The sequence below is a fragment of the Clostridium algidicarnis genome, from assembly GCF_000703125.1.
GTDB classification, from domain to species: domain Bacteria; phylum Bacillota; class Clostridia; order Clostridiales; family Clostridiaceae; genus Clostridium_L; species Clostridium_L algidicarnis.
This window is the reverse complement of sequence record NZ_JNLN01000001.1, coordinates 743229-858571: the sequence shown is the minus strand read 5'-3', so window position 1 is coordinate 858571 and position 115343 is coordinate 743229. Positions and strand designations below refer to the sequence as shown.

Here is a 115343-nt window from a genome sequence, read left to right as displayed (position 1 = left end):
TTTATAAAAGAGGAGGAAAAGATATGGCATCTTCAATTAAGGATGTAGCTCGAGAAGCGGGAGTATCAATTGCTACCGTTTCAAGAGTTTTAAACGATGTAGACGTAGTAAACGAGGACACAAAAAAGAAAGTGGTAGAGGCTATAAAAAAATTAGCATATAGACCCAATATAGTAGCTAGGAGCTTGAAAACACAAAAAACAAAAACTATAGGGATATTAGTACCAGACATATCTAATCAGTTTTATCCAGAGATAGTAAGAGGTACAGAGGATGTTGCTAACATATATGATTATAACGTAATGCTCTGTAATTCAGATTCAGATTTAGAAAAGGAAAAGGAATACTTAAGAGTTCTAAAGGAAAAAATGATAGATGGAGTATTGTATATGAGTACTTCTCTTGAACCAGAGATTTTAGATCTTATAAAAGAATTAGAACTTTCTACAGTGCTTGTAGAAAGTAAGGATGAGGAAGGGAATCTTCCTAGTGTCACCATAGACAATAAACAGGCTGCTTATGATGCTACAAAGTATCTTATAGACAAAGGAAATAAGAACATAGCTTACATAGGTACACCTAAAAATGTTAAAAACGCTTGGAGTTTAAGGTACTTTGGCTATAAAGAGGCTATAGATGAAAGTGAATTAAGCTTTAGTGAGGACTTGGCGTATTTTGGGGACTTAAAAGCTCAAACAGGGTATGAGGGAGTCGAAAGGCTCATAGAAAGGGAAAATATAGACGCTATATTTTGTGCATCAGATGAGATAGCTATGGGTGCTATAAATGCACTAAGATCAAAAGGAATATTAGTTCCAGAAGATATTGATGTAGTAGGTTTTAATGACTTATATTTAGCATCTATATTTTATCCAAAGCTTACAACTATATCTCAACCAATGTATGATATGGGGTCTGTAGCGATGAGAATGCTTATAAAACTTGTCAATAATAAAGAAAAAGAACTAGACCAAAAGCATTTTGAGCTTCCATATATATTAGTAGAAAGAGATTCTTGTAAAAAGTAATTAAAAGGTTAGTAAAAATGGATTAATGCATTTTTACTAACCTTTTTAATATAATAAAATAAAAAGACCTTCTAATGTAAAGACACAATCATATTTTTAAAATAATTGACATAGTAATTACTTTACTTTAATATATACCATATGAGGGTATATGAAAGGAAGTGTTAATTTGAAAAGATGGATAAAACTTTTAATAGTAATTGTAATTGCTTTAGCCCTGTTTGGTGTATATTATGCTAAGGGATCTAAGAAAAATGATATTAAAAACCAGGGTGAAGAAAAAGGTATAGCTTTTGAAAGATATAACCCAGATGATGATAAAGATAGTGATATACCAGTTCTTTTAGAGCTAGGGTCACCTACATGTCCTGCATGTAGGCGTATGGAACCAATTTTAGAAGAATTTAATAATAAATATGGAGATAAGGTTAAAGTTAAAAAGGTAAATATTGAATCACCAGAAAATAATGATTTAGCACAAAGATATAAAGTAAGACTTATGCCTACATTTATTTTTCTTGATAAAGATAAAAAGATAAAGGGTAGATACGAAGGCATGCTTACACTAGAAGACATAGAGAAGGTATTTAACTCCATGGGGGTAGTTGTGGATGAATAGTTTTCTTTCGAATTTTAACAATATAATTAGTAATAGTGTTTGGATTGCACTTGTTATATCTTTTGTTGCAGGAATTGTATCTTCATTTAGTCCTTGTGTATTGTCTTCAGTACCTTTAATTGTTGGGTATATGGAAGGTAATAAAGTAAAAGATAAAAAGGTTGCATTTAAATATTCACTAGTATTTAGTTTGGGTATTATATTTACATTCACTTTAACAGGAATTTTATCAGCAGTACTTGGAAGATTCTTTTCTGGAGCCGGAAGGCTTTGGTATATAGTATTGGCTGCTATAATGATATTAAGTGGATTACAACTTTTAGGAGTTATAAATTTAGGAAGGTCTCAAAATAGTTGCAAAGTACCAAGCACTAGAAAAGGCTTTTTTGGAGCTTTTGTATTAGGAATTTTAGGTGGGGCTATGTCTTCACCTTGCGCTACACCAGTATTGGCAGCTATACTAACCTTTGTTGCAGGTAAGGCTAATATAACTTTAGGTATAGGAATGCTTTTATTGTATTCACTTGGACATTGTGCCCTAATAATATTAGCAGGTACTTCAGTTGGATTTGTAGAACATTTGAGTAGTTCAGCAAAAACAGTTAAGGTTGGAAATGCATTGAGATTGTTTCTTGGAGTACTTATAATTTTGCTTGGAATATATTTATTTTCATTAGGAATATAAAAAGTTTTAAATTATAGTTGCATCAACAACTGTTTTGTATTAAGATAATAGTTGCTGATGCAACTATTATTTTTTTTAGGAGGGATTATGGGGAAAGATAATAAAGTTTATTATGGCAAGACTATAGGACATTATATATCAATATTATATAGATTAGGTGGAATGCATTACTCAAAAGAGTTTGCTAAATTTAATATAGGCAGTGGACAATTTGGATTTTTATCTTATGTTTTTGAACATAATGGGGTTAGCCAAGAATGTATAAGTAATAATCTTTTAATGGATAAAGGAACTACAGCAAGAGCCTTAAAAAAGTTAGAAGAAGAAGGATATATAAAAAGAGAGGTAGATTTAAAGGATAAAAGAATTCGAAGGGTTTTTGTAACAGAAAAAGCTTTAGGGATTGAAGACGAATTTTTTGTTATACTAAAAAGCTGGAGTAAGATTATTTCCTCGGATTTTACTGAAGATGAAAAGAATACTCTTTTAAATTTATTCAAAAGAATGGTAGATAATCAAAAAGAGGTTTTAATAAAGGAGAGATAATATGGAATTTGACAGACAAAAGAGGCTTGGTATAGAGCCAATAGGGGAACTACTTGCTAAATTTTCTATTCCAGCTATTGTTGGAATGTTAGTGAATGCTTTTTATAATATAGTAGATAGACTTTACATAGGACATATAAAAGATGTAGGGCATATTGCTATAACAGGAGTTGGATTAACATTACCTATAACCACAATAATAATGGCTTTCGGAATGCTAGTTGGTATAGGTTCAGGGGCAGCTATGTCCATAAAGCTTGGTAAAAAGAAATTCAAGGAAGCTGAAAAGATTGTAGGTAACGCATTTGTTTTAAATGTAATAATAAGTATAGCAATTACGATTTTAGGTCTTATATTTGTTGGACCATTACTTAAGATTTTAGGATCTAGTAGTGAAACCTTTGGATATGCAAAAGAGTATATAGATGTAATTCTTATGGGAACTATATTCAACTCAATGGCATTTTCTATGAATAGTCTTATAAGAGCAGAAGGAAATCCTAAAATGGCTATGATAACTATGTTAATAGGAGCTTTGCTTAATACAATATTAGATCCTATATTTATATTTACATTTGATATGGGAATTAAGGGAGCTGCAATTGCAACGGTTATATCTCAAGTAGTCTCCGCTACATGGGTATTGAGTTACTTTTTCGGAAATAAAAGTACTATAAAAATAAAAAAAGAAAACATGAAATTAGATAAAAAGGTTGTAAAAAATATATTTTCTATAGGTATAGCACCTTTTTCTATGCAAATTGCAGCTAGTTTAGTTGCAATAACAGCAAACAAGGCTCTAAAGGCTAACGGTGGTGATTTAGCTATAGGTGCTATGGCTGTTATAAATAGTGTGTCACTTATATTTTTAATGCCTATGTTTGGATTAAACCAAGGAGCTCAGCCTATAATCGGGTTTAATTATGGAGCAGGAAACTATAAGAGAGTAAAAGATACTTTAAAGACAGCGGTTACGGTGGCCACGATAATTGCTATTATAGGATTCATATTAATTCAAGCATTTCCAGATAAGATAATTGGATTGTTTAATAAAGATCCTGAACTTTTAAGAATAGGTACTCAGGGTATAAGAATATACTTATTTATGCTGCCAGTAATAGGATTTCAAATAGTTAGTTCAAATTATTTTCAAGCCGTAGGTAAGGCAAGACTTGCAATGTTTTTAGGTATGCTAAGACAAGTAATCTTATTAATTCCCTTATTAGTTATACTTCCAAACATAAAAGGGCTAGGTCTTGTAGGAGTGTGGCTTGCTGGACCTATATCAGACGCATTAGCTTCAATTATAACAGGAATATTAATAGTAAAAGAGATGAAAGGTTTAAATGTCGCACATAATGCGTCTATAGTACAAAATTCTAAGCTAGCTTAGTTATTATAAATATTTAAATTTAATTAAGTGCTTTTCTATAGCGTAAAGTATTTAAACAAGCAATTAATAATTTTATAAATATTGGTAATTAAAAAAGATGATTTCTAATTAATGTAGAAATCATCTTTTTTTAATTTGTTAATTGTATTTCAAAATCTAGATTTAAATACAATTAAGTTATTATAGTTGTGATATTTTTAATTCATTCTTTTTATTATTTCTAGACCGTTATCTTCCTCTACAAATGGTGCAGTAAACATGAAGGACTTTATATACCCGCAACTGGCACATACACAATCACAAACATCAAATGGAACACCGTCCACTAAAGTTATGTCTAAATCTTCAGTTAAATATTCCCCACCACAAACCTCGCAAGGTGTCTGGTTTATAACTTTGTATTCACTTTCAATATATTTCATAATATCTCTTATAGTCATCATAATTATCTAAACAAACCTTTCATATATAATCAAATCATATTGATATTTTAATATTTATACAGCTTTTATGGTAGCACTATTATATTTTAAATGCAACTACTGTATTTAAATCTTAACAGTCTTAATAATTTAAAGTAATCATATATATTAATCATGTATTATAAAACATGTGACTTAAATTATATAAGTTAGGATTAGGATGGGAGGAAAATATGATTAATTACATTTGGTTTTTTATGATAGTTGTAAGTATAATTTGGGGGCTCTTCTTTGGGAAGGCTGAAATAATATCTAAAGCAATTATAGATTCTTCTAGCTCTACTGTAAATCTTACAATAGGACTTTTAGGTATTATTAGCCTTTGGTCTGGAATAATGAAAATAGCAGAAAAAAGTGGTCTTACAGAAAAGATATCAAGGATGCTTTTACCTATATTAAAAGTTTTGTTTAAAGATGCTGCAAAAGATGAGAAAGCTTTAGGTGCAATTGTTATGAATTTAAGTGCCAATATTATGGGATTGTCAAATGCAGCTACTCCCTTTGGAATTAAGGCAATGGAAAGACTCCAAGAATTAAATAACCATGGTGATACAGCAAGTAATGATATGGCATTATTTCTAGTGCTTAACGCTGCTTGTATTCAATTAATTCCAACTACAATAATATCGTTAAGGGCAGTTGAAGGATCAAACAATGCTGCAATTATAATAGTACCTGTAATTATAACTACATCAATAGCTGCTATGGTAGGTATAGTTTGTTGTAAGGTATTAGAAAGATTTTTTTAAGGTGGGGTGAATAATTATGGTTTCATATATGCTTAAAGGAATTATACCTATAATTATACTAGCCATAGTAGGTTACGGAGGGATAAAAGGCGTAAAAATATACGAATGTTTTGTTGAGGGGGCAAAGGAGGGGGTAAGTGTTTGCTTTAGAATCTTTCCATATCTTTTAGCTATGCTTTTAGCAGTCACCATATTTAGGCAGTCAGGAGCTTTAGACCTTTTGGTAAGAGTATTTAAACCTATAATGAGTGTAATAGGTGTTCCCGCAGAATTGGTACCATTAATTTTTATAAAGCCACTTTCAGGCAGTGGAGCTTTAGGAGTATTTACGGAAACTATTAGGCAGTATGGAGCAGATAGTAAAATAGGACTTATAGCATCAATACTTATGGGCTCAACAGAAACCATATTTTATACTGTAACTGTATACTTTGGAGCGGTTGGAGTAAAAAAGATAAGACATACTCTATGGGCAGCTATTATGGCAGATATAACGGCTATAATAATATCGGTGACTTTAGTTAATTTATATTTTAATTAATTTATATTAGATTGATATGAAAATCGAAGATAGAGTTTAGTAACATGCATTAAGAGGCATATTATACGACTTAATGCGTGTTTTAAAAGTTGATAATAGATAATATTTAATATAAAATTATATTTAATACATAATATGGGGGGGATTAAATATGATAGAACTTAACAATGTAAGTAAAAGTTATAATGGAACAATCAAAGCTGCAGATAATATAAACATAACTATAAAAGATGGAGAAATATTTGGATTTTTGGGACCAAATGGTGCTGGGAAAACTACTGCAATAAAGATGATGACAGGTATTATAAGTCAAGATTCAGGAGAAATAAAGCTAAATGGTATAAATATAAAAGAAGATTCAATAGAGGCTAAAAAACAATTTGGATTTGTACCTGACAATCCAGATATGTTTTTAAGATTAAAAGGTATAGAGTATCTTAATTTTATGGCTGATTTATATGAAGTGCCAAAAGCTTTAAGGAAAGAGCGAATTGAAAATTTATCTCGTAGGTTTGAGATGAGTAATGCTCTAGGGGATAAAATACAAAGTTACTCACATGGTATGAGGCAAAAGATAGTTATAATGGCAGTGCTTATACATGATCCATCTATATGGATATTAGATGAGCCACTTACAGGACTTGATCCAAAGTCTTCATATATGTTAAAAGAGATGATGAAAGAACATGCAGCTTCTGGTAATACAGTATTTTTTTCTACACATGTACTTGAGGTTGCAGAAAAGGTATGTGATAGAGTAGCTATAATAAATAAAGGTAAGATATTATTTTGTGGAACACTTCAAGAGATAAAAGAACATATGAAAGAAAATTCTTCATTAGAAAATATATTCTTGGAGATGACTGAAAATGAGTAAGATATTTATATTGATTAAGGTATTGTTTAAAAATGGAAGTGGAAGTGAAGGGAAGCGAAAAAGTAAATTTCCATCAATGATTTTAAATATATTTTTAGGATTAATACTTGTAATGTCCATAGGTGTACCTATAGGTACTTTTACAGCATCTATATATAAAGATTTCGCTGTAATGGGACAAGAAGGTATAATTTTGAGCCTAGCATTTTCCATGGTTAGCTTTATTATTTTTATATTTGGGATTATATATGTGCTTACTACATTTTACTTTTCTAAAGATATTGAGGCTCTTTTACCATTACCTTTAAAAGCAGATGAAATACTTTCAGCTAAGTTCATAACAGTTTTAATATATGAATATTTAACTGAGCTTATCGTGCTTTTACCTGTAATCATTGGGTATGGTGTTAAGGCTAATACGGGAATAAGCTATTGGATGATTTCTATAATTATATTTTTACTTCTACCCGTTATGCCATTAGTGTTAGCTTCAATACTAAATATGGTTATAATGAGATTTACCAATTTAGGAAAACATAAAGATGCTTTTAGGGTTGTAGGGGGTATACTTGCTATATTTTCAGGACTTGGAGTAAACCTTTTAGTTCAAAAAGCTAGTTCATCTAATATGGGAGAGCAAAACCTACTTGAAGTTTTCGCTAAAGGTAATAATTCAATGATGAATTTACTTGGAGGGATGTTTCCTACATCTAAATTAGCAGCATTAGCCTTAGTTTCAACTTCAGTAAATAAGGGCATTATGAACTTATTATTATTCATACTCATAACCGTAATATCTTTTGGAGTATTTATGATATTAGCAAGAATACTTTATTTTAAAGGAGTTATGGGATCATCTGAATCTTTCTCTAAAAGGAAGGAGTTGAAATCTAAAGAATTTGATAAAATAACTTCTGAAAATTCAAAAATAAAATCATATGTAATAAAAGAATTAAGGGTTGTATTTAGAACACCGGCATTCTTATTAAATTGTGTAGTTGGTACCATTGTATTTCCTATATTCATGATAATATATGGATTTATGGATCCTAATAATATACAAATGTTAACGAAGATCACAGGTGAGGTAAAAGATCCTAAGTTGATAGGTATTATTTTTGGAGTAGCATTTAGCGTAATTTTATTTATAAGTGGGTCTAATGCTATGGCGTCTACGTCTATATCAAGAGAAGGCGAGCTTATGTTTATAAATAAATATATACCAATTACTTATAGAGAACAGATTTTTTCTAAAATAATATCTTCTGTTATTGTAAATATGATAAGCATTATATTAATTACTGTAATGATAATTATTTTAAGGCTGCCTCTTAGTCTCATTATATCTATATTCATAATATCTATTTTAGGAAGTGTTTTCACATCTACTTTAGGTGTTGTTATAGACATAAATAGACCAAAACTTAACTGGGATAATGAACAAAAGGCAGTTAAACAAAATATCAATTCATTTATAAGCTTTGTAATATCAATTTTAATTGGAGGACTAAACATATACTTATTCTTTAAATTAAAGCCAACATTATTAATAGGATTTATATCTTTGGTTGTGGTAGTAGTATTAATAATTGCTTTGCTTATTTATTATATAAATGGTAAAGGGCAAGAAGTATATGGAAGAATAGAATAATTTATGTTGAAAATTAACCATACTTAAATAATATGTAGGGAGTTATACACAGTTTATTAGAATAGGAATAAATAGCAAAATACAAAGCGATATAAATAAAACAGCTGTATTTAACATAAATTTGTTAAAACAGCTGTTTTATATTTATAAGTATATAAGTTTGTTTAGATAACTTTATTTTGTTTAACTAAGTTTTTATTTAGATTCTTTTTGTAAAAGTAATATATTATGCTACCATCAAATATCCACTGTACAGAAGTTACAACCCATACCCAAGTTACATTTAGATGTAGTTTATATATAACAATATACATAAGTGGAAGTCTTATTATCCAGCTAGATATTATAGAAACCTTAAAAGGTGTCTTTGTATTTCCAAGCCCTTTGAAAGCTCCTCCGACTATCATGGATATAGCCATAAAAGGCTGTTCTATAGCTGCTATCATAAGGCAAAGTGTACCAAGGTTTATAACATCTACCTCATTAGGGCTTATAAATAATTTAATTAGTCCATTTGGTACTATTAAAAATAGTAAAGAAGACATAATCATAAAAGAGGTTCCTAAAATCATAGATAACTTCGCATATTTTTCTGCTTTTTCTAGATTACCCTCCCCAACCTTATGACCAACTAAGGTGGTTGCAGCAACAGCAAATCCCCAACCTGGCATAAAAGATATGGATTCTATGGTAGTTGTTATTTGGTTAGCTGCAAAGGCTACTGTTCCCATACTAATTACCATGAGATTGCTTATTATTCTACTTGTAGTAAAGGCAGCTTCTTGCATAGAAGAAGGAATAGATAATCGAAGTAAGTCTCTAAAGTTATAAAGTTTTATTTTCTTTACATATTTAATCCTAGGCTTTATAGGAGATTTATGTATAACATAACTTAATATGAACAAAAATCCTAGAAATTGAGCTATAGTGGTAGCTATAGCAGCTCCACGGACGCCAAGCTCTGGGAGCCCCAAATTACCAAATATAAGGGCATAATCTAAAGTTATATTTACTATGTTTATAAGTATTGATGCTACTAGGGGGGTCTTAGTATTTCCGTAACCTCTTAATGAAGAATTTAATAAGATCATTAACATATTAAAAAATATTCCTATAGAAGCTATTCTCATATAAGGTGTACCCATAGCTATTACATTGTCATCCGCGCCAGTAATAGAAAGTAATTTAGAACTTCCAAGAAAGAATATTAAAAACCCTATAAAAGATAGAATACCTCCAATAATAAAACCTACAGTTAAATATTCCTCAGCGGCGGATTTTAAATTTGCTCCAACTCTTCTAGCAACCAGTGAGGTTATGCCTACACCAATACCTACAGCTATGAAGATATTAGAAAAGCCGTACATTAATTCAGAGCCAAGGCCCACACTACTTACAGCAACATTCCCGCCATAACGGCCTACCATCATTGTATCAAATACCCATACCATCATATATAATATGTTTTCACCCACAGCAGGTAGCGCTAATTCAAGAACATCTTTTAGGTCAGATCTTTGATATTTAAACAATAAAAAACCTCCTTAACTCTAATACTGTAACCATTATATTATATAAGTATCTTTAAAAATAGAGAGTTACTAAAAATATTAAAGTTATTCAAATAAAATAGCAATAAGAGAAAGTATATTTACTTTTACTTATTGCTATTTAGATTTAAGGCATGCATCTATATTTAATTATAATGCTTTAGTATTAATCTACATTTATACTTAAAACTAAGAGATAGCTACCTTTTTCTTTTTATTATATATGCTATCTACTATTACAGCAATTGCGTTATCACCAGAAATGTTACAAGCTGTACCAAAGCTATCTTGAGTTATATAAAGGGCTATCATTAACGCAAGTTGTGCTTCAGTAAAGTGAAGGTTAGTTTGTAACACACCAAGTGCAGCCATTACAGCACCACCTGGAACACCAGGAGCTGCAACCATTGTTACACCTAACATTGCTATAAAACCTAACATTTGAGGCAATGTAAAGCTTATATTATTTAACATCATAACAGCTATAGCACAAGAGGTAAGAGTTATCGTACTTCCTGATAAATGTATGGTTGCACATAAAGGAACTACAAACTCTCTAATTTCTTTAGATACATCATTACTTTCAGCGCATTTTAAATTTACGGGTATAGTAGCGGCTGAAGATTGTGTCCCTATTGCGGTTAAGTAACCTGGAACTTGATTCTTTATCATGCTGAATACGTTTTTCTTAGATATAGCTCCAGCTATAGTAAATTGAAGTAGTATTATTAATAAATGCATAGCAATAACTATTAAGAATACCTTCCAGAATACAGATATAATTCGTCCAACCTCACCAGCATAAGTCATATTTGCAAATATACTAAGGATGTAGATTGGAAGTAAAGGTATAATAACATTGGAAATTGTTTTATCAACTATTTGTTGAAATTCAAAAGCAATTTTCTTAAGACCTTCACCTTTTACTGCAGATATTCCAAGACCTAATAAGAATGCGAATACTAATGCACTCATAACGGTCATTATTGGATCCATTTCAATGGTAAAGAAAGGTTTCAAAAGATGTTCTTCTGGATTTACAGCATCATTTATCATGTTGGTTGCTTTAATGAAACTAGGGAAGATATTTAAACCAACTATGTAAGCAAAGAATCCAGAAATTAATGTAGATAAGTATGCAATACCAGCAGTAATTCCAAGAAGTTTACCTGCATTACCTCCAAGATCTGCTATACCAGATACTATGAAACCAAGAATTATTAAAGGTATAAGGAATCCTAAAAAGTTACCAAAGATAGAACTAAAGGTAACGAATACCTTTACAACAACTTCAGGCATAAACTTTCCAATAAGTATACCGAGTATAATAGCAGCAATAAGTTTTGGTATAAGTCCAATTTTTTTTGCCTTGTCCAATTAAATCACTCCTTTAAATTATTAATATTATAGTTTATGTGAACTTTTATAAAATAGGTTTTAAAAATTAAATGTAGAAAAGAAACTAGTAAACAAGCATTTATTAAAATATTCTGAATATGACTTTAACCCTAATATATAGCATACACCCTATAAAGTCAAATGAAAAGATAAAAAATTTAGTATTAAAAATAGAAGAAAATACAACAACATGAAAACGTTTTTAAATGGCAGCAAAGACGAGTAAGTAGCAGTAAACAGTAGGATAAAAGAATAGATTTAAGTATTCTTTGAAAATTAGAGTATGGATATGTGATAATAAGTTTGATATAATAAATATATACATAAAATTAATATTGTATCTCACAGGGAAACAATATTGCTGAATGGAACTAAATATAAGGAGGTAATGATATGGGAAGCAAAGCTTTACAAAAGTTTTTAAATGAGAATCTTAACGATTTAAAAAGCAAAGGTCTATATAATGAAATTAATGTTTTGGAGAGTGCTAATGGGCCAATAATAAAAGTGAATGGCAAAGAGCTTATAAATTTATCATCAAACAACTATTTAGGGTTAGCTAATAATGCTAAGATGATAGAGGCATCTATTAAAGCTACTAATGAATATGGTGTAGGTGCAGGAGCGGTTAGAACTATAAACGGAACATTAAAAATACATGAAGAACTTGAAAAGAAATTAGCTGAATTTAAGCATACAGAAGCTGCTATAGCATTTCAATCAGGATTTAATTGTAATGCAGGTGCTATACAGGCAGTTATGAATAAAAAGGATGCTATATTATCTGATGAATTAAATCATGCATCTATAATAGATGGATGTAAATTATCAGGAGCTAAGATTATAAGATATAAGCATAATGACATGCAAGATTTAAAAGTAAAAGCAAAAGAAGCAAGAGAAAGTGGATTATATGAAAAGTTAATGGTTATTAGTGATGGAGTTTTCTCTATGGACGGAGATGTTGTTAATCTACCAGGACTTGTAGAGGCTGCAGAAGAGTTTGATTTAATAAGTTATATAGATGATGCTCATGGCTCAGGAGTTATGGGAAAAGGTGTTGGAACAGTAAAACATTTTGGACTATCTGATAAAGTAGATTTCCAAATGGGTACTTTATCAAAAGCTATGGGTGTAGTTGGTGGATACGTAGCTGGTACTCAAGACCTAATAGATTGGTTAAAAGTTAGAGCAAGACCGTTCTTATTTTCAACATCATTAACACCAGCTTCTTGTGGAGCTATAATTGAAGCTTTAAATATAATGACAAAAAGCACAGATCTTGTGGATAAGGTCTGGGAAAATGGAAATTATTTAAAGAAGGGTTTAAAGGAATTAGGATTTAATATAGGTCATAGTGAGACACCTATAACTCCATGTATAATAGGAGAAGAAAAATTAGCACAACAATTTAGTAAAAGGTTAATGGAAGAAGGCGTTTATGCTAAGTCTATAGTATTCCCAACAGTACCAATGGGAACTGGAAGAGTTAGAAATATGCCTACAGCAGCTCATACAAAGGAAATGTTAGATAAGGCATTGGCTATATATGAAAAGGTTGGTAAGGAATTAGCCGTAATTAAATAGACTATAATTAAATAATTTTAACTAAATTTTAGGAGGATTATTATGAAGAAGATATTAGTTACAGGAGCCCTTGGACAAATTGGTTCTGAATTAGTAATGCATATGAGAAGTATATACGGTAATAATAATGTAATTGCAACAGATATAAGAAGAATAGATGGGAATCCAGCAGTGGAATCTGGTCCATTTGAAGTACTAGATGTTTTAGATGCTAAAAAGATGGCAGAAGTTGCGAAAAAACATGAAGTAGATACAATAATACATCTTGCAGCTTTATTATCAGCAGTAGCAGAAGCTAAGCCTGTTCTTGCTTGGGAAATAAACATGGGAGGATTATTTAATGCTTTAGAAGTTGCTAGAGAGTTAAAATGTTCCTTTTTCACACCAAGTTCTATAGGTGCATTTGGACCTAATACACCAAAAGATAATACTCCACAAGATACTATCCAAAGGCCAGAAACTATGTACGGGGTAACCAAGGTTTCAGGAGAAGTATTATGTGATTATTATTTCAAAAGATTTGGAGTAGATACCAGAGGAGTAAGATTCCCAGGATTAATATCCTATACAACAGCTCCAGGTGGCGGAACTACTGATTATGCAGTAGATATATATTACAAAGCACTTCAAGAAGGTAAATATACATCTTATATCGCAGAAAACACATATATGGATATGATGTATATGCCAGATGCATTAAATGCTATAGTGACACTATTAGAAGCAGATTCATCAAAGCTTATCCACAGAAATGCATTTAATATAACAGCTATGAGCTTTGAACCTACAATGTTGGCAAATGAAATAAAGAAACATATACCAAACTTTACTATGAATTACGATGTAGACCCTGTAAGACAAGCGATTGCAGATTCATGGCCAAATTCTATAGATTGTTCAGCAGCTAAAGCTGAGTGGGGATTTAAGGCAAAGTATGATTTAGAAAATATGACACAAGATATGCTTCAAAAACTAGCTAAAAAATTGAATATAAGATAAATATAATTTATATCAATCTTATTTAGAGGAATACTATGAGTGAAAAGTTTTTTATCGTTAACAGCAAAGTATTACCAGATGTTTTTCAAAAGGTAATTCAAGTGAAAGAACTCATATACACAGAAGAAGTTAAGGATATATCAGAAGGTGTAAAAGAAGTTGGTATAAGTAGAAGCGCATATTACAAGTATAAAGACAATGTATTTTCAATGTCAGAGAATATGAAGGGCCAAAAAGCTACTATTGCTCTTCTTATAGCTCATGAATCTGGGATGTTATCTAAAATACTAGATAAGATAGCAGAAAATAAAGGAAACATTATGACTATAAACCAGGATATACCTATAAATAATGCAGCTAATGTAACAATTACTTTTGATATATCAAAGATGGAAGTGGATATGAAAAATATCTTAGAAGAGATAAGAACAATAGATAACGTAATAAAGGTAAAACTTATTGCATTAGAATAATAAAATAGTCTTAATATAATAAAGTTAACCTTTGTAAATATCATAAATAAAAGAGTGCTTAATAACCTTTTAGATTGTTAAGTACTCTTTTATTATGCTTTATTTTTTTGATACAGTCTCTTCATTTATGGCATATATGTGCTTAAGTAAGCTTTTGATATCTTCTCTAAGCTCGATAGATTTCTCTTTATCTAGATTTGTACTACATAATATTGATTTTGGAATTTCTAGTGCCTTTTGTCTTAAATCTACACCTGCTTTTGTTAAGGTTATTAATACTTTTCTTTCATCATCTTTTTGACGTTCTCTTAATAATAGACCGTTTTCTTCCATCTTTTTAAGAAGTGGGGTGAGAGTACCGGAATCTAGGTATAACCTATTACCTAATTCTTTAACTGTAACCTTGTCCTTTTCCCACAAAGCTAATAAAGCGATATACTGAGTATAGGTAAGCCCCAACTTTTCTAAGAAAGGTCTATATAAACGTATGATTTCTTTAGAACAAGCATATATAGAAAAGCAAAGCTGATTATCTAAGTTTAATATGTCTTCATTCATAGTTGCACCTCTTTTTTTATAATGGATATAATTATAAAATTATATCGAATACAATTAATTATATTATAAGTGTTATAGATATTTTTTGTCAAGTAAAAAGTTAAATTAGATAATATAGAAATTTGTGGATGAACCGTTTATAAGGTATAGAATAGTAAGAATATAAGATATATAATGTTTATACAGTATGAAATAAAGAAGGGATGTTGTTTTATGAACAAAGAAGTATTTAACAAGAATAGAGAAAGGCTAAGCAAAGAATTAGAAAATAACTCTATTTTGGTAATGTTTTCAGGAGTTGCTCCAAAAAAATCTGCTGATGAAGAATATCCATTTACTCCAAATAGAAATTTTTATTATCTAACTGGAATTAATGAGGAGCATGTCATTTTGTTAATGGTGAAACAAAGTAATATTGTAGAAGAATTTTTATTTATAAGAAGGCCTAACCCTGTTATGGAGAAATGGGTAGGAAAAACAATAAGTGATGAAAAGGCTAAAGGGTGTTCAGGAGTTAATAATATAAAATACACTGATGAGTTTGAAAGTTTAATTCATGAATTTATATCTATAAAGAATCTTTGTACAGTGTATATGGATCTTGAAAAGGATGCCTTCAATTCCATGCCAAATAATGTACAAAGCTTTGCTTATAAAATGAAAGAAAACTATGTTCAAGTAAACATTAAAAATATATATAATGCTATAGAGAAGTTAAGGGCTATAAAATCTAAAGAAGAGGTAATGCAATTAAGAAATGCTATAGACATAACTAAAGATGGAATTAAATCTTTGATGAGAAATTGCAAACCGGGAATGAAAGAATATGAGATTGAAGCTTACTTTGATTTTGTGTTAAAAACTAATGGAATTAAAGATTATTCATTTAAAACTATTGCAGCTACAGGTGAAAATGCTACAGTACTACATTATGTAGCAAATGATGGTGAACTTAAAGATGAAGATCTAATATTATTTGATTTAGGAGCTCAGTTAAATTATTATAATGCGGATATAAGTAGGACATTCCCTGTAAGTGGAAAGTTTACAGAAAGACAAAAACAAATATATAACATAGTATTAAAGGCAGAGCTTGAAGTTATAAAGATTATAAAACCAGGGGTTCCATTTCAAGAATTAAACAAGCTTGCTAAACGTATACTTGCTGATGGATTAAAAGAAATAAATATTATAGATAAGGATGAAGACTTATCAAAATACTATTTTCATGGAGTGAGTCATCATTTAGGACTAGATACTCATGACGTAGGATCAAGGGAAGGCCTTTTAGAACCTGGCATGGTAATTACCGTAGAACCAGGATTGTATATAGAAGAAGAGAAGATAGGCATTAGAATAGAAGATGATATCTTAGTTACAGAAAATGGAGCTGAAGTTTTATCAAAGGATATAATTAAAACTGTAGAAGAAATAGAAAAGTTTATGGCAATATAAACTTACATTTGAAAATTAATATTCTTTATAATTTGAATAAAAAACATATGTAATGATAACACTAAAATAATGGCTATTGACATTAAAACCTTAATTCATTATTATGTATGTAGAATATATAATAATTATTGCTATGAAAAGATGAGTAGTAAGGTAACTGCCTAAAAGAGATCTGGGGTAGCTGAAAACCAGAGGTGAGGATCTTTATGAATATGGTCTTGGAGCATATTTTCTAAGCTTTCAGTTAAGAAGATACGGTATCCTCCGTTAAAGGGAAAAGTGATGGTCACTATAAGTGATATCACTTATAGAGTTGCTTTTGGTGACAACAGCATAAACTAGAGTGGGAATCGCGTTAATATTACGCCTCTATGTGTAGGTACACATAGAGGCTTTTTGTTACAAATAATTTTATCAATACTTTTATAAGATTAAGACTATGTTAAAATTAAACATGGAAATTAAAGGAGGAAACAAACTAATGTGTGAAGAGAAAAAAACTTTTTATATTACAACACCTATATATTACCCTTCAACTAATCTGCATATAGGGAATGCATATACCACAGTCGCAGCAGATGCTATTGCTAGATTTAAAAGGTTGAGTGGATATGATGTTATGTTTTTAACAGGAACCGATGAACACGGTCAAAAGATTCAAAGAATAGCTGAAGAAAATGGGGTAAAACCTAAGGAATATGTGGATAAAGTAGTAGATGGAATTAAGGAATTATGGAAGTTATTGAACATAAGTTATGATAAATTTATAAGAACTACAGATGATGGTCATATTAAAGCAGTTCAAGATATATTTGTAAAGCTTTATGAGAATGGTGATATATATAAAGGTTCTTATGAAGGGTCCTATTGTACTCCATGTGAATCATTTTGGACAGATACACAACTATTAGATGGTAAGTGTCCAGATTGCGGAAGAAGCGTGGAAAAGGCAAAAGAAGAGGCTTATTTCTTTAAAATGAGTAAATATGCAGAAAGACTTTTGCAATATATAGAAGCTAACCCAAACTTCATACAACCAGAATCTAGAAAAAATGAAATGATAAATAATTTTTTGAAACCAGGGTTACAAGATTTATGTGTATCAAGAACTTCATTTGATTGGGGAATACCAGTAAAGTTTGATAAAAGTCATGTAGTATATGTATGGATAGATGCATTATCTAATTATATAACAGCATTGGGATATGGAAGTGAAGACACTAAACTTTATGAAAAGTATTGGCCAGCGGATGTTCATTTAATTGGTAAAGATATTTTAAGATTTCATACGATTTATTGGCCAATTATGCTTATGGCATTAGATTTACCTCTTCCAAAACAAATATTTGGTCATGGATGGCTTTTGGTTGATGGTGGTAAGATGTCAAAATCTAAAGGTAACGTAGTTGATCCTGTAATACTTTCAGAGCATTTTGGTGTAGATGCTATAAGATATTATCTTTTAAGGGAAATACCTTTTGGCTCAGATGGTACCTTCACAAATGAAATGTTTATAAAAAAGATAAATTCAGATTTAGCTAATGATCTAGGAAACCTAGTATCAAGAACAGTTACCATGATAGAAAAGTATTTTGATGGAGTAATACCAGCACCAATAGCTACAGAAGCTATAGATAATGAACTTATAAGGCTTGCACTAGATACTCCAGAACTTGTGGAAAAGTCCTTAGATGATTTAAAACTATCTGAAGCCTTATCTCATATATGGACTTTAATAGGAAGGTGTAATAAGTATATAGATGAAACAACACCGTGGATTTTGGCAAAGGAAGAAGATCAAAAAGAGAGATTAGGAACAGTTCTTTATAACCTTGCTGAAGCACTTAGAATAATATCAGTACTTATATCACCTTTTTTACCAGATACTTCAGATAAGATAAGAGAACAGTTAGGTGTTGAAATATGTACTTGGGATAGCGTTGCTTCTTTTGATGGCATAAGTGCAGGTACTAAGGTTAAAAAGGGTAACATAATATTTCCAAGAATAGATCTAGAAGAAAAGATTAAAGAATTAGAAGCCTTAAAAGTAGATAATAATATAGAAAAAGAAAAAGAATCTTTAAAGCCTATTAAGCCAGAAATAACTATAGAAGATTTTGAAAAAATAGACCTAAGAGTGGCTAAAGTATTAGAATGTGAAGCTATTAAAGGTGCAAAAAAGCTATTGAAACTTAAAGTTGATTTAGGTGGAGAAACAAGACAGGTTATATCAGGAATAGCAAAGCATTATAAACCTGAGGAGTTAGTGGGTAAAAATGTGGTTTTAGTAGCTAATTTAAAACCTGCAAAACTAAGAGGCGAATTATCAGAGGGAATGATACTTGCAGCATCCAACGAAGATGATAGTATACTCTATGTTATAGATTCTCCAAGTGAATTAAAGTTAGGAAGTGAAATAAGATAAATAAAGCGGGATCTTACATTTTTTGTAAGGTCCCACATCTTACAATTAGTAGATTTTATTTTTATATGTTTTCTTTTAATGCTTGTACATTTAGAATTAATACATAATCTTTTTCGTAGTCTATTATTCCATCTTCTTTTAATTTTATAAGTTCTCTTGATAGAGAAGGCCTTTGGACACCTAAATTATAAGCCCATTCTTGTTTAGACATTTTAAGTGAAATTTTATTATTGGAATGAGAGTACTCACTATATAAAAATTCACAAATTTTTTGCCTTATAGTTTTTAAAGTAACTTGTTTAATTTTTGAGCTTAAGGCTATAGCTTTGTTTGATAAAAGGTTCAAAAATGAATATAAAAATTCTAAATTTTGTTGACAAAGAACTGCGACCACATCTTTTGAAATGTGAAGTACTAAGCTTTCACTTTTAGTAGCTACAGTCATAGGATATATATTTCTATCTCCAAAAAGTAAGTTTTCACCAAAGATATCACCAGCTTTTAAACTAGCTACAGATAAAAGTTTTCCGCTTGGATCTACCTTTTGTATTTCAACATTACCTTTTAAGATTATACTTAAGTTTAAGCATATGTCATCTTCCATAAATATTATCTCATCTTTAGAATAGGATGCAATTTTAACATCCTCAGAATTTAGCAAAAGGTCTAAGTCATTTTGGTTAAAGTTCTCAAAAAGGGGTAGATTCACAAGAAGACATTTATAATCTGATTTAATCATAACTGGATTTTCACTCCTTTTAATTTAGCATAAAGTTTTTATTATAACATTTTTAATTAAAAAATGATTCAAATAAGTATTGGCTTATTAATAAAGTATATTATAATTATACATTATAATATACTTTATTAATGTAATTTAAATCACACTATGGTTTACTTAATAAAATATAAAGGATATCTCTATTAGTTGTAAATATGTAAGAGTTATGCTATCAATATAATATCAAGTGATTCTTAGACTCGGGTGGAGTTTGCTTATAAGGAATACATATCTCCATCTGAGTCTTAGAAGAACTTATCCAGGGACGTAGCAGCCGTCATCCCCCACCTTGAAGAGGACAGGGGAGTTACGGATGGTAGCCATCGGATAAAACATTCGAAGAAAGGAAGTATAATATGAAAAACTTTATTCCATGTATAGTAGGTGCTGTAATAGGATATATAACAAACTGGCTTGCAATTAAAATGCTGTTTAGACCTTATGAAGAGAAAAGAATATTTGGTATTAAGGTGCCGTTTACTCCAGGACTTATACCAAAAGAAAAACAAAGAATTGCCAAAAGTGTAAGTGAGGCTATAGCGAATCACTTGTTATCTAAGGATACCATAGTAAAAGCATTATGTAGCCCTAATATATATAGTCATATTTACAATATGGTGGAAACTAAAATAAAAGAGATATATTCATCTACTAAAAATTTAAAGGCCTTAATGGAAGAAAACTTAGGTTTTAATCAAAGAAATCTTGACAATATAAATGAATATATATATGTAGGAGTTTTAAATAACTTAAATGATAATGTTAAAGATAAGATAGTAAAAGAAATATATAATCTGCTCCAAAAAGAATTAAAAAAGGAACCATTAATATTAGAACGCATTTTAAAAGAAGAAAGTATGGGTAAAATATCAGAGATTGTATATAATTATGCATCATCTAAGGATTTTCATCAAAATATAAAAGAAAAGATAAATAGAAAGCTAGGAGAACTAATTTATACTGAAAAAAGCCTTAAAGAAGTCATCCCTAAAAATATGGTAGATATAGTAGATGACTTTATATATGAGAATAGGGATAAGATAACAAGCGATATCTTATATTTACTAGAGGAACCTGATACAAAAGTCAAGATAAAAGTAGCTATTTCTGAAGGCATAGGAACTAATGTAAATCCTTTGGTAGCAATGTTTTTAAATCCTGAAACTTTATATAATAAATTCCTAGATTTTTCTAAAGAATATTTAAAAGAAGATGAAAATAAAAAACAAATATGCGTAGTAATAAAAAATTATATAGATAAGCTAATGGATGGAAGTGTAAGCGAAATTATAAAGGCGGTAGAGTATTCTAAAATAGAAATTATCATTGATAATTTAGTAAATGATCTGCAAAGCAATGTATTTTCAATAGAAGTAATAAAAGAAGGAATATATGGAATAAAAACTAAATTATTAGGCCATAATTCTATAGATGAAATATTATTAAATTTTAATCCGAGCTATAAAGAAAGCTTATATGGCGTTTTAAAGAGATTTGTATATGAGATAGTAGATACAGAGAGTACTAAGACTATAATTAAAGACAGTATAACTAAGATTATAAGTGTAACAATAGATAGACCTATTAATAGCTTAATTAAAGTTGAGGAAGATATATTAATAAAATCATCTAACATTTACATAAAAAGTGTTTATGATAGATTTATACAAAAGCAAGCTTCTGACGTAATTGAGATATTGAATATTGAAAAAATTGTAGAAGATAATATTAACTCTTTTGAAGTAGATTTTGCAGAAGAAGTGATTGTCGGTATTGCATATGAAGAGCTTAAAGCAATAACTTGGCTTGGTGCGTTATTAGGAGGACTTATAGGTCTTGTTACACCTTTTTTATATCTTTAAGAGTATAGATATAATTAATGTGTGATAATAGGTTTATTAACTTGTAATATATTATTTTATAATTAAAAGATTAATATTGGAGATATAAAGCAATGTATAACTTAGACAAGGGGGATATTCGTATGTGTAATGATGTTAAAATTAATATTTTTGATTCCCATGCTCATTATGATGATGAAGCTTTTAACGAAGATGGGGAAGGAGTAATAAAAGATATTAAAGATAAAGGTGTAATAGGTGTTATAAATTGTGGGTCTTCCTTAAAAGCTTGTGAAAGCACATTAGAATTATCCAAAAGACATGAAATTTTCTATGCTGCATTAGGTATACACCCTGAAAATGCAAATGAGTGGAATGAAGATGTATATAAGTGGATAAAGTCTAATAAGGATAACCCAAAATTAAAAGCTATAGGTGAAATTGGTCTTGATTATTACTGGGAAGGGAATCCACACAAGGATATACAAAAGAAAGTATTTAGAGAGCAGATGCAACTTGCAAATGAAATGAATCTTCCTGTAATTATACATGATAGGGATGCACATAAAGACACATTAGATATAATAAAAGAATTTCCAGAAGTAAAGGGGGTTCTCCACTGCTTTTCTGGTAGTGTAGAATTTGCTAGGGAGTGTTTAAAAGAAGGGTATTATTTAGGATTCACAGGTGTTGTAACATTTAAAAATGCAAGAAAGGTCATAGATGTAGTAAAAGATGTACCTTTAGACAAAATGTTAGTAGAAACGGATGCTCCTTATATGGCACCAGTACCTTATAGAGGAAAGAGGAACCAATCCGATTATATAGAGCATATAATAAAAAGAATATCAGAAATAAAAGATTTATCAATGGAGGAAATTAGTCATATAACTATAAGAAACACTAAGGCTTTATTTGATATAAAATAAAGCCTTAACTGGTACAATATAGATAAGTTTTAATTTGTAATACTGCATTAAATTTAAAAAGTAAACATATAATTATATCAAATAAACAAACTCTAAAATCATTTGAATTGCCAAAATCTAGAAAAACAAATATGTAAAACTCCCATGAAAAGGGCTAAATTTGTGTAAAAAGCTATCATTATTTATTTTTTAAATTTAGCTAAAGCCAGTCTATTCAAGGCCTAGAGCATAAAGTTTGACAACAATATTCATTATGGTTATAATGTAAAAGTGCTCTTGCCAGAGGGAGGTAGTTCATTATGTTTGACAAGTTCAAAAGTAAAATTAAAAATTATTTTTCGAACGGTCCAAAGGCAGCATTTGTTATGTCCCTAATTGTAATGGGATTGCTAGTCACAATTTTTAACATGAAAAAAGAGATAACATTGGTAATAGACGGAAAGGAATCTAAAATAGCAACATATAAAGGGACCGTACAGGGGGCTTTACACGATAATAAAATAGTGTTAGGTCCTAAAGATAAGGTAGATCTTGGAGTAAATGAAAAAATCAAAAAAGGAGATCAAATCCACATAAAAAGAGCAGTGGATGTAAATGTAGAAGTAGATGGAGAAGTTTTAAGCATCCTTACTTCTGAAGATAATATTGAATCTATGTTAAACTCAGAAGGAATTTCTCTAGAAGAAGAGGATAGAGTATCACCTTCTTTAGAGTCCCCTATAGAAGAGGGGTTGAACGTTGATATTACAAGGGTAAAAACTGAGATATTAGCAGAAAATCTACCTTTAGATTTTAATACTACAATAAAAAAGGATGAAAAGTTAGCTAATACAGTAAACAAAATAGTTCAAGAAGGTGCACAGGGAGAGAAAATAGTCTCTACTAAAATAATCTATGAAAATGGCAAGGAAATAGATAGAAAAGTGATAAGTGAAATTGTAGTAAAAGAACCTGTAGATAAAGTAGTACTCCAAGGATCCTTAGGAGTTTTGACTGCATCAAGAGGTAGTGGCGAAGATGTATTATATAAAAAGACTATAAAGGTTAGAGCAACAGCTTATTATAATAGTGGAAATAATGGAAATCACATTACGGCTACTGGAACTAGTACTAAGAGAAATCCAAGTGGGTATAGTAGCATAGCTGTGGATCCAAGGGTAATTCCCCTAGGTACTAAGATGTATATAGAAGGTTATGGCTATGCCATTGCTGAAGATACAGGTGGTGCTATAAAGGGTAACACAATAGATGTGTTTTTTAACTCAGCTAGTGAAAGCTATAACTGGGGAGTAAAATATGTAAATGTATATATTCTGAATTGATAAGGGGCTTAGTAAGCCCTCTTTTTGATGTGAGGGGGGAATGGTTTTGATAAAAGAGGTTATAGTGGTAGAAGGAAGAGATGATATAACTGCAGTTAAAAGAGCCGTGGATGCGGAAGTTTTAGCGGTAGGCGGCTTTGGTATTAATAGGTCAGTTATAGATAAGATAAAAGAAGCTCAAAAAAGGCAAGGGGTAATAATTTTAACAGATCCAGATTTTGCAGGAGAAAAAATAAGAAGTATAATAGCTAAAAGGGTATTAGGAGTAAAACATGCATATATATCGCAAGCAGAAGGAACTAAAGATGGAGATATAGGAGTAGAGAATGCTTCACCTGAAACAATAATAAGAGCTATTAAAAAAGCTAAGTGTGAGATTAAAGATAAGGTTACTACATTTACCATAGCAGATATGATGAATTATGGATTAGTAGGAGATAAGAAGTCTAGTTTAAAAAGAGATAAGCTTGGAAAAGAGTTGGGAATAGGATATGGAAATTCAGCAAGATTTATTTCAAGATTAAATAGTTTTGGAATAGAAAAAAGTGAGTTTTTAGAAGCTTTGGAAAGAATAGAACTTAATAATATATAATACTAACTATACATAATTAAATAAAAAAGAGGTTAATAACATATGGGAGATTATAGAACAAAGGAAATAGTTGATAGATATAAATTTAAGTTTACTAAAACATTAGGCCAAAACTTTCTAGTTGATGATAAGGTTATTGAAGATCTAGTAAATGGAGCAGAAATAACATCACAGGATTTTGTCATAGAAATAGGGCCAGGTGTTGGTACGGTTACACGAGAGATACTGAAAAAGGCTAAAAGAGTTACAGCTATAGAAATAGACAGAGATCTTATACCCATTTTAGTAGAAGAATTAAGGGAGTTTGATAACTTTCAATTAGTGCATAAAGATGCTTTAAAGATTGATTATAATGAAATCATTGGAGAAGAGACTAAGGTAAAACTGGTTGCCAACCTACCTTATTATCTTACAACACCAATAATAGCAAGATTACTAAATGGTAAATACGACTTTCAGAGTTTAACCGTAATGATTCAAAAAGAAGTAGCTGACAGAATTCATGCAAAGCCAAGTACTAAAGAATATGGGTCATTATCTTTATTAGTACAATATTACTGTGATACTAGTGTTATAAGGACCGTATCTCCAACTTGTTTTTTGCCTAGGCCTAAAGTAGACTCTATAATTATCAGGTTAGATAGACTTTCAAAACCAAGAGTTGAAGTAACCAATGAAGAATTATTCTTTAAAATTATAAGAAGCTCTTTCAATATGAGAAGGAAAACTTTGCCAAATGGTTTAAAAGTATTGGGTTTTTCTAAAGAACTTATAGAACAAGCCTTTAAGTCAAGCAATATTGATGTCATGAGAAGAGGTGAAACTTTATCTATAGAAGAATTTGCTATGCTTGCAAACAATATAGATGAACTTTCAAATAATTAAAAGTTATATAATAATATCATCGAAAAAGCTAAGATAAAACTCTTAGCTTTTTTTAATTTGTTTTTTGAGTTCACTTTTAAAAAAACTACTCATATACTATATTGAAGAAATATAGTATGGAGGGAATTAAATTGGCTCACAAGAAGTCTTATAGTAGATATTTCGTTATATTGCAAGAAGATGAAAAGGGATGTGCCTTAGCAAGTGATAAACAGCCTTCGGGGTATAGCAAGATAGAATTAAAAAATGAAAAATTAAGAATGTCCTACTATGTTCAAAACTTAAAAAGAGAAGATAATCCTTATTATATGCTAATAGTATGTAATAAAAGAGATGTTAATAAAATTATAAATATAGGGGTTTTGAACATAGACGATAATGGAAGAGCAGATGTATCCTATGAATTCGATGCAGATAATATAGGGGGAACAGGGATAGCGTTAGAGGATATTGGTGGCACAGCTATATTAAAAAGGTCTAACAGTAAGAGAACTATACCTATGAGTGGATTTTTAAGTAGTGATAAACCTAAGAACTGGAAGGAATATGATATTTTAGAAATTAAATTAAATAGAGATGTAACTGAAAATAAGATGAATAAAGATAATCAATCTATAATTATTAAAAAGGATGTAGAAATATCTAAGGACTCTGTAAAAGAAGACAATAAAAAGAAGGATAAAACAATAAACTTTGAAGAAAGAAAGATTGAAAATAAACCAGAAATAGAAGTAAATATACTAAATAAAAAGGCAAAAGAGAAAAGTTCTATAAGAGATACAAAAAAGAATATAGAAGAAAATATAGAGACCTTTAAAGATGAGGTAAAGGAAATAAAAGAAGATATAAATAATAAAGAGGGTCATGAACATAGATTAAATTTACAAGAGAACTTTAATGAGTATGAAGATAATATAGAAAGGATTAAACAAAAGAAGCTTGAAGTGGCAGATGGTGAAGAAGATGTAAATTTAAATTATGAGTCAGAATTAATAGAGGAAATAGATAATGAAGATATTCTTCATAAAAAAGAAGAAGACATTTTTTATGAAAGAGAAGATGATGGAATAACTGATAACAGAGAAGATGAAGAGCTTTTAGAAGATAGGTATAATAAAAAACATTGCGGATTAGAAAAAGATAAGTGTGCACCAGCTGATACTGAAGACTTTTTCGAAGGAATTGTAAAAGGCTTTGAAAGTGTCAATGGATTTGAAAATCAAATTAAATATTGCACATGGTATAAGGTCCCTACAAAAAATATTGAAAGCTTATTAAATAATTCTAACTACACAAGATATACTGTTATATATTATCCTATGATAAATTATTATCCATATATCAAAAAGTATGAACACTATATGGTGGGATATAAGTATAATAAAGATAACAGATTAAGATATATAGTATATGCAGTTCCAGGAACTAAAGATAGAAGAGAACAACCATATGGTGGGAAGACAGGATTTATCACTTGGATGCCTTCAAAAACTGATGAAAACTTTGGATATTGGCTTATGTTTTATGACTTTAGGAATAGCATAACTGTAGTACCTATGAAGTAATAAGGTATTAAGTTTTTTTAAAATGTTAAACTTGTATGGTATTCAAGTAAATATCTATGAAGTAATAATATATATAAATTAAATACATTAAAGTTAAAGAGTAAAAAAGTTAAAGAGTAAATTTGAAAGATTGATTTAATAAAAGACTTTCAAATTTGCTTTTTTTATTTAATGATAAAAAATTATGATATAAAGTATATTATTATTTATTGTAGGTTTAAGTCATAACTGAAAGATATAACTAATATAATTTTATAAGAGTATAAATCTTTTGGATAGGAGTGATAACGTGAAAGTAATCGTACTAAATAGGAAAAGATTAAAAATAACAACAGTTATAATTTTACTTATGGTAGTATTATTTAGTGCTGAAAAGATGTTTGATAATAATTTAAAGCTGGCGGCTTTAGTTAATAGTAATTTAGATGTTTTAAAGGAATATAAGGCATTAGAAAATAAATTTACATATAAACTTCCTGAAGACTGGGAAACTAAAGAAATAGATTTTGAAAGTAAGGAGGTTGTATATCATAATGCTTTTAATTCTAAGGATCAGAAAATTTATGGATTCGTTCAAGTGTGGAATTATAAAGAAGATTTAAAGAGTTTTTTAGATAAAAGCAAAGAGGTATCACTTAAAGAAAATACGGTAAAAGATTATAGTATACAAGAAATTAATATTAATGAAAATAAGGCCTATGCTATATGTTATACTATGAAAAATGCTAAAGGATCAGTATATACAGCTAACGAGTTTTTCATAGATAATAAGGATAGTTATGTAAGGTTTTCTTTCTTTACTTTACAGAAAAACTATAAAGAAAATATGTTGTCTATATTTAAAGGTCTGGCGTCTAGTTTTAAATATGAAAAATGATTTGCTTTAATTAAGTTAAAGTATTATAATTTTAATAAAAAGAATAGAGAAGCTATATAGCTTCTCTTGTTTTTTATGGAGGTAAATATGAAACCAATTCTATTCACTATATTTGGAATAAATATATATGGATATGGACTAATGATAGCCCTTGGAATATTGTTTGGATTTTTACTTTTAGATAAAAGGGCCAAAGATAAAGGCTATGATAGTGATACAATATTTGATGTTACTATATTTGCTATAATAGCAGGCGTTATAGGGGGAAAACTCTTATACATTATAACTGATATAAATGCAATAATTAATAATCCATCTATGCTCAAAGATGTAGGAAGTGGATTTGTCGTATATGGATCTATTATAGGAGGAGCTTTGGCGGTATATTTTTACTCAAAAAAGAATAAGTGGAATGTTTTAAAGATATTTGACTTAATGATACCCAGCGTTTCTTTAGCACAAGCCTTTGGAAGAATAGGGTGCCTTCTTGCAGGATGTTGTTATGGTGCACCAACAAATTCTCCCTTAAGTATAACTTTTACAAATACTTTACTTGCACCACTTGGAATTCCACTTCATCCAACACAGATATATTCTTCTATTCTTGATCTATTATTAACTTTATTATTATTATGGTATGATAAAAAAGAGCCAAAACAAGGCCGTGTATTTTCTATGTATATGATTTTATATAGTGTTGGAAGAATTTTAATAGAGTTTATAAGAGATGACCCAAGAGGAAATGTAGGTATATTTTCAACATCTCAATTTATAGGCATTATAACTATTGTATTAGGTATACTACTATTTAATGTAGATAAAATTAAAGGGAGATTGGTAAAGAGTGATAAAAAATAAAAAAGGGATAGTACTACTTTTTATGTTATCTTTAATTTGTCTATTTACTGGATGTACGAAAACAGAAAGTATTAAGGTGAAACTTGGATATAAAAATCAAGATTTTGATTTCATAAAGCAAAATGATGTACCAAAGATAACAATTCAAAGTAATAGGGATAATGGGTTTAAATTTATAGTAACAGATAAAAGAACTGTAAATGACATTTATAATATATTATCTAGCGGGAAAGCTGTTGAAGGAAAGACTAATTTAGATGCAGATTATACATTTGAAATTTATGAAAATGAAGATAAAATACATAAGTTTAGTTATGTTGCTGGGATTCAAGAAAAAGGTATGGGTAATTTTTATGATGAAAGTAAGAATTATGTGGTTTCAAAAAGAATAGATAATGATATAATTAAAAATATGGCTACACTTAGAAAACCAAGAAATTTTGAAACATTATACTATGACTCAATACTTGCGTTTATAGATCAAAATATTAAAAATACAATGAAAGATGAAAAGAAGATAGGTGTTAACATCTCAAATGATGTGGAAGTAGCTAAATATATGCTTTCTATTGATATAGAAGATTTTAAGATAAATCTAAAAAACAAAATGAGTAATTTGAGTTTGGTAGAAGATAACAAGGAAGATTTCGATATATTGATTAATGTAAAAACTTATGGATATAAGACAACAGTTTATAAAAGTGTAATTACACTATATAATAAAACAGATAATAGTGAAACTGATTATTATGTATGGTGTAAGTATGAAGATAAAGATTGGAAAATAAATATAACTGAAAAGAAGCCGCTAGACTTCTAATTTTATTGAAGGGGGATATTTTATGAGTAGTTGTTCAAGTTGTCCTAGTAAAGATAAATGTAGTGTTAAAAAAGAAGGAAAAGAAAGTTCGTGTTCAAAGCTTTTACCAAAGCATGGTAACATAAAAAATATAATAGGAGTAATCAGTGGTAAGGGTGGGGTTGGAAAGTCTACAGTAACTGGTATCTTGGCTGTGGCATTAAGAAACCAAGGATATAGTGTTGGAGTGCTAGATGCAGATATAACAGGTCCTTCAATGCCTAGATTTTTTGGAATAAATGAAAGAAGAGCATCTATGATTCCATCGGGAGAAAAAGATGAGGTGAAATTTATTCCAATTGAAACCAAACTTGGAATTAAGGTTATATCAATAAATTTGCTTACAGAAGAAGAAGAACAACCTGTTATTTGGAGAGGCCCAATTATAACAGGGGTTTTAAATCAGATGTATTCCGATACTGAGTGGGGGGAATTAGATTATCTATTAATAGATATGCCACCAGGTACTGGAGACATAGCACTTACTGTAATGCAAAGCTTCCCTATATCTAATATGGTAGTTGTTTCAACACCTCAAGATATGGTTTCTATGATTGTTAAAAAGGTAGTAATAATGACAGAAAAACTTGGGGTAAATGTTAAAGGCGTAGTACAAAATATGGCTTATATAGAATGTGATAGTTGTGGAGAAAGAATGAGAGTATTTAGCAAAAAGTCTGCAGAGGAACAAGCTGAATATTTAGGATTACCACTTTTAGCAGAATTACCTATAAATTTAGATTTAGTAGAAAATTTAGAAGCAGGAACAGCAGAAGAATATGTAAAGGGACATAAAGAGTATAACGAAATAATAAATAAAATAATATAATATATCTTTTAATAACTAAAAGCGTGCATAAACACTAGATATAATGCTCATAATAACTTTAAATAATTTAATATTAGTGGAGGTTTTTTTATGAAAGCTAATGTAGATAAAGATGTTTGTATAGGATGCGGATTATGTCCTTCTATATGCATAGAAGTATTTGAAATGGATGATGATGGCAAAGCAAAGGTAATAGTAGATGAAGTACCAAAAGACCACATTGACGATGCTAAAGAAGCTGCTATAAGCTGCCCTGTAAATGCTATTTCAGTAGAATAAAAAAGACGGATTGTTTAGACAATCCGTCTTTTTTGTTAATATGTTAATGATTTATTGTTTTTGTTAGTAGAAGTCTAGAAGTCTTTGCTTTGATATAGATGAACAATTAGAAGAATATACATTTATATTATCTCCAGATTTTTTAAAACTAGAGGCTTTGTTTAAAGGCAATAAACAAAGAGTACAATCTTCAAATATAATTAAGGCTTCTGATGATGAGTTTTCAATTATTTTACCTTTCATATATAAATCACCTCTTAATATATAGTATTACGAATAAGGTTAACTATATACTTATAAATAAAGATCTTTATATATTAATTTAAATACTTCAAGAGCCTCTTCGATTTTATTTTGTAAAAGAAACTTTTTGCTTTCTAACTCAACAGCCCCCTCTGTAGTTAATGTATATATTTTCTGAAACTTTTTTTCTGGATTATCCCACTCACCTTTAACAAAGCCTTCCTTTTCATTCTTTTTAAGTATTGGATATATACCGCCAGTACTTGGTACCCATAGCCCATTAGTTTTTTCGCCTATCTTATGTGATATATCATTTCCATTAGTAGGACCTAAACTTAAGATGTAAAGTACATATACAGGAAGAAGGCCTTTTGTAAAAACTTGGCCTACGGCTTCCTTTTCTTTTTGTACTTTTTTAAGTTCTGATAGTTTTCGTTTATATTCTTCATATAAGCGTTTTTCTTCAGATTTTATTTCCTCATCACTAAAATCATTATTGTGCATATAATAAAACTACTCTTCTTTAAATATAGATATAGCTATGAAACCAGGGCCAGTATGAACACCTACTACAGGACCTACTTCGCCAAAACCTACAGTAGTAACATTATTATAATCCTTTAACATATCACGTATCTTTATACATTCTTCTAGGGCATCACCATGAGCTACCCAAAGGCTAGCTTTATGTTTGTCTATCTCATTTTTTATTATAGTTAAAAATTTTGATAGAGCTTGTTTTTTTCCTCTTATTTTATCATAGGTATAATAAACACCATCTTCATTTATGGAGATTATAGGTTTTATATTAAGTAATTCTCCGATGGTTCCAGAGACTCTACCTATTCTGCCACCTTTTTTTAAATATTCTAGGGTATCAACCATAAAGAAAACAGATACTTTATCCTTTATCTTTGGCAGACTAGATACTATTGATTCATAACTTTCACCTTTATCTATTAACTTACCGCATTCTACTATTAGGGGAACTGTACCAAAAGATATTAATTTAGAATCAAAAATTGTAGATACTATTTCAGGATGATTTTCACTAATAAGCTTAAGGCTATTTGAGGTTCCAGATAAGCCACTAGATATACAAATTGCTATTGCATGAGTATACCCTTCTATTTTCAATTTCTCAAAAAGATTATTCATATCATTCATTGATGGTAATGAGGTTTTAGGTATTTCAACTTTTAAATTATCATATACATATTGAGGTGTTATATCCACTCTATCAGTATATTCCTTATCACGATAAATTACCTTAAGGGGTAGTATATGAACATTATATTTATTTATAAATTCTTCTGGTAAATCAGAAGTGCTATCTGCAATTAATGCTATTTTCTGTAGGTTTTCCAAATTTAACGCCTCCAAAACTTTATTTATTTATTCTATTATATCAACATTTAATAACTATATCAATAGTGATATATATCAATAGTGATATAGTTATTAAATTTATATAAAAAAGATGTATATAAGTGGTACGTCTTTTTAAAATATTATATTTATATAATAAAGTCTTAAAGATATTAATAGTTAGCGACTTTTTTAATGAAGAGATATTTCATTGGATTTATCTACTATGTTCCACCAAGTTTTACCCTCACTTAATGAGACTATATTACCGTTCTCATCTTTTAACTCGGTGACACTATTTGAGTCTTTTTTACTCCAAAGTATTGGGATTACCTTACCTTGGCTTAATACATACCCATTACCTTCACCAACTAAAGGTATTTCCACGTGAATTTTGTCTTTGCTTAAAGTTATAGTAGTTTGTTGAATAACTATGTTACTTAATTTTATTTCAGAGTTATTTGATTTGTCTATAAATATATCTTCACCAATAAACTTTTTATATATACCTTCTTCATACTTATAAGATGTATCATAATATCTATTCATATTTATTTTTATATCACTGCAATTTTTAAAATCTTTATTATTCCAATAAGAAGAATCAAATTTTAAATTCGAAGTTGGGATTTTGTTAAATTGTTTTTCGGTTAATAGTGATGTTATCTTTTCGCTTGATGTATAAAGGTTATGGGGAGGCTTTTTAGAATTATCTCTCCAATATGCATCACCAAATTTCATTTCATTTAGACTCATAAGATTATTTAAATTAATTGATTTTAAAGCATCTTCACTTCCTCCGCAATGTGCAAAGGGAAGATCTAGGCTTTGAGATATTTCTATGAAATAAGGTCGTACACTTCGAATTGGGCCTATTTCTTTAGCTATTTCCATGTGAAATAGGGCTATGAACCTAGATATACCACCTTCGGCCATGGTTTCAAAAACAATGTCTGCATTAGATAATCCTGACTGAGGTCTGGCATCTTTTGAATTTTCTATTATAGCCATAAAAGGTAGTGAGGTATTATTTGAAGTCATAGGTTTACCTGTAAAAGGGAAGGTCTTTTCTTCTATAGAATCAGAAACATCAATAGGTAAAGGTTCAGGATTGTCAGGCGTGATAGCTTCGTGAGATGAGCACCCGTATAAGATTGTAGAGATTATTAGTATAGATAAAATCTTTTTATGCATCTTTTCCTCCTAAGGTTAAAATTTATCCGATGGCTACCATCCGTAACACACCTATCCTCTTCAAGGTGGGGGATGACGGCTACTACGCCCCTGGATAAGTTCTTCTAAGACCCAGATGGAGAGATGTATTCCTTATAAGCAAACTCCACCTGTGTCTAAGAATCACTTGATCATAGGGTATTAATTAAAAAAATATAGATATTTAATTATATGCCTAAAATAAATAATTAATTCCAATAAAATAAATAATAATGATTTTCTTTATTGGAATTGAATCTAAATTGAATTATACTGTATATAAAGAATGGATTGGAGGGTGATTACAATGGATTTTTTTATTAAAGATTTGAATTCTGTTGATTATGAGGGATTAATTTATCCACTTTTTTATGGGGATAATGGAGAAGATATTTGTGATTGTGTAAAATCTAAGGTTCAGAAGTTAAAGGGCTCAGACAAGTTTAAAGGTGAATGTGGAGAAATATTTTGTATAGTAGAAGAGACTGAAGATAAACTTCAATATACTTTATTATTAGGACTTGGGAAAAAAGAAGAACTAACTTCAGAAGGAATAAGGATAGCCTATTCTAAGGCTTTAAAAAAGGCAAAAGAACTTAAACTTAGCATGATAGCTGTGAAAATGTTCAATTCAGAAAAGATATGTATAAAAAGAAGAATAAAGGCTATGTATGAAGGAATGGTTCTTGGGGATTATAAGTTTGATAAGTATATAAGTGATAAAAAAGAATCTTCAGTAAAAAGCATATTTATAAAAGCTATTAACGATGAAGATATAAACAAGGCACAAGAAGCATTACATGAAATCAAGATTTTAACATCATCAGTTATTGAGGCAAGAAACTTAGTAAATGAACCAGCTAACATACTTTATCCTAAAGAATTAGCTAAAAGAGCTGAAAAGATTGGAGAAGAGTATGGATTTGAAGTAGATGTTTATGGTAAAGATAAGATAGAAGAATTAGGAATGCATTCATTTCTCGAGGTAGCTAAAGGTTCATCAAGATCTCCAAAGCTCATAGTTATGAGATACATGGGTGATGAAGAAAACAAAGAAGATATCCTAGGGCTTGTAGGTAAAGGGCTTACTTATGATTCAGGTGGATATTCAATAAAGCCAACAGATGGAATGGTTATAATGAAAAGCGATATGGGTGGTGCGGCAGCTGTTATAGGAGCTATGGCATCTATATCTAAGATCAAATTAAAGACTAATGTTGTTGCAGTTATTGCTTCTTGCGAAAATATGATTTCTGGAAAGGCTTACAAGCCAGGAGATATAATATCTTCTATGGCAGGTAAAACTATAGAAGTATTAAATACAGATGCAGAAGGACGTTTAACATTAATAGACGCAGTTCATTATATAATAGAAAAAGAAAATGTAAGTAAGGTTATAGATTTGGCTACACTTACTGGAGCTGTATTAGTTGCTTTAGGTGATACTACAACAGGAGTGGTTACAAATAATAAAGACTTTTACAAAGAGCTTGAAAGAGCTTCAGAGCTCTCGGGAGAAAAGGTTTGGGAACTTCCATCTTTTGATGAATATAAAAAGCTTATTAAATCAGATATAGCAGATTATAAAAATATTGGTGGAAGAAATGCCGGTACAATAACAGCAGGATTATTTATAGGTGAATTTGTACAAAATAAACCATGGTTACATTTAGATATAGCTGGAACAGCATGGAGTGAAAAAGATAATGGATACTTATCTAAAGGCGGAACAGGGGCAGGAGTTAGAACTTTATATTATTTAGCAAAAGAAAAGTGTAAATAATATGAAGTAAAAGGAAGGGGAAACTTTATATGAATTACAAAGATAGATATGACAGTTGGATTGGAGATCAGTACATTGATGAGGATACAAAAAAAGAGCTTAGAGACTTAAAGGGCAATGAAGTTGAAATAGAGGATAGATTTTACAAAGATCTAGAGTTTGGAACAGCTGGATTAAGAGGTAAGCTTGGCGCTGGTACTAACAGGATGAATGTTTATAATATATCTAAGGTTACCCAAGGTCTTGCTGATTATATTAAATCAAGAGGGCAAGATTATGTTAAAAGAGGAGTTGCTATAGCTTATGATTGTAGACACTTTTCTTCAGAATTTGCAAAGACAGCATCCTTAGTATTAGCTGCAAATGGAATAAAAGCCTTTTTATTTGAGAGCTTAAGACCTACACCAGAGCTTTCATTTGCAGTTAGAACCTTAGGTACAGCAGCAGGGATTGTGGTGACTGCTAGTCATAATCCTAGAGAATATAATGGATATAAGGTCTATTTTGAAGATGGAGCACAAATTTTAAGTGAAATGGCTGATTCCATAGTTGAAAACATTGAACAAATTAAGAGTTTTAATATGGTAAAGACTATAACAGAAGATGAGGCTTTAAATAAAGGATTACTTAATTACTTAGGAAAAGAAATGGATGATATGTATATATCTATGGTTAAAAGCTTAAGTATAAGAGATGATGTAGATAAGTCTATAAAGATAGTATATACACCATTAAATGGAACAGGAAATATACCAGTTAGAAGAGTTCTTAATGAAAGAGGATTTACTAATATAATTGTGGTACCTGAGCAAGAATGTCCTGATCCAGACTTTACTACAGTAGGATATCCTAACCCTGAAGATACAAAGGCGTTTAAATATGCAGAAGCATTAGGGAAAAAAGAAGGTGCAGAGCTTTTAATTGCTACAGATCCTGATTGTGATAGACTTGCTATAGAAGTTAGGGATAATAATGGAGAGTATGTACCATTTACAGGTAATCAAACTGGAGCAATATTAATAAAGTATATACTTGAAGGCCTTAAAGCTAAAAATAAGTTACCTAAAAATGGTGCTATAGTTAAGTCTATAGTAACTGGGGATTTAGGTAAAAGAATAGCAATGGATTATGGAGTTAAAACTTATGAAGCATTAACAGGGTTCAAAAATATATGTGGAAAGATTCCTGAATTTGAAAAGACAGGGGAAGCTGAATTTATATTTGGATACGAAGAGAGCATAGGTTATGTAACTGGTACAAAGGTTAGAGATAAAGATGGAGTAAGTGCTTCTATGTTATTATGTGAGGCGGCAGCCTACTATAAATCTCAAGGTAAAACGTTGATACAGGTACTTAACGAAGTTTATAGTGAATATGGATATTATAGAGAAAAGCAGATATCATTAGTTCTTGAAGGTGTTGAAGGAAAAGCTAGAATTGAAAGAATGATGGTTCAGTACAGAGATAACTTCATAAAAGAATTTAATGGTGCAAAACTTGAAAAGTATACAGATTTTAATGAAGGAACTACACTTAATATAGCCACAGGAGAAAAAGAAAGTGCCGGAATACCAAAGTCAGATGTACTTAAGTTTATTTTTGATGATAAGAGTTGGTATGCGGTAAGACCATCTGGAACAGAGCCTAAAATAAAGCTTTATATTTATACTATAGATGAAAATTTAGAAAAAGCAGATAAGAAGATAAAGGATATTGAAACTTTAGTTTTAGAAAAGCTAGATAAAGTTAAATAATAAAATAAAAAGAAGTTTATAAGATAATTTTCTTATAAACTTCTTTTTTAACCACTAATAGACTTTAAAAATCAGCATTATTTGGTGTTCTTGGGAAAGGTATTACGTCTCTAATATTAGATATTCCTGTGATGTACATTATAAGTCTTTCAAACCCTAACCCAAACCCAGCATGCTTAGTAGTTCCAAACTTTCTAAGTTCTAGGTACCACCAGTAGTCTTCTTTATTTAGTCCAAGTTCTTCAATCCTTCTTTCAAGGGTATCAATTCGTTCTTCTCTTTGGCTTCCACCAATTATTTCACCTACCCCAGGGACTAAGCAGTCCATAGCGGCTACGGTTTTTTCATCATCGCTAAGTCTCATATAAAAAGCTTTTATTTCTTTTGGATAATCTGTTACAAAAACAGGCTTTTTAAATATTTCTTCAGTTATATATCTTTCATGTTCTGTTTGAAGGTCTATTCCCCATTTAACAGGGTAGTCAAACTTTTTGTTTGATTTTTCTAAAAGCTCAATAGCTTCAGTGTAGGTTACTCGCCCAAAGTCTGAGTTTACTATATTAGTTAATCTTTCTATAAGACCTTTATCTATAAAGCTATTAAAAAACTCCATTTCTTCTGGAGCGTTCTTTAATATATAGTTTATAACGTACTTTAACATATCTTCTGCAAGCTGCATATCATCATTAAGATCAGCAAAGGCTATTTCAGGCTCTATCATCCAAAATTCAGAAGCATGTCTAGCTGTATTTGAATTTTCCGCCCTAAAAGTTGGACCAAAAGTATAGATCTTTTGAAAAGCTAAAGCATAGGCTTCACCTTCAAGTTGACCACTTACAGTAAGGTTTGTTTCCTTTCCGAAAAAGTCTTCTTTAAAATCTATTTTACCATCCTCAGTTCTTGGAGGATTTGACATGTCTAGTGTAGATAATCTAAACATTTCACCAGCGCCTTCAGCATCACTACCTGTTATGATTGGCGTATGAGTATACACAAAGCCTTTTTCTTGAAAGAATGTATGGATAGCAAATGCAGCCATAGAACGAACTCTAAACACTGCGGAGAATGTGTTGCTTCTTGGTCTTAAGTGAGCGATAGTTCGTAGGTATTCAAGACTATGTCTTTTCTTTTGTAGCGGATATTCTGAAGATGACACACCCTCTACAACTACCTTTTGTGCCTTAAGTTCAAAGGGTTGCTTTGAGTCAGGAGTAGGCACAAGAACTCCTTCTACATAAACAGAAGAACTTATAGGAAGTTTAGTTATTTCTTTAAAGTTATCTAAGCTATCTCCTTCTAGAACTACTTGAATATTTTTAAAGAATGTTCCATCGTTAAGTTCCATGAATCCAAAAGCATTAGAAGATCTAGATGTTCTGATCCAACCATTTACTTTAATATTTTGATTATAATATTTTTCGCCATTCCTATATAGTTCTTTGATTTCTAAAGTTTTCATTTTACAATCCTACCTTTCTAATTATTAAAATTAAATATAAAAAAAACCTCTCATCCGATAAAGGGACGAAAGGCTATATTTCGTGGTGCCACCCAAGTTTGTCAACATATATATGAATATGTTGATCTCTTTAACAGCACAATAAATGCTGCTCAATTATAACGGATTGATTCCGTCTAAGCCTACTTTCACATTAAATGATTTTGGTTAGAAACTCAAAGATGTTCTTCAATATAGGGCTTGCATCGACCTTTCACTCTTGCCGACTCGCTAAGGCAACCTTCCTAAATTTACTCTTCTTATCATAGTTGATTTAAATTTTTTTATCAATAATCCAATTTTACACTAAAATCATAATTAATGCAAATATCTAAAACACATAAATAAGGATATTTATGCAAAGTTTAAAATGCTTAATAATGAGTTATGCCTGTTTTTTATCACCTGCTCCTCTTGTTGGTACTGTGGAAGCTACGAATCCGATTATAGGTGAAACTAGTGCAGGAGCTACTACGTTTATATATGCAATATATCTAGTCTTATATAAAACTAGAGCAGTTAGTGAGGTTATAACAGTAGATGCTAAAAAGATATATATTATAAATTTTGCAAAGGAAGACATAAATTTTTCATATATTCTATGCCTCGTAGGACCACTTATGATAACTTTAAATATAAAAAAGCTTATTAATATAATTATCAAATTTGCAACTGAAGATACTAAAAAGTTCATCATATAAAACATCTCCTTTTTTAATTTAAAATAGTACATTATACCTACTAAAATAGGATTAAGATTTCATAAAAAAGTAATATAAAAATTAATCCTTAAATCTAGTATTATCTATAATAATATTTTTAAACCAGGAAACATATTATAAAGTAAAATTATTTTTTTGTTTTTGAAAGATCTAATTATAATAGCTATAAATTAAGCTAAACAACATCTAAAAACATTTCTCCAACTTTAACTACATCTCCAGCACCTACAGTTAATATGAGATCTCCTTTTTTTACTTTAGAATTTAGATACTCTAAAGTATCCTCAAAGTTATGGAAATTTAGGCACTTTAAACCATTATCTCTTATTTTATCACCTAACATATTTGAATTCACAGTTCCATCATCTATTTCTCTAGCGGCATAAATATCAAGTAAAAGTATTTCGTCAGCGTCATTAAAGCAAAGAGAAAATTCTTTTAACAAAGATAAAGTTCTGCTATAGGTATGAGGCTGAAAGACACAATATATCTTATTATGTTTAAAGTTTTTGGCAGCTGACAGTGCAGCTTTTATTTCTGTAGGGTGATGGGCATAATCATCTATAACAGTTATTTCATTCTTTATACCTTTTATCTCAAATCTTTTATGAGCACCTTTAAAGCCTTCTAATCCAGATATTATATACTCATTATCAATATCTAAGGCAATAGCAGTAGCTACAGCAGCTAAAGCATTTAAAATATTATGATTCCCAGGAACGTTTAAGCTTAAGGAAAATAAATTTTTGCCTTTATAGTATAGGTCAAGTTTACTCTTACCTTGATCATCGAATCTTATATTCCGACCTTGTACATCTCCACAATCAATCCCAAAGGTTAATATATTGCAGTTAACCTTGCTCATTATATTAAGAACCCTTTGATCCTCAGCATTACATATTAGGTAACCATTCTTTGGTATTAGCATTCCAAATTCTGTAAAGGCAGATTCGATATCATCAATGTCCTTGTAATAATCTAGGTGGTCTGCGTCTATATTTAATATTAATCCTATATAAGGAAAGAACTTAAGAAAGGATCTTTTATATTCGCAAGATTCTGTAATAAAATATTCACTATTTCCGGTTCTAAAGTTACCATCTATTATATCTAAATTTGCTCCCACTAATATTGTAGGATCTAGATTAGCAGAAAGAACTATATGAGATAACATTGATGTACAAGTAGTTTTACCATGAGTACCTGCAACTGCTACATTATACATATGACCTTTCATGATTTTGCCCAAGAACTCGGCCCTATCCATTAAATTAATATGATTTTTTATAGCATATTTTAATTCTGGATTATTACTCGGTACAGCTGCAGTATAAACTACTAAGTCTACATCTTTAATGTTTTTATCGTTATGACCTATGTAAATCGTTGCACCTTGTTTTCTTAGTTTATCTAAAACATCTGAATCTTTCATATCTGATCCGGAAACACTAAAGCCATTTTTAAGCATTATCGCAGCAAGGCCACTCATACTTATACCACCAATACCTATAAAGTGGATTTTTTTATTTTTATCATTTAGAAAATCAAAAGACAATATATTTCACTCCTTTTAGTATAAATAAATTTAACTAATTATATATCAAAGCTATAATAAATCTGTAATAAAAACATTATTTTGCTTACTTAGATCTAAAAAACTTTCATCAAAGTAAACAATGGGTTTTGAAATATAGTTATTATTAATTTTTAATATTTTGGCTATTTTACCCGTGTTTAATTTTATGAGTTCTCCTTCGTAATAATGTATCATATTTTCTACAAAAGTTGTAGAAAACTCAGGATCTAATTTCCCAAAGGAATCTTCTTTTATTATTTCTAAAGCTTTCAAAGGGTTTTGTTTCTGTTTATAAGGTCTATTTGACGTTATAGCATCAAATATATCGCTAATTGAAGTTATTTTAGCATATATATTTACTTTGTCGCCAGTTAAACCTAGAGGATAGCCGCTACCGTCTATCCTTTCATGATGCATAAGTACTCCGATTTCAATACCTGGGTCTATATAAGGAATGGATTTTACTATATCATATCCTTTTATAGGATGAGTTTTCATTATATTAAATTCTTTAGTGGTAAGTGGGCCAGCTTTATTAATTATATTTGAAGGCATTTTTGACTTACCTATATCATGTAATATTCCGGTATAAGTTAAGAGCATTATTTCTCTTGAAGAAAAATTCAGCCATTTTCCAAGCATTCCATTTAAGGTAGCCACATTTACTGAATGACGAAAAAGATAACCATCAGTAGTTCTTTCGCTAATTATATTTTTTATTATTATACCTGTATTTTTCATTTGACAATGAATATCTTCAGAAAGATTTCTTATAGAGTCAACTTGTATTTTAGAATTAGACATAACCTGATTAAATATAACCTCTGCGCTATCAGAGAATCTTGAAAAGTCACTTTCTACTTCTAAATATTCTTTAGAACCTTTTGAGTTTATTATTTCTAACTCATAATTGTCTATATTTTTATATATATTTATGGGGTTAGTAGGAAAAAGATATTTAATCTTATCTATAGTATTTTCAGTAAGCTTTGTGCCTTCTGACAATAGCTTAAGATTTTTTATATATAAGCTTTTTGCAATTATCATTCCAGGTTCAAGGTTAATTGGAAGAATAGATATTATTTTGTGAGCGTTCATTATCTTCTTTCCCTTCTGTATAAATATTTATTCAGCAATATATCTAAGTATATATAATCTTATTTTACCATAGATGGATATTTATATTAGCAAATATTACTTAATTTATAAAACAGTATAGGTTATGCAAAATATAGAACGGAATTTATTTAATATATCTACATTATACGATTAATTCAATTATTAGTTCAATAATAATTGAAATTAAACTTGTAATAGAATAGAATATGAATAATAAGATATTTTTTTAAAATATAGTTCGTAATATGTGAAATGATAGGTGATATAATGGATCGATTTAATAGAAATAATAGAATAGTTGCTATAACACAAATACTTTTAAACAATCCAAGTAGGGTGATAAGCCTTAATAATTTTTTAGAACCTTTAAATGCAGCTAAATCTTCTATAAGTGAAGATATAGTTATAATAAGGGAAACCATTGAAAGACTTGACCTAGGTAGAGTAGAAAGCATATCTGGGGCATCAGGAGGTATAAAGTATATACCTAAGATATCTAAAGAAGACACTAATAAATTTGTTCAAGATTTATGTAAAAACCTTAATTCAAAGGAGAGAATAGTGCCAGGAAACTTTATATATATCAATGATATAATGTTTAATCCTAAAATAGTATCTAAGGCCGCTACTATATTGTCTTCACTTTTTGAAGGACAGCAAATAGATCATGTGGTTACAGTGGAGACCAAGGGAATACCTTTAGCCTACGAGGTTTCAAAGAACCTTGGAGTAGAGCTTATAATTGTTAGACGAGATACAAAGGTTACAGAGGGTCCCACAGTTAGTATTAATTATGTGTCAGGATCTAGTGGAAGGATACAAAACATGTCGCTTTCTAAAAAGTCTTTAAAAAAAGGGAGTAAGTGTATTTTTATAGATGATTTTATGAAGGGTGGGGGAACTGCAAAGGGAATAATGGATCTTTTAAAAGAATTTGAAAGTGAACTTCTTGGAATAGGGGTTTTAATTGACAACATACAATCAGACAAGAAAGTAATAAAAGAGTACTTCTCTATTATAGAGTTTTTAGGTATAGATGAGGATGAAAGTGTATTATTAAAGCCCTCTAATTTTATTAAATAGCAAATTTTCAAAAGATTTATAAAACTTTCTCGTAAAAAAGAAGGAAAAAGAAAATATATATAGAAATATATAGATTATAAAGCATCTTTGGAGGTGGGGTTTAATGGAAATTACAGACGTTAGGATTAGAAAAATCGCAGCAGAGGGCAAAATGAAAGCAATTGTTTCTATAACTTTTGACAATGAATTTGTAGTTCATGATATAAAAGTGATAGAAGGACAAAATGGACTTTTCATAGCAATGCCAAGTAGGAAGACTCCTGATGGAGAGTTTAAGGACATAGCTCATCCAATAAATACACAAACTAGAGAAAAGATACAACAATCAATCTTAAGTGAATATGAAAAGGTAAAAAGTGAAGAGCCAAGAGAGCCTAAACATGAGGTTAAAGAATCGGAAGTTGATACTGAAGTTGAATAAAAAGTAAAAAGGAGATTTCTCCTTTTTATTTTTTTGAATTTTCTTATAAATACAATAAATCATTTCGGTGTTGAAAATAATGTTTTTATAAAATATAATGAAAAGGATGAACTTTTTATTAAGATGCTTTTTTTTTATAATAGAATACTCTAAATTGCTCTTATATAACATAAAGAGGTGATAAAATGTATAAATGTGCTATAATATTAGCGGCTGGTAAAGGGAAAAGGATGAAATCTGACTTACCTAAGGTTTTACATAAAGTATGTGGTAAAGAGATGGTAAATCATGTAATTGATACTATGAGAGCATCTGATTTAAACGATATAAATATTGTTGTAGGAAATGGATCAGATGAGGTAAAAGAAAGTACAAAATTTATAGATGTTACTTATTCTTTTCAAAATGAGCAATTAGGAACAGGTCATGCAATAATGTGTGCTAAAGAATTCTTAAAACATAAAAAAGGAATAGTTGCTATATTTAATGGTGATGTTCCACTTATGAGAGAAGATACAGTTAGAAGGCTTATAGATACACATGAACATAATGGGTATCAGTGCACTGTAGCAACCTCAATTTTAGAAGAACCAACCGGTTACGGAAGGATAATTAGAAAAGACGGGCTTGTGGACAAAATCGTAGAACATAAAGATTGTAATAAAGAACAGCTTAATACTAAAGAAATAAATGCAGGAATTTATTGTTTCGATATAGAAAGCCTTGTAAAAAGCTTAGATAAACTTACAAATAATAACGCTCAGGGAGAATACTATCTGACAGACATTATAGAAATTCTTAAAGATGATGGTAAAACAGTAGGTGCTATGGTTGTGGACTATGAAGAAACTATGGGAGTTAACTCAAGGGTTGATCTTGCTGAAGTTGAAAAGATATTAAGAAATAGGATAAATAAAAAGCATTTAGAAAATGGAGTTACATTTATAAATCCAGAAAACACCTATATAGGTTCGGATGTACAAATAGGAAGGGATACTATAATCTATCCAAATAATACAATAGAAGGTAAAACCGTTATAAAAGAAAACTGTATAATTCATTCAAATTGTAGAATTAAAGATAGCACTATAGAAAGTGGAGTGTCTGTAGACAATTCAGTAATACTAGAAAGCATTGTTGGCGAAAATACTACAGTAGGACCCTTTGCATATATAAGACCTGAAACTACAATAGGAAGACATGCAAGGATTGGAGATTTTGTTGAGATTAAAAAATCTACCATAGGCGACAACACTAAAGTGTCACATTTAACTTATATAGGTGATGCAGAAGTTGGCGAAAGTTGTAATTTTGGCTGCGGAACAGTAGTTGTAAATTATGATGGAAAAGGAAAGTACAAGACTAAAATAGGCAATAATGCTTTTATTGGATGCAATAGTAATCTAGTATCCCCAGTAGAGGTAGATGACAATACATATATAGCAGCAGGATCAACTATAACAGATCATGTTACAGAAGGAAGCCTTGCTATAGCGAGAGCTAGACAAAAAAACATTGAGGGCTGGGTAGATAAAAAAGGTATGAAAAAATAAAGAAAACCTAAGGAGGATTCAAAATGATAACCCACGGAAAAACGATTAAGATATTTAGTGGAAATGCAAATCCAAAACTTGCAAAAGATATTTCAGATATATTAGGAATACCATTAGGAGATGCAAAAGTAGGTACATTTAGTGATGGAGAAATATCTGTAGATATTAATGAAACTGTAAGAGGTGTAGATGTCTTTGTAGTTCAATCTACAAATTCACCCGTAAATAACAATTTAATGGAACTTCTAATAATGGTAGATGCATTTAAAAGAGCATCGGCAGGAAGAATAACTGCTGTTATTCCTTATTATGGGTATGCAAGGCAAGATAGAAAAGCAAAGTCTAGAGATCCAATAACAGCAAAATTAGTAGCTGATTTAATAACAGCGGCTGGTGCAGATAGAGTACTTACTATGGACTTACATGCTTCACAAATACAAGGGTATTTCGATATTCCACTTGATCATCTTTTAGGAGTACCTATACTTTCAAAGTATTTTGAAGATAAAGGATTTAGGGAAGATGAGGATGTAGTATTAGTGTCTCCAGACTTAGGTAGCGTTACAAGAACTAGAAAGTTTGCAGATAGGCTACAAGCACCTATGGCTATAATTGATAAGAGAAGACCTAAGGCAAATGTGTCTGAAATTATGAATATAATAGGTGATGTTAGAGGAAAAACTGCTATTTTAGTAGATGATATGATAGATACTGCAGGTACCATTGTAAATGCAGCAAATGCATTAAAAGATTTAGGTGCAAAAGAAGTATATGCTTGCTGTACTCATGGAGTTCTTTCAGGACCAGCATTTGAGCGAATAAATAATTCAGCAATAAAAGAGCTAGTTATTCTTAATACTATTCATGTTCCAGTGGGTGAAAACTCTGAAAAAATTACATCTCTTTCTGTAGCACCAATTTTTGCAGAAGCTATAAGAAGAATTTATGATGATGTTCCTCTTAGTATATTATTTGAGGAAGATTAATAACATATAAAATAGAGCATAATAACCTTTTTAAAAAGGTTATTATGCTCTATTTTTATTTACTAGTAAATTATTTGTAACTTTTTTGTGTAAAGTAGTATTTAAATAGTATTTTGTGATAGATTAATATATAGTTATAATTATGCTAAATTATATTGAGGGGGTTTGAAATATGGAAGGAACTATAGGAAAGGTCCTTATAGTAGATGATGATGAGAATATATGTGAAGTTATAAAGATGTATCTACAAAACTCAGGATATGATACAAGGTTGTCTCATGATGGGAAAAGTGCACAGGAGGCATTTTTAAATTATAAGCCTGATATTGTACTTTTAGATATAATGATTCCACATATGGATGGAATAGACGTTTTAAAGTGGATAAGAAAAGAAAATGAAACCCCTGTAATAATGCTTACAGCTAAGGGGGATACCTTCGATAAGGTATTAGGGCTTGAACTAGGAGCAGATGATTATATTGTAAAACCATTTGAACCTAAAGAACTTATAGCAAGGGTTAAAGCAGTAATGAGGAGATATAATTCAGATAATGGAAGTAGAGAGACATTAACATTTCCTGAATTAGTAATAGATATTAATTCTTATACTGTAGTATATAAAGATGAAGATATAAAAATGCCACCTAAAGAATTTGAATTGTTACATTATCTTGCAAATAATAAGAACAGGGTATTTACAAGGGAGCAGCTCCTTTGCGAGGTTTGGGGATATGATTATCCTGGAGATTCAAGAACCGTTGATGTTCATATAAAAAGATTAAGAGAAAAGCTTCATGGCGGGCCTAATTGGCAACTAGAAACTGTTTGGGGTGTTGGATATAAATTTGAGGTGAAATAAATGATTAAAAATAGCCTTGTGTCCAAAATGATAGCAGCATTTACCTTTATTGTAGCAATTATGTTTATCCTAGTTGCTACAATCCTTTCATTTTGGTTTGAAAACTATTATTTTGAGCAAAGAAAAAATCAATTAGATATGCAAGGAGACAGAATTGCAACATCTGCAGTAAATAGTTTAGGAGATAAAAGTACTCTATCAGTAACTAAACTAGAAAACGAGATGAGCTTTATAGGGGACTTACTAAACTCAGATATATTGATAGCCGATAGTTTGGGTTATGTTTACGCGGTTTCTAATGTTAAATATAAAGATATAGTAGCAAATAGTTTAGATTTAAAGGAAATGGATGAATTAAGATTTGGGAAAACTATAGAAAAAAAAGGTACCTATGAAAATATAGTAGATAAACCCTCTTATATTTATATGAAACCTATATTTTCTGGAGATAGTTTTAGAGGCGTAATATTAATGTATACCCCAATAGAACAAATAAAGGCTCCTATAAAAAAGGTTTATTCAATAATATGGTTAGGTGCTATATTTTCTGTGATTACAACTAGTATAATAATATATTATTTTTCTCAAAAGATAATAATAAAACCTTTATCTAAAATAAATTCTGTAGCGAGAAAGATTTCTAAAGGCGAGGTAGAAAAGCGCGTTATTATAGATTCTAATGATGAAATTGGAGAGCTTGCAGAATCCTTTAATACTATGGCAGATTCGCTAGAAAAGGTAGAGAAAAATAGGAGGGACTTTATGTCCAACGTTTCACATGAACTTAGATCCCCAATAACATCTATAAAGGGGTTTATTGGAGGAATACTAGATGGTGTGATACCTAAAGACAAAGAAAATCATTATCTTCAAATAGCATATGATGAGGTTCAAAGACTAACGAGACTTGTAAATGACCTTTTAGATTTAGCAGCTATGGAATCAGGAAAGTTTTCTTTACGAGTAACAGAAATTGATATAAATGAAATTATAAAATTATGCATTATAAAATTTGAACCTAAAATCAATGATAAGAAATTAAAAGTTGATGTGTTATTGCAGGATGAACATTTGTATGTTGAAGGAGATAGAGATAGACTTATTCAAGTTTTAACTAATCTTATAGATAATTCTATAAAATATGTACCTGATGGCGGTAACATAAAATTATCGACTAAGATAAAAGGAGATAAGCTTCTTGTATCTGTATTTAATGATGGACCTAATATTGAGGAAAATGAGTTAAGAAGGATATGGGATAGATTTTATAAATCTGACAAGGCAAGGACATCTAAAATCAGTACAGGATTAGGCTTGCCCATAGCTAGAAATATATTATCACAACTAGGAGAAGACATATGGGTAGAAAATAAAGCAAAGGATCAAGGAGTAACATTTATTTTCACACTAACTAGGGTATAGTAAAATTAAAGTAAACATAAAAATATAATTGAAACATAATATTTTGTTCATACTTAATTTAAAAGATTTAAGTATAATTACTTAAGGGTATAGGAGGTGCTTTATGGACAAGAAAAAAAAGCTGAATAAAGGCGCAATTTTAAATCGCGATTTAAAGCTAAAAAATGAACACCTATTAGAGGAAAGCTGCAATCAACATGGCGAGATAAATATAAGACAAAACAAAAGAAGAAAAAGGTTAGAAAGTCTTTGTAAAGGTGTTTTAGTGGTATCTGTTGCGGCTATTTCTGGAGCTATAACTGCCTCCTATATAATTGAAAAGAAATATAATAACATGGTTGATAATAGGAATAATAGTTCAGTTATTTATTCTAATAAGCAACAGATACCAAAGGATGATAAAATAAAAGAGTTGGTACCTAAAAATGATATAAATAAGGTTGTAGAAGGTTTAAGTGGTATTATAGTAGGGGTTAGTAGTAATCCTGAAAGTTTTCTTCAAAATGATATAACCTCAAATATGGGGTCAGGCATAATAATCGATAAGGATGGATATATTGTTACTAATTCTTTTTTATTAGAGGACACAGAAATTGTATATGTTAAGCTATCAAGCTATGGATCGAAACCAATTGAAGCTAAGATAATAGGTAAAGATAAGGCTTCAGATTTGGCTGTGATAAAAGTAGATTTAGAGAATCTTCCTTATGCTCGATTTGGTGATTCTGAAAAGGTGAGAGTAGGAGATTTAGCTATTGCTGTAGGCAATCCTTTAGGTGAAGATATGGCAGACACTGTAACTATGGGTATTGTAAGTGTGATTAATAAAAAGATTGATTTTTTAGATCCTAATACCGGGGAAAAAAGACTTTATAAAATAGTAAAAACAGATGCCAGTATAAATAGCTATAATACTGGAGGAGCATTATGTAATTCCATAGGTGAAATTGTAGGAATAAATAGCTTGAAACTTACCGCTAAATACGCTTCAGAGGGTATAGGGATTTCAATACCTTCAAATGAGGTTAAAAATATAGTAGAGTCTTTGACTAATTATGGCAGAGTTAAAAAACCACATTTAGGTTTTATAGGTCAAACTATAGTTAGAAATAATTCATCCAATACTCAAGGTATAGAGGGAGTTTATGTAAGAGAAGTTACACAAGGAGAAACTCTTTTTAATGCAGGTGTTGGGCCTACAGATATAATTGTAGGATTAGATAATAAAGAAATTAAAAGGATGGAAGATATACAAATCATAGTAGATGAACATAAAATAGGGGATACTATAAACTGTAAGATTTGGAGAGAAGGAAGTGTGTTAGAACTTAGCATAATACTTACAGAAAAACAATAGATGGTTTTATAACCTTTTCAAATAATAAAGGGACTTTAAAGTCTCTTTATTATTTCTGTTTTAATATATTATATAATAACTTTTGTTGTATAATATATTAAAGCAGAATTAAAATCTGAAAATATATATGTAATCATATAAAGACAAATGGAGGAAATATTAATGCATTTGATAGTAGGACTAGGCAATCCAGGTAAGGAATACGAAGATACAAGACACAATGTTGGTTTTAACTTTATAGATAATTTATCTGTAAAGTATAATATTTCATTAAACAGGATAAAATTTAAAGGAGTATACGGAGAAGGTTTTATACAAGGTGAAAAATGCATATTGTTAAAACCTAGCACATATATGAATCTTAGTGGAGAGAGTGTTAGAGAAATAGTGAACTTTTATAAGATTGATAGTAATGATATTATAATTGTATATGATGATATAAGTATAGAAATAGGAAGAATGAGAATAAGAACCAAAGGTAGCGCAGGAGGTCACAATGGGATAAAGAGCATTATATCTAACTTAGGTACAGATGAATTCCCTAGAATAAAGATTGGTGTTGGGTGTCCTAAAGGAGACCTTATTTCTCATGTATTAGGTAAATTTTCTAAAGAAGATAAAATATTAATAGATAATACAATAAAAGCTTCAACAGAAGCTATAGAATTAATAGTAAAAGAAAACTTATATGAATCTATGAATAAATTCAATGGGTTTATTGCAGATAAATAAAGGGTTTATGTTTTAAGGGGTGTTATTAAGTATGAGATTTAATGGTTTATTAGAGCCTTTAAGGCAAAGCAAAGAATTTTTAAATATAAAGAAAAGTATGGAGGAAAAAAGATATCCTATATCTTTATATGGAATATCTGAGTCATCAAAGGCTTATATAATCGATGCTATATATGAAGAGGAAAAGAAAAAGAACTTTTTTATAATAAGTCATAGCGATTTAGAGGCTAAAAATATGTATGAAGATTTATCTTTGTATATTCCAGAAATATATTACTTTCCTACAAAGGAGGTTGTTTTCTACAATATAGATGCAGTATCAGGAGACCTTAGATGGGAAAGGTTAAAGGTTATAAAAGAGATGATAAGTGACAATAAGAAGGTAATTGTTACCTCTGTAGAAGCTTTATCATCAAAGTACACTCCTGTAGAATTATATAAAAAATACAATTTAAAATACAAAGTGGGAGATGTATTAAATACAAAACAATTAACAGAGAAGCTAATTCAATCAGGATATGAAAGAATGCAACTTATAGATGGAAAAGGACAATTTTCTGTAAGAGGAGGGATATTAGATATTTATCCACCCATAAGCTCTACTCCTTTTAGGATAGAGCTTTTCGGAGATGAAATTGATTCAATAAGAAGCTTTAATGTAGAATCACAAAGAAGTATAGAAAAGGTTGATGAAATAGAGATATTTCCAGCCAAAGAAATGATATTAAATAGTGATGAAATCCAAAAAGGATATAATTTAATAAAAGAAGACCTTGAAAATTTTATAAGTAACCATAAAGGAAAAGAGCATAAGGAAATGGTTAATAAGTTAAAAGGTATGGTTAATTCTAATTTAGAATCTTTAAAGGAAAGTTGGAACTTTGAAACCATTGATAGTTACTTGCCATATTTTTTTAATAAGCCATCTAGTTTTTTTGATTTTATGGAGGATGGAATAATTATAATAGATGATATTCAAAGATCTATTGGAAAATTAGAAAGTATATACTATGAGTTTGAAGAAAATTATAAATCCTTCTTAGAAAGAGGAGATATACTTCCAAGACAAGGAAGCCTTTTGATATCTAAAGAAAATATAATTGATCAGTTAGGGTCAAAAGAAACATTAACATTAAATTCTATTGTAAAATCTAACAATTATCTAAAACCAAGAACAGTAGAAAGTTTTTCAGAGATAACTTTAACAAGTTATGGTGGTAAATTAGACTTATTGATTGGAGATATAAAAGATAAAAAGAGTAAGGGATATAAGATTGTAATACTCTCAGGAACAAGGCCTAGGGGAGAAAGATTAGTAGAGGCTTTGAGAGATAAGGGTATTGAAAGTTCATATAAAGATATAGTGTCAAAGATTGAATATGGTGAAGTTGTTGTTACCTTTGGTAATCAAATTAAAGGATTTGAGTATCCGGAGCTTAAGGTATGTTTAATTTCGGATAGAGAAGTTTTTGGTGAAGCTAAGCGAAAAACAAAGAAAAAAGCCCCTAATAAAAAGGGAGTAGGAAAACTAAAAAGCTTTTCCGAATTAAATTTAGGCGATTATGTTGTTCATGTAAATCATGGAATAGGTGTATATAAAGGAATAAAACAAATAGAAGTTCAAGGGCATATAAAGGATTATTTAGATATAAGTTATGATAAAGAAGATAAGTTATATGTTCCCGTAGAACAACTAGATATGGTTCAAAAATATATAGGCAGCGAGGGAAAGGCTCCAAGAGTAAGCAAGCTTGGAGGAACTGAATGGACTAAGGCTAAGAATAAGGTAAGAACCTCCATAAATGAAATAGCACAAGATTTGGTTAAGTTATATGCCGAAAGATCTAAATTAAAAGGATATAAATATTCAAAAGATACAGTTTGGCAAAAGCAATTTGAAGAAGAATTTGAATATGAAGAAACCCCGGATCAACTTACTTCTTTGCAAGAAATAAAACGGGATATGGAATCTGGAAAGCCAATGGATAGACTTTTGTGCGGAGATGTAGGTTATGGAAAGACAGAAGTTGCTATGAGAGCGGCATTTAAAGCAATCATGGATGGAAAGCAAGTAGCCTTTTTAGTTCCAACTACCATTCTTGCAGATCAACATTTTAAAAATATGGTAAAGAGATTTTCCGATTTCCCAATCAATATTGATATGGTAAGTAGATTTAGATCCTCAGCTGAGCAGAAGGCTACATTAGCAGCATTGAAACAAGGTAATGTAGATTTATTAATAGGAACTCATAGGTTAATATCAAAAGATGTTGAATTTAAAGACCTAGGCCTTCTTGTAGTTGATGAAGAACAAAGATTTGGAGTAACTCACAAGGAAAAGATGAAAAAGATGAAAAAAAATATAGATGTACTAACATTAAGTGCTACACCTATACCTAGAACACTTCATATGTCGCTTACAGGGGTAAGAGACATAAGCGTCATAGAAACACCTCCACAAGAGCGCTACCCTATTCAAACTTACGTAGTAGAGTATAATGAACAGCTTATAAGAGATGCTGTATTACGTGAAGTAAATAGAAAGGGCCAAGTTTATTTTGTTTACAACAGGGTAGAGGACATTAAAAATATGGCTGGGTACCTACAAAAACTGCTTCCTGAAGTTAAAATGGCAGTAGCTCATGGACAAATGACCGAAAGAGAGTTAGAAAAGGTAATGATAGGCTTTATGAGTGGTGAAATAGATATGATTATATGTACCACTATAATAGAAACAGGCATGGATATTCAAAATGTAAACACAATGATTGTTTATGATTCAGATAAAATGGGTCTTTCCCAGCTCTATCAATTAAGAGGTCGGGTAGGAAGAAGTAATAGGATAGCATATTCTTACTTTACTTATAAAAAAGATAAAATATTAACAGAAGTCGCAGAAAAAAGATTGAAAGCTTTAAAGGAGTTTACAGCTCTTGGATCAGGATTTAAAATTGCAATGAGAGATTTAGAGATAAGAGGAGCTGGGAACATGATGGGATCTTCTCAACATGGACATATGGCAGCTATAGGGTATGATCTTTACTGTAGAATGTTAGAGGAAACAATAAGTTTTATTAAAGATGAAATAGATAAAGAGCCTGTAGAGACAACCATAGATTTAAAAGTAGATGCATATATACCTAATAATTATATAGAAAATGAGATGCAAAAAATAGGAATATATAAAAAAATAGCTTCTATTGATAATAAAGATGATGTTTATGACATAATGGAAGAATTAGAAGATAGATTTTCAGATATAGTACAGCCAGTAAATAACCTTATAAACATTTCATATATAAGAAGTCTTGGAAAGATTTTAAAGATAGAAGATATAAAAGAAAAGGATGAAGAGGTTATATATCAGTTTGATAAAAAAGAAAATTTAAATGAAGAGTTAATAAAAGGTTTAATGAGTAAGTATAACAAAAAAATTATATTTAAATTTGGAGAAAAACCAGCATTTTCATATAAACTTTCAATGGTTAAACGTGAAGATATGCTAGAAGAATTTAAAAGTCTTTTAGAATACATGGTAAGCATAAAGAAAGATATATCTCAAAAGGCAGAAATTACAGACAAGAAATAGAAAAATGGAACATTATTTATTTTTAAAACATATCTAAATATTAATTGAATTTACATTGAATTACTGATAGAATCAGAAATATGCACAAGATTAAAAAGAGAGCGGAGGAATAATAGTGAAGAATATAAAGAAGATGATAACTATGGCTATTATAACTGTAGTTACATTAACAGCAGCGGGATGTAATATGATAGAAAAGACACCGGAAGCTATGGCTAAAAGCCCAGTAGCAAAGGTAGGAAACAAAAAGATTACTAAAGGTGATTTAGATAAGAAAATGCTTCCTTATGATCAAATGATAATTCAACAATTTGGAGAGGATTATAAAAGTAATCCAGAGGCTGTGGAAGGAGTAAATAATCTTAGAGCTCAAATGGTAGATCAATTAGTTGCTCTTGAAGTATTTACAAAAAAAGGCGATGAACTTAAGATTTTACCAACAACAGAAGAAATGGATGCGGAAGTTGAAAAAAGATTAGTTGATATGAAAACTATGTTTGGAAATGATGATGCAAAGTTCGAAGAGGCTATGAAAGCTCAAGGTCTTACTTTAGAAGAGCTGAAAGAATTTATAAAGGAAGACACCACAATGACTAAAATGCATGAATATATAGTAAAAGATGTTGTAGTAAGTGAAGAAGATTCAAAAGCATATTATGAAGAAAATAAAGAAAAGTTATACACACAAAAGCCAGGAGCTAATGCATCTCATATATTAGTAAAAGATGAGGAAACTGCAAAACTAATAAAATCGAAAATAGATGCAGGCGAAGACTTTGCTGCACTTGCTAAAGAATATGGAACTGATGGAACCAAAGATTCTGGTGGACAACTACCTTTTATAGAATATGATACTGAAGGGTATGACCCAGACTTTGTAAAAGGATTTAAAGATCTTAAAGAAGGAGAAGTATCAGATCCTGTACAATCTCAATTTGGATATCATATAATTAAGGTTTCAGGAGTTAAGGATACGCCTGAGGTGGTAGGGTTTGAGGTAGTTAAACAACAAATTACTGAAGAAGTATTAAAGACAAAACAAAAAGAAACCTTTGACAATACATTGAAGGATTGGGAAAAGGAACTTAAAGTTAAAAGATATGAAGAGAATATAAATATATAAATAAGATAAAGATAAAAGCTATAAGAAGGTTATGACACCTTTTTATAGCTTTTACTTTTTTGCCGATGAAGTTAGATTTGGCCATTACTTTTGTTAAATTAGCCATATCGAAATAAAAATCTACAATAGTGTATAAAATTACATATGTTGATAGATAATAATAATGCAATAAATTAATAGTAATAAACAAGTGAGGAGGAAAATAAATGAAAGCTACTGGAATAGTTAGACGTATAGATGATCTTGGAAGAGTGGTTATACCTAAAGAGATAAGAAGGACATTAAGGATTAGAGAAGGTGATCCTTTAGAGATATTTACGGACAGAGAAGGTGGAGTTATATTAAAAAAATATTCTCCTATAGGAGAACTAGGTGACTTTTCTAAAGAATATGCAGATTCTTTGCAACAATCAATAGGTAATATAATATTGATATGTGATAGAGATGAGTTTATATCAGTTAGTGGAACCCCTAAAAAAGATTATATGGAAAAGAAAATTAGCGGAGAGTTAGAGAAGGTTATGGAAGAAAGAAGAACTATATTATTGTCAAAAGAAAAAGATGATTTGATTGCGGTTTATAATGAAGAGGAGCCTTCAGAAAAGTATTATGCACAGGTTATATCTCCAGTATTAGCAGAAGGAGATGCAATAGGAGCAGTTATTATTCTTTCCAAAGAGGAACAACAAAAATTGGGTGAATTAGAAATTAAAATCGCTGAAACTGCATCTTCCTTCTTGGGTAAACAAATGGAGCAGTAATTAAATTTAATATAACTCCTATAATTATTTACCACAGCATTAAAATTATTGACATAAAAACAATAACATATTCAACATATTATTGTTTTTAATAAGAGTGAAATTAATAAATAAGTTTTAGTAATAATACTTCAAATCTTAAAATAGAGATAATTAGTAAACTATTTCTAAGATTTGGAGGTATCACATGAAAAAACACTCACTTATTAAGGGTACTATAATACTTGGACTTGCAGGAATTGTATCTAAGTTTTTAGGATTATTTTTTAGATGGCCTCTTATAATGTTAATAGGGGATGAAGGAATAGGATATTATCAAATGTCCTATCCTCTTTATACCTTTTTTATAGCCTTAGCCTCGGGAGTGCCAATAGCTATATCTAAATTAGTTTCTGAAAAAAATGCTTTAGGTGACAAAGAAGGCATAATGAAGGTTCTTAAAGAATCTTTCATATTGATGATTTTTATGGGATTTGGTAGCACTGCTTTGCTTCTTATATTTTCTAAACATATAATAAGTTATTTACAGTGGAGCGAAAAGTCATATTATTCCCTTATTGCAATATCTATAGCACCTTCATTTATAGCTATAATGAGTGTACTTAGAGGTTTTTTCCAAGGACTACAAAATATGAAACCAACAGCTGTATCGCAAATTATTGAGCAGCTAGGTAGAGTGATAGTAGGAGTTGGACTTGCTGTTTTGTTATTACCTTATGGAGTAGAATATGCGGCGGGAGGAGCTGCTATTGGGGCATCGGCAGGAGGGCTTTTTGGAGGCATTTATTTAACAATAAAGTATATAAGAATAAAAATGCCAATAAGGCTATTTAAATTAAAAAAGGATGAAAAGGTTCTAGAAAGCTTACTTAGAATTTCAATCCCGCTATCACTTGGTGCTACAGTTGCAACTATAATGGGACTTATAGATTCTATTTTAGTGCCTAAAAAGTTGCTAGAAGCTGGACTCACATCTAAAGAGGCCACAATACTTTATGGTCAGTTAACAGGGAAAGCTAATGTGTTAGTAAATGTTCCTTTAACACTTTGTGTTGCGTTGTGTTCTGCAATAATTCCAATTATTGCAGAGGCGTATATATTAAGAAGAAAAAATGACATTATAAATAAGGTGGAGGTTGCAATTAAGATATCATCTGTAATTGCAATTCCATCTATGTTAGGACTCATGTTTTTAGCAAAGCCTATAATGACACTTATATTTCCGAATTACGGGGAAGGATATAATATACTAAAGTACTTAGCCTTATCCATACCAGCTACAGCATTAGCTCAAATAAGTACCGCCATCCTACAGGGGACAGGACATTATTTCAAACCTATCATAAACCTTTTCGTAGGGTGCGTGTTCAAGGTAATAATAACTTTATTTATGGTTCCTTTGCCACTTTTCAATATTTATGGTGCTGTTATAGGAACCATAGTTGCATATACACTAGCAGCCTATCTCAATATGAAGGATGTAAGAAAAAAGCTAAATATAAGCATAGATTATTATAATACGACTATAAAACCATCTTATGCATCTGTTATAATGATAATAGCGGTGATTATAAGTTATAATAAAGCTATTATTTATACTGGTAGCAATGGTATAGCTTGCATTGTATCCATACTTCTAGGTATTATTATATATATAATTTTAGTGATTGCTTTTGGAGTATTTAAATATAACTATATAAAAGATAGATTTTTAAGGAGATAGGGGAGAAACAAATGATTAAAATATTAGGTCTAGGACCTGGCTCACCTGAAGCACTAACATTAGGCACTTTAAATGAGCTTAAGTCAGGAAAAGATATATATCTAAGAACAGAAAAACATCCCACAGTAGACTATATTAAAAGTATGGATATAAAAGTTCATACCTATGATTTTGCTTATGATAAGTTTGATAGTTTTGACAAAGTATATCAGTTTATAGCTGAGGATTTAATAAAAAGACATAATATAGTGGATGAGGTTATATATGCAGTACCAGGGCATCCTTTAGTAGCAGAGCGGACTGTAAATATTTTAATAGATTTATGCGAAAACCAAGGGATAGCTGTAGAAATTGTCCCAGCAGTAAGTTTTATTGATGTTATTATAGAAAGACTAAAGATAGATCCTATAAATGGACTTAAAATAATAGATGCTTTTGATGTTGGAAATCAAAATTTAGATAATAATGCAGGATTAATAATAACCCAGGTATATGATCAGTTAATATCATCAGAGGTGAAAATTACATTGCTAGATTACTACCATTATGATAAAGAAATATACTTTGTTCGGGCAGCTGGTGTTAAGGGAGAGGAAAGCATAAGGAAAATACCTTTATATACATTAGACAGGCAAGCGGATATAGATTATCTCACATCGTTATACATACCTAAAGGAGGTAAAGAAAATAAAGGGTTAAGCGAACTATTAGATATAATGGAGAAATTACGGTCAGAAGAAGGTTGCCCTTGGGATAGAGAGCAAACACATGAAAGTCTAAAAAGATATCTAGTAGAAGAGAGCTATGAGGTTATAGAGGCTATAGAGGAAAAAGATGATGAAAAAATAATAGAAGAATTAGGTGATGTACTACTACAGGTAGTGTTTCACGCTGTTATAGGGAAAGAAGAAGGTTATTTTAACATTAATGACATCATAAATTCTATAAGCAAGAAGATGATAGATAGACATCCTCATGTGTTTGGAGATACAAAAGTTGATAATTCAATAGAGGTTATGGTAAAATGGGAAGAAATAAAAAGCATAGAAAAGGGATATAGCACTGTGGTAGATGCTATGGAACATATAGCAAAATCTTTACCTTCTTTAATAAGAGCAGAAAAAGTACAATCTAAGGCTAAAAAGGTAGGATTTGACTTTGATGTTGTAGACGGGGCTATGGATAAGATAATAGAAGAACTTTATGAGTTAAAAGAAGTATATAAAGGCTCAAATGAGGCAATAATAGAAGAAGAAATGGGAGATTTAATATTTTCTTGCGTTAATGTAGCTAGGATGCTAGGCATAGATTCAGAACTTGCCCTTAATAAAACTATAAATAAATTCATAAAAAGATTTAAATTTATGGAAGACACAGCTAAAAGTAAAGAGATAAAATTAGAACAGATGTCACTGGAAGAAATGGATCAATTATGGAATTTATCTAAAAGCATATAACAAAAAAGAGCAGTTTAGAAGGAATATTCATATAAATGTAGAATAATAAGATTTATAAAAGCAATTTTGCGTTATTAAATAGCACGTTATAAATAAAAAAATAAAATACTTGTAATGTAGATGTAGACTTGTATTGCAATTAATTATATAATATGATAATGTATAATAAATTTATAAAACTTATACATACAAACTTATTCAATATATTGTCTAGGTTTAAACTAACTCTAATTTAAAGGAGGAAACAAAAGTGAATAAATCAGAATTAATCTCAAGCATGGCTGAAAAAAGTAAATTAACTAAAAAAGATGCAGAAGTAGCATTAAAAGCTTTTATAGAAAGCGTAGAAGAGTCTTTAGAAAAAGGTGAAAAGGTTCAATTAGTTGGCTTTGGAACTTTCGAAACAAGACAAAGAGCTGAAAGAGAAGGAAGAAACCCAAGAACTAAAGAAACTATAAAGATTCCTGCAACAACTGCTCCAGTATTTAAAGCTGGTAAGGAGTTCAAGGAAAGAGTTAATAAATAACTTTAAAACTATTTAACCCGGGTTTATCTCGGGTTATTTTTGTAGGAGGAATTAAAATGAGATTAGACAAATATTTAAAAGTATCTAGAATAATAAAAAGAAGAACAGTCGCAAAAGAAATTTGTGAAAGTGGTAGAGTTACCATTAATTCAAAAGTAGCTAAAGCAAGTACAGACATAAAAGAGGGAGATATAATAGAAATTAAATTTGCAAACAACTCCTTAAAGGCAGAAGTACTAAAACTTTCAGAACATGTTAAAAAAGAAGATGCTAGACTTATGTATGAAATAATAGAGGGTGAAGAGGATGTAGAGGATTAGAAAACTTTTATAATCGGATTAGAGAAACATTCATAGTTGTATTATATAATTATTGATGCAGGAGTTTTAGCCTCTTAAAGGATGATTAGTTTATAAATCGGTATATCCTAAAAGAGGTGGCAAAAATGAATAGCATATATATACAACCTTTCACATATATTGTAGAGAAATATAGTAGGAGGTTGTTTTCTTATGGAAAATAAAAAAGACACCAAAGGTGAAGATAAAAAAAGTAATTTAACTTTAGATAATAGGAAAAGATTATTCCTTACAGGAGTTATAGAAGTATTTAATTTTAATGAAGAAACTATTTCATTGAACACATCTATAGGAGTATTAAACATAAGAGGTAAGAATTTAAAAATGAACAAGTTGGATGTTCAAAATGGAGAGGTAATAGTCGGTGGAACTATAGATTCATTTGTATATAGCACTCTAGAAGCAAAAAGAGTTAATACAGATGGCATAATAAAAAGATTATTTAAATAGGTGGAGAGAAACATGATAATACCTTTATTATTTCAACTTAAAACTATACTATTTAGCATATTATCAGGTATTATAACAGGTATTTTATTTGACTTTTATAGAATTATAAGAGGACACAATAAAAATAAAGTATTAGCAGTTTTCCAAGATCTTTTATTTTGGATTTTAGCATCAATTATTGTATTTGTTTTTTTGCTTTATACCAATTATGCTCTTATTGTACCCTATGTTTACCTATACATAGCTCTAGGGATATATATATACCTTAAACTTTTAAGTGAATATATTTTAAAATTACAATATGCTATATATAGATTTATAGCAAAAGTGTTTAGAGTAGGCTTTAATCACGTATTTTACCCACTAAAATTAATATTTTATAACAAAAGTAAAAAATAACTATGAAAACACTTGAATAAAATAGGTTTTATATTTAAAATAGAGATATAGATAAACCATACTATTATCTTAAAGGGGAAAAGAACTATGAAAAGCAAGAAAATTACCCTTAAAAGCGTAATAATAATTTTATTATTGATTTTTAGCTTATATACAGTAATAACCCAACAACTAACTATGGGTAAAATTAAAAGAGATATATATAAGCAAGAAAAGGAGCTAGAATTAGTAAAAGAAAAAAATCAAAAGTTAAAAGATGAATTTGAGTTATCAAACACTGGACTTTACAAGGAAAAACAAGTAAGAGAAAGATTGGGATATGTAAAGGACGGAGAGACTCCTGTAATAGACAGTAAGTCAGAGTAACTCACTTGAGTTTAGGTTTATTATTTTATATAATATAATATATTAATTATTTTTAAGGAGGAGTCTTTTTAATATGACCTTAATGGCAGGAAACATTTTAGAAGGTACAGTGGTTAACATTACTAATTTTGGGGCTTTTGTTGAAGTTGAAGGAAAAACAGGTTTAGTTCATATTTCTGAAGTAGCAGATAATTTTGTTAAGGATATAAGAGAATATCTTAAAGAACAAGATAAAGTAAAAGTAAAAGTTATTTCTATAGATGATAATGGCAAAATTAGTCTTTCCATCAAACAAGCTATTGTAAAGCAAAGATCTAATAAACCAGTTGAAATTGATTGGGAATCAGAAAAAGGTAAGGCAGCTTCAGGTAACTTTGAAGATATAATGACAAGATTTTTAAAGGATAGTGAAGAAAGATTACAAGATGTTAAAAAACATCAAGATAATAGATCAAGAGGATATAATAAGAAAATGTAACTTAATATGATAAGTAGTAACCTCCTAGATTTTTAATATAGGGGGTTATTTTTATTTTAAAAGGCTATTTGATTTTATTAAAAATTAAAAATTAGAAAGATTATTAATAAAACTGATAGCTTTGAAAGGCTTACGTTGTAACATGTTAATGGACTTTTAATATACAAAAATAATATATAAAAGGCATATAGAAAAAAGTTGTTGACAATAGATATAACATCATATATAATAATGTATGTCGCCAAGAAAAAACATAAAACGCTGGAGTGGCGGAACTGGCAGACGCACAGGACTTAAAATCCTGCGGTGGTTAAACACCGTACCGGTTCGATTCCGGTCTTCAGCACCAATGTACTTATATATTTGATTAAATAATAATATCGCGGAGTGGAGCAGTTGGCAGCTCGTCGGGCTCATAACCCGAAGGTCGTGGGTTCAAGTCCTACCTCCGCAACCAAAAAAGTAAATATGGCGGAATAGCTCAGCTGGCTAGAGCATTCGGTTCATACCCGAAGGGTCGTAGGTTCAAGTCCTATTTCCGCTACCAAAAGTGCTGGAGTGGCGGAACTGGCAGACGCACAGGACTTAAAATCCTGCGGTGGTTAAACACCGTACCGGTTCGATTCCGGTCTTCAGCACCAATTTACTTACATATTTAATTAAATAATAATATCGCGGAGTGGAGCAGTTGGCAGCTCGTCGGGCTCATAACCCGAAGGTCGTGGGTTCAAGTCCTACCTCCGCAACCAAAAAAGTAAATATGGCGGAATAGCTCAGCTGGCTAGAGCATTCGGTTCATACCCGAAGGGTCGTAGGTTCAAGTCCTATTTCCGCTACCAAAAGTGCTGGAGTGGCGGAACTGGCAGACGCACAGGACTTAAAATCCTGCGGTGGTTAAACACCGTACCGGTTCGATTCCGGTCTTCAGCACCAATTTACTTATATATTTAATTAAATAATAATATCGCGGAGTGGAGCAGCTGGCAGCTCGTCGGGCTCATAACCCGAAGGTCGTGGGTTCAAATCCTACCTCCGCAACCAAAATTAAATATAGATAAAAGTTTATCTAGTATTAAAAAGTATTCGTTAAGATTAATCTTAGCGAATACTTTTTATTTGGGTCTAAAAATAAATTAAATAGATATTTAAACTTTAATGTTATAATTCTTACTTGAAGTAAATAATTTGTTAATGTAAGAGAAATAATATGTGGATATCTTTTTATAACCAAAAGTTATCCACATATTAATAGGATTTTTTTTAATACATGACAAATAAAATATAATTTTAATAGGATACCATATTAAATAATGTGTATTTTTTGAATTTAAGAAAAGATGAGAGCATTTTATGTCCTAATAATAAAAAAGTTTCATACAGCTTATGACATTTATTTCCTCCAGCTCTTGTTATAATCTAATTAAGATAAAGGTTACTTACATTAGATTAAGAAGAAAAGAACTCAAAGAATTAAAGGGGGAAATATACTATGCAATATGGTGCGGAGGTTGTAACTTATAAAAGACTAAAAGAAAGTGCTAAAGAAGAAAAAAGAGAAGAATATGTATCAGTGATTAAAATAATTCTATATTTTTTGGCGGCTATATCTATAAGTAGGGTAATGCTAATTAATAGTACAGCTCCTTTTGGGATAGCTTTTATAATGGCGGTTGTTAATGAAAAGAAGGATAAACTCGATATTGCAGTTGGCACAGGAGCTCTCATAGGATATGTTACCCTATATAATAAAATTGAAGATATAGCTCTTTATATAATAATTATAGGTAGCTCTATACTTTTTGCACATTTAACAACAAAAATAAACAGAAGAAAAAGAATAACATATTTAACTGTAATCATGCTATTAGAATCTATATTTTTTAGAATGATAATAAGTGGATATACACTTGGTATAAATATACTCACTTCGATCTTTCAGATAGGATGTATAATTCCTATTTATATAATTATAGATTACGCATTAACCTGTTCAAAGGATTTTAAAAGTAAGCATCTTTTTACAAATGAAGAAATAATAAGTATGGCTATATTGCTATCCTTAACAATTTCAGGTACATGGGGGATTAAGATTTTTAACATAGATATTAGAAATATTATAGGTCTCGTATTTGTATGTATAATGGCTTATGTAAATGGAAGCTCTACTGGTGCAGCCACAGGTGTATCTATAGGAATAATTATGGGAATAACGTCGGATAACATGGTTAATTACGTTGTAGTATATTCAATATGTGGGTTTATCATGGGAATATTTAAAGAAACAGGAAAGTGGTTCACCGCATTGTCGTATATAACAGTATTTACACTGCTTAAAGTATATTTAGGGTTAAGTACAGATTTTAAACTTATAGAAGGAGTTTTAAGTGTTTTGATTTTTATGTCAATTCCAAATAAAGTTTACGATAAGATATCTGTAGAACTTGGATGGGAAAAGAAGCAAGACATTATCAATGAAAGCTATATGTATAAATTAAAGGAAGTATTTACGGAGAAACTTGATAGCTTTTCTGATGTATTATTAAATATGTCAAGTACTCTGAATAATTTAGTAGATAATGATAAATTGCAGATGAAAACCAAGAGTAGTGCCCTTGTAGAGAATTTAGCAGATAGGGTCTGTAGTAATTGTGATATGAAATCTATATGCTGGAAAAGAGAGATGCATTGTACCTATATAGCTTTTAGTGAGCTTATACAAAATTATCAGGAGGGTATTCCGAGAATACCGGAAGAGATAGATAGAAAATGTGTCAAAAGAACTTCACTTATAAAAAATTCTGAAGAATTATTAAATTCATACGTCATAAATGAAATGTGGAAAAGTAGATTAGGAGAGGGAAGAATATTATTAGCTTCTCAAATTCATAATATGGCCAAATCCATAGGAGAAATAGTTAAAGATTTTAGTTCGGAAGTTTGCATTAATAATGAGATTGAAAGACATATAAGAAGATATCTTAATAAATTTAATATAAAGATAAATGATATATTATGTTATGATGATAGAAATGCCAGGTTAAAGGTTAAAATTACTCTAGCCTCTTGTGGTGGAGGTCAAAAATGTGTTAAGGAGATATTGCCTGTTATAAACGAAGCGGTGGGAAGACCTATGTGTATTTTTGATGAGGGTTGTGTTATAAATCCAGAAAGTAATAATTGCACTGTCACTTTTGAAGAAACACCTAAATATCATGTTGCTACAGCTATTTCTAGAAGATGTAAAGATGGTGAAGTATTAAATGGTGATAGTTATAGTTTTGGAAAGATTAAAGATGGCACATACATGACTATAATAAGTGATGGAATGGGTTCTGGGCCCCAAGCTAGTGAAGAAAGTAGAGCGGCAATAGAGCTTATAGAAAAGTTTACAAATGCTGGATTTGACAAAATTACGGCTATTAACACGGTGAATTCTATAATGGGATTTAAATTTTCTGAGGACGAAAAGTTTTCTACATTAGATTTAAATTCTATAGACTTATATAGCGGCAAGATAACCTTTATGAAAGTAGGCGCAGTAGCTAGCTTTATTAAAAGGGCGGAAAAAATAGATATTATAAAATCTAAAACCCTACCTATTGGAGTGTTAGATAAGGTGGATATTGATATAATAGACAAAAAGGTGAAAAATGGAGATATAGTTGTTACTGTAAGTGATGGTGTTTTAGACTGTTGTGAGGGTGGAAGTATTGAATGGTTAGCAGAATATCTTGTTAAAAGCAATAAAAATACCCCAAAGGAATTGGCAGAAGATATAATAGAAAAGGTGAAAGAATTATCTGGAGGTAAGATTAAAGATGATATGACTGCTATAGTATCTAAGGTCTATAACTTATATTAATAAAAATGTAGTATAGGGACTCTAAATTTTAAGAGGTTATAATTCTGTATTTAAATTATACATGCAATATGATATTGTAGTAATATATATAGGATTAGCCTCTTTAATTAAAGTATTGAGTTCTATTTTTATTGTAATAAACTATTTATATAAGTATGATATAATATGTTATTATAGGAATTAGGAAGTGGATTAATGAAAAAAAGGATTTTAGAATACATAGAAAAGTATTCAATGATACAAAAAGACGATAAAGTTTTAGTGGCTCTATCTGGAGGACCAGACTCTATAACCTTATTACATATACTTTATAGTTTGAAAGATGATCTAGGAATAACCCTCTATGCAGCACATATAAATCATAAACTAAGGGGGGAGGCGTCTGATAAAGATGAGAGATATGTAAAAGAAATTTGTTCCTCACTTAATATTCCTTGTTATGTAAAACTTGCAGATATTAATGCTATATCTAAAAAAAGAGGAATATCTAGTGAAATGGCAGGTAGAGATGTAAGGTATGACTTTTTTGAAAGCCTAAAGAAAGACCTGAATATAAATAAAGTAGCAGTGGCTCATAATTCTAATGATAGAGCTGAAACTATTCTTATGAGAATTATGCGAGGAACTGGCATAGAAGGACTTGCAGGAATAAAGCCTGTAAGAGATAATACATATATAAGACCTATATTAATACTCTCACGGAAAGAGATTGAAGATTACTGTGAGATAAATAAGCTATGTCCAAGAATAGACAAAACTAATAATGAGCCTATATATGCGAGAAATAAAGTTAGATTAGAACTTATACCTTATATAAAAGAAAATTTTAATAAAGACATAATAAACACATTAAACAGGTTTTCAGAACTTATGGTAAGAGATAATGATTATTTGGAAAAGATATCGTATGAAAAGTTCATGAAATATGTAGAAATAAATTCTAAAAGCGATATAATAATTCATAAAGAGGCTTTTAAAGAACACGATTCAATTGTTACTAGAATAATAAGGTACTCTATAGAAAAATTAGAAGGTACATTGAATAATATCGAAATGATACATATTTCTAGTATAGTATCTTTAAGCAATCAAGGAACAGGAAAGACAGTAAATCTTCCACATGATATCACGGTATCTAATGTATACGGAGATATATTTATAAAAAAGAATTATAAAAAGGTCATAAAAAATGAAAACCTAAGTTCAATAATTAATTTAAAGGATTATACTAAAGAAGATTTAAAAATTGGTGTTAAGATTAATATACCTGAATTTCAAATGTCCTTATTTATAAAATTGTTAAGTGATGATAATATTAGTAATTTAAACTTAAAGGGCAAATCTAATTGTAAGTACTTTGATGCAGATAAAATCAAAGGAGATATAAATGTTAGATATAGAAAAGATGGTGATAAATTTATTCCTTATGGCATGTCAGGAAGTAGAAAATTGAAAGATATATTTATTGATGAAAAGATACCTAGAGAACAAAGAGATAGCATTGTACTTATATGTTTTGATAAACATATAGCTTGGATAGAAGGGTATAAGGTCAGTGAACTTTTTAAGGTAGAACATAAAACTAAAAATATTTTAAGCATAACTATTGAAAGAGGGGAAAGTTACTAATGAAAAACGATATTGAAAAGATTCTTCTAACTGAGGAAGAACTGGAAAAAAAGGTAAAAGAAATTGGAAGTCAAATTAGTGAAGATTATAAGGGAAAGGAATTAGTACTTATTGGAGTACTTAAAGGATCTGTAGTTTTTATGTCAGACCTTATGAAAGAAATTTCTATATATTGTAGCATGGATTTTATGGCGGTTTCTAGTTATGGAAATGCAAGTGAAAGCTCTGGAGTGGTTAGAATATTGAAAGACTTAGATGAGTCTATAGAAAATAAACATGTAATTATCATTGAAGATATAATTGATTCAGGGATAACCCTAGAGTATCTAATTAAATACCTAAAAGGTAGAAATCCAAAGAGTATAGAAATAGCATGCCTATTAAATAAAAAAGACAGGCGAAAGGCTAATATAGGTGTAAAGTACCTAGGATTTGATGTTCCAGATTATTTCTTAGTAGGTTATGGATTAGACTTTGCTGAAAGATATAGGAATCTTCCTTACATTGGTATATTAAAAGAATCTATTTATAAATAATTAATGTTAGCACTTATTGTAATGAAAAATTTAGTATGTTAAAATCTTATAATAACGAAAAAGAGAGGGGGGCCTATAATGAAGAAATTTTCAAGCGCAACGGCCTGGACTATAGTATTTATATTCGCAATAATTGCGGCTTTAACATGGTCTCAAACAGGTAAAGGTACAAATACAATAGCATTTAATGAATTTCAACAAGAATGGAAAAATAATAACATAACAAATATAAAAGTTAGAGAAGATAAAATGTTAGTAGAAGGTACTCTTAGTGATGGTAAGGCCTTTATAACTGTAGTGCCTGCACAAAGATTATATCAATTTATGACTAGCTATCCTAATACAGGAGAAATAAAGGAGACTTATGAGGCTCCTAGAAATACATCGGTATGGGTTCAAATGATACCTACACTTTTACTTATGGGAGTAATGTTTTTTGCAGTGTGGTTTATATTTATGCAACAATCCCAAGGTGGTGGTGGTGGAAACCGAGGAGTCATGAACTTTGGAAAGAGTAAGGCTAAAATGGCTACACCAGATAAAAAGAAGGTTACATTTAATGATGTGGCTGGTGCTGACGAAGAAAAAGAAGAATTAGAAGAAATAGTAGACTTCTTAAAGCAACCTAAAAGATATTTGGAATTAGGTGCAAGAATCCCTAAAGGAGTTCTTTTAATTGGACCTCCAGGTACTGGAAAGACGCTTCTTGCAAGAGCAATAGCTGGGGAATCAGGAGTTCCGTTCTTTAGTATATCAGGATCTGACTTTGTTGAAATGTTTGTAGGAGTAGGGGCATCTAGAGTTAGAGACCTATTTGAACAGGCAAAGAAAAATGCTCCATGTATTATATTCATAGATGAAATTGATGCAGTGGGTAGACAAAGAGGTGCTGGACTTGGTGGTGGACATGATGAAAGAGAACAAACATTAAATCAACTTTTAGTTGAAATGGATGGTTTTGGTGCTAATGAAGGCATCATAATGATAGCTGCAACTAATAGACCAGATATATTAGATCCTGCGCTTCTTAGACCAGGAAGGTTTGATAGACAAATAATGGTTGGAGCACCAGATGTAAAGGGAAGAGAAGAAATCCTTCAAATCCATACAAAAAACAAACGTCTATCAGAAAATATCAATTTAAAAGTTTTAGCTAAAAGAACTCCAGGATTTACAGGAGCAGATTTAGAGAATTTAACTAATGAAGCGGCCTTATTAACAGTTAGAAAAGATAAGAAATTTATTGAAATGGAAGAAATGGAAGAAGCAATAACAAGGGTTATAGCAGGACCAGAGAAAAAGAGTAGGGTTATAAGCGAAGGTGATAGAAAGCTTACAGCTTACCATGAAGCGGGTCATGCAGTAGTAATGAAGCTTCTACCTAATTCAGATCCAGTGCATCAAATAAGCATAGTTCCAAGAGGAATGGCTGGAGGATACACTATGCACTTACCAGAAGAAGATAGAGCATATATCTCAAAGTCTAGATTAAAAGATGAAATGGTTGGACTTTTAGGTGGGAGAGTAGCTGAACAACTTATTATAGGAGATATAAGCACAGGTGCAAAAAATGACATAGATAGGGCTAGCACTATTGCAAGAAAAATGGTTATGGAATATGGAATGAGTGAAGCAATGGGTCCAATAGCTTTCGGAGCAGATCACGATGAAGTATTTTTAGGAAGAGATTTAGGGCGCGGAAGAAATTTTAGTGAAGAAATAGGAGCTAAAATAGATAGAGAGATAAAGGGGCTTATAGATAGAGCTTATGATGAGGCACAAACTTTATTAAAAGATAATTTAAATAAGCTTCATGCTGTAGCACAAGAACTTTTAGTAAAAGAAAAGCTAGAAGCAGATGAATTTGAACAACTATTTCAAAATGCATAAATTAAAAAAGGTTATCCTATTAGGATAACCTTTTTTTTATTCTAAAATTATTAATTGGGGTTAAAAGGTTACCCTAGAATGCATAAAGCTAAATTGCAAAAATGCCAAATTGCAATTGGTTCTTATAGGAATGTGCAATGTATTTTAACTATGAAATAACATTCAGAACAATGCAAAAATTTCCGCTTGATGAAATATTGTCTATTATTCAAATATATAATAAATTGTATAGTATATATAGGAAAATATGATATAATATATTTAAGTTAAAGGCAGAAGCTTTTGAGGGTAAAAGTAAAACAGGTGAAGGAAGTAATCATAGATATATAGTTACCAAAAAGGATTTTAGCTAAAATATAAGTTAATACTAATAGTGTAATAAAATATAATATACAAACCATTAATTAATTTGTGTATTTAAATAAATATATGGAGGGAGGTAATGTCGATAATTTAATCGACATGAAGATGATATGAAAACTGATATTCAAATAGCACAAGAGGCAAAAATGATTCCAATAAAAGATATATCTAAAAAGTTGGGGATACTAGAAGATGATGTAGATTTTTATGGTAAATATAAATGCAAACTTTCATTAGACATTCTAGAAAAAAACAAAGATAAAGAAGATGGAAAGTTAATATTAGTAACAGCTATAAATCCAACACCAGCAGGTGAAGGTAAATCAACTGTTACGGTAGGACTTGGTCAAGCGTTATGTAAAATGGATAAAAATGCAGTAATTGCACTTAGAGAACCATCTCTAGGACCAGTTTTTGGTGTTAAGGGTGGTGCTGCTGGTGGCGGGTATGCACAAGTAGTACCTATGGAAGATATAAATCTTCATTTCACTGGAGATATGCATGCCATAACTACAACAAACAACTTATTAGCAGCAGCTATAGATAATCATATTCATCAAGGGAATGCACTAGAGATTGATTCAAGAAGAATAGTCTTTAAAAGGGTTATGGATATGAATGACAGAGCATTAAGAAAGACGGTAGTAGGTCTTGGCGGTAAACCAAATGGATTTTCAAGAGAAGATGGATTTATGATAACTGTAGCTTCGGAAATTATGGCTATATTATGTCTTTCAAATAGTCTTATGGATCTTAAGGAGCGTATGGGAGATATATTGGTAGCTTATAATTTAAAAGGAAATCCTATTTATTGCAAAGACTTAAAGATTCAAGGCGCAATGGCTCTTTTAATGAAGGACGCTATAAAACCTAATCTAGTTCAAACACTAGAAAATACTCCTGCAATAATTCATGGAGGACCTTTTGCTAATATAGCACATGGATGCAATAGTATAATGGCAACTAAAACAGCATTAAAACTCGGAGATTATGTAGTAACTGAAGCTGGATTTGGTGCAGATCTTGGAGCAGAAAAGTTCTTTGATATAAAGTGCAGATTTGGAGATTTAAAACCAGATTGTGTTGTTATAGTAGCAACAGTAAGAGCTATAAAACATCATGGTGGAGTAAAGAAAGAAGATTTAGGCAAAAGTAATGTAGATGCTGTAGCAAAAGGAATAAAAAACTTAGAGAAGCAAATAGAAAATATCAAAGCTTTTGGAGTCGTACCAGTTGTTGCGATAAATAGATTTGTAACAGATTCAGATGAAGAATTACAGTTTATAGAAGATTATTGCAATAATATAGGCGTAAAAGTAGCTTTAACAGAAGTATGGGCTAAGGGCGGAGAAGGTGGAATGGAACTTGCTAAAATTGTAATAGATACAATAGAAAATGAAGAGAGCAAGTTCAGTGTATTATATGACAGTGATTTAAGTATAAAGGAAAAGTTGAATAAAATAGCAACAACTATATATGGTGCTAAGGGAGTTATTTATGAAATCCAAGCAGAAAAACAAATCCAAGAACTAGAAAAGTTTGGACTTGATAAAAAACCTATATGTGTAGCTAAAACTCAATATTCATTATCTGACAATCCTCAGCTTTTGGGAAGACCAGAAGGCTTTGAGGTTACAGTAAAGGAAGTTAAAGTTTCAAATGGTGCAGGATTTATAGTTGCCTTAACCGGAGATATAATGACTATGCCAGGTCTACCAAAGGTACCAGCAGCAGAAAACATGGATATAACTGAAAGTGGAGAAATACTCGGATTGTTTTAGTAAGATTAATATAAATAAGAAGACTATCTTTAAATGAATTTTAAAGATAGCCTTCTTATTTTCATATATATTTATTAAAAGCTTAAAAGGTTACGATAAATAGCTTGACAAATTATATTTAGTTGTTAGAATTATATTGTTAAACTATAGTTAAAAGTTATTAAGATCATATAATTTTTAGCGCTTAATAAGATAAGCGGTATAAAGAAAAGATAAAGGCAGCTTTTTGGCTGCTTTTTTATAATATTTAATAGGGTGGTGATTATAGTGGTATTACTTATAGATGTAGGAAATACTAATATAGTACTTGGAGTTTTTGATAAAGACAATCTTATCGCGGATTGGAGACTGTCCACAGATACAAAAAAGACATCAGACGAATATGGAATAGAAATATTACAATTGTTTTTGTACAGCGATTTAGAATATAAACAAATAAAAGGGGTTATAATATCATCTGTAGTTCCTAATATAATGTATTCATTAGAACACCTTATAAGAAAGTATTTTAAACTGGAACCTATTATTGTAGGACCAGGGATAAAAACTGGAATAAATATTAAGTATGATAATCCTAAAGAGGTAGGGGCAGACAGAATCGTAAATGCTGTGGCAGCACATTATGAATACAAAAGGGCCATCATTATTATAGACTTTGGAACCGCAACTACTTTTTGTGCAGTAAATAAAAATGGAGATTATTTAGGTGGAACTATTTGTCCTGGCATAAAAATTTCTTCAGAGGCTTTATTTGAAAGAGCTGCAAAGCTTCCTAGAATAGAACTTGTAAAACCAAACTCAATTATTGGGAAAAATACAATAACTAGTATGCAAGCTGGAGTAATATATGGGTATGTAGGTCAGGTTAAGTATGTTGTGTCTAAAATGAAGAAAGAAATGATGGATTTAGGGGAAGATGAACCTTTTGTAATTGCAACAGGTGGACTTGCAACCCTTATTTCTGAAGAAGCAAAATGTATAGATAAAATAGATCATCTACTTACATTAAAAGGACTTAATATAATATACAAAAAGAATGAGGAGTAGTCTTATGAATATAGGTGATATATATATTGAAAATTCTGTTCTATTAGCACCCATGGCTGGATTTACAGATGTAGCTTTTAGATCTATTTGTAAAAGTATGGGGTGTGGTCTTACTTATACTGAGATGGTTAGTGCTAAAGCGCTGTACTATGGAAATGAAAACACACAAAGACTATTAATGGTTTCAGAAAATGAAAAGCCACTGGCGGTACAGATATTTGGTAATGATCCTTATATAATGGCCAATATAGCAGAAAAGTTAAGTGAGAGAGAGGGTATAGATATAATTGATATAAATATGGGGTGCCCTGCTCTTAAGATAATTAAAAATGGAGAAGGATCTGCACTAATGAAAAATCCGAAACTTGCTTTTGATATTGTTAGAGAAGTGTCTAAAGCATCTAAAAAACCTGTAACTGTAAAGATAAGAAAAGGATTTACAAAAGGTGAATCTACAGCGGTTGACTTTGCTAAAGGATTAGAAGAAGCAGGAGCAAAAGCCATAACAGTTCATGGTAGAACTAGAGAGCAGATGTATCAAGGTAAAGCAGATTGGAATATCATAAAAGAGGTTAAAAGCGCATTATCTATTCCTGTAATAGGAAATGGAGATGTCTTCTCGGCAAATAATGCTAGAGAACTTATAGAACTATCCAGATGTGATGGGGTTATGGTAGCTAGAGGAGCACTTGGGAACCCATGGATATTTAATGAGATAAAAGACATGCTAAATGGAAAAGATGTTATAAATCCAACCCCTTTAGAGAAGGTTGATTTATGTATACAACATTATGAAAAGTCACTAGAATATGATAAAGAGGAAAAAGCAGTAAGAGAAATGAGAAAGCATATAGCGCTATATATTAAAGGATTAAAGAACTGTACAGATATAAAAAACGATGTTAATATATGTAAAGGGTCAAAGGAAGTTATAGATATATTGCAAAGATATAAAGAAAGTTTAAAAGATACATAAATATAGAAGAGCTGAATAAATATAGAATATAAATATTATGAGGTGAATCTTATGATAGATATATTAAATATAAGTATTCAAAAAAGAGGTACTCCTTATGATAAATCAACTCTATTTTCTAAAATTACAGATAAAATGAAATGTAGTATAGATAAGAAAATTTATGTTAAGGAAATAGATTTAAATATATATTGTGGCAGGTTACCTCAAAATAAACACCACGTATCTTACGTAAATAATATAAAAAATGTAACAAATAAAATGAAAAGCAATGATTTTATTATAAGTCCAAAAGGTATTAGAGAATATGATTATTATTTTACCAATGACTTTCAAAAAGAACTCTTTTCATATAGTGTAGTTAAGAGCATAAAATTAATTCTTAGAAAAACTAATAAATCTTTAAAAAATAGCACTATATTAATAGACGAAGCCTCAGATCCTAAAGTATATGGTATATTAAAAGAAGTTTCTAAAAGTTGTAGACATATAATACTGTTATCAAAGAACACAAAAGAAACTTTAAAAATACAACAAAATATAATATCAAACTTTGGAGTTTCACCAGAGGTAACTAGTGATGAGAAATATGCTTTAAAATTATGTGATTTTATTATAAGTACTAAGGAAAAAAGTTATGAATATTGTGATAATATATGGTATATTAACAATCGAGATTTATCTTTTAAATTAAAAGGCACAGTAATAAATGACATATCATTTAAAACCCAATGGAATGAACTTTCAAGTGATGTATCTCCAGAGCTTATAGGAGCTATACTGAGCCAAATGCAAGGAAAAGATGTAGAAAGTGCTTTAAGGTATAATGGAGTATTTATGCATAAAATAAAATTTAATGAAAACCTAATAGATATATAGCTTAAAAGGGTATGTTGACAAATACATTTTAGCTGATTTATAATTATTAGAATGTGCTTGACTTATATATAAATCAAGCTTTTATTAATAATAGAGTATAAATATAAATATAAATATATTTAAATTAAAAGGGGAGAAAAAAATGAACGAGGCAAGGAAATATATAATGACTTATGAGGGAGTTAAAAAATTAGAGCAAGAATTAGAACACTTAAAGACAGTTAGAAGAAAAGACATAACAGAAAAGATAAAGGTAGCTTTAGGTTATGGAGATTTGAGTGAAAACTCAGAATACGATGAAGCTAAGAATGAACAAGCATTTGTTGAAGGAAGAATTCTTCAACTAGAAAACATGCTAAAAAATGCTTCTGTTATTGATGAAAATGAAATTACTACAGATGCTGTATCTGTTGGGTCTATAGTAAAGGTTAAAGATTATGAATTTGATGAAGAAGTAGAGTATACTATAGTAGGGTCAGCTGAAGCGGATCCTATGGAATTTAAGATATCTAATGAGTCACCTGTAGGGAGTTCTTTAGTAGGTAAAAAGGTTGGGGAAATTATCGAAGTAAATGTTCCAGAAGGTGTAAGTAAGTTTGAGGTACTTAATATAAGAAGAGATTAAACAAAGATTAATGGAGGGATAGCCAATGGCAAATGAAGAAGTTAATATTAATGAACTTGAAGAAAAGTATGGTGAGCAGGAAGCATTAAGAAGAGAAAAACTATTAGAATTACAATCAAATGGGAAGGATCCATTTGATGTTTATAGAGTTGAAAGAACTCATACTTCATTACAGATTAAGGACAACTATGATACATTAGAAGGAAAAGAAGTAAAGCTTGCGGGTAGACTTATGTCAAAAAGGGTTCAAGGCAAAGCGGGTTTTGCAGATATTCATGATAAAGATGGCAGAATTCAGTTATTCATTAAAATAGATATATTAGGTGAAGAAAAACATAAAGAGTTTAAATCTTTAGATATTGGAGATTTAATAAGTGTAACTGGTGAAGTTTTCAAAACAAGGACAGAAGAAATAAGTGTTAAGGTTTCAGAGTACCAATTAATTTGTAAATCTTTAAAGCCACTACCAGAAAAGTGGCATGGTTTAAAAGATCCAGATTTAAGATATAGACAAAGAGAAGTTGATATAATAACAAATCCAAAAGTAAAAGAAACGTTTATAATGAGATCTAAAATAATAAAATCTATAAGAGAGTTTCTAGATAATAGAGGATTCTTGGAAGTTGAAACACCTATATTATCACCTATTGCTGGTGGAGCAGCTGCAAGACCGTTTTCAACCCATCATAATGCTTTAGATATGGATATGTATCTTAGAATAGCAACAGAGCTATATTTAAAAAGATGTATAGTTGCAGGATTTGAAAAAGTTTACGATATGGGTAAGAACTTTAGAAATGAAGGAATTGATGTAAGACATAACCCAGAATTTACAATGATAGAATTATATGAAGCTTATGCAGATTATAACGATATTATGGAACTTACAGAAAACCTTGTTGCTTATGCATGTGAGAAGGTTCATGAAAAAACTGTAGTTAATTACGAAGGTACAGAAATAAATCTTACTCCACCATGGAGAAGAGCTACTATGGTAGATTTAGTTAAGGAATATGCAAATATAGATTTTAACGAGATTAAAACTAATGAAGAAGCAATAGCAATAGCTAAAGAAAAACATTTGCAATTTAAAAAAGAAATAGAAGATTGTACTAAAGCAGATGTATTAAATGCTTTATTTGAGGAATATGCAGAAGAAAAATTGATACAACCAACTTTTGTGTGTGATTACCCTGTAGAAATCTCACCTCTTACTAAGAAAAAGAGAGGAAACCCAGAATATACAGAAAGATTCGAAGGATTCATATATGGAAGAGAAATATGTAATGCTTACTCAGAATTAAATGATCCTATAGTTCAAAGAGATAGATTTAATCAACAAGCTAAAGAAAGAGAGCTTGGGGATGATGAAGCTTACGTAATAGACGAAGAATTTATGAGCGCATTAGAAACAGGAATGCCTCCTACAGGTGGACTTGGAATAGGAATAGATAGGATAGTAATGTTTCTTACAGATTCACATTCTATAAGAGACGTTATATTATTCCCAACAATGAAGCCACAAAATTAACAAAAGATATAAAACAAGTTCTAAATGTAAATAATTTTTTAGAACTTGTTTTTTATAAAAAAAGTTTTAAAAAATATGTTGCATTTTAAAAATAAATTGATATAATGATAGTGTAATGATATTCCGCGATAGCTCAATGGTGGAGCACTCGGCTGTTAACCGATAGGTTGGAGGTTCGAATCCTCTTCGCGGAGCCATTTTTTTAATATATTAATTACATATATACTAAAGGTCTTCAAAAATAGACATTGGTATGATATTAATAATTTAATACAATTTCACAATGATAAAGAATAGTAACTTTAATTACTTTTTAGAGAGATGGTACAAGGTGCAAACCATTATTGTAATAAAGTGAAAGGAGCTTTTGAGTGATACTACATTTTAAAGTAGGGCTATTGCCAATAAGGGTGGAACCGCGGAAAATATTTCGTCCCTTTTAGGTAAGGCTTTTTTTATTACCCATTTTTAATAATAAATAGGAGGTAACTTATATGACGTTTGAAAAAACAATGGATAAAGTTGTAGGACTTTGTAAGGGAAGAGGATTTGTATATCCAGGATCAGAGATATATGGAGGACTTGCAAATTCTTGGGATTATGGTCCTTTAGGCGTAGAACTTAAAAATAATGTTAAAAAGGCTTGGTGGCAAAAGTTTGTACAGGGAAATCCTTATAATGTTGGAGTAGACTGTGCAATACTTATGAATAACGAAGTGTGGATTGCTTCAGGGCATATTGGCGGGTTTTCTGATCCTCTCATGGATTGTAAGGAATGCAAATCAAGATTTAGAGCAGATAAGTTAGTTGAAGATCATATGACAGAAAATGGAGCAGAGGTAGCTTCAGCTGATGGTTGGAGTAACGAAGAATTAAAAGAGTACATTGATAGCAATGACATACATTGTCCAAAATGTGCAAAGAAAAACTTTACAGATATAAGAAAGTTTAACCTTATGTTTAAAACCTTTCAAGGAGTAACAGAAGATGCTAAATCAGAAATATATTTAAGACCAGAAACAGCTCAAGGTATATTTGTTAACTTTAAAAATGTACAAAGAACCTCAAGAAAAAAGATACCATTTGGTATAGGCCAAATAGGTAAGTCCTTTAGAAATGAGATAACACCTGGAAACTTTACTTTTAGAACTAGAGAATTTGAACAAATGGAATTGGAATTCTTTTGTAAGCCAGGTACTGATTTAGAATGGTTTGAATATTGGAGAGATTATTGCTGGAACTTCCTATTAAATTTAGGAATGGGAAAAGACAATTTAAGAATGAGAGATCATGCTAAAGAGGAACTTTCATTTTATAGTAAAGCTACATCAGATATAGAATACCTGTTTCCATTTGGATGGGGCGAACTTTGGGGTATAGCAGATAGAACAGATTATGACTTGAAAAAACATGCAGATAATTCAGGAGAAGATATGAGTTATTTAGATCCTACTACAAATGAAAAATATGTGCCTTACTGCATAGAACCTTCATTAGGAGCAGATAGAGTTGTATTAGCATTTCTTTCTGAAGCTTATGAAGAAGAGGAATTAGAAGGTGGAGATGTAAGGACAGTATTACACCTGCATCCAGCTTTAGCACCTTTTAAAGCTGCAGTGTTACCCCTTAGTAAAAAGCTTTCTGAAAAATCTACAGAAGTTTATTCTAAATTAAGAGAAGAATTTAATGTGGATTATGATGAAGCAGGAAGTATAGGTAAGAGATATAGAAGAGAAGACGAAATAGGAACACCATACTGTATTACAGTAGACTTCCAAACTCTTGAAGATGACACTGTTACTATAAGAGATAGAGATACAATGAAACAGGTAAGAATGAATATAGATGAACTATCAGAATTTATAAAGTTAAAGATGAAGTTTTAATTTGTATTTAAATCAATATAAATACTTAAAAGGCAAGTAGGGTTATTTTTATAGCCTTACTTGTCTTTTATTTTATTAGATTTCATAAATAACTATTAATTAAGCAGTCTTTGTATTTAATTTAAGGGTGTCTTTATTTAGTAAATCATAATAAGTTTTTGAATTTACCTTCATGATTTAAAAGCCATTCCTTTTTCCAAAGCCCACCGTTATACCCTATAAGATTACCATTACTACCTATAACCCTATGGCAGGGAATTATAATAGCAAGGTTATTTTTATTGTTAGCACCACCTACGGCTCTAACAGCCTTTTCATTTTCAATTTTATATGCTATTTCTTTATAGCTACAAGTGCATCCATAAGGTATAGTTTTTAATGCATTCCAAACCTTTATCTGAAAAGGAGTGCCTTTGTTATAAAACATATCTATATCGAAGTCTTTTCTAAGCCCTTTAAAATAATCATCAAGTTGAGTAATACAATTTAAAATTAAATCATTAGTTACAGATTCGCTTAAGTTGTCAACGAAGTTAATTGAAAATATGCCTTTATCTTTAGCTAATATTTCTATTATGCCAATTGGTGACCGGTAATATCCTTTAAATTCTTTATCCATATTTAATCCACCTTTACACATTAATTATACCTATATATTATTAGAAATGAACACAAATTACTATTATATAAGCTACAAATTCTTAACTTATTTTAATTAATATGATAGAATCATTTTAAACACAAATGTTATCATGATGTAATATTTTAAAATATAAAATTTGTTATATAAAATACAGGGCTTATTATTAAATTGGAGGTAGGTTATGTCTAAGAAAAAATTCAAGGAGTTTGAGGAATATATAAAAAGTAAGAGAGTTGCGGTAGTTGGTGTAGGGGTAAGTAATATACCGCTTATAAGTTTTTTAGTTGATATGGGAGCTAAAGTTACAGCCTTTGATAAAAAAACAGAATTAGAACTAGGAGATATAGTTAAAGAATTAGAAGCGAAGTCTGTAAATTTTGTATTAGGGGAAGATTACCTAGATAAGCTTTCTAACTTTGAAGTTATATTTAAAACACCATCTATGAGAATAGATAGTAAGGAGCTTCTTAGAGCTAAAAGTGAAGGTTCCTATATAACATCTGAAATGGAAGAGTTTATAAGATACTGCCCAGCGAAGATATATGGAGTAACTGGTAGTGACGGAAAGACTACTACTACTACAATAATATATAATCTTTTAAAAGAGCAAGGGTACAAGACTTGGGTAGGTGGTAATATAGGTACACCTTTATTTTCAGATATAAAAAAAATAAAACCGGAAGATAGAGTGGTAATAGAACTATCTAGTTTTCAATTAATGACTATGGATGTTTGTCCAGAAGTTTCAATTGTAACAAATCTTACACCGAATCATTTAGATATTCATAAAGGTATGGAAGAATATATAGAATCTAAGAAGAATATATTTTTAAATCAAGATAGACAGGGATTGTTAATATTAAATAGAGAAAATAGTATTACTTATGAAATGAAGGATGAGGCTAAAGGCAAGGTAGAATTTTTTAGTAGCAAAAGACCTCTAAGCGATGGAGCTTACTACAAGGATGGGATTTTATATTTAAAAGATGAGGCTATATGCGAAGAAAAGAATATGGCTATTAGAGGAATTCACAATGTAGAGAATTATATCGCTGCATTTTTAGCTGTAGAGCATGAAGTTAGCAAAGAGACTATGGCAAAGGTATTTAGCAGTTTTAAGGGTGTTCCTCATAGAAATGAATTCGTAAGAGAAGTTAAGGGAGTAAGATATTATAATGATTCTATAGGATCAAGTCCTACTAGAACTCTTGCAACTATATCTGTTTTTGAAAAGCCGGTTATATTAATTGCGGGAGGATATGATAAAGCCATACCATTTGAACCATTAGCAAATGAAGGTTACAATAATATAAAATCAATTATATTACTTGGAAATACAAAAGAAAAGATAAGAGTGGCATTTGAAAAATTAAGAAAAGCTAAGGGTATAGATATACCTATATATGAAGTTGATTCATTAGAAGAAGCCGTGACAAAGGCTCAATTAATATCAAATTATGAAGATAATGTAGTGTTATCGCCAGCTTGTGCAAGTTTCGATATGTTTAAAAATTTCGAGGTTAGAGGAAATAAGTTTAAAGAGTTAGTTAATAATTTAAAATAAATTACTTTTAATACAATAAGTAGGCATATATAAAATAATATTATACTGTGTGGATAAAACATAAGTTAGCACTTTCGTATTTCAAGATATTATTATATGAAATATACCAGATTAATAAATAAAGAATTATATATAAACTTTAAATATATAATTCTTTATTTAATTAAATATCAATATTCAAGGTGTGATTTTTATAATGAATGAATGTATGGTGATATATTTAAAACAAACACTTCCTAGTGTATCCACTTAAGATATATCTAGATATAAATAGTAAATAGGTGAAAAAGGAATATAATAAGCTTAAATGGACTATAATAACCATCGCAGCGAGATAATATAATGTTATTATAAATGAGCACTCGAGAGAGACGCACAAGATTCATCAAAAGTTGACTACAATGTATAAGAAGATTTAAAATTCTAAAAAACTTGTTGACAACTAAAAAAACAGATGATATACTTACAAAGTACTTCAACACAGAAGTACATGATCTTTGAAAATTGAACAGAAAAGATATATAAAGACCAGCAATTCTTTTGAATTATGTAATTGAGTAGATTAAACTTACTTAGAGAATTCAGATTCAGATATTCTGAAAATGGAAACTCACTCAGCAAAGCTGAGAAGTAAAAGTCTATACCAAATCCTAGATTTGGGATATACTTTTAAATTGAGAGTTTGATCCTGGCTCAGGACGAACGCTGGCGGCGTGCTTAACACATGCAAGTCGAGCGAAGTTATTCCTTCGGGAATAACTTAGCGGCGGACGGGTGAGTAACACGTGGGTAACCTGCCTCATAGAGGGGGATAGCCTTCCGAAAGGAAGATTAATACCCCATAACATAGCATTATCGCATGATAAAGTTATTAAAGGAGTAATCCGCTATGAGATGGACCCGCGGCGCATTAGCTAGTTGGTGAGGTAACGGCTCACCAAGGCCACGATGCGTAGCCGACCTGAGAGGGTGATCGGCCACATTGGGACTGAGACACGGCCCAGACTCCTACGGGAGGCAGCAGTGGGGAATATTGCACAATGGGCGAAAGCCTGATGCAGCAACGCCGCGTGAGTGATGAAGGCCTTCGGGTCGTAAAGCTCTGTCTTCGGGGACGATAATGACGGTACCCGAGGAGGAAGCCACGGCTAACTACGTGCCAGCAGCCGCGGTAATACGTAGGTGGCAAGCGTTGTCCGGATTTACTGGGCGTAAAGGGAGCGTAGGCGGATACTTAAGTGGGATGTGAAATACCCGGGCTCAACCCGGGTGCTGCATTCCAAACTGGGTATCTAGAGTGTGGGAGAGGAAAGTGGAATTCCTAGTGTAGCGGTGAAATGCGTAGAGATTAGGAAGAACACCAGTGGCGAAGGCGACTTTCTGGACCATAACTGACGCTGAGGCTCGAAAGCGTGGGGAGCAAACAGGATTAGATACCCTGGTAGTCCACGCCGTAAACGATGGATACTAGGTGTGGGGGATACCAATCCTCCGTGCCGTCGTTAACACACTAAGTATCCCGCCTGGGGAGTACGATCGCAAGATTAAAACTCAAAGGAATTGACGGGGGCCCGCACAAGCAGCGGAGCATGTGGTTTAATTCGAAGCAACGCGAAGAACCTTACCTAGACTTGACATCTCCTGAATTACCTGTAATTAGGGAAGCCCTTCGGGGCAGGAAGACAGGTGGTGCATGGTTGTCGTCAGCTCGTGTCGTGAGATGTTGGGTTAAGTCCCGCAACGAGCGCAACCCTTATTGTTAGTTGCTACCATTTAGTTGAGCACTCTAGCGAGACTGCCTGGGTTAACCAGGAGGAAGGTGGGGATGACGTCAAATCATCATGCCCCTTATGTCTAGGGCTACACACGTGCTACAATGGCGAGTACAACGAGATGCAATATCGTGAGGTGGAGCAAAACTCAAAAAACTCGTCCCAGTTCGGATTGTAGGCTGAAACTCGCCTACATGAAGCCGGAGTTGCTAGTAATCGCGAATCAGAATGTCGCGGTGAATACGTTCCCGGGCCTTGTACACACCGCCCGTCACACCATGAGAGTTGGCAATACCCGAAGTCCGTGCGCTAACGCGTAAGCGAGGCAGCGGCCGAAGGTAGGGTCAGCGATTGGGGTGAAGTCGTAACAAGGTAGCCGTAGGAGAACCTGCGGCTGGATCACCTCCTTTCTATGGAGAACTGTATTAAGATTGTAGCTTGTCTATAACTCTTAGTACTAGCTGGAATTTATCTTTCTGTTCAATTTTGAAAGATCAAGTATCTTTCATGAATTAAGTCTTAGTTTAAGATTTAATGAAACATCTCCTAACGGAGATGAAAGCGAAAATGAGCTTCTCATTACATGAGAAGTAGCCGACCATCTCAAAATCGTAGATTTTGGATGTCTGGCCATGTTCTTTGAAAACTGCATATGGTTTAAAAGCAAAGTAAAACTTTAAAAAGAAAAATCTTTTGTAAGATTGAAATGATAACTCATTGATTATTTATTATGTTTTAATTGTATTTTAATATGATTAAACTTTTAAAAACTCTCTGAGTGAAGTTAGAATCTAGCAATACGAGGAAGCAACGAAGGAGGAGCGGAGTTTACCTATGGTAAATGAGCACCAGACTGAGGCAGCTGGCGAAGTAGTGCGACGATTATAACGAACGAAGGTCAAGCTACAAAGGGCACATGGCGAATGCCTTGGCATCAAGAGCCGACGAAGGACGCGATAAGCTGCGATAAGCTTCGGGTAGCCGCAAATAGGCTGTGAACCGAAGATTTCCGAATGAGGAAACTCACATGGGTAAACCCCATGTATTGTATACTGAATAAATAGGTATATAAGGGTACACCCAGGGAACTGAAACATCTAAGTACCTGGAGGAAGAGAAAGAAAATTCGATTTCCTAAGTAGCGGCGAGCGAAAGGGAAAGAGCCCAAACCAGAAATTTATTTCTGGGGTTGTGGACAGATCATTAATATGGCGGTATTTTAGTCGAATACAACTGGAAAGTTGAGCCACAGCGTGTAATAGCCACGTAGACGAAAGAAGAAGGCCTAAGATCTGATCCAGAGTACCACGAGACACGTGAAACCTTGTGGGAAGCAGGGAGGACCACCTCCCAAGGCTAAATACTACTTGATGACCGATAGTGAAGAAGTACCGTGAGGGAAAGGTGAAAAGAACCCCGGAAGGGGAGTGAAATAGAACCTGAAACCGTGTGCCTACAACCGGTCAAAGCACCTTATGTGTGTGATGACGTGCTTTTTGTAGAACGAGCCAACGAGTTACGATATGTAGCGAGGTTAAGTACTTAAGGTACGGAGCCGAAGGGAAACCGAGTCTTAATAGGGCAAATAGTTGCATGTCGTAGACCCGAAACCGGGTGACCTATCCATGGCCAGGTTGAAGCAGAAGTAAAATTCTGTGGAGGACCGAACCAAATTGGTGTTGAAAAACCATGGGATGAGCTGTGGATAGCGGAGAAATTCCAATCGAACCCGGAGATAGCTGGTTCTCCTCGAAATAGCTTTAGGGCTAGCGTCAGATATGAGTAGTGGAGGTAGAGCACTGAATGGGCTAGGGGCCGTATAGGTTACCAAACTCTATCAAACTCCGAATGCCACATACTATTAGTCCGGCAGTCAGACTGCGAGTGATAAGGCCCGTAGTCAAAAGGGAAACAGCCCAGACCATCAGCTAAGGTCCCAAAGTATAGATTAAGTGGAAAAGGATGTGGGATTTCAAAGACAACTAGGATGTTGGCTTAGAAGCAGCCACTCATTAAAAGAGTGCGTAATAGCTCACTAGTCGAGAGATCCCGCGCCGAAGATGTTCGGGGCTAAAATCTATCACCGAAGCTATGGGTGTACATTTATGTACGCGGTAGAGGAGCGTCCTGTACTGGCTGAAGTCGTACCGAAAGGAGCGGTGGACGGTACAGGAGTGAGAATGTTGGCATAAGTAGCGAGAACTAGGTGAGAATCCTAGTGGTCGAAAATCTAAGGTTTCCTGGGGAAGGTTCGTCCGCCCAGGGTTAGTCGGGACCTAAGCCGAGGCCGAAAGGCGTAGGCGATGGACAATCGGTTGATATTCCGATACCACTATGTAGCGTTATTACCAATGGGGTGACGCAGGAGGATAAGATGTGCTAGCTATTGGATGCTAGTCTAAGCACTTAGGGAGTCTGGATAGGAAAATCCGTTCAGACAATTCTGAGGTGTGATGGGGAAGGTCATTTTGACCGAAGTATCTGATTCCACGCTGCCAAGAAAAGCCTCTAGGGAGCAAAATAGTGCCCGTACCGCAAACCGACACAGGTAGATGAGGAGAGAATCCTAAGACCATCGGAAGAATTGCAGTTAAGGAACTCGGCAAATTGACCCCGTAACTTCGGGAGAAGGGGTGCCTACGCAAGTAGGCCGCAGAGAATAGGCCCAAGCAACTGTTTAGCAAAAACACAGGTCTCTGCTAAAGCGAAAGCTGAAGTATAGGGGCTGACGCCTGCCCGGTGCTGGAAGGTTAAGGGGAATGCTTAGCGCAAGCGAAGGCATGAACTTAAGCCCCAGTAAACGGCGGCCGTAACTATAACGGTCCTAAGGTAGCGAAATTCCTTGTCAGGTAAGTTCTGACCCGCACGAATGGCGTAATGACTTGGGCACTGTCTCAACTGCAAATCCGGCGAAATTGTAGTGCCAGTGAAGATGCTGGCTACCCGCGATTGGACGGAAAGACCCCGTAGAGCTTTACTGTAGCTTAGCATTGAATTTCGGTATTGTCTGTACAGGATAGGTGGGAGACTGAGAAACTGGGGCGTCAGCTTCAGTGGAGTCATCCTTGGGATACCACCCTGACAGTACTGAGGTTCTAACGGATACCCATGAAACTGGGTGCCGGACATTGTTAGGTGGGCAGTTTGACTGGGGCGGTCGCCTCCTAAAAAGTAACGGAGGCGCTCAAAGGTTCCCTCAGAACGGTCGGAAATCGTTCGAAGAGTGCAAAGGCAGAAGGGAGCCTGACTGCGACACCTACAAGTGGAGCAGGGACGAAAGTCGGACTTAGTGATCCGGTGGTACCTCGTGGGAGGGCCATCGCTCAACGGATAAAAGCTACCTCGGGGATAACAGGCTGATCTCCCCCAAGAGTCCACATCGACGGGGAGGTTTGGCACCTCGATGTCGGCTCGTCGCATCCTGGGGCTGAAGTAGGTCCCAAGGGTTGGGCTGTTCGCCCATTAAAGCGGCACGCGAGCTGGGTTCAGAACGTCGTGAGACAGTTCGGTCCCTATCCGTCGCGGGCGTAGGAAATTTGAGAGGAGCTGTCCCTAGTACGAGAGGACCGGGATGGACTGACCTCTGGTGTACCAGTTGTCACGCCAGTGGCATTGCTGGGTAGCTATGTCGGGACGGGATAAACGCTGAAAGCATCTAAGCGTGAAGCCCACCTCAAGATTAGATTTCCCATAGCGTAAGCTAGTAAGACCCCTTGAAGAACACGAGGTTGATAGGTCAGAGGTGTAAGTGCAGTAATGTATTAAGCTGACTGATACTAATAGGTCGAGGGCTTGACCAAATTATTTTAAACCATATGCAGTTTTGAAAGAACAAAATCTTTCAAAGATCCGGTGATTATGGCTTAGTGGTAACACCCCTTCCCATTCCGAACAGGATGGTTAAGCACTAAAGCGCTGATGGTACTACAAGGGAGGCCTTGTGGGAGAGTAAGTCGTCGCCGGGTGAAAACAAGGATCTTTAGCTCAGTTGGTTAGAGCAACCGGCTCATAACCGGTAGGTCCGGGGTTCGAGTCCCTGAAGGTCCACCAAACTTGGGGGTATAGCTCAGTTGGGAGAGCACCTGCCTTGCACGCAGGGGGTCAAGAGTTCGAGTCTCTTTATCTCCACCAAAAAAAACTACAGACTTAAGTTTGTAGTTTTTTTTGGTTAAAAGTTAATTTTAATAAAAATCATTAGTTTATCTTATTTTCTATAAGTGTAAGATGAATAGATCTTATTACTTTAGGTTTTATCATAAAATAGTGATATCTTGACAAAATGGTATTAATGGTAAATTATTAAAAATTTATATATAATCTAAATGAAGATATAATGGCAAATATCAAGTGATAAGTATTTTGTGTTGATATTAATCAATATTGAGATTATTTAGTTATCCAAAATAGATAATAAAGTAAGCGTTAATTGAGTATCAAGGAATTCACAATAACAATAGAAAAGGATCAAGGTTGAAAACTTTTAAACTGCATGAAAAAATATAGAAAAAAGAACATGAATAGTATAAGTAAAATATAAAAAAGTTATGATTTATAAGAAAAAACACAAATAATATAGATTAACTCTACCGGGTGTGTCTAACTATAATAAAATAAACATAATGGAGATATGAGGAGCTATAAACATATAACTTCGTATAATAGGGTTTAAGTGTGAATAAATAAATATTTATGATGTTATAATTACTACGTTGTCTTGTTGAACACAACTTATAAGAAGGTTGTTAATAAAGATAATTAACTTTATATAATTATGATCTTTGAAAATTGAACAGAAAAGATATATAAAGACCAGCAATTCTTTTGAATTATGTAATTGAGTAGATTAAACTTACTTAGAGAATTCAGATTCAGATATTCTGAAAATGGAAACTCACTCAGCAAAGCTGAGAAGTAAAAGTCTATACTAAATCCTAGATTTGGAATATACTTTTAAATTGAGAGTTTGATCCTGGCTCAGGACGAACGCTGGCGGCGTGCTTAACACATGCAAGTCGAGCGAAGTTATTCCTTCGGGGATAACTTAGCGGCGGACGGGTGAGTAACACGTGGGTAACCTGCCTCATAGAGGGGGATAGCCTTCCGAAAGGAAGATTAATACCCCATAACATAGCATTATCGCATGATGAAGTTATTAAAGGAGTAATCCGCTATGAGATGGACCCGCGGCGCATTAGCTAGTTGGTGAGGTAACGGCTCACCAAGGCCACGATGCGTAGCCGACCTGAGAGGGTGATCGGCCACATTGGGACTGAGACACGGCCCAGACTCCTACGGGAGGCAGCAGTGGGGAATATTGCACAATGGGCGAAAGCCTGATGCAGCAACGCCGCGTGAGTGATGAAGGCCTTCGGGTCGTAAAGCTCTGTCTTCGGGGACGATAATGACGGTACCCGAGGAGGAAGCCACGGCTAACTACGTGCCAGCAGCCGCGGTAATACGTAGGTGGCAAGCGTTGTCCGGATTTACTGGGCGTAAAGGGAGCGTAGGCGGATACTTAAGTGGGATGTGAAATACCCGGGCTCAACCCGGGTGCTGCATTCCAAACTGGGTATCTAGAGTGTGGGAGAGGAAAGTGGAATTCCTAGTGTAGCGGTGAAATGCGTAGAGATTAGGAAGAACACCAGTGGCGAAGGCGACTTTCTGGACCATAACTGACGCTGAGGCTCGAAAGCGTGGGGAGCAAACAGGATTAGATACCCTGGTAGTCCACGCCGTAAACGATGGATACTAGGTGTGGGGGATACCAATCCTCCGTGCCGTCGTTAACACACTAAGTATCCCGCCTGGGGAGTACGATCGCAAGATTAAAACTCAAAGGAATTGACGGGGGCCCGCACAAGCAGCGGAGCATGTGGTTTAATTCGAAGCAACGCGAAGAACCTTACCTAGACTTGACATCTCCTGAATTACCTGTAATTAGGGAAGCCCTTCGGGGCAGGAAGACAGGTGGTGCATGGTTGTCGTCAGCTCGTGTCGTGAGATGTTGGGTTAAGTCCCGCAACGAGCGCAACCCTTATTGTTAGTTGCTACCATTTAGTTGAGCACTCTAGCGAGACTGCCTGGGTTAACCAGGAGGAAGGTGGGGATGACGTCAAATCATCATGCCCCTTATGTCTAGGGCTACACACGTGCTACAATGGCGAGTACAACGAGACGCAATACCGTGAGGTGGAGCAAAACTCAAAAAACTCGTCCCAGTTCGGATTGTAGGCTGAAACTCGCCTACATGAAGCCGGAGTTGCTAGTAATCGCGAATCAGAATGTCGCGGTGAATACGTTCCCGGGCCTTGTACACACCGCCCGTCACACCATGAGAGTTGGCAATACCCGAAGTCCGTGCGCTAACGCGTAAGCGAGGCAGCGGCCGAAGGTAGGGTCAGCGATTGGGGTGAAGTCGTAACAAGGTAGCCGTAGGAGAACCTGCGGCTGGATCACCTCCTTTCTATGGAGAACTGTATTAAGATTGTAGCTTGTCTATAACTCTTAGTGCTAGCTGGAATTTATCTTTCTGTTCAATTTTGAGGGATTAGAGTGTTTTATCACTTTAATAAGTAGTTTAGTGTAATTAGATTTATATTAACATTACTTAGATCCGAAAGGATAGAGTGATATTATGACTTTAATGAGTAAATCTCAATTTACCTCTAATATAAAATAATATGGGATTATAGCTCAGCTGGTTAGAGCGCACGCCTGATAAGCGTGAGGTCGATGGTTCGAGTCCATTTAATCCCACCATTGTTCTTTGAAAACTGCATATGGTTTAAAAGCAAAGTAAAACTTTAAAAAGAAAAATCTTTTGTAAGATTGAAATGATAACTCATTGATTATTTACTATATTTTAATTAATATCTTAAAGATTCTCTGAGTGAAGTTAGAATCTAGCAATACGAGGAAGCAACGAAGGAGGAGCGGAGTTTACCTATGGTAAATGAGCACCAGACTGAGGCAGCTGGCGAAGTAGTGCGACGATTATAACGAACGAAGGTCAAGCTACAAAGGGCACATGGCGAATGCCTTGGCATCAAGAGCCGACGAAGGACGCGATAAGCTGCGATAAGCTTCGGGTAGCCGCAAATAGGCTGTGAACCGAAGATTTCCGAATGAGGAAACTCACATGGGTAAACCCCATGTATTGTATACTGAATAAATAGGTATATAAGGGTACACCCAGGGAACTGAAACATCTAAGTACCTGGAGGAAGAGAAAGAAAATTCGATTTCCTAAGTAGCGGCGAGCGAAAGGGAAAGAGCCCAAACCAGAAATTTATTTCTGGGGTTGTGGACAGATCATTAATATGGCGGTATTTTAGTCGAATACAACTGGAAAGTTGAGCCACAGCGTGTAATAGCCACGTAGACGAAAGAAGAAGGCCTAAGATCTGATCCAGAGTACCACGAGACACGTGAAACCTTGTGGGAAGCAGGGAGGACCACCTCCCAAGGCTAAATACTACTTGATGACCGATAGTGAAGAAGTACCGTGAGGGAAAGGTGAAAAGAACCCCGGAAGGGGAGTGAAATAGAACCTGAAACCGTGTGCCTACAACCGGTCAAAGCACCTTATGTGTGTGATGACGTGCTTTTTGTAGAACGAGCCAACGAGTTACGATATGTAGCGAGGTTAAGTACTTAAGGTACGGAGCCGAAGGGAAACCGAGTCTTAATAGGGCAAATAGTTGCATGTCGTAGACCCGAAACCGGGTGACCTATCCATGGCCAGGTTGAAGCAGAAGTAAAATTCTGTGGAGGACCGAACCAAATTGGTGTTGAAAAACCATGGGATGAGCTGTGGATAGCGGAGAAATTCCAATCGAACCCGGAGATAGCTGGTTCTCCTCGAAATAGCTTTAGGGCTAGCGTCAGATATGAGTAGTGGAGGTAGAGCACTGAATGGGCTAGGGGCCGTATAGGTTACCAAACTCTATCAAACTCCGAATGCCACATACTATTAGTCCGGCAGTCAGACTGCGAGTGATAAGGCCCGTAGTCAAAAGGGAAACAGCCCAGACCATCAGCTAAGGTCCCAAAGTATAGATTAAGTGGAAAAGGATGTGGGATTTCAAAGACAACTAGGATGTTGGCTTAGAAGCAGCCACTCATTAAAAGAGTGCGTAATAGCTCACTAGTCGAGAGATCCCGCGCCGAAGATGTTCGGGGCTAAAATCTATCACCGAAGCTATGGGTGTACATTTATGTACGCGGTAGAGGAGCGTCCTGTACTGGCTGAAGTCGTACCGAAAGGAGCGGTGGACGGTACAGGAGTGAGAATGTTGGCATAAGTAGCGAGAACTAGGTGAGAATCCTAGTGGTCGAAAATCTAAGGTTTCCTGGGGAAGGTTCGTCCGCCCAGGGTTAGTCGGGACCTAAGCCGAGGCCGAAAGGCGTAGGCGATGGACAATCGGTTGATATTCCGATACCACTATGTAGCGTTATTACCAATGGGGTGACGCAGGAGGATAAGATGTGCTAGCTATTGGATGCTAGTCTAAGCACTTAGGGAGTCTGGATAGGAAAATCCGTTCAGACAATTCTGAGGTGTGATGGGGAAGGTCATTTTGACCGAAGTATCTGATTCCACGCTGCCAAGAAAAGCCTCTAGGGAGCAAAATAGTGCCCGTACCGCAAACCGACACAGGTAGATGAGGAGAGAATCCTAAGACCATCGGAAGAATTGCAGTTAAGGAACTCGGCAAATTGACCCCGTAACTTCGGGAGAAGGGGTGCCTACGCAAGTAGGCCGCAGAGAATAGGCCCAAGCAACTGTTTAGCAAAAACACAGGTCTCTGCTAAAGCGAAAGCTGAAGTATAGGGGCTGACGCCTGCCCGGTGCTGGAAGGTTAAGGGGAATGCTTAGCGTAAGCGAAGGTATGAACTTAAGCCCCAGTAAACGGCGGCCGTAACTATAACGGTCCTAAGGTAGCGAAATTCCTTGTCAGGTAAGTTCTGACCCGCACGAATGGCGTAATGACTTGGGCACTGTCTCAACTGCAAATCCGGCGAAATTGTAGTGCCAGTGAAGATGCTGGCTACCCGCGATTGGACGGAAAGACCCCGTAGAGCTTTACTGTAGCTTAGCATTGAATTTCGGTATTGTCTGTACAGGATAGGTGGGAGACTGAGAAACTGGAGCGTCAGCTTCAGTGGAGTCACCCTTGGGATACCACCCTGACAGTACTGAGGTTCTAACGGATACCCATGAAACTGGGTGCCGGACATTGTTAGGTGGGCAGTTTGACTGGGGCGGTCGCCTCCTAAAAAGTAACGGAGGCGCCCAAAGGTTCCCTCAGAACGGTCGGAAATCGTTCGAAGAGTGCAAAGGCAGAAGGGAGCCTGACTGCGACACCTACAAGTGGAGCAGGGACGAAAGTCGGGCTTAGTGATCCGGTGGTACCTCGTGGGAGGGCCATCGCTCAACGGATAAAAGCTACCTCGGGGATAACAGGCTGATCTCCCCCAAGAGTCCACATCGACGGGGAGGTTTGGCACCTCGATGTCGGCTCGTCGCATCCTGGGGCTGAAGTAGGTCCCAAGGGTTGGGCTGTTCGCCCATTAAAGCGGCACGCGAGCTGGGTTCAGAACGTCGTGAGACAGTTCGGTCCCTATCCGTCGCGGGCGTAGGAAATTTGAGAGGAGCTGTCCCTAGTACGAGAGGACCGGGATGGACTGACCTCTGGTGTACCAGTTGTCACGCCAGTGGCATTGCTGGGTAGCTATGTCGGGACGGGATAAACGCTGAAAGCATCTAAGCGTGAAGCCCACCTCAAGATTAGATTTCCCATAGCATAAGCTAGTAAGACCCCTTGAAGAACACGAGGTTGATAGGTCAGAGGTGTAAGTGCAGTAATGTATTAAGCTGACTGATACTAATAGGTCGAGGGCTTGACCAAATTATTTTAAACCATATGCAGTTTTGAAAGAATAATTTCTTTCAAAGATCCGGTGATTATGGCTTAGTGGTAACACCCCTTCCCATTCCGAACAGGATGGTTAAGCACTAAAGCGCTGATGGTACTACAAGGGAGGCCTTGTGGGAGAGTAAGTCGTCGCCGGGTGAAAACTTTGGCTGGATAGCTCAGTCGGTAGAGCAGAGGACTGAAAATCCTCGTGTCCCTGGTTCGATTCCTGGTCTAGCCACCAGTTTATGGCGCTATAGCCAAGTGGTAAGGCAAAGGTCTGCAAAACCTTTATTCCCCGGTTCAAATCCGGGTGGCGCCTCCAAAAGAAAAAAGCTTTAGAATATATTCTAAAGCTTTTTTTCTATTTTAAAATATACTTAATTTGAGATAGTTAATTAAATTAAAAACTCTTCTATAATTCCTAATTTTTCTTTTTTAACATCAATTTTATATTTTGCACCTATGGGTAATATTAAATTATTATTATCATGGCCACTGCTTATATTAATAACAGTAGGTTTATTAAAAAATAATAAATTATCTTTTAAAACTTGAGTTAAAGAAAATGATCGAGTATTTGAAGTATTACAGTTAGTAAACTTACCTAGAATGAAACCTTTGCAACAATCAAGTTTATTAGCAAGTTTTAATTGAGTTAGCATTCTATCTATTTTATAAGGCTCTTCATTTATTTCTTCAATAAATAGTATTTTATCTTTTGTATCTATTTCATAAGGGGTACCTAGAGTACTACATATAATAGATAAATTTCCACCAACCAAATACCCTTCTATAGAGTTTGAACCGTAAAAATTTAATTTGTCATTTTTAGGATTACTTATATTAAGAATATCATTATTTTTCATAAGAGTATTTACAAAATTTTTTAAATTATATATGTTCATCATATCAGAATTTACCATAGGACCATGATAGGTTATTAGTGAAGACTTTTCATATATGGAATTTAAAAGTACAGTAATATCACTAAATCCCATGAAAATCTTAGGGTTTTCTTTTATTATTTCGAAGTTTAAATAGGGCAATATTCTAGATGATCCATAGCCTCCTCTAAAACAAATGATAGCTTTAATGGAGGGGTCTTTGAAAGCATCCATTAGATCTCTAGACCTATCTATGTCCTTTCCAGCTAAATACCCATACTTATCATACAAGTGAACTGACTTTTTTATATTAAAACCTAAAGAACTAATAATATTAATTTTTTCATCTATAATAGAATTTTCTTCGAAACCTGCAGGTGCTATCACTGAAATAGTATCCCCAAACTCTAATTTATTAGATAACATATTAAACCTCCAAAGATATTGACTTATTATATAAGTATGCAACAAGTAAGCTAAATTAGTATTATTTATTGATTATAGTAGAATAAATTAAAAGACTTTTAGTTATAAGTAAAAGGAAAGTATTTATTAAAAAATAAACGTAATATGACGATTAACGAAGATATAATGAGGTTAGCAAAGTAAAATAACTTTATATCAGTAAAATAGATTAAATTGAACTTTAAAGCGGTAATTATAGGCTTAATCGGCATAGCTTAAAGCTTAAAACACTAGTATAATCTCTATGTTGTGAGAAATAATAAATCAATCGGGGGCTTAACATGAAAATAATGTATAAAGAAGTTGTAACTAGAAGGAAGACACCTTTTATTGCAGCTATGTTATTAGGATTAGTTATAATGATAGTTATATCAAATATTGTAGAACAAATTAAAATTTCTAATTATGAAATTGGATTTATAACAAATCCAGTGCTTTTTGTAATAACAGCCATGGTTATTATTTTAGAATTAATAAAGTGTAGGGTTAAATATAAGTATTCAATAATAGCAAATCAGCTTATTATACATAGACTTAAAAATAACAACCAAAGTGTGGTGGAAAATGTAAAGATTGAAGATATAGTTTTTATAGGTAAAACAAAAGATATAAAAGGTTGCATAAATAAAAATATAAAAAAAACGTTAAATTCTATATCAGCAAAAAGATATGTATGTTCAATGTCCATGTTTAATCAATACTGTTGTATATACAAACATGGAGATAAATATAAAAGATTTTATTTTGAGCCAAGTATGGAGTTTTTAAATAAGATAAAGGTTAATTAAAGAGTAATATGGATGTTTAACAGTTAAAAGCCATTAAATATAGATATAGTATCACTTAAAAATAAGCATAAAGATTAATATTAATCTTTATGCTTATTTTAATATATAAAGCTATTTGCATGGTAAGGACAATATAACTAATAGCCATGTTTAATAATTTTTTTTATAGTAATTTAAACTTATTTTACAATACAAGTATTATAAGGTTAATAAAAAAGTATAGGATAAAAGCAATGTAATAGTAGAAGAATGATATTATTTGTATACAAATAAATAAAGTGGACAAAATAAAATCTAGTGGTAGTTTGAATACAATGTAGTATATGAGCAAATAATTAATTTAACATATATAATACCTAGAAGGAGGTGGCAATCATTCTAAAAGATTTAGAATGATGTATAATGGCTAGAGGAATATGTATCCTATGTAGAAAATCTATAAATAATGGTATAATGATAAACGGAAAGTATATATGCAAAAGCTGTGAAGAAAAGTTAATAAGCTGCAACGTAGACACTGATTTTTATGAGTACTACAAACAATGCATAAAAAGAAGCTTAGCAAAATATGTGGTAAGAAATAATTATTTTAATATAGAACAATATAGAAATTAAAATTTAAAATTAATATAGATTACATGTTTGTTTTAAGGAGAGGTTAACTATGAGTGATATCCCTATGATGAGTGCACTTTTAAAGTATAATAAAGAAAGCAATTCTTTATTTTGCATACCCGGTCATAAAGGAGGAAAAGGTTTTAAAAGAAAAGTACAAAAGAAAAATATAGAAAGCTTACTTTTAAGATCAGATTTAACTGAAGTAGAAGGATTGGATAACTTACATAATCCAAAGGGAGCTATAAAGGAAGCAGAAGAACTTCTAGCTCAATATTATAATAGCAAAAAGTCATATTTTTTGGTAAATGGCAGTACTAGTGGAAATATGGCTATGATATTTTCTTCATTAGAAGAAGGTGATAAGATATTAGTAGAGAGAAACTGTCATAAATCAATATTTAACGCTATAATTATGAGAAAGTTAAATCCTATATATTTAGTAAATCAGCTAGATAAAGAATTTAATGCTCCATTAGGAATTGATATTAGCAATCTTAAAGAGATTATAAAAGAACATAAAGATATTAAGGCTATAATAGTAACATACCCAAATTACTATGGAGTATGTTGTAATTTAGAATACATAGTAAAAGTCTGTAAAGCGAATGATATAAAAGTTTTAGTTGATGCAGCTCATGGAGCACACTTTGGATCACATCCAATGTTACCTGAAAATCCTCTTAAATTAGGAGTTGATATAGCTGTAATGAGTGCACATAAAACACTACCTAGTTTAACACAATCTGCATATTTGCATGTTAATGATGAAAGTCTTATAGAAAGAGTAGATTTTTATGTTAGTGCATTTTTAAGTACAAGCCCCTCCTATATGTTAATACTTAGTATGGATTATGCAAGATGGTACCTTAAAGAGGAAGGTAATAAATCCTATGAAGAATTATTCAGTAGAATAGAATTATTTAAAAAGGATTTAAGTAATCTAAAGTTTTTAAGAGTGTTAGATAGAAAACAATTAATAAAGTCTAATAGTGCAGATATAGATGAAAGTAGAATTGTAATTAATTTAAAAGAGGGATTAAGTACATCTATGGTAGAACAATATTTAAGAAAAAATAAGATTCAAGTAGAAATGATAGATGCATCTAATTTGATTTTAATACCTTCGCCTTTTAATAGTAAAGAAGATTTCAAGAAACTTTATATAGCACTTAAAGATTTAGATATTAAAACTGTGGAAGGTAAACAACTAAAAATCATAGATTTACCTATACCAAAACAATTTATGATGCCCTTTGAAGCTTTTAAAAAAGCAAAGCATAAGGTTTTATTAAGAGATGCTATTGGTGAAATATCAGCAGTAAATATATGCCCATATCCACCAGGAGTACCGATAATTGTTATGGGTGAACTTATAGAAGAGAATACTGTTGAAATGATAGAATACTATTTATCGAATAATATAGATGTAATTGGTATTAAAGAAGGTAAGATTGATATAATAACAAAAGAGTATTAATAGAATATAAATTAGATTAAGGTTATTCTATGACTATATTTATTGGGAATGAGGAAGTCTATGGGAAAGATATTTTGTTTAATGGGAAAAAGCAGTTCAGGGAAAGATACTATATTTAAAAAATTAAAAGAAGATGATGACTTAAAATTAAAACCTATCATAACCTATACTACAAGACCTAAAAGAGTTAGTGAAACTAATGGTGTAGAGTATTATTTTATTAATGAGGATATATTAGAAATTTATAAAATAAAAGGTAAAGTAATAGAACAAAGAATGTATAATACAGTTAATGGAGATTGGTGCTATGCTACTTTAGATGATGGACAAATTGACCTAAATAAGGATGATTATATATTAATAGTTACATTAGAAGCCTATAAAGACCTTAAAGCTTATTTCGGTGAGAACCATGTATTTCCACTTTATGTTATGTTAGATGATGGAATAAGATTGGAAAGAGCTTTGAAAAGAGAAAGAGAACAAAAAGATCCTAATTATGATGAGATATGTAGAAGGTTTTTAGCGGACAATATTGATTTTAGTATTGATAAATTAGAAGAGTGTGGGGTTAATAAATATTATAGAAATGATGATTTAAAAGAGTGCATTTGTAAAATTAAGTATGATATACTTAATGTAAAAATTCATACTAATAAACTATTATGAAATGTAAAGTTGTGATAATATATAGGTACAAACTAAAATTAAAATCATAGTGAATTATGCTTAAAGTGTGGGCATATTTAAATTTGAAGGAGGTTATATTTTGAAACTTATAATAGCTATAGTACAAGATGATGATGCTGGAGACGTAATTGATGTTTTAATGGAAGGTGGATTTAGAGTTACTAAATTAGCTACTACAGGAGGATTCCTAAAATCAGGTAATACTACATTAATGATTGGTGTAGAAGAACAAAATGTAAATAAAGTTTTAGGATTAATTGAAGAAACTTGTAAGACAAGGCAACAAATAATAACTTCCCCATCTCCAGTAGCAGGTTCTACAGGAATATACGTACCTTATCCGGTTGAGGTTGAAGTTGGTGGAGCTACTATATTTGTAGTAGATGTAGATCAGTTTATTAAAATTTAACTGGAGGAGACTTTAAATGAAAAAAGTTATAGGGCATGAGAAGATTATAGCTAGTTTAGATAATTCTATAAAAAATCAAACGCTTTCTCATGCTTATCTCCTTATAGGGGAAGATGGAATAGGAAAAAGTGTTATTGCGAGTAACCTAGCGATTAAGATTTTAGGAAAAGAAGAAGAAAAAGAGTATGCGGATATAATTCATTATAGGAATATTAAAAAGGGTATGGGTGTAAATGAAATCAGAGAGCTAATAGAAGAGATTAATAAAAAGCCCTTTGAGGGAGAAAAGAAAGTAATTATAATATATAAAACTGAAAAAATGACACAACAAGCCCAAAATGCATTTTTAAAAACTATAGAAGAACCACCTAAGGGTGTTCATATAATATTACTTTGTGAAAATTCAGAAGCTATTTTAGATACAATGAAATCTAGATGCCAAATACATAAGTTAAATATGCTTACAGAAGAAGAAATAAGGCAGTATATAAATGAAAATTATAAAATGCTAAAAGAAGAAGAGATAAAAGTTATAGTATCTTTTAGTGGAGGAATACCTGGAAGAATAGATAAATATTTAAATGATGATAGTTTTAACAATATGCGAGATTTAGGGTTTAATATATTAAAAGATAGTAATTGTAAAGACATGGAATATGTGGTAAAGTATGAATTAGAGATATTAAAGTTTAAAGATAAATATGAAGACTTATTTACTATAATGCTTTCCTTTATAAGAGATATAATGGTTTACAAAGAAACAGGAAATGAAGATATTGTAATAAATAAGGATAAGATAGAAAGCGTAAGCTATATGTCAAGAGAAGTGTCTTTTACAAAGTTAAATAGATTAGTAAATGTAATAAATGATACTAAGTACAGTTTAGATAGGAATGCTAACGCTGCAATGACATTAGATGTTATGCTGCTTAATATATTGGAGGTTTAATATGATAAAGGTAGTGGGAGTGAGATTTAAAAAGGCAGGGAAAATTTATTATTTTGACCCTATGGATATGAAGATAGATAAAGATAAGAATGTAATAGTAGAAACTGCAAGAGGAATAGAATTCGGACAGTGTGTTATAGGGTGTAAAGAAGTAAATGAAGATGAAATTGTAGCTCCCTTAAAGACAGTTCTTAGGATAGCAACACTTGAAGATACAAAAAAACATCTGGAGAATAAAGCTAAAGAGAAGTACGCATTTGAAGTATGTACAAAAAAGATAAGTGACCATAACTTAGTTATGAAACTTATAGATGTAGAATATACCTTTGATAATAATAAGGTTATATTTTATTTTACTGCAGAAGGAAGAGTAGACTTTAGAGAACTAGTAAAAGATCTTGCCACTATTTTTAAAACTAGAATTGAGCTAAGACAGATAGGTGTGCGAGATGAAGCAAAAATGATAGGTGGACTTGGACCTTGTGGAAGACCTATGTGTTGCTCTTCATTTTTAGGAGACTTTGCTTCAGTTTCCATAAAAATGGCAAAGGAACAAAATCTTTCTCTTAATCCCACTAAAATATCGGGCATTTGTGGGAGACTTATGTGTTGCTTAAATTATGAGCAAGAGACTTATGAAAATACAAGGAAGAGATTACCTAAGATTGGGTCCATGGTAAAAACTGAAATAGGGAAGGGGGAAGTAGTAGGAAATAGTGTGGTAAAGGAATTAGTAAAAGTAAAACTTAAATCTAATGATGAGGAATTTTTAAGAGAATTCAATATAAGCGAAGTATCTCTAATATCTGGCTCTTACGAAGGCACTGTAAGCGAAAGTGAAATCAAAATTGAAACTATAGACCATCCTGATAAAAAATTGATTAAAGATTTATTCAAAATTGATTAAAAGGGAGGAAATTTATATGAACATTAGTTTAAAGGTTTCTAACATGAACACAAATTCAGATGTAAGCAAGATTAAAGAGGCTATGGGTGAAAATGATGGTGTAGTAGCTTGTGAAATACTACAAGATAAGGATGAAATACAAATAGTATATGATGAGCAATTAGTAACAGTTGAAAAAATTATATCATCAATTGAAGATAAGGGATATACTGTATCACAATAATAAAATTATTATTAAAACAGGATATATTACTAAAATCAGCAATCGTTAAATTTATATTAAACACAATAAAAAACATCTTTTAAATTTAAATGAAACATGTTAGAATGTAGTTGGACAATAAGCTTGTCTAAAATTCTTAGGAGGTGTTTTATATGGCGTACAAAATTGAAGAATCATGTATAAGTTGTGGAGCTTGTGCTCCAGAGTGCCCAGTAAACGCTATAACTCAAGGAGATACTATATACGTTATAGATGCGGATACTTGTATTGACTGCGGAAGTTGTGCAAGTGTTTGCCCAGTAGGTGCACCAGTTCAACAATAATTTTGAGCGAAAAAAAGATCGTCTTAAGGCGATCTTTTTTTATTTATATAAACTTATTTCAATGGTTTTATAAGCATAACCTGATTTTTAAAACTTAAAATATCTTGATCCAATAAAACACTTATGTGATTTATATTGCTTACATTTTTCATGTTTATTATGAATCTAGATGCATCCTCACTTAAATACAAACATTTTGAAGATTTATAACACATAGGTATAACAATGTTGCTTTGAAGGCTTAAAGCAACAGTACAAGCACTACTACCATTTAAAGTGATATTTCCACCAACAGGAACAAAAAGCACATTTATATTACCTATTTCTTTTATCAAACCTTCGTTAAGAATATGTCCAAGTCCTCCTAAATGGCATAATGAAAAATCTTCAGTAGAAATTTTATAAATAATATTTTCACCGCGTTTAAACCCACAAATGTTATCGTTGTAAGTAGGATATCCAATTATCTTAGTATCTTTAAACAGAAAAGCTTTTGTGTTATCAATTATTATTGATTTTTCTTTAAATGGATCTAGGTAAGAATAGTCAAAAACTTTGTGGCTTATAGTTACTATATCTATATTAGGACAAATATCATAAAGTAAGTTTAAATCTAAACCTTCAAAGGGACTCATTAATATATTTGTGCCTTTAGAAGTTTGCACTAAGAAACAAGAATTACCAATCCAATATATTAACATAAAGTTCACCTCAAGTTTATTATAACCAATAATAAAGTTGTTATAATAAAGTTATTACAATATATATCTAAATACGAACCTTAGAGGAATTAGATGTAAGTAGTAGTAAGTAAAAGAATGTGAAGTTTAACTTCTATATTTTGCGAAATTTAATGAGATTTAATCTAAAAATATGAGATTTATCTCTTGAATAAAATTGAAGATAATAATATGATTGTATTAAGGTCAAAGAAAGGCAAAGTCAAAGAGGTGACGTAGTGGCTACATTATCAGATATAATAGAAACATTTATAAAATCATTGTTAGAAGAGAATGATGGAGAAAAATTGCAAATACAAAGAAATGAACTAGCAAGTCAATTTAGTTGTGCTCCATCACAAATTAATTATGTGTTAACTACAAGATTTACCACAGACAAAGGTTATATAATCGAAAGTCGTAGAGGCGGCGGAGGATATATTGTAATAAGACAAACTAAGGATAGTCATGAACATGTAAAAGATATGATAAATGAAAAAATAGGAGAGAGCATAACTTGTGAGTGTGCTATATCGCTAATTGAGGTTCTAATAGATATTGAAATACTTAAAGATAGAGAAGGGCAAATAGTGAAGATGGCCATAAATGATAGGGCTTTAGCATCTATAAATATTGAAGATAGAAATAAGATAAGAGCTGAGCTTTTAAAATCTATGATAATGGTAGTTTTATCATAATATATTTATAAAAAAATAATAGGTTTAATATTAAAAGAATTGGAGTGATGATGTATGTTGTGTGAGAAATGTAATGTAAATCCAGCGAATGTCCATATAGTAAAAATAGTAAATGGTGTTAAGCAAGAAACTAGCATATGTGAGCAATGCGCAAAGGAACAAGAGGGATTAGGTGTAGGATCAGATTTCAATATGGATTCACCTTTTTCTTTTCAAAGCTTACTTAGTGGGCTTGTAGATTATATAAATCAGTCATCAAAAAATGCTCCTCTTCAAGAGGATACATGTGAAAATTGTGGTATGACCTACAGCGAATTCAAAAGAAAAGGACTTTTGGGATGTAGCAAGTGTTATGAAAACTTTAATGAGACACTTCTACCTATTGTAAAAAGAGTCCAAGGGGATACAGAGCATGTAGGTAAATTTCCACTAAAGTCTGGAAAGGCACTTATGGAAAGAAAAAAGATGTTATCATTAAAAGAAGACCTCCAAAAGTCTATACTAGCTGAGGAATATGAAAAAGCAGCAATGTTAAGGGATGAAATAAAGGCCCTTAAAAAATTAGAATAGGGGTGATACTATGAAAAATTGGATAGATAACATTACAAGTAATGACGATATGGTATTAAGTAGCAGAGTAAGGCTTGCAAGAAATATAACAGGAGTTGCGTTTCCACATAAATTAGAATTAGAGGAAGCAAAGGCTTTAGCTAAAAATATTGAGGATACATTTTATGAAGTAGAAAAAGACAAGGGAAACTTTAAAGAAATAGATCTTTGGAAGGTGGATTTAAATCAAGGAAGAAACTATATAGAAAAGCATCTTATTAGTCCTAATTTATTAGCTTCAAAGGATAAATCGGCATTTTTATTAAGTGAAGATGAGACAATAAGCCTTATGATAAATGAAGAAGATCATTTAAGAATTCAATGTATAAGTTCTGGCTTTGATATAAGGGAAGCGTATAAGATAGCAAACAGCATAGATGACGATTTAGAAGAAAAGCTTGATTTTGCATTTGATGATAATTTAGGATATATAACTGCATGCCCTACTAATTTAGGAACAGGTATGAGGGTATCAGCTATGCTCCATCTTCCAGCATTAACAATGAAGGATGAAATTAATGATGCTTTAAAGGCCCTTACACAGTTAGGTATGACTTTAAGAGGGCTTTATGGAGAAGGATCAAAAGCAGAAGGTAATATATATCAAGTTTCAAATCAAATAACTCTTGGTATGAAGGAAGAGGATATTTTAAGTAACTTAGAGGCTGTGGTATCTCAACTTATATCTCAAGAAAATAGAGCTAGAGAACAATTTCTAGGAAGATATAAAAACGAACTGGAAGATAAGATATATAGGTCATTAGGAATTTTGAAAAGTTCAAGAATTTTAAGTTCAAAAGAAGCATTAGATTTACTTTCTAATGTAAGAATGGGAATAGAGATGGAAATATTAAAGGATATAGATAAGGTTAAACTAAATAAACTTTTAGTTGAAACTCAGCCAGCTACATTGCAATTAAGGCTTGGTAGGGATTTAAGTGTTAAAGAAAGAGATATCGAAAGAGCAAATCTTGTAAGAGAATACTTTAATAACAAATAGTTAATAATAAATAATGGATAATAGAAGGGGTGAAGAAAGCTATGATGTTTGAAAAATTTACCGAAAGAGCACAAAATGTTATTTTATATGCAAAAGATGAATCAATAGATCTTCAACATGGATTTATAGGTACGGAGCATATTTTACTTGGAATATTAAAAGAAGAAGGAATGAGTAAAAACATACTAAATAGTATGGGCGTTTCCTTAGAAAATATAAAAGATCTAATAGAAAAAATGGAAGGTAAGGGAGATTTAAGTATAGCTCAAAATGAGGTGCCACTTACACCTAGAACTAAAAGACTTTTAGACCTTAGCCTACTGGAAGCTAGAAATTTAAATCATAATTATGTAACACCAGAACATATACTGTTAGCGCTTATAAGTGAGTCAGAAGGAGTGGCTTTTAATATATTAAAAAGTGTTCAGGTGAACTTTGATAAATTGAGAAGTGAACTTATAAATAGTTTATCTGGTGAAGGAGAAGTAAATAATAGTAGTAAAGGGAAGGTTAAAGGTAGCGATACACCAACATTAAATCAGTATGGACGAGATTTAACTAAAATGGCTGAGGAAGGGAAGCTTGATCCTGTTGTAGGGAGAAAAGAAGAAACTCAAAGAGTGCTTGAAATCTTATCAAGAAGGACAAAAAATAACCCTTGCTTTATAGGCGATCCTGGAGTAGGTAAGACGGCTGTAGTAGAAGGACTTGCACAAAAAATTGTTCAAGGAAATATTCCAGAGCTTTTAAAAGATAAAAGGGTCGTTACATTAGATTTATCCTCAATGATTGCAGGAGCAAAATATAGAGGTGAATTCGAAGAAAGACTTAAAAACGTCATGGAAGAAATAAGAAAAGCTGGAGATGTAATATTATTTATAGATGAGATTCATACTATAATAGGTGCCGGCGGAGCAGAAGGAGCTATAGATGCATCTAATATATTAAAACCAGCTTTAGCTAGAGGCGAAATACAATGTATAGGGGCTACAACTATAGAAGAATATCGAAAACATATAGAAAAAGATGCAGCACTAGAAAGAAGATTTCAGCCAATAGTGGTTGGAGAACCTACAACTGAAGAGGCATTACAAATACTTAAGGGATTAAGAGATAAATATGAAGCACATCATAGAGTTAAGATAACTGATGGAGCATTAGAAGCAGCTGTTAGGCTATCTGACAGATATATAACTGATAGATATCTTCCAGATAAGGCTATTGATTTAATTGATGAAGCAGGTGCTAAAGTTAGAATAAGCAATCTTACTGCTCCACCAAGTTTAAAGAAGATAGAAGAAGATATAGAAAAGATTGGAAAAGAGAAAGAAGATGCTATAAGACTTCAAGATTTTGAGAAGGCAGCAGCATTAAGAGATAAGGAAAAGAAATATAAGGAAAACTTAGAAACTGTAAAACATCAATGGCATACAGAAAACAATTCAGAAACACAAAAGGTGGATGAAGAAGATATCGCAATAATAGTTTCAAGATGGACAAATGTGCCTGTAGAAAAACTCACAGAAAAAGAGTCTAAGAAACTACTTAATCTAGAACAAATACTTCATAATAGGGTTATTGGACAAGAAGAGGCAGTAAAGTCTGTATCTAGAGCAGTGAGACGTGCAAGAGTAGGACTTAAAGATCCAAATAGACCTATAGGGTCATTTATATTTCTAGGACCTACTGGAGTTGGAAAGACAGAACTTTCAAAAGCATTGGCGGAAGCTATGTTTGGAGATCAGGACAACATGATAAGAATTGATATGTCTGAGTATATGGAAAAGCACACCACATCAAAACTTATAGGATCTCCTCCAGGATACGTAGGATATGATGAAGGTGGACAATTAACAGAAAAGGTTAGAAGACATCCTTATTCCGTAATTTTATTTGATGAAATTGAAAAAGCACATCCAGATGTTTTTAATATATTGCTTCAAATATTAGAAGATGGAAGATTAACTGATGGAAAAGGTAAAACTGTAAGCTTTAAAAACACTATAATTATAATGACATCAAATGCAGGAGCCTCTACTATAAAGAAACAAAAGACTGTGGGTTTCAATATATCAGAAGATACAATGGATAGTGATTATGAAAAGATGAAAGAAAATGTATTAGAAGAGCTTAAAAGAGAATTTAGACCAGAATTTTTAAATAGAATTGATGATATAATAGTGTTTGAAACTTTAAAAGAAGAGGATCTAGTAAAAATAGTAGATCTTATGTTGCACTTAGTAACAGATAGATTAAAACAAATAGAAATAAACGTGGAATTTGATGAAGAAAGTAAAAGATTCTTAGCTAAAAAAGGGTTTGATAAAGTTTATGGCGCAAGGCCACTTAGAAGAGCAATAACTAAAATTGTTGAAGATAAGTTAAGTGAAGAAATATTAAAAGGAAATATATCTAAAGGTAATACTGTTTATGGCTATATGGAAGATGGGAATTTAGTATTTAAAAATGAAAATTAGAATGTTATAAAAATAGGGAAGCTTTAATCATAGTTGATAAGCTTCCCTAAACGTTACAATCAGTATAATTTATTTCTTGATTATCTTAATTAATAGGTTATAGTATAAAATAGAGTATTAAAGTAATAAGAAAAAAACTAGTAGATTCTAAGGACATACTTAAAACAGAAAGGAGAGATTTGATTGCCGTTTAAGATTAACGATATATACCATGGATTTAAACTTATAGAGGAAAGAAAGTTAGAAGAATTAAATTCTATAGGGAGGATATTTAATCACGAAAAAACAGGGGCTAAACTAATAAACATCTCAAATGATGACGATAACAAGGTTTTTACAATAGGGTTTAAAACTCCTCCAGAGAACAGTACTGGTGTGCCACATATAATAGAACACTCAGTTTTAGCAGGTTCAAGGAAATTCAAGACAAAAGAACCTTTTGTAGATTTATTAAAAAGTTCACTTAACACATTTTTAAATGCTATGACATTTCCAGATAGGACTGTATATCCTCTAGCAAGTAAAAATGAAAAAGATTTTATTAATCTATTAGATGTGTATATGGATGGAGTATTTTATCCATCTATATATGAAAATGAATATACTTTTATGCAAGAAGGCTGGCATTATATATTAGATGAAAATAAGGATGAATTACGATATAATGGGGTAGTTTATAATGAAATGAAAGGTGCCTACTCTTCACCGGATTCTTTAGCTTTTGACGGAGTCATTAGAAATCTTTACAAAGATACTCCTTATGGACACGATTCAGGAGGAGATCCAGATAATATAACAGAATTAACCTACGAAGACTTTTTAAATTTCCATAAGAAATATTATCATCCATCTAATAGTCATATGTTTTTATATGGTGATGTAGATGTTATTAAGATATTACAATTTATAAATGATAACTATCTTAACAACTTTGATAAATTAGATATAGATGTTCAAATACCTATACAAGAAAAGTTTGAACAGTTGGTAGAAAAAGAAGGGGTATACGGAATATCTAAAGATGAAGATGAAAAGGATAAGACTTACCTTGCTCTTGGCTACAGTGCTGGAGACTTTAGTAATCCAGAAGAAATTTTAGCATTGGACATTTTATATGATATGATTTTAAATAATTCAGCAGCGCCAGTTAAAAAAGCTTTAATGGATGCTGGAATAGGAAAATCTGTAGATGGAGGATTCGAAAATAGCATAAAGCAACCTTTATTTTTGATATTAATTAAAGGAGCTAATGAAGATAAAAAAGATAAGTTTAAAAAGGTCTTAAGAGAAAGCCTTCAAGAAATAGTAGATAAAGGCATAGATAAAGATTTAGCACTAGCTTCAATAAACAAAAGAGAATTTGCATTAAGGGAAGCTGATTTTGGAGGATACCCTAAAGGACTTGTATATTACTATCAGGTTGTTGAAAGTTATATGTATAATAGCGACCCATTTTCACAGCTTCAATATAATAACCTTCTAGAAAATATAAAAAATGGAGTAGATAAAAGATATTTTGAGAATTTAATTGAAAAATATCTTCTTAATAACAACCACTGTTTACTTTATACATTAAAACCTGAAAAGGGCTATATTGAAAAGAAAGAGAAACATATTGAAGAAAAATTAAACATTGTAAAGTCGCAGCTAACAGATAATGATAGAGAAAATATAATTTCAAAAGTTCGTAATTTACGAGCTATACAGGAAAAAGATGATACTGAAGAACAATTAAATACAATACCTAATTTATCTATAAGTGATGTAAATCAGGATATAGAAATTATTCCCTTCGAAGAAAGAGATGAAGATGGAATAAAGGTATTATATAGCGATTTGAATACAAATAAGATTGCTTATCTTAAGCTTATATTTGATGCTAAGGTTATTCCACAGGAACTTATACAATATGGAAAGCTTTTATCAGAAGTTCTTGGTAAGATAAGCACTAATAAATACAATTATGATACACTTATAAATGAAATATCTATACACACTGGTGGAATTAGATTTAATTTAAATAATTATATGGATAGCTTAGATAAGGATCAGTATTATCCAAAGTTTATGGTTAGATCTAAAGCTTTAAATACTGATATTGATAAAGCTATGAACCTTATGTTAGAGATATTAACTAGTACTAAATTTGAAGAAAAAGATTTAATACTTCAAATTATTAGAGAAAACAAATCAAACCACGAGGCTATGATACAAAGTGCTGGAAATGCTGTAGCAGCTAGAAGGCTTTTATCATCTATATCACAAAAGGCAGCTTATGATGAAAAGGTATCTGGGCTTGAATATTACAGGTTCTTATGTGACTTAGAAAGCAATTTCGAAAATAAATGGAATGAATTATCTTTAAACCTAAGCAAGGTATCAAAATTATTATTTAATAAGTCTAATCTAATAGTAAGTTTTGCAGGAGAAGAAGAAGATTATATTACATTTAAAAACAGTATGCCGATTATAGGTAGAAGTCTAAAACCTGAAAGCAATTTATATAAAGATTATGTATTTTTAAATAACAAAACAAACGAAGGATTAACTACTCAAGCTAATATCCAATACGTAGCTAAAGGCGGAAACTTTAAAAAAGATGGCTTTTCTTATAGTGGATCTCTTTTAGTACTTCAAACTATCGCAAAGTATGATTACTTATGGAATAGGGTAAGGGTAAAAGGAGGAGCTTATGGTGTGTCCTTAGACTTTGGAATAACAGGGAATCTATTTATATCATCCTATAGAGACCCTAACCTAGTAGATACATTAAAGGCTTATGATGATATGGCAGAGTATCTAAGACAATTTAGTGCATCTAAAAGAGATATGGATAAGTATATAATAGGTGCAGTGAGAGATTTAGATGTACCTTTGACTAGTTCTATGAGGGCAGAAAGAGCTATCGAAATGTACTTTAGCAAGGTAACATATGATATGATAAGAAAAGAGAGGCAGGAAGTTTTATCAACTACCTTAGAAGATATTAAATCACTTTCAAATCTTATGGAATCAGTTATGAAGCAAAATTATATAACTGTACTTGGAAATGAAGGCAATATAACTAAGAATAAAGATTTGTTTGATAGAGTTGTAAGCGCAATGTGATAATATAAAAAACAAATGCATATCAAGGAACTTTTATATCCCTTGATATGCATTTAATATAAATATTCCTATTAAATGTAGCTATACTGGTATAGACATCTATAACTATGTAGATTATAATAATTTCAGGAGGGATTCTTATGATAGACAAAAGTAGTCCTATCCCTGCGTATTATCAACTAAAAGAGGACGTAAAAAAGAAAATATCTAAAGGAACTTGGTCAGTAGGCCAGTGTATAGATAGTGAAAGAGAGCTTTCCAAAAACTATTCTGTTAGCAGAATGACGGTAAGGCAAGCCCTTGGAGAATTAGTTCAAGAAGGTTTGCTCGTTAGACAAAAGGGTGTAGGAACATTTGTATCTGAGCCAAAAGTTAAGCAAAAAGATATGATGAGCTTTTCAGAAATAGTATCTAGAACTGGAATGAAATTAGAAACTAAGGTGCTTCAATTCGAAGAGATTGATGCTAGTAAAGAGTTGAAAGATATTTTTAATAAAGATAAGATATATAAGATAAACAGAATGAGAATTGTAAATGGTTGTAGCATAGCTAATGAGATAGTATATATACCCTGTGATTATTTAGATATAAAAGATAAAGGTGAGTTAAATGGATCACTCTACAAGGTGTTAGAAGAAGAAGGCTATAAGATAGTTAATTCTGAAACTTCGATACAAGCATTAGTAATGGAAGACAGATATAAGGAAATATTTAATACAGAAGAATTAGTTCCTCTTCTTAAAACTTGTAGTAAGAATATGACAGCAGAAGATAAGGTTATTTTCATTGAAGAGGCCATTTATAGATCAGATAAATATTTATTAGAAGTTAATATATCATCAAAAAGTGAGGGGAAATTAAAATGAAACTAATAATTGAAAAAGACTATGAGGGTATAAGCAAAAGAGCAGCAAAGGAAATTTCAAAGGTTATTAATAATAAAGAGCATAGTATTTTGGGGCTTGCTACAGGAAGTTCACCTATAGGACTATATGAGGAACTTATAAAGTTAAATGAAGAGAAAAAGGTTGATTTCTCTAAAGTTACAACTATTAATTTAGATGAATATATAGGAATTTCAAACAACCATCCTCAAAGCTACAGATATTTCATGAATAACACATTATTTAACCATATAAATATAGATAAAAACAATACTTATGTACCAAATGGTAATGCTGAAGATATGAAAGCAGAATGCATAGGTTATGATAAAAACATAAGAGATTTAGGTGGAATTGATGTTCAACTACTAGGTATAGGGGGAAATGGACATATTGCCTTTAATGAACCTGATGAAGAGCTTGTTTTAGGTACTCATGTTACAGGACTTACAGAAAGTACAATTAAGGCCAATTCTAGATTTTTTGATAGTATTGATGAAGTGCCTAAAAAGGCTATAACTATGGGACTTGGCGAAATAATGAAGGCTAAAAGTATAATATTAATAGCTAGTGGTGAAGGGAAAGCAGAAGCTATAGCAAAGCTTTTTTCGGGAAAAATAACCACTAAGTCTCCAGCCACACTTCTTGCAGTGCACAATGATGTTACTGTAATTATAGATGAACAAGCAGCCTCTTTGTTAAATAAGTAAATATATTATCAGAATTTTATTTAGGGGAATTTAGTCATATGACAAAATTCCCCTAAATCATTATAAATTAAAATATTAAGAGGTATAAAAACCTAAAAATATAGAAAAAATGCAAGTGTGAATATGAAATTTTAAAAATCCACACAAAATACAAACAAAATATTGTATAATTAAGTTCTAATAAAAAATGGAAACCATGGTTTAACCTATAAAGTATAGTAAAATACTAATGGGTAAACAGATATAAAATAGATGGAAACTGGAGTTGGTAAGGGTTGGCAAAGACTAAAACAAATTATGTGTGTCAACAATGTGGATATGAAACATTAAGGTGGCTTGGAAAGTGCCCTTCTTGTAATACATGGGCAAGTCTTGTAGAAGAAAAGGTAATACCTTCATCAGTAAATGAGCGTCATAAGATGCCGTTTAGTAAAGAAAGTTTACCTAAAAATATAAACACTATAAAGTCTGGTGAACAAGAACGCTATAACACAGGCATTGTAGAATTAAATAGGGTATTAGGTGGGGGACTAGTTAAAGGTTCACTTACCCTTATCTCAGGAGATCCTGGTATAGGTAAATCTACACTTCTTATTCAAACTGCTAATAATATAGCGGAAAGTTATGGAAAGGTTTTATACGTATCAGGAGAAGAATCTGAAGAACAGATAAAGATAAGAGGTGATAGGTTAAATTTATCATCACAAAACCTTTATATATTATCAGAGACTAACCTTTCTAATATTGAAGTTCAAATAGAAGAATTAGATCCATCTTTTGTAATAATAGATTCTATTCAAACTGTATTTAAAGACTCATTATCTTCTGCTCCAGGCAGTGTTTCACAAGTTAGAGAGTGCTCTAATGAGCTTATGAGAATAGGAAAAATGAAAAACATACCATTTTTTATAGTGGCACATGTTACTAAACAAGGAGAGCTTGCAGGACCTAAAGTATTAGAACATATGGTAGATGCTGTACTATCCTTTGAAGGTGAAAGAACAGAAGAGTTTAGGATATTAAGAACTATGAAAAATAGATTCGGAACAACTAGTGAAATTGGAGTTTTTGAAATGAAAGAAGAAGGTCTTATGGAAGTTTATGACCCTTCTAAAATATTTTTGCAAGATACTTCATTTAATCAAGAAGGATCAATAGTTGTAGGTACGGTGGAAGGTAGTAGACCTATATTAGTTGAAGTTCAAGCATTAGTTAGTGAATCCAATGCAAACTTTCCAAGAAGGACATCTGTAGGGCTTGACACTGCAAGATTGAATCTTATTTTGGCAGTTTTAGAAAAGAAATTCAAGATACCTTTTTATAAAACTGATGTTTATGTTAATGTAGTAGGAGGGTTAAATCTAGAAGGTACATTCGGAGATCTTGGTATAGCTTTAGCTCTTATTTCTAGTGCTAAAGGTAAAAGTTTAAGTTTGGAAAAAGCCTTATGTATTGGAGAAATAGGACTTACAGGAGAAATAAGACCTGTTATGGGATGTGAAAGAATAATAAATGAAGCCTATAAGATGGGTTTTAAAAATGTAATAATACCTTCAAGAAATAAAGAAAATTTAAAATTTAAAGATATAAATTTAATTTCAGCAAATAGTTTAAAAGAAGTGGTGGATAAAGTTTTCTAGCTAAAATAGGTAATCTTAAAATAATTGATTATTTAATAGCATTAAGGTGGTTATATGAGAATAGAAAGAGATAAGGAATTAAAAAACATATTAAAAATAATGGGACCTGGAACAGCTTTAAGAGAAGGATTAGAAAATATCTTAAGAGCTAAAACAGGGGGGCTTTTATTACTAGCCAGTGATGATGAGACTCTCAAAATTGTTGATGGAGGATTTACAATTAACTCAGAATACAATCCTTCTTATGTATATGAACTAGCTAAAATGGATGGTGCAATAGTTATAAGTTCTGATATAAAAAAGATATTATATGCAAATGCACAGCTTGTACCTGAACATTCAATAACAACTTACGAGACTGGAACAAGACATAGAACAGCTCATAGAGTGGCTAAGCAAACAGGATGCATTGTAATTGCTATATCTCAAAGAAGAAATATGATAACAGTATACAAAGGAGATATTAAGTATGTGTTAAAAGATAGTAGCATCATACTAGGAAAGGCAAACCAAGCAATACAAACCTTAGAGAGATATGTAGCAGTTTTAAATAAAGTAATAAGTAACCTGAATCTTTTAGAATTCCAGGATATTGTTACCTTACTTGATGTAGTAACAGTTATTCAAAGAACAGAGATGGTAATGAGAATAGTATCGGAAATTGAAAAGTACATATGTGAATTAGGAAATGAAGGAAGACTCATATCAATGCAATTAGATGAACTTATAAGGTATGTTGAAGAGGATGGAATACTTTTAATAAGAGATTATTGTAAATTAGGGTTAAATGAAAATGAAATATATACCGGTATACAAATGTTAAGTTCAGTAGAAATACTAGACTTAGATTTAATAGCTAAACTTATAGGATACAGTGGAGTAACATTAGTAGAAACGCTTATATCATCTAGAGGATATAGAATATTAAATAAGATTCCAAGAATACCTAGTAGTATTATAGAAAATTTAGTTAAAAACTTTAATGAACTACAGGCTGTAGTAGAAGCATCCTACGAAGAACTAGATAAAGTAGAAGGTATAGGAGAAGCAAGGGCAAGGGCAATAAAAAATGGGCTTAGAAGAATAAAAGAACAAGTAGCTTTAGATAAGCAATTATAATATTACCCCTGCTTTTATAGCAGGGGAGTCATTATCTAAGATGATACTTACCTAAAGTATTCATCCTATCATATTCTTTTAAAATTATATCATAAATATTTAAATCTAAAAGATTGCACAGAGAACTCAGGTAAAATATATTATTACCTAATTCAGTTTCTATAACTTCCCTACAGTCGTTACAAAGATTTCCGTCTAGATGAGTTTTAAAGCAGTCATTTGGATCATCCATTGAATTTTCATCAGAGGGCAAACATTGCTTTTTAGCATTTATAGTTATACAGCCACAGCTTGTAACAGATTTAGCTATTGATCTATTGACTCTAGCTTCTGATTCTTGAAGCTTAGTAAGTACGTCTAAAATGCTCTTATGCCTTATAAGATATTCATCGACGGAGTTTTGGAAATCATCAAAAATTATATCTTTCATGTAAGACTCAACTCCTTATTTTTTTAACTATCCTAGGTTCTTTAAGTTAATTATAGGTTTTTTCAGACAATTTTGTCAATTGGTGAATGGACGATGTGAATAGTTAAATCTGTTTATGCTTATATATTAACTTAGATACTAGCTTTTTCATAGGGGGGCTTAATAGAAGTATTTATCAAGGCTGAATATGAACATATAAGTAAAAGCTTAAAAAGTAATGAATATTCTATTAAATAAGCAGGCTTTTATTGCAATGGAAAAAGTATTAATATATATTAATACTTAAGGGTTAGAATTACAACTTTTTGGCAACAATTTAGAAAGGGAGGTGAATGACTTGTTAAAAAAGGTTTTAAGATCGTTATTTACAATAATAGGATTAGTGATTGGCTACTTCGTTGGTGTTTTATTACTTAAAACTGAGTATGTAAAAAGCAAGGGATATTTCAGCGGATTTAATATTAATACAATATTATTTTTAATTCTTATTACTTTATTATTTGGATTTATATTATTTTTAATTTCACCATGGATTAATAATTTGATTTCTAAAGTAGTAGAATATATCGAAAGAAGTATGCAAAAATTAACATCGATAGAAATTTTATTTGGAGCAGTAGGAGCCATAATTGCACTTATTATATCTTCGCTTTTAGCTAGTGTTTTGAATGCAACATTAATTGGAAAGATAATTTATGCGGTTATAAATATAGTGGCAGCTGTATTTGGAGCAGACATTGCTATTAAAAGAAGAGAAGATGTGATGTCCTTTTTTGGCAACTTCAAAAAGGTAACATCAGGAAGAGATAAAAAGAACAAATTTAATAATAAAGCTACACCTAAAGTTCTAGATACCTCTGTTATAATTGATGGGAGAATATTTGATATATGTCAAACAGGGTTTATAGAAGGAACCCTAATAATTCCGACATTTGTTTTAGAAGAATTAAGGCATATAGCAGATTCATCTGACTCATTAAAAAGAAATCGCGGAAGAAGAGGTCTTGATATATTAAATAAGATTCAAAAAGAATTAAATATTGAAGTTCAAATATCAGAAAAGGACTTTCCAGAAATAGCAGAAGTAGATAGTAAATTATTAAAACTTGCTCAATTTTTAGACGGTAAGGTTATAACAAACGATTATAACTTAAATAAGGTGGCTGAATTTCAAGGGGTAGATGTTCTTAATATTAACGAACTTGCGAATGCAATAAAACCGGTAGTTCTTCCAGGAGAAGAAATGACTATACAGGTTATAAAAGATGGTAAAGAGTCTGGTCAAGGAATAGCATATTTAGATGATGGAACTATGATAGTTGTTGAAGGTGGCAGAAAATATATAGGTGAGGTTATAGACGTAGTTGTTACATCTGTACTTCAAACTGCTGCAGGAAGAATGATATTTGCTAAAGAAAAAGATGCATTTGAAAAGCAAGGTTAATATAAGGATTAAATTAATAAAGTTTATAATTACAATAATACCCCTATTTTTATGTAGGGGTATTATTGTAATATAAAGTTATATATATTAATAGAAACTAAGTTTATTCATTAAAGGGGGATAGGCATGGGTAAGGTAAATGCTCTCATAGTAGCTGGGGGAAAAGGTAAAAGGATGAATAGTGATAAAAGCAAACAATTTTTAAATATTCACGGGAAACCTTTAATACATCGTACTTTAGAGAAGTTTTCAATGTGCTGTGATATAGATGAAATATATTTAGTATTGCCAGAGGATGAAGTTACATATTTTGAGG

Annotated in this window: 94 protein-coding genes, 14 tRNA genes, 6 rRNA genes, 1 pseudogene and 3 other annotated features (1 of these 118 only partly in view); of the genes and pseudogenes, 98 read left to right on the top strand and 17 right to left on the bottom strand. The window is 31.7% G+C overall.

All coding sequences use genetic code 11. The features are described from left to right. Positions 1 to 23: 23 nt before the first annotated feature. The 5 genes from BV55_RS0104315 (at position 24) to BV55_RS0104295 (ending at position 4271) form a co-directional block, all read left to right on the top strand. Entirely contained in the window at positions 24 to 1028 is a 1005-nt protein-coding gene (locus BV55_RS0104315; protein WP_029451559.1) for a LacI family DNA-binding transcriptional regulator, read from the top strand. Positions 1029 to 1197: 169 nt separating this feature from the next. Then, complete coding sequence (locus tag BV55_RS15040) at positions 1198 to 1647, top strand: thioredoxin family protein (protein WP_198023188.1); 450 nt, start codon at positions 1198 to 1200, stop codon at positions 1645 to 1647. After that, positions 1640 to 2332, top strand: coding sequence for a cytochrome c biogenesis CcdA family protein (locus BV55_RS0104305; RefSeq protein ID WP_029451557.1), 693 nt, complete (start codon positions 1640 to 1642; stop codon positions 2330 to 2332). The genes BV55_RS15040 and BV55_RS0104305 overlap by 8 nt, the downstream gene beginning before the upstream one ends. 87 nt (positions 2333 to 2419) lie before the next feature. After that, on the top strand, positions 2420 to 2878 hold the full coding sequence (locus tag BV55_RS0104300; protein WP_029451555.1) for a MarR family winged helix-turn-helix transcriptional regulator: 459 nt from the start codon (positions 2420 to 2422) through the stop codon (positions 2876 to 2878). A gap of 1 nt (position 2879) precedes the next feature. After that, positions 2880 to 4271: an MATE family efflux transporter gene (locus tag BV55_RS0104295; RefSeq protein WP_029451554.1), complete on the top strand. Its 1392-nt coding sequence runs from the start codon at positions 2880 to 2882 to the stop codon at positions 4269 to 4271. 197 nt (positions 4272 to 4468) lie between these two features. Here BV55_RS0104295 and BV55_RS0104290 read toward each other — a convergent pair whose 3' ends face one another. Then, positions 4469 to 4711, bottom strand: a complete 243-nt coding sequence (locus BV55_RS0104290; RefSeq protein WP_029451553.1) for a hypothetical protein — start codon at positions 4709 to 4711, stop codon at positions 4469 to 4471. A 215-nt stretch (positions 4712 to 4926) separates the two neighbouring features. Between BV55_RS0104290 and BV55_RS0104285 the strand changes: the two genes are divergently transcribed. From BV55_RS0104285 to BV55_RS0104270, 4 genes are all read left to right on the top strand, one after another. Beyond that, on the top strand, positions 4927 to 5502 hold the full coding sequence (locus tag BV55_RS0104285) for a nucleoside recognition domain-containing protein (protein WP_029451552.1): 576 nt from the start codon (positions 4927 to 4929) through the stop codon (positions 5500 to 5502). A gap of 16 nt (positions 5503 to 5518) precedes the next feature. Next, the gene (locus tag BV55_RS0104280) at positions 5519 to 6043 is read left to right on the top strand and encodes a spore maturation protein (protein ID WP_029451551.1); all 525 of its coding nucleotides are present in this window, start codon (positions 5519 to 5521) and stop codon (positions 6041 to 6043) included. A gap of 151 nt (positions 6044 to 6194) precedes the next feature. Next, entirely contained in the window at positions 6195 to 6920 is a 726-nt protein-coding gene (locus BV55_RS0104275) for an ABC transporter ATP-binding protein (protein ID WP_029451550.1), read from the top strand. Next, the gene (locus BV55_RS0104270) at positions 6913 to 8571 is read left to right on the top strand and encodes a putative ABC transporter permease subunit (protein ID WP_051652389.1); all 1659 of its coding nucleotides are present in this window, start codon (positions 6913 to 6915) and stop codon (positions 8569 to 8571) included. The genes BV55_RS0104275 and BV55_RS0104270 overlap by 8 nt, the downstream gene beginning before the upstream one ends. 164 nt (positions 8572 to 8735) lie before the next feature. Here the strand turns inward: BV55_RS0104270 and BV55_RS0104265 are convergent, their stop codons facing one another. Next, entirely contained in the window at positions 8736 to 10103 is a 1368-nt protein-coding gene (locus BV55_RS0104265) for an MATE family efflux transporter (protein ID WP_029451548.1), read from the bottom strand. Between the two features lie 207 nt (positions 10104 to 10310). Then, positions 10311 to 11498 carry a dicarboxylate/amino acid:cation symporter gene (locus tag BV55_RS0104260; protein WP_029451547.1) on the bottom strand — a complete coding sequence of 396 codons (1188 nt, stop codon included), beginning with the start codon at positions 11496 to 11498 and terminating at the stop codon, positions 10311 to 10313. A gap of 414 nt (positions 11499 to 11912) precedes the next feature. On the opposite strand from BV55_RS0104260, the gene BV55_RS0104255 reads away from it, so the two are divergent. Genes BV55_RS0104255 through BV55_RS0104245 form a run of 3 tightly spaced genes read left to right on the top strand, consistent with a single transcriptional unit; the run spans position 11913 to position 14578 of the window. Continuing rightward, positions 11913 to 13106: a glycine C-acetyltransferase gene (locus tag BV55_RS0104255; protein WP_029451546.1), complete on the top strand. Its 1194-nt coding sequence runs from the start codon at positions 11913 to 11915 to the stop codon at positions 13104 to 13106. A gap of 42 nt (positions 13107 to 13148) precedes the next feature. After that, positions 13149 to 14105: an L-threonine 3-dehydrogenase gene (locus BV55_RS0104250; protein ID WP_029451545.1), complete on the top strand. Its 957-nt coding sequence runs from the start codon at positions 13149 to 13151 to the stop codon at positions 14103 to 14105. A gap of 35 nt (positions 14106 to 14140) precedes the next feature. After that, the gene (locus BV55_RS0104245) at positions 14141 to 14578 is read left to right on the top strand and encodes an ACT domain-containing protein (RefSeq protein ID WP_029451544.1); all 438 of its coding nucleotides are present in this window, start codon (positions 14141 to 14143) and stop codon (positions 14576 to 14578) included. 99 nt (positions 14579 to 14677) lie between these two features. Here BV55_RS0104245 and BV55_RS0104240 read toward each other — a convergent pair whose 3' ends face one another. After that, positions 14678 to 15136 carry a MarR family winged helix-turn-helix transcriptional regulator gene (locus BV55_RS0104240; protein ID WP_029451543.1) on the bottom strand — a complete coding sequence of 153 codons (459 nt, stop codon included), beginning with the start codon at positions 15134 to 15136 and terminating at the stop codon, positions 14678 to 14680. A gap of 213 nt (positions 15137 to 15349) precedes the next feature. Here BV55_RS0104240 and BV55_RS0104235 point away from each other — a divergent pair, with 213 nt between their 5' ends. Next, positions 15350 to 16591 (top strand): aminopeptidase P family protein, encoded by a 1242-nt coding sequence (locus BV55_RS0104235; protein WP_029451542.1) that lies wholly within the window; start codon positions 15350 to 15352, stop codon positions 16589 to 16591. A gap of 124 nt (positions 16592 to 16715) precedes the next feature. Beyond that, positions 16716 to 16965, top strand: a binding site (T-box leader). Positions 16966 to 17072: 107 nt separating this feature from the next. Continuing rightward, complete coding sequence (gene metG / locus BV55_RS0104230) at positions 17073 to 19016, top strand: methionine--tRNA ligase (RefSeq protein WP_029451540.1); 1944 nt, start codon at positions 17073 to 17075, stop codon at positions 19014 to 19016. 61 nt (positions 19017 to 19077) lie between these two features. On the opposite strand, the gene BV55_RS0104225 is transcribed toward metG, so the two are convergent. After that, the gene (locus BV55_RS0104225; RefSeq protein ID WP_029451538.1) at positions 19078 to 19755 is read right to left on the bottom strand and encodes a Crp/Fnr family transcriptional regulator; all 678 of its coding nucleotides are present in this window, start codon (positions 19753 to 19755) and stop codon (positions 19078 to 19080) included. A 398-nt stretch (positions 19756 to 20153) separates the two neighbouring features. On the opposite strand from BV55_RS0104225, the gene BV55_RS0104220 reads away from it, so the two are divergent. From BV55_RS0104220 to BV55_RS0104170, 11 genes are all read left to right on the top strand, one after another. Continuing rightward, positions 20154 to 21659, top strand: a complete 1506-nt coding sequence (locus BV55_RS0104220; RefSeq protein ID WP_029451536.1) for a DUF445 family protein — start codon at positions 20154 to 20156, stop codon at positions 21657 to 21659. A 122-nt stretch (positions 21660 to 21781) separates the two neighbouring features. Continuing rightward, positions 21782 to 22567, top strand: a complete 786-nt coding sequence (locus BV55_RS0104215) for a TatD family hydrolase (RefSeq protein ID WP_029451534.1) — start codon at positions 21782 to 21784, stop codon at positions 22565 to 22567. Positions 22568 to 22866: 299 nt separating this feature from the next. Then, positions 22867 to 23889, top strand: a complete 1023-nt coding sequence (locus tag BV55_RS0104210; protein ID WP_029451532.1) for a 3D domain-containing protein — start codon at positions 22867 to 22869, stop codon at positions 23887 to 23889. Positions 23890 to 23935: 46 nt separating this feature from the next. Further along, on the top strand, positions 23936 to 24481 hold the full coding sequence (gene rnmV / locus BV55_RS0104205; RefSeq protein WP_029451530.1) for a ribonuclease M5: 546 nt from the start codon (positions 23936 to 23938) through the stop codon (positions 24479 to 24481). Between the two features lie 42 nt (positions 24482 to 24523). Beyond that, positions 24524 to 25366 (top strand): 16S rRNA (adenine(1518)-N(6)/adenine(1519)-N(6))-dimethyltransferase RsmA, encoded by an 843-nt coding sequence (gene rsmA, locus BV55_RS0104200; protein ID WP_029451528.1) that lies wholly within the window; start codon positions 24524 to 24526, stop codon positions 25364 to 25366. A 131-nt stretch (positions 25367 to 25497) separates the two neighbouring features. Then, on the top strand, positions 25498 to 26931 hold the full coding sequence (locus tag BV55_RS0104195) for a DUF7922 domain-containing protein (protein WP_029451527.1): 1434 nt from the start codon (positions 25498 to 25500) through the stop codon (positions 26929 to 26931). 289 nt (positions 26932 to 27220) lie between these two features. Next, positions 27221 to 27808, top strand: coding sequence for a PsbP-related protein (locus BV55_RS0104190; protein WP_029451526.1), 588 nt, complete (start codon positions 27221 to 27223; stop codon positions 27806 to 27808). A gap of 87 nt (positions 27809 to 27895) precedes the next feature. Further along, positions 27896 to 28666, top strand: a complete 771-nt coding sequence (locus BV55_RS0104185; protein WP_029451525.1) for a prolipoprotein diacylglyceryl transferase — start codon at positions 27896 to 27898, stop codon at positions 28664 to 28666. Next, complete coding sequence (locus BV55_RS0104180) at positions 28653 to 29486, top strand: YhfM domain-containing protein (RefSeq protein WP_029451524.1); 834 nt, start codon at positions 28653 to 28655, stop codon at positions 29484 to 29486. Before BV55_RS0104185 ends, BV55_RS0104180 begins: the two co-directional genes overlap by 14 nt. 22 nt (positions 29487 to 29508) lie before the next feature. Continuing rightward, entirely contained in the window at positions 29509 to 30354 is an 846-nt protein-coding gene (locus BV55_RS0104175; protein WP_029451523.1) for an Mrp/NBP35 family ATP-binding protein, read from the top strand. Positions 30355 to 30444: 90 nt separating this feature from the next. Next, positions 30445 to 30633, top strand: coding sequence for a ferredoxin (locus BV55_RS0104170; protein WP_029451522.1), 189 nt, complete (start codon positions 30445 to 30447; stop codon positions 30631 to 30633). A gap of 63 nt (positions 30634 to 30696) precedes the next feature. Here BV55_RS0104170 and BV55_RS0104165 read toward each other — a convergent pair whose 3' ends face one another. The 4 genes from BV55_RS0104165 to BV55_RS0104150 all read right to left on the bottom strand — a co-directional run bounded on the left by BV55_RS0104165 (position 30697) and on the right by BV55_RS0104150 (position 33438). After that, positions 30697 to 30876: a hypothetical protein gene (locus tag BV55_RS0104165; RefSeq protein ID WP_029451521.1), complete on the bottom strand. Its 180-nt coding sequence runs from the start codon at positions 30874 to 30876 to the stop codon at positions 30697 to 30699. 51 nt (positions 30877 to 30927) lie between these two features. After that, positions 30928 to 31380 carry a PadR family transcriptional regulator gene (locus BV55_RS0104160; RefSeq protein WP_029451520.1) on the bottom strand — a complete coding sequence of 151 codons (453 nt, stop codon included), beginning with the start codon at positions 31378 to 31380 and terminating at the stop codon, positions 30928 to 30930. 9 nt (positions 31381 to 31389) lie between these two features. After that, complete coding sequence (locus tag BV55_RS0104155) at positions 31390 to 32244, bottom strand: DegV family protein (protein WP_029451517.1); 855 nt, start codon at positions 32242 to 32244, stop codon at positions 31390 to 31392. A gap of 192 nt (positions 32245 to 32436) precedes the next feature. Beyond that, complete coding sequence (locus tag BV55_RS0104150) at positions 32437 to 33438, bottom strand: DUF3048 domain-containing protein (RefSeq protein WP_029451516.1); 1002 nt, start codon at positions 33436 to 33438, stop codon at positions 32437 to 32439. A gap of 325 nt (positions 33439 to 33763) precedes the next feature. Here BV55_RS0104150 and BV55_RS0104145 point away from each other — a divergent pair, with 325 nt between their 5' ends. Further along, positions 33764 to 35239, top strand: coding sequence for a leucyl aminopeptidase (locus BV55_RS0104145; RefSeq protein WP_029451515.1), 1476 nt, complete (start codon positions 33764 to 33766; stop codon positions 35237 to 35239). A 29-nt stretch (positions 35240 to 35268) separates the two neighbouring features. Further along, positions 35269 to 36993 (top strand): phospho-sugar mutase, encoded by a 1725-nt coding sequence (locus BV55_RS0104140; protein WP_029451514.1) that lies wholly within the window; start codon positions 35269 to 35271, stop codon positions 36991 to 36993. Between the two features lie 64 nt (positions 36994 to 37057). Here BV55_RS0104140 and asnS read toward each other — a convergent pair whose 3' ends face one another. The 4 genes from asnS to BV55_RS0104120 form a co-directional block, all read right to left on the bottom strand. Next, the gene (asnS, locus tag BV55_RS0104135) at positions 37058 to 38452 is read right to left on the bottom strand and encodes an asparagine--tRNA ligase (RefSeq protein ID WP_029451512.1); all 1395 of its coding nucleotides are present in this window, start codon (positions 38450 to 38452) and stop codon (positions 37058 to 37060) included. A gap of 58 nt (positions 38453 to 38510) precedes the next feature. Further along, positions 38511 to 38767 (bottom strand) — a binding site (T-box leader). Between the two features lie 109 nt (positions 38768 to 38876). After that, entirely contained in the window at positions 38877 to 39188 is a 312-nt protein-coding gene (locus tag BV55_RS15795; protein ID WP_029451511.1) for a hypothetical protein, read from the bottom strand. Between the two features lie 200 nt (positions 39189 to 39388). Then, on the bottom strand, positions 39389 to 40768 hold the full coding sequence (gene murC, locus BV55_RS0104125; protein WP_029451510.1) for a UDP-N-acetylmuramate--L-alanine ligase: 1380 nt from the start codon (positions 40766 to 40768) through the stop codon (positions 39389 to 39391). A 51-nt stretch (positions 40769 to 40819) separates the two neighbouring features. Continuing rightward, a complete protein-coding gene (locus BV55_RS0104120) occupies positions 40820 to 41887 on the bottom strand; it encodes an HD-GYP domain-containing protein (protein WP_029451509.1) in 1068 nt (355 codons plus the stop codon). A gap of 288 nt (positions 41888 to 42175) precedes the next feature. Between BV55_RS0104120 and purR the strand changes: the two genes are divergently transcribed. The 39 genes and pseudogenes from purR to BV55_RS0103925 all read left to right on the top strand — a co-directional run bounded on the left by purR (position 42176) and on the right by BV55_RS0103925 (position 78557). After that, positions 42176 to 42991, top strand: coding sequence for a pur operon repressor (gene purR, locus BV55_RS0104115; RefSeq protein ID WP_029451507.1), 816 nt, complete (start codon positions 42176 to 42178; stop codon positions 42989 to 42991). A 103-nt stretch (positions 42992 to 43094) separates the two neighbouring features. Continuing rightward, positions 43095 to 43412 carry a septation regulator SpoVG gene (spoVG, locus tag BV55_RS0104110; protein WP_029451506.1) on the top strand — a complete coding sequence of 106 codons (318 nt, stop codon included), beginning with the start codon at positions 43095 to 43097 and terminating at the stop codon, positions 43410 to 43412. 185 nt (positions 43413 to 43597) lie between these two features. Next, positions 43598 to 44965, top strand: coding sequence for a bifunctional UDP-N-acetylglucosamine diphosphorylase/glucosamine-1-phosphate N-acetyltransferase GlmU (glmU, locus tag BV55_RS0104105; protein WP_029451505.1), 1368 nt, complete (start codon positions 43598 to 43600; stop codon positions 44963 to 44965). Between the two features lie 23 nt (positions 44966 to 44988). Then, the gene (locus tag BV55_RS0104100; protein WP_029451504.1) at positions 44989 to 45951 is read left to right on the top strand and encodes a ribose-phosphate diphosphokinase; all 963 of its coding nucleotides are present in this window, start codon (positions 44989 to 44991) and stop codon (positions 45949 to 45951) included. A 172-nt stretch (positions 45952 to 46123) separates the two neighbouring features. Continuing rightward, a complete protein-coding gene (locus BV55_RS0104095; RefSeq protein WP_029451503.1) occupies positions 46124 to 46810 on the top strand; it encodes a response regulator transcription factor in 687 nt (228 codons plus the stop codon). Between the two features lie 3 nt (positions 46811 to 46813). Beyond that, positions 46814 to 48232, top strand: coding sequence for a sensor histidine kinase (locus tag BV55_RS0104090; protein ID WP_029451502.1), 1419 nt, complete (start codon positions 46814 to 46816; stop codon positions 48230 to 48232). Between the two features lie 103 nt (positions 48233 to 48335). Continuing rightward, entirely contained in the window at positions 48336 to 49589 is a 1254-nt protein-coding gene (locus BV55_RS0104085; protein WP_051652388.1) for a S1C family serine protease, read from the top strand. A gap of 162 nt (positions 49590 to 49751) precedes the next feature. Further along, positions 49752 to 50321 carry an aminoacyl-tRNA hydrolase gene (pth, locus tag BV55_RS0104080; RefSeq protein WP_029451499.1) on the top strand — a complete coding sequence of 190 codons (570 nt, stop codon included), beginning with the start codon at positions 49752 to 49754 and terminating at the stop codon, positions 50319 to 50321. Between the two features lie 31 nt (positions 50322 to 50352). Beyond that, complete coding sequence (gene mfd / locus BV55_RS0104075) at positions 50353 to 53910, top strand: transcription-repair coupling factor (RefSeq protein ID WP_029451497.1); 3558 nt, start codon at positions 50353 to 50355, stop codon at positions 53908 to 53910. 115 nt (positions 53911 to 54025) lie between these two features. Beyond that, a complete protein-coding gene (locus tag BV55_RS0104070; protein ID WP_029451495.1) occupies positions 54026 to 55033 on the top strand; it encodes a peptidylprolyl isomerase in 1008 nt (335 codons plus the stop codon). Between the two features lie 206 nt (positions 55034 to 55239). After that, on the top strand, positions 55240 to 55794 hold the full coding sequence (gene spoVT, locus BV55_RS0104065) for a stage V sporulation protein T (protein WP_029451494.1): 555 nt from the start codon (positions 55240 to 55242) through the stop codon (positions 55792 to 55794). A gap of 187 nt (positions 55795 to 55981) precedes the next feature. Continuing rightward, positions 55982 to 57517 carry a putative polysaccharide biosynthesis protein gene (locus BV55_RS0104060; RefSeq protein WP_029451493.1) on the top strand — a complete coding sequence of 512 codons (1536 nt, stop codon included), beginning with the start codon at positions 55982 to 55984 and terminating at the stop codon, positions 57515 to 57517. An 11-nt stretch (positions 57518 to 57528) separates the two neighbouring features. Then, on the top strand, positions 57529 to 58974 hold the full coding sequence (gene yabN / locus BV55_RS0104055) for a bifunctional methyltransferase/pyrophosphohydrolase YabN (RefSeq protein WP_029451492.1): 1446 nt from the start codon (positions 57529 to 57531) through the stop codon (positions 58972 to 58974). A gap of 247 nt (positions 58975 to 59221) precedes the next feature. Continuing rightward, positions 59222 to 59500: pseudogene (locus tag BV55_RS0104050) on the top strand (HU family DNA-binding protein); the annotation flags it as partial. Between the two features lie 56 nt (positions 59501 to 59556). Then, on the top strand, positions 59557 to 59820 hold the full coding sequence (locus BV55_RS0104045) for an RNA-binding S4 domain-containing protein (protein WP_029451490.1): 264 nt from the start codon (positions 59557 to 59559) through the stop codon (positions 59818 to 59820). Positions 59821 to 60012: 192 nt separating this feature from the next. Continuing rightward, positions 60013 to 60309 (top strand): sporulation protein YabP, encoded by a 297-nt coding sequence (gene yabP, locus BV55_RS0104040; protein WP_029451489.1) that lies wholly within the window; start codon positions 60013 to 60015, stop codon positions 60307 to 60309. 12 nt (positions 60310 to 60321) lie between these two features. Beyond that, positions 60322 to 60708, top strand: coding sequence for a spore cortex biosynthesis protein YabQ (gene yabQ, locus BV55_RS0104035; protein ID WP_029451487.1), 387 nt, complete (start codon positions 60322 to 60324; stop codon positions 60706 to 60708). Positions 60709 to 60795: 87 nt separating this feature from the next. After that, positions 60796 to 61074 (top strand): FtsB family cell division protein, encoded by a 279-nt coding sequence (locus tag BV55_RS0104030; protein ID WP_029451486.1) that lies wholly within the window; start codon positions 60796 to 60798, stop codon positions 61072 to 61074. Between the two features lie 73 nt (positions 61075 to 61147). Then, entirely contained in the window at positions 61148 to 61552 is a 405-nt protein-coding gene (locus tag BV55_RS0104025) for a S1 domain-containing RNA-binding protein (RefSeq protein WP_029451484.1), read from the top strand. Between the two features lie 260 nt (positions 61553 to 61812). After that, positions 61813 to 61901, top strand: a tRNA-Leu gene (locus BV55_RS0104020). 32 nt (positions 61902 to 61933) lie between these two features. Further along, positions 61934 to 62009 (top strand) — tRNA-Met (locus BV55_RS0104015). 13 nt (positions 62010 to 62022) lie between these two features. Beyond that, positions 62023 to 62099 (top strand) — tRNA-Met (locus tag BV55_RS0104010). 5 nt (positions 62100 to 62104) lie between these two features. Continuing rightward, a tRNA-Leu gene (locus BV55_RS0104005) sits at positions 62105 to 62193 on the top strand. Between the two features lie 32 nt (positions 62194 to 62225). Beyond that, positions 62226 to 62301 (top strand) — tRNA-Met (locus BV55_RS0104000). Between the two features lie 13 nt (positions 62302 to 62314). Beyond that, positions 62315 to 62391: transfer RNA gene (locus BV55_RS0103995), tRNA-Met, on the top strand. A gap of 5 nt (positions 62392 to 62396) precedes the next feature. Then, positions 62397 to 62485 (top strand) — tRNA-Leu (locus BV55_RS0103990). Positions 62486 to 62517: 32 nt separating this feature from the next. Next, a tRNA-Met gene (locus BV55_RS0103985) sits at positions 62518 to 62593 on the top strand. A gap of 448 nt (positions 62594 to 63041) precedes the next feature. Beyond that, positions 63042 to 65414: a stage II sporulation protein E gene (gene spoIIE, locus BV55_RS0103980; RefSeq protein WP_029451483.1), complete on the top strand. Its 2373-nt coding sequence runs from the start codon at positions 63042 to 63044 to the stop codon at positions 65412 to 65414. Between the two features lie 195 nt (positions 65415 to 65609). Next, positions 65610 to 67043, top strand: a complete 1434-nt coding sequence (gene tilS / locus BV55_RS0103975; protein WP_029451482.1) for a tRNA lysidine(34) synthetase TilS — start codon at positions 65610 to 65612, stop codon at positions 67041 to 67043. Beyond that, positions 67043 to 67579, top strand: a complete 537-nt coding sequence (gene hpt, locus BV55_RS0103970; protein WP_029451481.1) for a hypoxanthine phosphoribosyltransferase — start codon at positions 67043 to 67045, stop codon at positions 67577 to 67579. The genes tilS and hpt overlap by 1 nt, the downstream gene beginning before the upstream one ends. 78 nt (positions 67580 to 67657) lie before the next feature. Further along, positions 67658 to 69469 carry an ATP-dependent zinc metalloprotease FtsH gene (gene ftsH, locus BV55_RS0103965; RefSeq protein WP_029451480.1) on the top strand — a complete coding sequence of 604 codons (1812 nt, stop codon included), beginning with the start codon at positions 67658 to 67660 and terminating at the stop codon, positions 69467 to 69469. Positions 69470 to 69942: 473 nt separating this feature from the next. Continuing rightward, positions 69943 to 71613 (top strand): formate--tetrahydrofolate ligase, encoded by a 1671-nt coding sequence (locus BV55_RS0103960; protein WP_029451479.1) that lies wholly within the window; start codon positions 69943 to 69945, stop codon positions 71611 to 71613. A 267-nt stretch (positions 71614 to 71880) separates the two neighbouring features. After that, positions 71881 to 72660, top strand: a complete 780-nt coding sequence (locus tag BV55_RS0103955) for a type III pantothenate kinase (RefSeq protein ID WP_029451478.1) — start codon at positions 71881 to 71883, stop codon at positions 72658 to 72660. A gap of 4 nt (positions 72661 to 72664) precedes the next feature. Then, complete coding sequence (gene dusB, locus BV55_RS0103950; protein WP_029451477.1) at positions 72665 to 73636, top strand: tRNA dihydrouridine synthase DusB; 972 nt, start codon at positions 72665 to 72667, stop codon at positions 73634 to 73636. Between the two features lie 51 nt (positions 73637 to 73687). After that, on the top strand, positions 73688 to 74515 hold the full coding sequence (locus BV55_RS0103945; protein WP_029451476.1) for a hypothetical protein: 828 nt from the start codon (positions 73688 to 73690) through the stop codon (positions 74513 to 74515). Between the two features lie 142 nt (positions 74516 to 74657). After that, on the top strand, positions 74658 to 75140 hold the full coding sequence (gene greA, locus BV55_RS0103940; RefSeq protein ID WP_029451475.1) for a transcription elongation factor GreA: 483 nt from the start codon (positions 74658 to 74660) through the stop codon (positions 75138 to 75140). A 25-nt stretch (positions 75141 to 75165) separates the two neighbouring features. After that, the gene (lysS, locus tag BV55_RS0103935; RefSeq protein WP_029451474.1) at positions 75166 to 76671 is read left to right on the top strand and encodes a lysine--tRNA ligase; all 1506 of its coding nucleotides are present in this window, start codon (positions 75166 to 75168) and stop codon (positions 76669 to 76671) included. A gap of 122 nt (positions 76672 to 76793) precedes the next feature. Further along, a tRNA-Asn gene (locus BV55_RS0103930) sits at positions 76794 to 76868 on the top strand. Positions 76869 to 76945: 77 nt separating this feature from the next. Next, positions 76946 to 77112: a binding site (T-box leader), on the top strand. A gap of 53 nt (positions 77113 to 77165) precedes the next feature. Then, the gene (locus tag BV55_RS0103925; protein ID WP_029451473.1) at positions 77166 to 78557 is read left to right on the top strand and encodes a glycine--tRNA ligase; all 1392 of its coding nucleotides are present in this window, start codon (positions 77166 to 77168) and stop codon (positions 78555 to 78557) included. 145 nt (positions 78558 to 78702) lie between these two features. Here the strand turns inward: BV55_RS0103925 and BV55_RS0103920 are convergent, their stop codons facing one another. Beyond that, entirely contained in the window at positions 78703 to 79176 is a 474-nt protein-coding gene (locus BV55_RS0103920; protein WP_029451472.1) for a methylated-DNA--[protein]-cysteine S-methyltransferase, read from the bottom strand. Between the two features lie 205 nt (positions 79177 to 79381). Between BV55_RS0103920 and murD the strand changes: the two genes are divergently transcribed. The 12 genes from murD (at position 79382) to BV55_RS0103860 (ending at position 92778) form a co-directional block, all read left to right on the top strand. Beyond that, a complete protein-coding gene (murD, locus tag BV55_RS0103915) occupies positions 79382 to 80764 on the top strand; it encodes a UDP-N-acetylmuramoyl-L-alanine--D-glutamate ligase (RefSeq protein WP_029451471.1) in 1383 nt (460 codons plus the stop codon). 670 nt (positions 80765 to 81434) lie between these two features. Then, positions 81435 to 82946 (top strand): 16S ribosomal RNA (locus BV55_RS0103910). Positions 82947 to 83432: 486 nt separating this feature from the next. Further along, a 23S ribosomal RNA gene (locus BV55_RS0103905) occupies positions 83433 to 86336 on the top strand. 48 nt (positions 86337 to 86384) lie between these two features. After that, positions 86385 to 86501 (top strand): 5S ribosomal RNA (rrf, locus tag BV55_RS0103900). Between the two features lie 8 nt (positions 86502 to 86509). Then, positions 86510 to 86586, top strand: a tRNA-Ile gene (locus tag BV55_RS0103895). Between the two features lie 5 nt (positions 86587 to 86591). After that, positions 86592 to 86667 (top strand) — tRNA-Ala (locus BV55_RS0103890). A gap of 820 nt (positions 86668 to 87487) precedes the next feature. Further along, positions 87488 to 88999 (top strand): 16S ribosomal RNA (locus BV55_RS0103885). Positions 89000 to 89218: 219 nt separating this feature from the next. Then, a tRNA-Ile gene (locus BV55_RS0103880) sits at positions 89219 to 89295 on the top strand. A 248-nt stretch (positions 89296 to 89543) separates the two neighbouring features. Further along, a 23S ribosomal RNA gene (locus BV55_RS0103875) occupies positions 89544 to 92447 on the top strand. A gap of 48 nt (positions 92448 to 92495) precedes the next feature. After that, positions 92496 to 92612, top strand: a 5S ribosomal RNA gene (rrf, locus tag BV55_RS0103870). Together the 16S, 23S and 5S rRNA genes with 5 tRNA genes alongside form the textbook arrangement of a ribosomal RNA operon. A gap of 9 nt (positions 92613 to 92621) precedes the next feature. Next, positions 92622 to 92697 (top strand) — tRNA-Phe (locus tag BV55_RS0103865). Positions 92698 to 92703: 6 nt separating this feature from the next. Beyond that, positions 92704 to 92778, top strand: a tRNA-Cys gene (locus BV55_RS0103860). A 73-nt stretch (positions 92779 to 92851) separates the two neighbouring features. Here BV55_RS0103860 and BV55_RS0103855 read toward each other — a convergent pair. After that, entirely contained in the window at positions 92852 to 93766 is a 915-nt protein-coding gene (locus BV55_RS0103855; protein ID WP_029451470.1) for a S66 peptidase family protein, read from the bottom strand. Between the two features lie 320 nt (positions 93767 to 94086). Between BV55_RS0103855 and BV55_RS0103850 the strand changes: the two genes are divergently transcribed. The 9 genes from BV55_RS0103850 (at position 94087) to BV55_RS0103810 (ending at position 100189) form a co-directional block, all read left to right on the top strand. Next, on the top strand, positions 94087 to 94593 hold the full coding sequence (locus BV55_RS0103850; RefSeq protein ID WP_029451469.1) for a hypothetical protein: 507 nt from the start codon (positions 94087 to 94089) through the stop codon (positions 94591 to 94593). A gap of 402 nt (positions 94594 to 94995) precedes the next feature. After that, complete coding sequence (locus BV55_RS0103845; protein ID WP_029451468.1) at positions 94996 to 95208, top strand: sigma factor G inhibitor Gin; 213 nt, start codon at positions 94996 to 94998, stop codon at positions 95206 to 95208. Between the two features lie 49 nt (positions 95209 to 95257). Next, complete coding sequence (locus BV55_RS0103840) at positions 95258 to 96688, top strand: aminotransferase class I/II-fold pyridoxal phosphate-dependent enzyme (protein ID WP_029451467.1); 1431 nt, start codon at positions 95258 to 95260, stop codon at positions 96686 to 96688. A gap of 60 nt (positions 96689 to 96748) precedes the next feature. After that, positions 96749 to 97357: a nucleoside/nucleotide kinase family protein gene (locus BV55_RS0103835; protein WP_029451466.1), complete on the top strand. Its 609-nt coding sequence runs from the start codon at positions 96749 to 96751 to the stop codon at positions 97355 to 97357. Positions 97358 to 97457: 100 nt separating this feature from the next. Further along, positions 97458 to 97787 carry a cyclic-di-AMP receptor gene (locus BV55_RS0103830; RefSeq protein ID WP_029451465.1) on the top strand — a complete coding sequence of 110 codons (330 nt, stop codon included), beginning with the start codon at positions 97458 to 97460 and terminating at the stop codon, positions 97785 to 97787. Positions 97788 to 97803: 16 nt separating this feature from the next. After that, a complete protein-coding gene (locus BV55_RS0103825) occupies positions 97804 to 98736 on the top strand; it encodes a DNA polymerase III subunit delta' (protein WP_029451464.1) in 933 nt (310 codons plus the stop codon). A gap of 1 nt (position 98737) precedes the next feature. Next, positions 98738 to 99643: a PSP1 domain-containing protein gene (locus BV55_RS0103820; protein ID WP_029451462.1), complete on the top strand. Its 906-nt coding sequence runs from the start codon at positions 98738 to 98740 to the stop codon at positions 99641 to 99643. Positions 99644 to 99659: 16 nt separating this feature from the next. Further along, a complete protein-coding gene (locus tag BV55_RS0103815; RefSeq protein WP_029451460.1) occupies positions 99660 to 99866 on the top strand; it encodes a heavy-metal-associated domain-containing protein in 207 nt (68 codons plus the stop codon). Positions 99867 to 100018: 152 nt separating this feature from the next. Then, a complete protein-coding gene (locus BV55_RS0103810; RefSeq protein WP_029451459.1) occupies positions 100019 to 100189 on the top strand; it encodes a DUF362 domain-containing protein in 171 nt (56 codons plus the stop codon). 53 nt (positions 100190 to 100242) lie between these two features. On the opposite strand, the gene BV55_RS0103805 is transcribed toward BV55_RS0103810, so the two are convergent. Then, positions 100243 to 100890: an MBL fold metallo-hydrolase gene (locus tag BV55_RS0103805; RefSeq protein ID WP_051652387.1), complete on the bottom strand. Its 648-nt coding sequence runs from the start codon at positions 100888 to 100890 to the stop codon at positions 100243 to 100245. 257 nt (positions 100891 to 101147) lie between these two features. Here BV55_RS0103805 and BV55_RS0103800 point away from each other — a divergent pair, with 257 nt between their 5' ends. From BV55_RS0103800 to disA, 9 genes are all read left to right on the top strand, one after another. Next, positions 101148 to 101606: a CtsR family transcriptional regulator gene (locus tag BV55_RS0103800; protein ID WP_029451457.1), complete on the top strand. Its 459-nt coding sequence runs from the start codon at positions 101148 to 101150 to the stop codon at positions 101604 to 101606. Positions 101607 to 101660: 54 nt separating this feature from the next. Further along, positions 101661 to 102176 carry a UvrB/UvrC motif-containing protein gene (locus BV55_RS0103795; protein ID WP_029451455.1) on the top strand — a complete coding sequence of 172 codons (516 nt, stop codon included), beginning with the start codon at positions 101661 to 101663 and terminating at the stop codon, positions 102174 to 102176. A gap of 10 nt (positions 102177 to 102186) precedes the next feature. Next, positions 102187 to 103215 carry a protein arginine kinase gene (locus tag BV55_RS0103790; RefSeq protein ID WP_029451454.1) on the top strand — a complete coding sequence of 343 codons (1029 nt, stop codon included), beginning with the start codon at positions 102187 to 102189 and terminating at the stop codon, positions 103213 to 103215. Between the two features lie 41 nt (positions 103216 to 103256). Continuing rightward, positions 103257 to 105692, top strand: coding sequence for an ATP-dependent Clp protease ATP-binding subunit (locus BV55_RS0103785; protein WP_029451453.1), 2436 nt, complete (start codon positions 103257 to 103259; stop codon positions 105690 to 105692). A 183-nt stretch (positions 105693 to 105875) separates the two neighbouring features. Beyond that, entirely contained in the window at positions 105876 to 108800 is a 2925-nt protein-coding gene (locus tag BV55_RS0103780) for an insulinase family protein (protein WP_029451452.1), read from the top strand. 140 nt (positions 108801 to 108940) lie between these two features. Next, the gene (locus BV55_RS0103775; RefSeq protein WP_029451450.1) at positions 108941 to 109666 is read left to right on the top strand and encodes a GntR family transcriptional regulator; all 726 of its coding nucleotides are present in this window, start codon (positions 108941 to 108943) and stop codon (positions 109664 to 109666) included. Next, complete coding sequence (gene nagB / locus BV55_RS0103770; RefSeq protein WP_029451448.1) at positions 109663 to 110394, top strand: glucosamine-6-phosphate deaminase; 732 nt, start codon at positions 109663 to 109665, stop codon at positions 110392 to 110394. The genes BV55_RS0103775 and nagB overlap by 4 nt, the downstream gene beginning before the upstream one ends. A 275-nt stretch (positions 110395 to 110669) precedes the next feature. Continuing rightward, on the top strand, positions 110670 to 112034 hold the full coding sequence (radA, locus tag BV55_RS0103765) for a DNA repair protein RadA (protein ID WP_029451447.1): 1365 nt from the start codon (positions 110670 to 110672) through the stop codon (positions 112032 to 112034). Between the two features lie 54 nt (positions 112035 to 112088). Next, the gene (gene disA / locus BV55_RS0103760) at positions 112089 to 113153 is read left to right on the top strand and encodes a DNA integrity scanning diadenylate cyclase DisA (RefSeq protein ID WP_029451444.1); all 1065 of its coding nucleotides are present in this window, start codon (positions 112089 to 112091) and stop codon (positions 113151 to 113153) included. A gap of 31 nt (positions 113154 to 113184) precedes the next feature. On the opposite strand, the gene BV55_RS0103755 is transcribed toward disA, so the two are convergent. Further along, entirely contained in the window at positions 113185 to 113583 is a 399-nt protein-coding gene (locus tag BV55_RS0103755) for a nucleoside triphosphate pyrophosphohydrolase family protein (RefSeq protein WP_029451443.1), read from the bottom strand. A 337-nt stretch (positions 113584 to 113920) separates the two neighbouring features. Here BV55_RS0103755 and BV55_RS0103750 point away from each other — a divergent pair, with 337 nt between their 5' ends. Further along, a complete protein-coding gene (locus BV55_RS0103750; protein WP_029451442.1) occupies positions 113921 to 115027 on the top strand; it encodes a PIN/TRAM domain-containing protein in 1107 nt (368 codons plus the stop codon). Positions 115028 to 115153: 126 nt separating this feature from the next. Continuing rightward, on the top strand, positions 115154 to 115343 hold the 5' portion of the coding sequence (gene ispD, locus BV55_RS0103745) for a 2-C-methyl-D-erythritol 4-phosphate cytidylyltransferase (protein ID WP_029451441.1). 497 nt of this gene lie beyond the right edge of the window; the window shows 190 of its 687 coding nt (coding positions 1-190); its start codon is at positions 115154 to 115156; its stop codon lies off the right edge, out of view.

What these genes read in the sequence shown, in the direction of transcription:
- BV55_RS0103775 (WP_029451450.1), top strand. Translation starts at nt 108,941, where the DNA reads ATGATAGACAAAAGTAGTCCTATCCCTGCGTATTATCAACTAAAAGAG.
- spoVG (WP_029451506.1), top strand. Translation starts at nt 43,095, where the DNA reads ATGGAAATTACAGACGTTAGGATTAGAAAAATCGCAGCAGAGGGCAAA.
- BV55_RS0104170 (WP_029451522.1), top strand. Translation starts at nt 30,445, where the DNA reads ATGAAAGCTAATGTAGATAAAGATGTTTGTATAGGATGCGGATTATGT.
- asnS (WP_029451512.1), bottom strand. Translation starts at nt 38,452, where the DNA reads ATGAAAACTTTAGAAATCAAAGAACTATATAGGAATGGCGAAAAATAT.
- BV55_RS0103850 (WP_029451469.1), top strand. Translation starts at nt 94,087, where the DNA reads ATGAAAATAATGTATAAAGAAGTTGTAACTAGAAGGAAGACACCTTTT.
- BV55_RS0104120 (WP_029451509.1), bottom strand. Translation starts at nt 41,887, where the DNA reads ATGAACGCTCACAAAATAATATCTATTCTTCCAATTAACCTTGAACCT.
- BV55_RS0103805 (WP_051652387.1), bottom strand. Translation starts at nt 100,890, where the DNA reads ATGTTAATATATTGGATTGGTAATTCTTGTTTCTTAGTGCAAACTTCT.
- BV55_RS0104300 (WP_029451555.1), top strand. Translation starts at nt 2,420, where the DNA reads ATGGGGAAAGATAATAAAGTTTATTATGGCAAGACTATAGGACATTAT.
- BV55_RS0103810 (WP_029451459.1), top strand. Translation starts at nt 100,019, where the DNA reads ATGGCGTACAAAATTGAAGAATCATGTATAAGTTGTGGAGCTTGTGCT.
- yabN (WP_029451492.1), top strand. Translation starts at nt 57,529, where the DNA reads ATGATTAAAATATTAGGTCTAGGACCTGGCTCACCTGAAGCACTAACA.
- BV55_RS0104100 (WP_029451504.1), top strand. Translation starts at nt 44,989, where the DNA reads ATGATAACCCACGGAAAAACGATTAAGATATTTAGTGGAAATGCAAAT.
- BV55_RS0104045 (WP_029451490.1), top strand. Translation starts at nt 59,557, where the DNA reads ATGAGATTAGACAAATATTTAAAAGTATCTAGAATAATAAAAAGAAGA.
- BV55_RS0103845 (WP_029451468.1), top strand. Translation starts at nt 94,996, where the DNA reads ATGGCTAGAGGAATATGTATCCTATGTAGAAAATCTATAAATAATGGT.
- BV55_RS0103790 (WP_029451454.1), top strand. Translation starts at nt 102,187, where the DNA reads ATGAAAAATTGGATAGATAACATTACAAGTAATGACGATATGGTATTA.
- yabP (WP_029451489.1), top strand. Translation starts at nt 60,013, where the DNA reads ATGGAAAATAAAAAAGACACCAAAGGTGAAGATAAAAAAAGTAATTTA.
- BV55_RS0104255 (WP_029451546.1), top strand. Translation starts at nt 11,913, where the DNA reads ATGGGAAGCAAAGCTTTACAAAAGTTTTTAAATGAGAATCTTAACGAT.
- nagB (WP_029451448.1), top strand. Translation starts at nt 109,663, where the DNA reads ATGAAACTAATAATTGAAAAAGACTATGAGGGTATAAGCAAAAGAGCA.
- BV55_RS0104290 (WP_029451553.1), bottom strand. Translation starts at nt 4,711, where the DNA reads ATGACTATAAGAGATATTATGAAATATATTGAAAGTGAATACAAAGTT.
- tilS (WP_029451482.1), top strand. Translation starts at nt 65,610, where the DNA reads ATGAAAAAAAGGATTTTAGAATACATAGAAAAGTATTCAATGATACAA.
- mfd (WP_029451497.1), top strand. Translation starts at nt 50,353, where the DNA reads ATGAGATTTAATGGTTTATTAGAGCCTTTAAGGCAAAGCAAAGAATTT.
- BV55_RS0103825 (WP_029451464.1), top strand. Translation starts at nt 97,804, where the DNA reads ATGAAAAAAGTTATAGGGCATGAGAAGATTATAGCTAGTTTAGATAAT.
- BV55_RS15795 (WP_029451511.1), bottom strand. Translation starts at nt 39,188, where the DNA reads ATGATGAACTTTTTAGTATCTTCAGTTGCAAATTTGATAATTATATTA.
- BV55_RS0104285 (WP_029451552.1), top strand. Translation starts at nt 4,927, where the DNA reads ATGATTAATTACATTTGGTTTTTTATGATAGTTGTAAGTATAATTTGG.
- BV55_RS0104225 (WP_029451538.1), bottom strand. Translation starts at nt 19,755, where the DNA reads ATGATTAAATCAGATTATAAATGTCTTCTTGTGAATCTACCCCTTTTT.
- BV55_RS0104095 (WP_029451503.1), top strand. Translation starts at nt 46,124, where the DNA reads ATGGAAGGAACTATAGGAAAGGTCCTTATAGTAGATGATGATGAGAAT.
- purR (WP_029451507.1), top strand. Translation starts at nt 42,176, where the DNA reads ATGGATCGATTTAATAGAAATAATAGAATAGTTGCTATAACACAAATA.
- BV55_RS0104145 (WP_029451515.1), top strand. Translation starts at nt 33,764, where the DNA reads ATGGATTTTTTTATTAAAGATTTGAATTCTGTTGATTATGAGGGATTA.
- BV55_RS0104025 (WP_029451484.1), top strand. Translation starts at nt 61,148, where the DNA reads ATGACCTTAATGGCAGGAAACATTTTAGAAGGTACAGTGGTTAACATT.
- BV55_RS0103835 (WP_029451466.1), top strand. Translation starts at nt 96,749, where the DNA reads ATGGGAAAGATATTTTGTTTAATGGGAAAAAGCAGTTCAGGGAAAGAT.
- BV55_RS0104165 (WP_029451521.1), bottom strand. Translation starts at nt 30,876, where the DNA reads ATGAAAGGTAAAATAATTGAAAACTCATCATCAGAAGCCTTAATTATA.
- greA (WP_029451475.1), top strand. Translation starts at nt 74,658, where the DNA reads ATGAACGAGGCAAGGAAATATATAATGACTTATGAGGGAGTTAAAAAA.
- lysS (WP_029451474.1), top strand. Translation starts at nt 75,166, where the DNA reads ATGGCAAATGAAGAAGTTAATATTAATGAACTTGAAGAAAAGTATGGT.
- BV55_RS0104060 (WP_029451493.1), top strand. Translation starts at nt 55,982, where the DNA reads ATGAAAAAACACTCACTTATTAAGGGTACTATAATACTTGGACTTGCA.
- BV55_RS0103755 (WP_029451443.1), bottom strand. Translation starts at nt 113,583, where the DNA reads ATGAAAGATATAATTTTTGATGATTTCCAAAACTCCGTCGATGAATAT.
- BV55_RS0104030 (WP_029451486.1), top strand. Translation starts at nt 60,796, where the DNA reads ATGAAAAGCAAGAAAATTACCCTTAAAAGCGTAATAATAATTTTATTA.
- BV55_RS0103820 (WP_029451462.1), top strand. Translation starts at nt 98,738, where the DNA reads ATGATAAAGGTAGTGGGAGTGAGATTTAAAAAGGCAGGGAAAATTTAT.
- BV55_RS0104160 (WP_029451520.1), bottom strand. Translation starts at nt 31,380, where the DNA reads ATGCACAATAATGATTTTAGTGATGAGGAAATAAAATCTGAAGAAAAA.
- BV55_RS0104215 (WP_029451534.1), top strand. Translation starts at nt 21,782, where the DNA reads ATGTGTAATGATGTTAAAATTAATATTTTTGATTCCCATGCTCATTAT.
- BV55_RS0104315 (WP_029451559.1), top strand. Translation starts at nt 24, where the DNA reads ATGGCATCTTCAATTAAGGATGTAGCTCGAGAAGCGGGAGTATCAATT.
- BV55_RS0104235 (WP_029451542.1), top strand. Translation starts at nt 15,350, where the DNA reads ATGAACAAAGAAGTATTTAACAAGAATAGAGAAAGGCTAAGCAAAGAA.
- BV55_RS0103795 (WP_029451455.1), top strand. Translation starts at nt 101,661, where the DNA reads ATGTTGTGTGAGAAATGTAATGTAAATCCAGCGAATGTCCATATAGTA.
- BV55_RS0103840 (WP_029451467.1), top strand. Translation starts at nt 95,258, where the DNA reads ATGAGTGATATCCCTATGATGAGTGCACTTTTAAAGTATAATAAAGAA.
- BV55_RS0103785 (WP_029451453.1), top strand. Translation starts at nt 103,257, where the DNA reads ATGATGTTTGAAAAATTTACCGAAAGAGCACAAAATGTTATTTTATAT.
- spoIIE (WP_029451483.1), top strand. Translation starts at nt 63,042, where the DNA reads ATGCAATATGGTGCGGAGGTTGTAACTTATAAAAGACTAAAAGAAAGT.
- BV55_RS0104140 (WP_029451514.1), top strand. Translation starts at nt 35,269, where the DNA reads ATGAATTACAAAGATAGATATGACAGTTGGATTGGAGATCAGTACATT.
- pth (WP_029451499.1), top strand. Translation starts at nt 49,752, where the DNA reads ATGCATTTGATAGTAGGACTAGGCAATCCAGGTAAGGAATACGAAGAT.
- BV55_RS0103960 (WP_029451479.1), top strand. Translation starts at nt 69,943, where the DNA reads ATGAAAACTGATATTCAAATAGCACAAGAGGCAAAAATGATTCCAATA.
- hpt (WP_029451481.1), top strand. Translation starts at nt 67,043, where the DNA reads ATGAAAAACGATATTGAAAAGATTCTTCTAACTGAGGAAGAACTGGAA.
- metG (WP_029451540.1), top strand. Translation starts at nt 17,073, where the DNA reads ATGTGTGAAGAGAAAAAAACTTTTTATATTACAACACCTATATATTAC.
- ftsH (WP_029451480.1), top strand. Translation starts at nt 67,658, where the DNA reads ATGAAGAAATTTTCAAGCGCAACGGCCTGGACTATAGTATTTATATTC.
- BV55_RS0104240 (WP_029451543.1), bottom strand. Translation starts at nt 15,136, where the DNA reads ATGAATGAAGACATATTAAACTTAGATAATCAGCTTTGCTTTTCTATA.
- dusB (WP_029451477.1), top strand. Translation starts at nt 72,665, where the DNA reads ATGAATATAGGTGATATATATATTGAAAATTCTGTTCTATTAGCACCC.
- BV55_RS0103815 (WP_029451460.1), top strand. Translation starts at nt 99,660, where the DNA reads ATGAACATTAGTTTAAAGGTTTCTAACATGAACACAAATTCAGATGTA.
- disA (WP_029451444.1), top strand. Translation starts at nt 112,089, where the DNA reads ATGAGAATAGAAAGAGATAAGGAATTAAAAAACATATTAAAAATAATG.
- yabQ (WP_029451487.1), top strand. Translation starts at nt 60,322, where the DNA reads ATGATAATACCTTTATTATTTCAACTTAAAACTATACTATTTAGCATA.
- BV55_RS0104185 (WP_029451525.1), top strand. Translation starts at nt 27,896, where the DNA reads ATGAAACCAATTCTATTCACTATATTTGGAATAAATATATATGGATAT.
- BV55_RS0104220 (WP_029451536.1), top strand. Translation starts at nt 20,154, where the DNA reads ATGAAAAACTTTATTCCATGTATAGTAGGTGCTGTAATAGGATATATA.
- murD (WP_029451471.1), top strand. Translation starts at nt 79,382, where the DNA reads ATGTCTAAGAAAAAATTCAAGGAGTTTGAGGAATATATAAAAAGTAAG.
- BV55_RS0104250 (WP_029451545.1), top strand. Translation starts at nt 13,149, where the DNA reads ATGAAGAAGATATTAGTTACAGGAGCCCTTGGACAAATTGGTTCTGAA.
- BV55_RS0104275 (WP_029451550.1), top strand. Translation starts at nt 6,195, where the DNA reads ATGATAGAACTTAACAATGTAAGTAAAAGTTATAATGGAACAATCAAA.
- BV55_RS0104175 (WP_029451523.1), top strand. Translation starts at nt 29,509, where the DNA reads ATGAGTAGTTGTTCAAGTTGTCCTAGTAAAGATAAATGTAGTGTTAAA.
- BV55_RS0104280 (WP_029451551.1), top strand. Translation starts at nt 5,519, where the DNA reads ATGGTTTCATATATGCTTAAAGGAATTATACCTATAATTATACTAGCC.
- BV55_RS0104270 (WP_051652389.1), top strand. Translation starts at nt 6,913, where the DNA reads ATGAGTAAGATATTTATATTGATTAAGGTATTGTTTAAAAATGGAAGT.
- BV55_RS0104295 (WP_029451554.1), top strand. Translation starts at nt 2,880, where the DNA reads ATGGAATTTGACAGACAAAAGAGGCTTGGTATAGAGCCAATAGGGGAA.
- BV55_RS0104150 (WP_029451516.1), bottom strand. Translation starts at nt 33,438, where the DNA reads ATGCATAAAAAGATTTTATCTATACTAATAATCTCTACAATCTTATAC.
- BV55_RS0104085 (WP_051652388.1), top strand. Translation starts at nt 48,336, where the DNA reads ATGGACAAGAAAAAAAAGCTGAATAAAGGCGCAATTTTAAATCGCGAT.
- BV55_RS0103855 (WP_029451470.1), bottom strand. Translation starts at nt 93,766, where the DNA reads ATGTTATCTAATAAATTAGAGTTTGGGGATACTATTTCAGTGATAGCA.
- rsmA (WP_029451528.1), top strand. Translation starts at nt 24,524, where the DNA reads ATGGGAGATTATAGAACAAAGGAAATAGTTGATAGATATAAATTTAAG.
- glmU (WP_029451505.1), top strand. Translation starts at nt 43,598, where the DNA reads ATGTATAAATGTGCTATAATATTAGCGGCTGGTAAAGGGAAAAGGATG.
- BV55_RS0103925 (WP_029451473.1), top strand. Translation starts at nt 77,166, where the DNA reads ATGACGTTTGAAAAAACAATGGATAAAGTTGTAGGACTTTGTAAGGGA.
- BV55_RS0104245 (WP_029451544.1), top strand. Translation starts at nt 14,141, where the DNA reads ATGAGTGAAAAGTTTTTTATCGTTAACAGCAAAGTATTACCAGATGTT.
- BV55_RS0103945 (WP_029451476.1), top strand. Translation starts at nt 73,688, where the DNA reads ATGATAGATATATTAAATATAAGTATTCAAAAAAGAGGTACTCCTTAT.
- BV55_RS0104210 (WP_029451532.1), top strand. Translation starts at nt 22,867, where the DNA reads ATGTTTGACAAGTTCAAAAGTAAAATTAAAAATTATTTTTCGAACGGT.
- BV55_RS0104305 (WP_029451557.1), top strand. Translation starts at nt 1,640, where the DNA reads ATGAATAGTTTTCTTTCGAATTTTAACAATATAATTAGTAATAGTGTT.
- BV55_RS0103920 (WP_029451472.1), bottom strand. Translation starts at nt 79,176, where the DNA reads ATGGATAAAGAATTTAAAGGATATTACCGGTCACCAATTGGCATAATA.
- spoVT (WP_029451494.1), top strand. Translation starts at nt 55,240, where the DNA reads ATGAAAGCTACTGGAATAGTTAGACGTATAGATGATCTTGGAAGAGTG.